At 70.7% G+C, this 115,343-nt stretch carries 78 protein-coding genes, 1 rRNA gene and 4 pseudogenes (2 of these 83 only partly in view); 47 read left to right on the top strand and 36 right to left on the bottom strand.

From position 1 onward, the window contains the following. Positions 1-1,051, top strand: the 3' end of a protein-coding gene (locus tag WMF44_RS12525) for a serine/threonine-protein kinase (RefSeq protein ID WP_437299359.1). The gene continues 3,041 nt to the left of window position 1, outside the view; 1,051 of the gene's 4,092 nt are visible here — the last part of the coding sequence; the start codon falls outside the window, past its left edge; its stop codon occupies positions 1,049-1,051. A gap of 21 nt (positions 1,052-1,072) precedes the next feature. Here WMF44_RS12525 and WMF44_RS12520 read toward each other — a convergent pair whose 3' ends face one another. Then, entirely contained in the window at positions 1,073-3,451 is a 2,379-nt protein-coding gene (locus tag WMF44_RS12520) for a PQQ-dependent sugar dehydrogenase (protein WP_437299358.1), read from the bottom strand. Positions 3,452-3,924: 473 nt separating this feature from the next. Here WMF44_RS12520 and WMF44_RS12515 point away from each other — a divergent pair, with 473 nt between their 5' ends. The 3 genes from WMF44_RS12515 to WMF44_RS12505 are packed head-to-tail and all read left to right on the top strand — an operon-like array spanning position 3,925 to position 7,284. Then, the gene (locus WMF44_RS12515) at positions 3,925-4,449 is read left to right on the top strand and encodes a hypothetical protein (protein WP_044964684.1); all 525 of its coding nucleotides are present in this window, start codon (positions 3,925-3,927) and stop codon (positions 4,447-4,449) included. Beyond that, on the top strand, positions 4,430-4,807 hold the full coding sequence (locus tag WMF44_RS12510) for a hypothetical protein (protein ID WP_437299357.1): 378 nt from the start codon (positions 4,430-4,432) through the stop codon (positions 4,805-4,807). The genes WMF44_RS12515 and WMF44_RS12510 overlap by 20 nt, the downstream gene beginning before the upstream one ends. A gap of 17 nt (positions 4,808-4,824) precedes the next feature. Beyond that, a complete protein-coding gene (locus WMF44_RS12505; protein ID WP_437299356.1) occupies positions 4,825-7,284 on the top strand; it encodes a SpoIIE family protein phosphatase in 2,460 nt (819 codons plus the stop codon). Between the two features lie 19 nt (positions 7,285-7,303). Here the strand turns inward: WMF44_RS12505 and WMF44_RS12500 are convergent, their stop codons facing one another. After that, positions 7,304-9,472 (bottom strand): serine/threonine protein kinase, encoded by a 2,169-nt coding sequence (locus tag WMF44_RS12500; RefSeq protein ID WP_437299355.1) that lies wholly within the window; start codon positions 9,470-9,472, stop codon positions 7,304-7,306. A gap of 196 nt (positions 9,473-9,668) precedes the next feature. Here WMF44_RS12500 and WMF44_RS12495 point away from each other — a divergent pair, with 196 nt between their 5' ends. The 3 genes from WMF44_RS12495 to WMF44_RS12485 all read left to right on the top strand — a co-directional run bounded on the left by WMF44_RS12495 (position 9,669) and on the right by WMF44_RS12485 (position 12,375). Further along, positions 9,669-10,586 (top strand): SIMPL domain-containing protein, encoded by a 918-nt coding sequence (locus WMF44_RS12495; protein WP_437299354.1) that lies wholly within the window; start codon positions 9,669-9,671, stop codon positions 10,584-10,586. 148 nt (positions 10,587-10,734) lie between these two features. Next, complete coding sequence (locus WMF44_RS12490) at positions 10,735-11,421, top strand: hypothetical protein (RefSeq protein ID WP_437299353.1); 687 nt, start codon at positions 10,735-10,737, stop codon at positions 11,419-11,421. Positions 11,422-11,493: 72 nt separating this feature from the next. Then, positions 11,494-12,375 carry a tRNA1(Val) (adenine(37)-N6)-methyltransferase gene (locus tag WMF44_RS12485; RefSeq protein WP_437299352.1) on the top strand — a complete coding sequence of 294 codons (882 nt, stop codon included), beginning with the start codon at positions 11,494-11,496 and terminating at the stop codon, positions 12,373-12,375. 118 nt (positions 12,376-12,493) lie between these two features. Here the strand turns inward: WMF44_RS12485 and WMF44_RS12480 are convergent, their stop codons facing one another. Further along, on the bottom strand, positions 12,494-13,195 hold the full coding sequence (locus tag WMF44_RS12480; protein WP_437299351.1) for a hypothetical protein: 702 nt from the start codon (positions 13,193-13,195) through the stop codon (positions 12,494-12,496). Positions 13,196-13,406: 211 nt separating this feature from the next. Between WMF44_RS12480 and WMF44_RS12475 the strand changes: the two genes are divergently transcribed. Beyond that, positions 13,407-13,844 carry a nucleotide triphosphate diphosphatase NUDT15 gene (locus tag WMF44_RS12475; RefSeq protein ID WP_437299350.1) on the top strand — a complete coding sequence of 146 codons (438 nt, stop codon included), beginning with the start codon at positions 13,407-13,409 and terminating at the stop codon, positions 13,842-13,844. Positions 13,845-14,279: 435 nt separating this feature from the next. Continuing rightward, positions 14,280-19,775 carry an AAA family ATPase gene (locus WMF44_RS12470; protein ID WP_437299349.1) on the top strand — a complete coding sequence of 1,832 codons (5,496 nt, stop codon included), beginning with the start codon at positions 14,280-14,282 and terminating at the stop codon, positions 19,773-19,775. On the opposite strand, the gene WMF44_RS12465 is transcribed toward WMF44_RS12470, so the two are convergent. Next, on the bottom strand, positions 19,744-20,097 hold the full coding sequence (locus tag WMF44_RS12465) for a response regulator (RefSeq protein ID WP_437299348.1): 354 nt from the start codon (positions 20,095-20,097) through the stop codon (positions 19,744-19,746). The two genes, WMF44_RS12470 and WMF44_RS12465, sit on opposite strands and share 32 nt — an antisense overlap. 633 nt (positions 20,098-20,730) lie before the next feature. Here WMF44_RS12465 and WMF44_RS12460 point away from each other — a divergent pair. The 4 genes from WMF44_RS12460 (at position 20,731) to WMF44_RS12445 (ending at position 28,697) form a co-directional block, all read left to right on the top strand. Continuing rightward, positions 20,731-22,224, top strand: coding sequence for a protein kinase domain-containing protein (locus WMF44_RS12460; RefSeq protein WP_437299347.1), 1,494 nt, complete (start codon positions 20,731-20,733; stop codon positions 22,222-22,224). A gap of 109 nt (positions 22,225-22,333) precedes the next feature. Then, positions 22,334-23,578, top strand: a complete 1,245-nt coding sequence (locus tag WMF44_RS12455; RefSeq protein WP_437299346.1) for an ATP-binding protein — start codon at positions 22,334-22,336, stop codon at positions 23,576-23,578. A gap of 466 nt (positions 23,579-24,044) precedes the next feature. Next, a complete protein-coding gene (locus WMF44_RS12450) occupies positions 24,045-27,359 on the top strand; it encodes a beta-propeller domain-containing protein (RefSeq protein ID WP_437299345.1) in 3,315 nt (1,104 codons plus the stop codon). A 198-nt stretch (positions 27,360-27,557) separates the two neighbouring features. Continuing rightward, entirely contained in the window at positions 27,558-28,697 is a 1,140-nt protein-coding gene (locus WMF44_RS12445) for a hypothetical protein (protein ID WP_437299344.1), read from the top strand. A gap of 248 nt (positions 28,698-28,945) precedes the next feature. Here WMF44_RS12445 and WMF44_RS12440 read toward each other — a convergent pair whose 3' ends face one another. Then, a complete protein-coding gene (locus WMF44_RS12440; RefSeq protein ID WP_437299343.1) occupies positions 28,946-29,647 on the bottom strand; it encodes a DUF4336 domain-containing protein in 702 nt (233 codons plus the stop codon). Between the two features lie 54 nt (positions 29,648-29,701). Then, positions 29,702-30,604 (bottom strand): hypothetical protein, encoded by a 903-nt coding sequence (locus tag WMF44_RS12435; RefSeq protein WP_437299342.1) that lies wholly within the window; start codon positions 30,602-30,604, stop codon positions 29,702-29,704. Between the two features lie 203 nt (positions 30,605-30,807). On the opposite strand from WMF44_RS12435, the gene WMF44_RS12430 reads away from it, so the two are divergent. The 8 genes from WMF44_RS12430 (at position 30,808) to WMF44_RS12395 (ending at position 39,892) form a co-directional block, all read left to right on the top strand. After that, a complete protein-coding gene (locus WMF44_RS12430; RefSeq protein ID WP_437299341.1) occupies positions 30,808-31,179 on the top strand; it encodes a cupredoxin domain-containing protein in 372 nt (123 codons plus the stop codon). A 268-nt stretch (positions 31,180-31,447) separates the two neighbouring features. Then, positions 31,448-32,308, top strand: coding sequence for a BPTI/Kunitz domain-containing protein (locus WMF44_RS12425; RefSeq protein ID WP_437299340.1), 861 nt, complete (start codon positions 31,448-31,450; stop codon positions 32,306-32,308). Positions 32,309-32,414: 106 nt separating this feature from the next. Further along, entirely contained in the window at positions 32,415-33,311 is an 897-nt protein-coding gene (locus WMF44_RS12420) for an STAS domain-containing protein (protein ID WP_437299339.1), read from the top strand. 217 nt (positions 33,312-33,528) lie between these two features. Then, on the top strand, positions 33,529-34,017 hold the full coding sequence (smpB, locus tag WMF44_RS12415) for an SsrA-binding protein SmpB (protein ID WP_012234932.1): 489 nt from the start codon (positions 33,529-33,531) through the stop codon (positions 34,015-34,017). A gap of 141 nt (positions 34,018-34,158) precedes the next feature. Beyond that, positions 34,159-35,670: a pyridoxal phosphate-dependent decarboxylase family protein gene (locus tag WMF44_RS12410; protein ID WP_437299338.1), complete on the top strand. Its 1,512-nt coding sequence runs from the start codon at positions 34,159-34,161 to the stop codon at positions 35,668-35,670. A 191-nt stretch (positions 35,671-35,861) separates the two neighbouring features. Beyond that, a complete protein-coding gene (locus WMF44_RS12405) occupies positions 35,862-36,743 on the top strand; it encodes a hypothetical protein (protein ID WP_437299337.1) in 882 nt (293 codons plus the stop codon). A 552-nt stretch (positions 36,744-37,295) separates the two neighbouring features. Beyond that, positions 37,296-37,445: a hypothetical protein gene (locus tag WMF44_RS12400; RefSeq protein WP_437299336.1), complete on the top strand. Its 150-nt coding sequence runs from the start codon at positions 37,296-37,298 to the stop codon at positions 37,443-37,445. Beyond that, entirely contained in the window at positions 37,442-39,892 is a 2,451-nt protein-coding gene (locus tag WMF44_RS12395; RefSeq protein ID WP_437299335.1) for a type VI secretion system Vgr family protein, read from the top strand. The genes WMF44_RS12400 and WMF44_RS12395 overlap by 4 nt, the downstream gene beginning before the upstream one ends. Here WMF44_RS12395 and WMF44_RS12390 read toward each other — a convergent pair. The 12 genes and pseudogenes from WMF44_RS12390 to WMF44_RS12335 form a co-directional block, all read right to left on the bottom strand. After that, the gene (locus WMF44_RS12390) at positions 39,885-41,300 is read right to left on the bottom strand and encodes a hypothetical protein (protein ID WP_437299334.1); all 1,416 of its coding nucleotides are present in this window, start codon (positions 41,298-41,300) and stop codon (positions 39,885-39,887) included. The genes WMF44_RS12395 and WMF44_RS12390 overlap by 8 nt on opposite strands. Before the next feature lie 19 nt (positions 41,301-41,319). Then, the gene (locus WMF44_RS12385; RefSeq protein WP_437299333.1) at positions 41,320-45,693 is read right to left on the bottom strand and encodes a DUF6531 domain-containing protein; all 4,374 of its coding nucleotides are present in this window, start codon (positions 45,691-45,693) and stop codon (positions 41,320-41,322) included. Positions 45,694-45,702: 9 nt separating this feature from the next. Further along, on the bottom strand, positions 45,703-47,373 hold the full coding sequence (locus tag WMF44_RS12380; protein WP_437299332.1) for a DUF2169 family type VI secretion system accessory protein: 1,671 nt from the start codon (positions 47,371-47,373) through the stop codon (positions 45,703-45,705). 9 nt (positions 47,374-47,382) lie between these two features. Further along, positions 47,383-47,826, bottom strand: coding sequence for a hypothetical protein (locus tag WMF44_RS12375; RefSeq protein WP_437299331.1), 444 nt, complete (start codon positions 47,824-47,826; stop codon positions 47,383-47,385). 527 nt (positions 47,827-48,353) lie between these two features. After that, on the bottom strand, positions 48,354-48,491 hold the full coding sequence (locus tag WMF44_RS12370; protein ID WP_437299330.1) for a hypothetical protein: 138 nt from the start codon (positions 48,489-48,491) through the stop codon (positions 48,354-48,356). Positions 48,492-48,552: 61 nt separating this feature from the next. After that, a complete protein-coding gene (gene iolE, locus WMF44_RS12365; protein ID WP_437299329.1) occupies positions 48,553-49,473 on the bottom strand; it encodes a myo-inosose-2 dehydratase in 921 nt (306 codons plus the stop codon). 110 nt (positions 49,474-49,583) lie between these two features. Further along, complete coding sequence (locus WMF44_RS12360) at positions 49,584-51,590, bottom strand: amylo-alpha-1,6-glucosidase (RefSeq protein WP_437299328.1); 2,007 nt, start codon at positions 51,588-51,590, stop codon at positions 49,584-49,586. Positions 51,591-52,239: 649 nt separating this feature from the next. Then, positions 52,240-53,349 (bottom strand): annotated as a pseudogene (locus WMF44_RS12355) (ferritin-like domain-containing protein); the annotation flags it as partial. Between the two features lie 14 nt (positions 53,350-53,363). Then, the gene (locus tag WMF44_RS12350; RefSeq protein WP_437301556.1) at positions 53,364-55,214 is read right to left on the bottom strand and encodes a GMC family oxidoreductase; all 1,851 of its coding nucleotides are present in this window, start codon (positions 55,212-55,214) and stop codon (positions 53,364-53,366) included. A 471-nt stretch (positions 55,215-55,685) separates the two neighbouring features. Next, positions 55,686-56,747: a hypothetical protein gene (locus WMF44_RS12345; RefSeq protein WP_437299327.1), complete on the bottom strand. Its 1,062-nt coding sequence runs from the start codon at positions 56,745-56,747 to the stop codon at positions 55,686-55,688. After that, complete coding sequence (locus WMF44_RS12340; protein WP_437299326.1) at positions 56,744-58,819, bottom strand: hypothetical protein; 2,076 nt, start codon at positions 58,817-58,819, stop codon at positions 56,744-56,746. Before WMF44_RS12340 ends, WMF44_RS12345 begins: the two co-directional genes overlap by 4 nt. Beyond that, positions 58,816-59,055 (bottom strand): hypothetical protein, encoded by a 240-nt coding sequence (locus WMF44_RS12335; RefSeq protein WP_437299325.1) that lies wholly within the window; start codon positions 59,053-59,055, stop codon positions 58,816-58,818. The genes WMF44_RS12340 and WMF44_RS12335 overlap by 4 nt, the downstream gene beginning before the upstream one ends. Positions 59,056-59,218: 163 nt before the next feature. On the opposite strand from WMF44_RS12335, the gene WMF44_RS12330 reads away from it, so the two are divergent. Together WMF44_RS12330 and WMF44_RS12325 are read left to right on the top strand one after the other, a co-directional pair. Further along, positions 59,219-59,524 carry a hypothetical protein gene (locus WMF44_RS12330; protein WP_437299324.1) on the top strand — a complete coding sequence of 102 codons (306 nt, stop codon included), beginning with the start codon at positions 59,219-59,221 and terminating at the stop codon, positions 59,522-59,524. Between the two features lie 180 nt (positions 59,525-59,704). Continuing rightward, on the top strand, positions 59,705-60,133 hold the full coding sequence (locus WMF44_RS12325; RefSeq protein WP_437299323.1) for a GxxExxY protein: 429 nt from the start codon (positions 59,705-59,707) through the stop codon (positions 60,131-60,133). Positions 60,134-61,019: 886 nt separating this feature from the next. Here the strand turns inward: WMF44_RS12325 and WMF44_RS12320 are convergent. Beyond that, on the bottom strand, positions 61,020-61,655 hold the full coding sequence (locus WMF44_RS12320) for a hypothetical protein (RefSeq protein ID WP_437299322.1): 636 nt from the start codon (positions 61,653-61,655) through the stop codon (positions 61,020-61,022). 198 nt (positions 61,656-61,853) lie between these two features. Between WMF44_RS12320 and WMF44_RS12315 the strand changes: the two genes are divergently transcribed. From WMF44_RS12315 to WMF44_RS12305, 3 genes are all read left to right on the top strand, one after another. Continuing rightward, positions 61,854-62,975 (top strand): amidohydrolase family protein, encoded by a 1,122-nt coding sequence (locus WMF44_RS12315; RefSeq protein ID WP_437299321.1) that lies wholly within the window; start codon positions 61,854-61,856, stop codon positions 62,973-62,975. A 439-nt stretch (positions 62,976-63,414) separates the two neighbouring features. Next, the gene (locus WMF44_RS12310) at positions 63,415-65,223 is read left to right on the top strand and encodes a protein kinase domain-containing protein (protein ID WP_437299320.1); all 1,809 of its coding nucleotides are present in this window, start codon (positions 63,415-63,417) and stop codon (positions 65,221-65,223) included. Between the two features lie 55 nt (positions 65,224-65,278). Further along, positions 65,279-68,137, top strand: a complete 2,859-nt coding sequence (locus WMF44_RS12305) for a TonB-dependent receptor domain-containing protein (RefSeq protein WP_437299319.1) — start codon at positions 65,279-65,281, stop codon at positions 68,135-68,137. A gap of 118 nt (positions 68,138-68,255) precedes the next feature. On the opposite strand, the gene WMF44_RS12300 is transcribed toward WMF44_RS12305, so the two are convergent. The 6 genes and pseudogenes from WMF44_RS12300 to WMF44_RS12275 all read right to left on the bottom strand — a co-directional run bounded on the left by WMF44_RS12300 (position 68,256) and on the right by WMF44_RS12275 (position 74,338). After that, positions 68,256-70,715, bottom strand: a complete 2,460-nt coding sequence (locus WMF44_RS12300; RefSeq protein ID WP_437299318.1) for an SGNH/GDSL hydrolase family protein — start codon at positions 70,713-70,715, stop codon at positions 68,256-68,258. Next, positions 70,712-70,945: a hypothetical protein gene (locus tag WMF44_RS12295; RefSeq protein WP_437299317.1), complete on the bottom strand. Its 234-nt coding sequence runs from the start codon at positions 70,943-70,945 to the stop codon at positions 70,712-70,714. The genes WMF44_RS12300 and WMF44_RS12295 overlap by 4 nt, the downstream gene beginning before the upstream one ends. A gap of 281 nt (positions 70,946-71,226) precedes the next feature. After that, positions 71,227-71,355, bottom strand: a pseudogene (locus tag WMF44_RS12290) (bleomycin resistance protein); the annotation flags it as partial. Positions 71,356-71,621: 266 nt separating this feature from the next. Continuing rightward, positions 71,622-71,846: pseudogene (locus WMF44_RS12285) on the bottom strand (3,4-dihydroxy-2-butanone-4-phosphate synthase); the annotation flags it as partial. A 37-nt stretch (positions 71,847-71,883) separates the two neighbouring features. Beyond that, positions 71,884-72,834: an ABC transporter substrate-binding protein gene (locus WMF44_RS12280; RefSeq protein WP_437299316.1), complete on the bottom strand. Its 951-nt coding sequence runs from the start codon at positions 72,832-72,834 to the stop codon at positions 71,884-71,886. Positions 72,835-73,096: 262 nt separating this feature from the next. Then, positions 73,097-74,338, bottom strand: a complete 1,242-nt coding sequence (locus WMF44_RS12275) for a methyltransferase (RefSeq protein WP_437299315.1) — start codon at positions 74,336-74,338, stop codon at positions 73,097-73,099. 387 nt (positions 74,339-74,725) lie between these two features. Here WMF44_RS12275 and WMF44_RS12270 point away from each other — a divergent pair, with 387 nt between their 5' ends. Continuing rightward, a complete protein-coding gene (locus WMF44_RS12270) occupies positions 74,726-75,541 on the top strand; it encodes a helix-turn-helix domain-containing protein (protein WP_437299314.1) in 816 nt (271 codons plus the stop codon). Between the two features lie 528 nt (positions 75,542-76,069). Next, complete coding sequence (locus WMF44_RS12265) at positions 76,070-76,963, top strand: calcium-binding EGF-like domain-containing protein (protein WP_437299313.1); 894 nt, start codon at positions 76,070-76,072, stop codon at positions 76,961-76,963. 195 nt (positions 76,964-77,158) lie between these two features. Here WMF44_RS12265 and WMF44_RS12260 read toward each other — a convergent pair whose 3' ends face one another. Both WMF44_RS12260 and WMF44_RS12255 read right to left on the bottom strand, forming a co-directional pair. After that, positions 77,159-77,653 (bottom strand): hypothetical protein, encoded by a 495-nt coding sequence (locus WMF44_RS12260; RefSeq protein WP_437299312.1) that lies wholly within the window; start codon positions 77,651-77,653, stop codon positions 77,159-77,161. A gap of 14 nt (positions 77,654-77,667) precedes the next feature. Continuing rightward, entirely contained in the window at positions 77,668-79,023 is a 1,356-nt protein-coding gene (locus WMF44_RS12255) for a hypothetical protein (protein WP_437299311.1), read from the bottom strand. Between the two features lie 423 nt (positions 79,024-79,446). Here WMF44_RS12255 and WMF44_RS12250 point away from each other — a divergent pair, with 423 nt between their 5' ends. The 7 genes and pseudogenes from WMF44_RS12250 to WMF44_RS12220 all read left to right on the top strand — a co-directional run bounded on the left by WMF44_RS12250 (position 79,447) and on the right by WMF44_RS12220 (position 87,676). Then, entirely contained in the window at positions 79,447-79,653 is a 207-nt protein-coding gene (locus WMF44_RS12250) for a hypothetical protein (RefSeq protein WP_437299310.1), read from the top strand. Between the two features lie 243 nt (positions 79,654-79,896). Further along, complete coding sequence (locus WMF44_RS12245) at positions 79,897-80,304, top strand: hypothetical protein (protein ID WP_437299309.1); 408 nt, start codon at positions 79,897-79,899, stop codon at positions 80,302-80,304. Between the two features lie 449 nt (positions 80,305-80,753). Further along, positions 80,754-82,415 (top strand): DUF1592 domain-containing protein, encoded by a 1,662-nt coding sequence (locus tag WMF44_RS12240; RefSeq protein WP_437299308.1) that lies wholly within the window; start codon positions 80,754-80,756, stop codon positions 82,413-82,415. 9 nt (positions 82,416-82,424) lie between these two features. Then, positions 82,425-83,729 carry a DUF1552 domain-containing protein gene (locus WMF44_RS12235; protein WP_437299307.1) on the top strand — a complete coding sequence of 435 codons (1,305 nt, stop codon included), beginning with the start codon at positions 82,425-82,427 and terminating at the stop codon, positions 83,727-83,729. A 327-nt stretch (positions 83,730-84,056) separates the two neighbouring features. Further along, a pseudogene (locus tag WMF44_RS12230) lies at positions 84,057-84,241 on the top strand (pyridoxamine 5'-phosphate oxidase family protein); the annotation flags it as partial. 234 nt (positions 84,242-84,475) lie between these two features. After that, a complete protein-coding gene (locus WMF44_RS12225; RefSeq protein ID WP_437299306.1) occupies positions 84,476-86,152 on the top strand; it encodes a DUF2169 domain-containing protein in 1,677 nt (558 codons plus the stop codon). A gap of 78 nt (positions 86,153-86,230) precedes the next feature. Then, entirely contained in the window at positions 86,231-87,676 is a 1,446-nt protein-coding gene (locus WMF44_RS12220; protein ID WP_437299305.1) for a type VI secretion system Vgr family protein, read from the top strand. Positions 87,677-87,742: 66 nt separating this feature from the next. Here the strand turns inward: WMF44_RS12220 and WMF44_RS12215 are convergent, their stop codons facing one another. Then, a complete protein-coding gene (locus tag WMF44_RS12215; protein WP_437299304.1) occupies positions 87,743-89,686 on the bottom strand; it encodes a choice-of-anchor D domain-containing protein in 1,944 nt (647 codons plus the stop codon). A 74-nt stretch (positions 89,687-89,760) separates the two neighbouring features. Between WMF44_RS12215 and WMF44_RS12210 the strand changes: the two genes are divergently transcribed. The 5 genes from WMF44_RS12210 to WMF44_RS12190 all read left to right on the top strand — a co-directional run bounded on the left by WMF44_RS12210 (position 89,761) and on the right by WMF44_RS12190 (position 94,638). Continuing rightward, positions 89,761-90,219: a hypothetical protein gene (locus WMF44_RS12210; protein ID WP_437299303.1), complete on the top strand. Its 459-nt coding sequence runs from the start codon at positions 89,761-89,763 to the stop codon at positions 90,217-90,219. Positions 90,220-90,303: 84 nt separating this feature from the next. Further along, entirely contained in the window at positions 90,304-91,380 is a 1,077-nt protein-coding gene (locus WMF44_RS12205; protein WP_437299302.1) for a pentapeptide repeat-containing protein, read from the top strand. Between the two features lie 4 nt (positions 91,381-91,384). Then, positions 91,385-92,119 carry a DUF3540 domain-containing protein gene (locus WMF44_RS12200; RefSeq protein ID WP_437299301.1) on the top strand — a complete coding sequence of 245 codons (735 nt, stop codon included), beginning with the start codon at positions 91,385-91,387 and terminating at the stop codon, positions 92,117-92,119. Positions 92,120-92,181: 62 nt separating this feature from the next. After that, positions 92,182-92,553: a PAAR-like domain-containing protein gene (locus tag WMF44_RS12195; protein ID WP_437299300.1), complete on the top strand. Its 372-nt coding sequence runs from the start codon at positions 92,182-92,184 to the stop codon at positions 92,551-92,553. Positions 92,554-92,556: 3 nt separating this feature from the next. Continuing rightward, positions 92,557-94,638: a DUF2169 family type VI secretion system accessory protein gene (locus WMF44_RS12190; protein ID WP_437299299.1), complete on the top strand. Its 2,082-nt coding sequence runs from the start codon at positions 92,557-92,559 to the stop codon at positions 94,636-94,638. 51 nt (positions 94,639-94,689) lie between these two features. On the opposite strand, the gene WMF44_RS12185 is transcribed toward WMF44_RS12190, so the two are convergent. After that, positions 94,690-95,475 carry an MBL fold metallo-hydrolase gene (locus WMF44_RS12185; protein ID WP_437301555.1) on the bottom strand — a complete coding sequence of 262 codons (786 nt, stop codon included), beginning with the start codon at positions 95,473-95,475 and terminating at the stop codon, positions 94,690-94,692. 119 nt (positions 95,476-95,594) lie between these two features. On the opposite strand from WMF44_RS12185, the gene WMF44_RS12180 reads away from it, so the two are divergent. Continuing rightward, a complete protein-coding gene (locus WMF44_RS12180; RefSeq protein ID WP_437299298.1) occupies positions 95,595-96,803 on the top strand; it encodes a pyridoxal phosphate-dependent aminotransferase in 1,209 nt (402 codons plus the stop codon). Between the two features lie 93 nt (positions 96,804-96,896). Here the strand turns inward: WMF44_RS12180 and WMF44_RS12175 are convergent, their stop codons facing one another. Further along, on the bottom strand, positions 96,897-100,883 hold the full coding sequence (locus WMF44_RS12175) for a serine/threonine-protein kinase (RefSeq protein ID WP_437299297.1): 3,987 nt from the start codon (positions 100,881-100,883) through the stop codon (positions 96,897-96,899). Between the two features lie 247 nt (positions 100,884-101,130). Here WMF44_RS12175 and WMF44_RS12170 point away from each other — a divergent pair, with 247 nt between their 5' ends. Beyond that, positions 101,131-102,318, top strand: a complete 1,188-nt coding sequence (locus tag WMF44_RS12170; RefSeq protein WP_437299296.1) for an ATP-binding protein — start codon at positions 101,131-101,133, stop codon at positions 102,316-102,318. 42 nt (positions 102,319-102,360) lie between these two features. Here WMF44_RS12170 and WMF44_RS12165 read toward each other — a convergent pair whose 3' ends face one another. Next, entirely contained in the window at positions 102,361-103,929 is a 1,569-nt protein-coding gene (locus WMF44_RS12165) for an FAD-dependent oxidoreductase (protein ID WP_437299295.1), read from the bottom strand. 16 nt (positions 103,930-103,945) lie between these two features. Continuing rightward, a complete protein-coding gene (locus WMF44_RS12160; protein WP_437299294.1) occupies positions 103,946-105,094 on the bottom strand; it encodes a polysaccharide pyruvyl transferase family protein in 1,149 nt (382 codons plus the stop codon). 614 nt (positions 105,095-105,708) lie between these two features. Here WMF44_RS12160 and WMF44_RS12155 point away from each other — a divergent pair. The 5 genes from WMF44_RS12155 (at position 105,709) to WMF44_RS12135 (ending at position 111,703) form a co-directional block, all read left to right on the top strand. Then, positions 105,709-107,028: an ATP-dependent 6-phosphofructokinase gene (locus WMF44_RS12155; RefSeq protein WP_437299293.1), complete on the top strand. Its 1,320-nt coding sequence runs from the start codon at positions 105,709-105,711 to the stop codon at positions 107,026-107,028. Between the two features lie 140 nt (positions 107,029-107,168). Continuing rightward, complete coding sequence (locus tag WMF44_RS12150; protein WP_437299292.1) at positions 107,169-107,618, top strand: hypothetical protein; 450 nt, start codon at positions 107,169-107,171, stop codon at positions 107,616-107,618. 302 nt (positions 107,619-107,920) lie between these two features. Beyond that, positions 107,921-109,426 (top strand): hypothetical protein, encoded by a 1,506-nt coding sequence (locus WMF44_RS12145; RefSeq protein WP_437299291.1) that lies wholly within the window; start codon positions 107,921-107,923, stop codon positions 109,424-109,426. An 8-nt stretch (positions 109,427-109,434) separates the two neighbouring features. Then, on the top strand, positions 109,435-110,853 hold the full coding sequence (locus WMF44_RS12140) for a hypothetical protein (RefSeq protein ID WP_437299290.1): 1,419 nt from the start codon (positions 109,435-109,437) through the stop codon (positions 110,851-110,853). Beyond that, positions 110,846-111,703 (top strand): class II glutamine amidotransferase, encoded by an 858-nt coding sequence (locus WMF44_RS12135; RefSeq protein WP_437299289.1) that lies wholly within the window; start codon positions 110,846-110,848, stop codon positions 111,701-111,703. The genes WMF44_RS12140 and WMF44_RS12135 overlap by 8 nt, the downstream gene beginning before the upstream one ends. A gap of 161 nt (positions 111,704-111,864) precedes the next feature. Here the strand turns inward: WMF44_RS12135 and WMF44_RS12130 are convergent, their stop codons facing one another. The 4 genes from WMF44_RS12130 to WMF44_RS12115 form a co-directional block, all read right to left on the bottom strand. Further along, on the bottom strand, positions 111,865-112,239 hold the full coding sequence (locus WMF44_RS12130) for a zf-TFIIB domain-containing protein (protein WP_437299288.1): 375 nt from the start codon (positions 112,237-112,239) through the stop codon (positions 111,865-111,867). Between the two features lie 44 nt (positions 112,240-112,283). Beyond that, positions 112,284-112,409 (bottom strand): hypothetical protein, encoded by a 126-nt coding sequence (locus tag WMF44_RS12125; RefSeq protein WP_437299287.1) that lies wholly within the window; start codon positions 112,407-112,409, stop codon positions 112,284-112,286. Next, positions 112,406-114,205 (bottom strand): hypothetical protein, encoded by a 1,800-nt coding sequence (locus WMF44_RS12120; protein WP_437299286.1) that lies wholly within the window; start codon positions 114,203-114,205, stop codon positions 112,406-112,408. The genes WMF44_RS12125 and WMF44_RS12120 overlap by 4 nt, the downstream gene beginning before the upstream one ends. Positions 114,206-114,728: 523 nt before the next feature. Next, positions 114,729-115,343, bottom strand: a 23S ribosomal RNA gene (locus WMF44_RS12115) (it continues 2,423 nt past the right edge of the window).

Here is a 115,343-nt window from a genome sequence, read left to right as displayed (position 1 = left end):
CCGGACGATGAAGGACCCGCGGATGATCGCGGAGGCGCTGCTCGAGGAGGCGACCGCGCTCGACTGGGCGGGCGCCTGGGAGGAGTCGGCGGCGCGCGTCGAGGAGGTGATCCCGCTGCTCGACGCCCGCGAGGGCCGCGCCGACGCCGCGCTCGCCGCGCGCTTCGAGGTCGCGGCCGGCCGCTCGGCCTTCCGCAAGGGCAACCTGGACGACGCCCTCGAGCGGCTCACGCACGGCGTGGAGCGCGTCCGCGAGGCCGATCACGACACGCACGTGACCGGGCTCACGCTGCTGGCCTGCGTGCTCGCGCGGTCCGGCCAGCTCGAGGAGGCGGAGCGGCGCTTCGACGACGCCGTGCGCAGCTGCGAGGAGCGCGGCGACCGGGCCCACCTCTGCGCGGCGCTCGTCCGCCGCGCGGAGCTCTGGCCGGCGCTCGACGCCCCGGACCGCGCGATGGCGGACCTCCGGCGCGCGGTCCAGCTGGCCCGCGAGGAGGCGAGCGCCCTGGCGGAGCGGGACGCGACGATCAAGCTCGCGGAGCTGCTCTACCTCTGGGGGCACGAGGACGAGGCGCTGCCCCTGGTGCGGCAGGCGCGCTCGCTCGACGAGCAGCTCAAGGACAGGCCGGCCTACAGGAGCGCGCTCCTGCTCGCGCGGATCCACGCGATGCGCGACGAGCACGCGGACGCGAGCCGGCAGCTCCGGTGGCTCAGGGCGCAGGGGGCTGTCGCGGATCTGCCGCCGTACGCCCAGGCCCTGCTCGGCGTCATGCAGCTCGCCGTGAAGGATCCGAGGTCCGGCATGGAGAGCACGCGCACGCGGTCGACGGCGCGCGAGGAGGGGGAGCCGCCCGGCGAGCTGGGCGGCGGCCTCAGCGCCGATCAGCGGGTCGAGCTCCTCTACTGGCGGGCGCGCGCCCTGCTCGACGCCGGCCGCCCCGAGGATCTGGCGCTGCTCCTCGCGCGCACCGCGCCGCTGCTCGCCCAGAGCCGGGCCTGGCGCCCGCGCTTCGCGAAGCTCCGGGCGGGCGACGGGCAGCTCGCGGGATAGCGCCGCCAGGGCGCTGGGCCTTCACCTCGGATCGACGCGGAACACCTCGCCGGTCAGCATGACGACGTGAAGCTCGCCCGCGGCATCCTCGCCGAACGAGGCCGCGGGCAGGCTCGACTCGAGGTCCGCCGTGATCTCGACGTGATCCCGCGCCCTCGATCCGTCCCACCGCAGCGTCCAGAAGCGGTGCGTCCCGTAGTCGCCGTAAACGTACCTTCCCCTGAGGCACGGAATCGCCGAGCCGCGATAGACGTAGCCGCCCGTGATCGAGCCGCCCTCTCCGCTCGAGTGGCTGTGCTCCACGGCGGGCGCGACGCCGACGCGGGAGCACCCGGCGGCGACGCAGTGGTCGCCCTCCATCTCCGGCCACCCGTAATCGCGCCGCCCGGCGCGCGCCGGCTCGATGTCGAGCTCCTCCCAGGCGTTCTGTCCCACGTCGGCGATGTAGAGATCCCCCGTGCCCCTGTCGAAGCTGATGCGCCACGGATTGCGCAGGCCGTAGTCCCAGACGAGCGGGTTCACGCCCGGGCCGGAGAGGTTGCCTGGCGGGCCGAGCCCGCTGTCCACGTCGATCCGCAGGATCTTCCCGAGCGGAGACGAGAGATCCTTCGCTGGAGAGGCCGAATAGGGCGTGACGGCCGCGTCGCCGACCGACGCGTAGAGGTAGCCGTCGGGGCCGAACGCGAGCGTGCCGCCCGCGTGGTTCCAGCCGCCGTGCCTCGCGTCGAGGAGCGTCCGGACAGGCACGCTCCCCGCCGACGTGTCGGCGACATCGGGGTTCGAGGCCGAGCGGCGGAACTCGGCGATCGTGACGTTGCCCCTGGGCGCGGCGGTGTAGAAGAGCCAGAACCTGCCACTCTCCGCGTAGCGCGGGTGAAACGCCATCCCCAGCAGCCCGCCCTCCGCGGTCGGGCTGGGCGCGCACACGAGCGGGTTCCCGCTCGCCGGCCGCGACGGCGGGCACGATGTCCCACCCCGGAGATCGAGGAACGGGGTGGACCGGAGGACACCGTCTTTGATCAGGCGGACGACGCCGTCCTTTTCGAGGACGAACATCCTCGCTCGGTCGCCCGGCGGGCTCGCGAGGAAGACGGGCGTCGCCAGGCCGGCCGCGACCTGCGTGAGCTTCAGGCGCGGCACCCCGGCGCACGCGGCGCCGGAGCCGCCGCTGCCGCCGCCCGCGCCGGCGCCGCCGGCGCCGTCGCTGCCGCTGGTGCCGCTGCCGGAGCTCGCGCTCGTGCTGCTGGCGCCAACGCTCGCGCCGCCTGCGGCCCCGCCCCCGCTCCCTGCCTCGGGCGGCGGCCCGAGGCCCTCGATCCAGGAGCGGACAGCCGCGAGGCCCGCCGCGTCGGCGGCGTCCGACGCGAGCGGGGGCATCTGCGCCCTGGAGCCGCGGTGCTCCATCCGCAGCACGACGGCGCTCGACTCGGGATCTCCCGGCGTGATCCGGTAGAGCGCGCCGGGCTCCCAGAAGCTGGGTGTCACGCCCACGCCGGTCGTGTACGTATCGGTGCTCTCCACCGTGGTGTTCGCCGCGAGGAGGCGTGTCCGCAGGGTCGCGACGCCGGTGCTGTTGTGGCAATTGCCGCAGTTCGCGTGGAGATAGCCGAGCGCGGCGGCCGCCCGGGCGTCGCCCGGCGGGCGCACCCCTCCCGGCATCGGGACGGTGAGCCGCCCGGCGTCGCTCAGGGACGCCATCGTCTCGCCCGGTCCATCGTGGCTCAGCTGCAGCGCGCTGAAGCCGAGGACGCGCTCCGGGAGCTTCCCGTGGCACTCCCAGCAGTCCTCGGTCCGCGGGATGTCGTGCGCGGTCCCGCGCGCGTCCTCGACGCCCGCCTCGACGAGGAACGCGTCGTTCCTCGCCGGATCCCACGCGTACGCGGCGAACAGCCAGTCGTCGATGCCCGGCCCGAAACGGTGGATGAACCGCGTCTCCACGGCCACGCCCTCCGCGCGGAGCTCCTTCCAGAAGCGCGCGCCCACGGGCAGCGACCAGTGATCCATGTCGCTCGTGTCGACCGTGGAGCAGGGCGGCAGGTACACGAAGCGCCGCTTCGCCGCCCCGTCCGACCAGAGCTCGTGAGCAGGACGAAACTCACGTGCGCCCGCTGCCCGCGATCGCGTCGTGATGTCGGCGTGGAGCCCGGTCTCGGAGAGCCGCGCGGGCGGCAGCGGATCGGGCGGCAGCGCGGCCCCGTCGGCGCACGGTTCACCATCGCTCGACAGCGCCGCCGAGGCCGCTCCGAGCGCCGCCGAATCCCCCTCTCCGACACCGAGAATCGCGCCGGCGGGGCGCTCGAGCTCGCCCTCCGTCCCGGGCGCGGTGCTGCAGCCGATCGCCGCCGCCGCGCCGGCGCCGGCCAGGACGCCGCGCATCACGAGAAAGGGGGCGCCCGTCATCGCCGCCAAGCGATGTGGGCGGCGGCGCGACGGCCCGAGTGGCCAGGGCGGCCCGAGCGAGAAGCATCGTTGTTCCATACAGCAATACCCCCTTTGCTGGATCGCCCGGCCGGATGTTTCCCTCAGGTGAAGGCGTATGTGCGCGAGGCGCGCGGTGGCCGCACCGGATCCATGGACACACCTGGGCACCGATGGACGCCACGTTCGTCATCAACGAGCATGCCACTCCGCCGCGGGCAACGCGTCGCGTTATGCCCTGGAGGAAAGCGCGCCGCCGCGTGAACTGCGAAGCGCATCACATTCCGAGGTGAGAACCGCATCACATCGGAGGCGCGATGGCGGAGTTCGCTCTGCGTGCCCTCCGTCTTCCGCGCTCGCCCGCGCTCACGCGCTCACGAGAGCGGAACGAGAACCGCGCCGCCCGCGGAACTAGGGGTTGGATCCTGCGCGAGGGCGGCGTAATATAACAGATTGTGTCATCCCCCGAACCGACGCAGAGCGCCTCGCTATTCCTCTGCATCACCTTCTTTCCGAGCGAGCGCCTGGCGACGGCGGTGCTGCGGCTGGTGTCCAGCTTCTGCGGCGCGGTGCTGGACGACGCGAATGTGAGCTCGCGGTTCTACATGGCCGCGCACGAGCTCGCCGAGAACATCACCAAATACTCCACCGGCCCTCGCGTCAGCCTCGAGCTCGCGCTGGAGGAGGACGAGCGGTCTCACATCATGAAGATCCGCGCGCGCAATGAGGCATCGCCGGAGCGGCTGCGAGAGGTCGAGAAGCGGCTGCTCGACCTGAAGACCGCGAGCGACCCGCTGAAGCACTACGACGACCTCATCACGGAGACAGCGATGGTCGAGGGCGTCTCCGGCCTGGGCCTCGCGCGCGTCCGCGCCGAGGGAGGGCTCGACGTCGACTACAAGATCGAGGGCAACGAGCTCACGATCATCGCGCACGCGCCGCTCGAGCGGTGGAGGATGAATGGACAGCCTAAGGGTTGATCGCATCACAACGGACAGCTTCGGCATCGAGCCGGCGCTGCTCGGCGATCACCTGAGTATCAAGCTCACCGGGACGGGCGACATGGCGGCGGCCGCGCCGCTCGGCGCCTATTGCAAGGAGGTCCAGCACGAGGTCCGGCGCCTCTCGCTCGCAGCCGTCGAGTTCGACATACGCGCGCTGTACTTCCTGAACTCGAGCTGCCTGAAGGCGTTCATCGCCTTCATCTCCGGCGTCACCGGCCAGGGCCCCAGCTGCAAGATCCGGTTCGTCACGGACGCGCGGCTCGGGTGGCAGCGGCGGAGCCTGGCGGCCCTGGAGCGCATGTCCCCCGGCCTCGTCTCCATCCACGACAAGTGAACGAGGAGCGATAGATCATGGCGGCGAAGCGCCACACGATCGCCCTCCTGACCGACTACCTCTGCGGCGAGTACCAGTCCGAGGCGCGCTTCGGGGTCGAGCGCGCGGCCGAGGCGCACGACGTCAACCTCATCGTGGCCTTCGGCGAGACGCGCGCCCGCCAGGGCTTCACGCTGGACGCCCGGGGCGGGATCTATTCGCTCATCGGCGCGGCGACGGTCGATGGGGCGGTGATCATGTCGTCGGCGCTCACGAACCACGTCGGCCCCGAGGGAGCGCACGAGTTCTGCCGATCGCTCGCGCCCCTGCCCGTGTGCAGCGTGGGGCTCGCGCTGGACGGCGTCCCGAGCGTCATCGTCGACAACGCGGTCGGGGGGGAGGCGGCGGTCGCGCACGTGCTCTACGACCACGCGTGCAAGCGCGTCGCCTACATCAGCGGGCCGGCCAACAACGAGGAGGCGAAGCTGCGCGCCGCGGCGTACCGGCGGGCCCTCGAGGCGCGCGCGCTCCCCTATGACGAGCGCCTCTTCGTGTACGGCGATTTTCTGATCGACGGCGGACGCCGCGCGATGCGCGAGCTCCTCGGGCGCAGGGTCGAGTTCGATGCCGTCGTCGCCGGCAACGACAACATGGCCCTCGGCGCGATGGACACGCTGAAGGCGCACGGCATCGACGTCCCTCGGGACGTCCTCGTGTGCGGGTTCGATGACGTCGCCGTCTCGCGCGTCACGAGGCCGTCGTTGACGACCGTCCGCCATCCGATCAAGGAGATCGGGGCGCTCGCGGTCGAGACGGTCGTGCGCCAGCTCCGCGGCGAGCGTGTGCCGGACTGCAGCCTCCTCCCCGTCGAGCTCACGCGGCGCGAGTCGTGCGGCTGCGGCTACTACGCTGCCCTCCCGCGCGCGACCGGAGCGCCTCCGCGCCGCGAGCCGCTCTCCGTCGCCGCGCAGCGGGAGCCGCTGGAGCGCGCGCTCGCGCGGTGCGTGACCGTCCCGGCGGCGTCGCGTGAGGCCTGGCCCCGGGAGCTGCTCTCCGCGCTCGAGGAGGAGCTGAGCGGGCGGGAGGGCCGCTTCCCGGCGGCGCTCCAGGACCTCCTCGACGCGGCGGGGCGCGAGGGCGTCGCCCTCGACCAGTTCCAGGGCGCGATCACCCTGCTCCGCGCGAAGATCGGCCGGGCGCCCGGCGGCGCCTCCGACGACCGCCTCGAGCGGCTCTGGCACACGTGCCGCATCCTGATCAGCCACGCCTCCGTCCGCGCCGAGGGCGAGAAGCGGCTGTACCTGGAGCGCGCGTCGGTCAACCTCAGCTGGACCGGCATGTTCTTCTCGACCTGCCTCGGCATGCCCACCCTCCGGCGCACGCTCGCGGCGGAGCTGCCGAAGCTGGATCTCACGCACGTCGCCATATCGCTCTTCGACGATCCCCAGCGCGCCACCCTGCAGTCGCTCTTTCTGATGGAGAACAGCCGCGAGGTGGAGCCGCCGCCCGCGAGCTTCGCGTCCTCGTGCCTCGCGCCGCCCGGCTTCCTGAGCTCGTCGGAGCGCTGGAGCGTCGTCGCGATGCCGCTCACGTTCGGCGAGACGGAGCACTACGGCGTCGCGCTCGTCAACAGCGGCGCGAACGAGATGGTCTACGACGCGGCGCGCCTCCAGATCGGCTCGGCGATGAAGGCGGTGTCGATGCACCGGGAGATCGTCCGGCACGTCGAGGTGCGCGAGCGGCTGGAGCAGGAGCGGGTCCACCAGGAGACCCTGGTCGCGAAGCACATCCAGACAACGCTCGTCCCGGCGCACCTGCACGTGGAGGGGCTCGATCTCTCCGCGATGATGCGGCCGGCCGCGGAGGTCGGCGGCGACTACTACGACGTGCTCCCCACGCGGGACGGCGGGTGGCTCGGGATCGGCGACGTGGCGGGGCACGGGCTCGTGGCGGGCCTCGTCATGCTGATGATCCAGAGCATGGTCGCGGCCATGACGCGCAGGGATCCGGGCGCCCGCCCGGGCGAGGTCGTCTCGGCGCTCAACCGGGCGATCTACGACAACATCCGCGACCGGCTGAAGCGCGACGAGCACGCGACCCTGCTGCTGCTGCGCTACGAGCGCGGCGGGCGGGTGACGTTCGCGGGCGCGCACGACGACATCATCGTGTGCCGCGCGAGGACGCGGAGGAGCGAGTGCATCCCGAGCTCCGGCGTGTGGGTCGGCGTCCTGCCGTCCATCGACGCGATGACAAGGGACGCCGAGCTCCTCCTCGAGGACGGCGACCTGCTCGTGCTCTACAGCGACGGGGTGACGGAGGCGCGCAACGCGCACCGGGAGCAGTTCGGGCTCTCGCGGCTCTGCGCCACCGTCGAAGCCGCCCAGGACGCGCCGGTCGACGACATCCGCGACCGGATCCTGCGGGAGGTCGACGGCTGGTGCCCGAGCCCGGACGACGACATCACGATCGTCGTGGGCAGGTACCGCGCGCCGCGGTGACGGCGGCTCGCCGGGCTCGTCAGCCGGTGACGCGGCCCTCGATGATCCCGCCGTCCGCGGTGATGGCGACGACCACCTCGCCGTCGACGAACAGCGACACGACCGGGCCGACCCAGGCGTCGTTCTCCCAGACGCACTCCCACACCCCGGCCATGGGCGGGATGCCGCCGCGCCGCACCCAGATGCGCCCCGCGCTGCCCGCCCAGGCGCGCCCCTCCGCGTCGATCGTCGCGGCCGACAGGGCGCGCCGCGGCTCGATGATCTCCGTGAAGACGCTCTGCCCGTACCGCCAGACGACGCTGCCCTCCGCGCCGACGGCGATGCCCACGCCGAGATCGGGCCGCCCGGCGCACGCGACGAACGCCCGCGCCGGCGGCGCCGGGATGCGCTCCAGGTGCCAGTCGAGCGGCGCGTAGAGCGCGACCAGCCCCTCGCCCGTGGTCGACCGGCCGACGACGAGCCACCGCTCGTCCTCGACGCGCGCGACCGCGGCGAGCAGCGCGACGCCGTCGGCCGGCATCGGCCGCAGCCAGCGCTTGGCGATGAACGCGTGGAGGAGCGGCCGCGGATCGTTCGGCGTCGTCGAGACGAGGATGCCCATGTCCTCGAGGTCGCCGCTCAGCGCGACGTGGCTCTGCGGCTCTCCCGGCAGCTGGAAGACGCCCGTCACGCCGCCCGTCGTGTACACCGCGAGCGTCGAGGCGTCGCCGCCGATGAGCCACCGGCCGGGCCCGATCCGGTGCACGAAGCGCACGCCCTGCGGGCTCGGGAGGCCGCCGGACGACGCCTCGCTCCAGCTCGTCCCGTTCCAGAAGAGCAGCCCCGCCGTGGCCGCCGCGAGGCACCGGCCATAGCCGTCCCAGGCCACGCTCCGGATGACCGAATCGAGGCTCGGGTGGTGGAGCACGCTCCACGTCCAGCGCTCGACGACCGCCGACAGGCGCGGCGCGGGCTCCCGCGAGGCGCGCGGGGGCGCGCTGATGATCTCGGCCTCGATCGGGCGGTCCTGGCTCGGGCGCTCGGCGGCCTTGGCGTTTCGCGGCGACAGCAGCGTCTGGCCGAGCTCCCCCTTGAGCAGCACCGGCGCCTTCAGGTGCGTGGACGGGACGGTCATCGGGCCGACCTCCTCCGCGGCGCGCACGCGCGGTTCCCCCGCGCTCGCCACGATCCGCTGCTCCAGCGCGGAGATCGGCGAGGCGGGGCGGAGGTACGGCGAGAGCATCGCGGCCACGGCCACCGCCTCCTGGAGGCGCTCCTGCGCCTCGCCGGTGGACGCCCAGCGGAGCGCGAAGTCGATCGATTTGCACGCCTGCTCGTTGCCGCGCAGCGCCGGGTGGAGCCACCGCGTCTCGACGATGCTCCGGCGCGTGCGCGCCATGGCGGCCATGAGCGCCTGCGCCTGCGACTCCGCGACGATGTACTCCTCGCCCGTCAGCAGGAAGAAGATGACGGACGCGAGGTTGAAGATGTCGGTCCACGGGCCGATCGTGCTCGGATCGGCGGACAGCATCTCCGGCGGCACGACCCCGGCGTTGCCGACGACGCCGGCCATGATCGTCTCGCGGATGCCGCGCGGCCGCGCCATGCCGAAGTCGCTGATCTTGAACAGCTCGTCGTCGCCGGAGCCGCAGCAGAGGATGCTCTCCGGCGTGAGCTGCCGGTGGACGACGCCGACGTCGTGCACGGCCGACAGCCCGCTCGCGATGCACTCGATGGCGCGCGTCGCGCGCGCCGGATCGAACGCGTGGCCCGTGGCCTGGATGGTCCCCTGCACCCGCTGCCGGAGCGTCACGCCCTGGACGCCGCCGTGCACGTACTCGATGGTGATCCAGGGGAGGTTGAGCGCCTTCGTGCCGCGGCGGACCTCGAACGTGCCGGTGTCGATGAGCCGGACCACGAAGGGGGTCGGGGGGACCTGCTCGTTGAGGCGGCCGAGGGACACCGCCTCTTTCTTCACGATGACGGCCGCTGACGGACCCAGCTGCCTGAAGAGCGACGGCCGGAGGATCTTGACGACCACGGGCGTCTCGCCTTCGGGCGCGGTGCGGACCGCGTAGAACGAGACGAACATCGCCCCGGACCCGGCGCGCGACACGATCCGGTAGCCGATGTTTGACGAGAGGTCGCTGGCGATCGTGGCACCCTGCAGACCCCCGAGGGCCTCTTCATCGCTGGGTATCGTGAGCACGTGAACGACCATAGCGCACCCGGCGCGGCGTGGAACAACTTGCCGAGGGGGCAGAGCGCCGCCGCCTCGGGCGTCGCCGGCGCGCCGCCGGAGCGGCTCGGCGAGCGGCCCGCCGGTCTGCTCGCGGCGGCGAGCGCGCGGGCGCCGAAGCGCGCGCCCCCTGTAAGCCGGCCTGGGCGGCGCGCGTTGCAGGGGCATGAAGAACCAGCGCTCCCTGCCCCGCGCGTACCTCGCCGGGCTCATGCTTTCGGTCACGCCGCTGCTCGCCGCGTGCGCGGCGCAGGCCACGCCGCCCGTGGCCGCCGCTCCGGAGGTCAACTCCATCACGGTCGTCGGCCGCGGCGAGGTCAGCGCGAGGCCGGACGTCGCCCGGGCCCAGATGGGCATCGAGGTGATGGCGCCGACGGTGCACGAGGCGACGAAGCTCGCCGCGGCGCGCATGACCGAGATCCTCGCGGCGCTCAAGAACGCCGGCCTGGCCGAGAAGGACATCCAGACCAGCAACTACTCCATCCAGCTCGTGCGGCAGCCCGAGGTGCCGCCCTGGATGGCCATGGGCCACGCGCAGCCCGCCCCTGCGGTCGCGCCGGCGCCGGCGGCCCCGGCCCCCGCGGCCCCCGCGGGGCGCGGACCGAAGGCGCCTCAGCCGCCCGCGCCGAAGCCGCCGCCTGCCGACCTGGCGCCGGCGGCGCCGCCTCCGCCGTCGCACGTCTATCAGGTCAGCAACACGGTGATGGTCGTCATCCGCAACCTCGATCAGGTCGGGCCGGTGCTCGACGCCGCCGTGGCCGCCGGCGCGAACAACGTCTGGGGCGTCTCGTTCGGCCTCGACGAGACCGGCCCGCTCGAGGCGCGCGCGCGGGAGAAGGCGATCGCGGACGCGCGGGCTCGCGCCGAGGCGCTGGCCAGGCTCCAGGGCGTCTCGCTCGGCCGCGTCGTCTCGATCAGCGAGGTCGTCGAGCACGGCCCGATCTACGCCCCCCGCGCCGCGCTCGCCTCCGGCGCGTACTCCGCGGACATGGGGACGCCCGTGGCGTCCGGCGAGGTCCCGTTCGGCACGCAGGTGAAGGTCGTCTACGCGCTGGAGAGCGCGCCGGCGGGCCCGCGCAAGTGACGCCGCGGCGCGAAGGGAGGGGCCGCGGGCGCGCCTGCCCGCGCGGCGGCGGTCGGATTCCAGCTAGATCCACCGCGCGTCGCCCCAGTGGGTAAAGTCCCGGTACCCAGCACAGACCCATCTCCCATCGGCCCCTGCACAGCGCACCATGATCGCTCCGCCCCGCCCTTCCCTTCGCCGTGCCCCTGTCCTCGCGGCGCGCCCGCGCCGCTCCGCCGCGCTCGCTCGCTCGTTCGCGGCGGCGGCGCTCGCCGCCTCGACAACGGGCTGCCTCGTGCTCGAGCCGCCGACGTACGAGCACCCCGAGCGGACCGCGCCGGTGCTCACGGCGGTCTTCCCTCCCCAGCACCTACCCGTGTACATCGTCGACCAGCAGGACAGCTTCAAGAATTTCGGCGCGACGGTGCTGTCCGAGGACAACGGCACCCCTCTGCAGGGCGTCCTTTACATCGATTATGGGCGGCGCAGCAGTGAAGATTCCCCGTTCCCGCTCCCGTTCCGGAGGGTGACGTTCCCACAGGTGTTCCCGGCCGGGACCATGGCTGGCGGACAGCGCCCCTTCGAGCTCACGTGGGATCTCACGACGCCAATCCCGGCAGAGGGGGTGACGCCGGAGAAGGAGTGCCACACGGTCACCATGATGGCATCGCACGCCATCAACAAGTGCCGTTGCGCGGCCGACCCGGACGACGTGAGTTCGCTCACCTGGCAGATCATCCACTGCAATCCGAACGAGCCGACCTGCCCCACGTCGTGCCCTCCGCTGGATTGCGAGACAACCCCGTGCCTCTTCTGCGATGATCCCTCGCTCGAGGATTACTGCAAGAACCAATGACGCCGCGGGGCCGCGCGCTCGGGGGGGATTGCGCGCGCCCCTGACGCCGCGGGGGCGTGGTACATGGGGTCGATGATCGCTCCCCCTGATGTCCAGCCCTCCCTCGCGCCGCGCGGCGGGGTCGTGCGCCCTGCGCGCCGGCCGCCCGGCTGGGTCGCCCCTGGGCCGCGGCCGGCGACGCCGGATCGCCCGGAGGTCTGGCCCGGCCCCGGCGAGGACCTCTGCTATCTCTCGGGCGATTTCCGGATCCTGCAGCGGCTCGACGGGCACCGCTGGTCGGCCGACGACCTCGTGACCGCCTGGTTCGCGGCCGAGCGGGTTGCGCACGCGCCCCCGCGCCGCACGGTCGACCTCGGCTGCGGCATCGGCACGGTGCTCCTGTTCACCGCGTGGCGCTTCCCGGACGCGCGCTGCGCGGGCGTGGAGGCGCAGGAGGTGAGCGCCTCGATGGCGCGGCGCTCGGTCGCGTGGAACGGCGTCGACGCGCGCGGCGAGGTCCGGTGGGGGGACCTGCGCGATCCGGCGGTGCTCGACGGGCTCGCGCCCGCGGAGCTCGTGACGGGGACGCCGCCGTACCTGCCGGTCGGCACCGGCATCGAGTCCGCTCGGCTCCAGTGCGGGCCGTGCCGCTTCGAGCACCGCGGCGGCGTGGAGGACTACTGCCTCGCGGCCGCGCGGCTGCTCGCCCCCGGCGCGCCGTTCGTGGCCTGCGCGGGGGCGCGGCAGCGGCCTCGCGTCGAGGCGGCGGCGGCGGCGGCCGGGCTCGCGCTCGAGGCGTGGCGCGACGTCGTGCCCAAGGAGGGCAAGGCGGCGTTGTTCGCGGTCTATGCCCTGCGCCGCGCCGAGGCCGTGGCGTCGTGCGATGACGAGCCGCCGCTCGTGTTGCGGGGCGGGAACGGGCGCTTCACCGAGGAGTTCGACGCGCTCCGCCGGACGATGGGAATGCCTGTATAGCCCGGGCTCCTGCGCGGGTGTGTCGGCGGGGGCTCACCGCCTTGTCGCGGAGCGCACGAATCTGCACCCCGCGACAGGACAGCCCACATTCCAGCGGCTCCGCCTGGTTCGCCGGCCGTCAGCTCGGCTGTGACACGAGCGGAAGGGTCATCGTCTGCGCGCGGACCAGCGGCCGTCCGTCGCGCGACAGGAGCGCATCCTTCGCTTGCTGGCCCTGTGCCGTGCGCGGTCGCGCCGGACGCGCCGGCTTGTCTCCCGGCTCGGGCGCAGGCGCAGGCGCAGGCGCAGGCTCGGCGGACACCCGCTCGACCGGGGCCTCCCATGCGTGTCGGGTCCCGCCGGCCTCGTTGGCCTGGAAGAACACGGCGCGGAGCGCCCTCCCCTCGACGTCCGTCTCCACGGCCATCATCCAGAACCACGGGCCATCCGGCTCGGTTTCCTGCCCCATGAACGAGAAGGCCATCTGCCGCGACTCCGAGCGGCGACCGTGCTCGCTGCGCGCGGCCTCGAGGTGCCGCTGCGAGGGCTTGTCGGCCGGACCGCGGTACACGCGCACGGCGACGCCCTCGATGTGCGGCATGAAGTACAGCCCGTCTCGATGGACGGACAGCCATGGGTGTTTCCCGCTCTCTGCCATCTTGCAGAGGGAATGACCGAACCGCTCGTGCGCCTTGCAGCCGATGCCCCAGCTGGTGTCGCCCTCCTCGCGGTTCGCCTCGCTGAACGCCTTGTTGCGGACATCGACCGCCGTCTGCGCCAGGAGGACGAGCCGGCTCTGCTGGAGGACGGGGTTCAGCTCCCAGGGCAAGGACACATCCATCGTGTCTGGCACGGTACGCGTGTTCACTGAAAAGTCAATCGGTACCGGCGCTTGCACGTGCGCGGGGTGGCTCCGTGCGCGGCGCGGCTGGCGGGGCGGGCGCGGCTGGCGCAGCGGGCGCGGCGGGTCGACCCGCCTCCCGAGCGGCGCCGCTGCGCGCCGTGCTAGAGCGCGCTCCACGCACGGCGGCGTCGCGTGCGGGGAGGTGTCCTTGGGAGAGGCGATCGTCGGAGGGAAGGCCGCGGAGCGACCGCTGGTGGGCGTGGGCGTGATGCTGGTGCGCGACGGGCGCGTGCTGCTCGCGCGGCGCCGCGGGAGCCACGGCGACGGCAGCTACTCGTGGTGCGGCGGCCACCTCGAGCTCGGCGAGTCGTTCGAGGACTGCGCCGTCCGCGAGGTGCGCGAGGAGAGCGGCCTTGTCGTCAGGAAGCTCTCCTTCCTGTGCCTCAGCAACATCCTCGCTTACGGCAAGCACTATGTGGACATCCAGCTCCTCGCGGAGGAGTTCGACGGCGAGCCCGAGGAGCGCGAGCCCCACAAGATCGCCGGCTGGGGCTGGTATCCGCTCGACGCGCTGCCCACCCCGCTGTTCCGCCCGGTGGAGCTGGCCATCGCGAGCTACCGCAGCGGCCGCCGCTACAATCCCTGATCCCGGCCCCATGCGCGCGCAGGACGGCGCCGGCGCCGCCGCCTCCGCAGGATGAAGAGGTTCTCCGGCTTGATGTCGCGGTAGGGCGCCTGGACGAACTGTGGGCTCGCCGTCCGGGCAAGCATAGCCGGACCCGCCTTGCCTGGTTGGCTGCATTTCCTTTTCTGGAACGCAGACTCATGACGCCCGCGACGTGAGGCACAAGATCACACTCATGTCGACAGCGCATGGCATCACGGCCCGTCACGTCTTCGCAGGATCCTGCCGGCACGGGGCGCCGAGCCCGGCTGGTATCGATTCGCGCCCGCGTGATGCGCTCAATCACGTTCTCGGTCCGGCTCGGCGGCCCGGCCGACGATGCCCGAGCCCCGTGGAGCACCGCGCGCGCGGCCTCATCGTCCTCGCCGAGCGTGTCGCGCATCAGGAACCCTCTCCATGCCCCTCGCCTCCCCGTACACGATCACCATGCCTCTCTCCCTCGATGGCAGAGCCGTCGTCTACCGCGCGGTCAGGAGCGCCGATCGCTGTCCGGTGATCCTCAAGGTGCTCGATCCGCGGCGCAGCCGCCCGAAGGACCGCGAGCGGCTGAAGCACGAGTATGAGCTCGGACAGCTGCTCGACGCCCGGGCCGTCATCAAGCCGCTCGCCCTCGAGACGTACCAGGGCATGCCGGCCCTCATCCTGGAGGACTTCGGCGGCCAGTCCCTCGATCACCTGCTCGGGACGCCCATGGAGATCGAGCGCTTCCTCCCCCTCGCGATCCGCATCGCGGCGGCGGTCGCGGACGTCCACCAGCAGGACATCATCCACAAGGACCTGAAGCCCGGCAACATCCTCGTCAACCCCGCCTCCGGCGAGGTCAGGATCGCCGACTTCGGGTTCGCGTCCCGCCTCCCCCGCGAGCAGCAGCGCGCGCAGCCCCCCCGGCTCATCGAGGGCTCCTTGCCCTATCTATCGCCGGAGCAGACAGGTCGGACGAGCCGGGCCATCGACAACCGCACCGATCTCTACTCGCTCGGCGTGACGTTCAATCAAATGCTCACCGGCAGGCTCCCCTTCGAGGCGCGCGACCCGGTCGAATGGGTCCATTGCCACGTGGCCCGCGTCCCCACGTCGCCGTCGGAGCTCGTCCCCGAGGTGCCCGAGACGATCTCGCGGATCACCCTGAAGCTCCTCTCCAAGATGCCCGAGGATCGCTACCAGAGCGCGCGCGGCCTCCAGCGCGACCTGGAGAGGTGCCTCGCAGCGTGGCGCGCGAGCGGGCGCGTGGAGCCGTTTGCGCTGGGCGAGCGAGACACGACAGGCCGGCTCCAGATCCCGCAGAAGCTCTATGGCAGAGAGGCGGAGATCGCCACCTTGCTGCGGGCCTTCGGCCGCGTGGTCGCCACGGGGACGCCGGAGCTCCTGCTCATCTCCGGATACTCCGGGATCGGCAAGAGCGCGCTCGTCCATGAGCTGCACAAGCCGATCATCCGGGAGCGGGCCTTCTTCCTCTCGGGCAAATTCGATCAATACAAGCGCGACATCCCCTACGCCACGCTCGTCCAGGCCTTCCAGGAGCTCGCGATCGAGCTCCTCGCCGAGAGCGAGGAGCGGATCGCGGCGTGGAGACGGCAGCTGCTCGACGTCCTCGGGGTCAACGCCCAGCTCATCGTGGAGGTGATCCCGCAGGTCGAGCTGATCGTCGGACGGCAACCGCCGGTCCCCGAGCTGCCGCCGACCGAGGCGCAGAACCGCTTCCGCATGGTGCTCCGGCACTTCATCGGGGTGTTCGCCCAGAAGGAGCACCCCCTCGCGCTCTTCCTCGACGATCTCCAGTGGGTCGACGCGGCCAGCCTCGGGCTCCTCAAGGACCTCTTGGCCCACCCTGAGATGCGCTATCTCCTCATCATCGGCGCCTACCGCGACAACGAGGTGCCCCCCACCCACCCGCTCCTGGTGACGCTGGACGAGGTGCGGAGAGACGGCGCGCGCGTCTCGGACATCGTGCTCGGCCCGATACCGCGCGAGCACCTCGCCGCGTTCGTCGGCGAGGCGCTCCGCTGCCGCCTCGAGGACGGCGCGCCGCTCTCCGATCTCGCCTACGAGAAGACGGCCGGCAACCCCTTCTTCGCCATCCAGTTCCTCCTCTCGCTCCATGAAGAGCGCCTGATCGAGTTCGACGAGCGCACGGAGGCCTTTCGGTGGGACGTCGCGAAGATCCGCGAGAAGGGCTACACCGACAACGTGGTCGACCTGATGGTCGGCAAGCTCAGGCGGCTGCCCGAGAAGACCCAGGAAGCGCTGAAGCAGCTCGCCTGTCTGGGGAATACCGCCGAGGTCGCCCTCCTGGCGATGGTCCGCGGCAGCGTGGAGCACGACGTACACGCGGACCTCTGGGAGGCCGTCCGCGCGGGCCTCGTCATCCGCGTGGACAGCACATACAAGTTCCTCCACGACCGCATCCAGGAAGCGGCCTATTCGCTCATCCCGGCGGAGCTGCGCGCCGGGATGCACCTTCAGCTCGGCCGGCTCCTCCTGTCTCGGTTGCCAGAGCAGGGGATCGCGGAGCGGGCCTTCGACGTCGCAAACCAGCTCAATCACGGCGCCCACCTCCTCACCGACCCGCGCGAGAAGGAGGCGCTCTGCCGGCTCAACTTCCTGGCGGGGACCAAGGCCAAAGCCTCGGTGGCCTACGCGTCGGCTCGCAGCTACCTGGCCCAGGCGACATCCCTGCTGCCACCGGACGCCTGGAGCGCACGGAACGAGGATGCATTCACGCTCCACCTGGAGCTCGCCGAATGCGAGTACCTCGTCGGCCGCTTCCAGCAGGCCGACGCGCTGTTCGACCTGATCCTCCAGTACGCCCGCTCCAGGCCCGACCGATCCAGGGCGTACCGATCGCGCCTGCGGCTCTACCAGATCGCCGGACGGCACCGCGACGCCGTGGCCGTCATGATCCAGGCCCTAGAGCTCTACGGGGTGATGCTCCCGGAGTCCGACGAGGAGCTCCGGATGGCCGCGGAGGCCGAGATCCGGCAGGTCTCGATCAACCTGCAGGGGCGCCCCATCGCCGACCTCGTCGACGCGCCTGTAGCCAGCGACGACGGCGCGCGGGCGCTCATCGGCCTGATCGCCGAGTCGTTCCCCATCGTATACACCTCGCGACCAGCGCTCTGGGTCCTGCTCACCGCCAAGGGGGTGAGCGTCTCCCTGCAGCGCGGGCACGCCGAAGAGTCGTCCTTCATCTACAGCAATTACGGCATGGTGCTGGTCTCGATCTACCGCGACATCCCGCGCGCGCTTCAGTTCTCCGAGATGGCGCTCAGGCTGAATGAAAAATTCAAGAGCGCCACGGCAAAGCTGAAAGGGAAGCTGCTCTTCCAGAATGCGAGCGTCATCAAGGTCTGGTGCGGGCGCTTCGCGGCGAGCCTCCCGCTCATGGAGCAGGCCTTCCTCGCCTGCCTCGACATCGGAGATCTCGTCTTTGCCGGCTACTTGACCTACAACATGACATGGCTCGTCCTGGAGAGCGGAGAGCCGCTCGTTCATGTCATCGATGTCGCGCGGAAGCACATCGCGTTCGCCCGGCAGACCCACAATGACGTGGTGTACCATGTCCTCCGGCTCGAAGAGCAGTTTGCAGCGAGCCTGAAGGGCGCGACGCAGGCGCCCACGAGCTTCAGCGACGGCACCTTCGACGAGGAGAGCTGCGTCGCGGCCCTCAAGAAGGCGGGCTTCGGACTTGGCGTTACATACTACCACGTCATGAAGCAGATGGCGACATTCACCCATGAACGCTATGCCGAAGCGCTGGAGTCCGCGACCAGCGCCGGGTCGATGCTGCACCAGGTGGCATCCATGGCGATCGAGGCGATGCATCACTTCTACCACGCGCTCACGCTGACGGCGCTCCATGCGCAGGCCACTGCCGAGCAGCAGCGGCAGTTCGCGCAGACGCTCGAGGAGCAATTGCAGCGGCTGGAGCTCTGGGCCGACAACTGCCCCGAGAACTTCCGGCCCCGCTACGCCCTGGTATCCGCCGAGGTCGCCCGCACCGAGGGCCGGGACCTCGACGCCATGCGCTCCTATGAAGAGGCCGTCCACTCGGCGCGCGACAGCGGCTTCGTCCACGTCGAAGCGCTCGCCTTCGAGCTCGCGTCTCGGTTTTACCGGGCGCGGGGGTTCGTTCGCTTCGCCGACACCTACCTGCGCGAGGCCCGCTCCTGCTATGTCCGCTGGGGCGCCGACGGCAAGGTCCAGAGCCTCGACCGATGCTACCCCGAGCTCGTCGAGCGACAATCGGTCGCGCTCACCGCCACGTTCGTGGCCGCGCCCGAGCAGCTCGACCTGTTCTCGGTGGTCAAAGCCTTGCAGAGCATCTCGTCCGAGATCCTCTTGCCGAAGCTCAGCGAGACGCTGCTGCAGATCGTGCTCCAGCAGGCCGGCGGGCAGAGAGGGGCGCTGATCCTCGTCCGCGACGGCGAGCTCGCCGTCTACGCCGAGGCCACGACCGACGGGACGGAGATCCGCGTCGCGAGCCACAAGGGCGTCCCGGCCTCGGCGGCGGCGTTCCCGATGTCGATCCTCCACTACGTCGCGCGGACGCGTGAGCCCGTCATCCTGGACGAGGCCGCCGCGGCGACGCGGTTCGCTTCGGACGAGCACCTCACCCGGAGACGGCCGCGCTCGCTGCTGTGCCTCCCCATCGTACGGCAGGCGCGCCTGAGCGGTCTTGTCTACCTGGAGAACAACGTCGCGACGGGGGCGTTCACGGCCGGCACGATCCGGGTGCTCGAGCTGCTCGGCGCCCAGACGGCCATCTCGCTCGACAATGCCATGCTCTACGCCGACCTCGAGCGGAGCCAGCTGGAGATCAAAGCGGTGCTCGACAACATGGTCGACAGCGTGTTCGTCGTCGACAGGAGCGGGCGCGTCACCCTGGCCAACCATGCGGCGGCGCGCCTCGCAGGGCTCGCGAGCCCGGACGACGCGCGCGGGCCCATCGCGGAGCTGGTGCGGCGGCTCCGCTTCGACCGCCCGAACGGGACGCCCTATGAAGCAGAGCAAACGCCGCTCGTGCGCGCGCTCGGCGGCGAGACGGTGGCCCTGGATGAGGGGACGATCTCGCTCCCCGGCGCGGAGCGGACCCGCCACGTGCACACGAGCGCGTCGCCCATGCGCGACGCGGGGGGACAGGTGGTGGGCGCGGTGGCGGTCGTGCGGGACGTCACCGAGCTCGTGGAGCTCGACCGGCTCAAGGACCAGTTTCTCCGCGTGGCCGCGCACGAGCTCAAGACGCCCGTGACCGTGATCATGGGTTATGCCGAGATGCTCCTGCGCACGGCGACGGAGCTGCCGCCGAATCAGCGCCGGATCCTGGACGGGCTGCTGCGGGGCGCCGACCGGATCGAGCGGATCGTGGCCGATCTGCTGTTCCTCTCGCAAGTCCAGCTCGGCCGGCTGGATCTGGTGCTCGAGCGCGTGGATCTCGGGGAGCTGGTCGACCGCCTGGCGGCGCGCCTGGAGCAGGGGGCGCGGTCGCGCCGCATCCGGGTCACGTGCGCCGAGCCCGTGGTGCTCCAGGGGGACCGCGAGCTCCTGGAGCGGGTCGTGGCGCACCTGCTCGACAACGCCCTGCGGTACTCACCGGACGGCGGCGAGGTGGAGCTCGACGTGCGGATGGCGGACGCGCTCGACGCCCTGGTGTCCGTGCGCGATCAGGGGGTGGGGATCCCCGTGGAGAAGCGGGCGCGGATCTTCGAGCGCTTCTATCGCGCCCACACCGATACGCCCCACGATTACGGAGGGATGGGGACGGGGCTGTACCTGTCGCGCGCGATCGTTGTGCGCCACGGAGGCGAGATGTGGTTCGAGAGCGAGGAGGGCCGTGGCAGCACGTTCCACGTCCGCCTGCCCCTCACATGCGAAGGTGCGACCGCACCATCCTGACCAGCTGGTCGCAGTGAAAGGGCTTCGCGATCCACCCTGCCGCGCCGATCTCCTGGGCTCGAAGGGCGGCGTGCTCGGCCGCGGTCAGGACCATGATGGGCACCGACCGGCCGTATCGGCTCTGAAACTCCCGCGCGAAGGTCCGGCCGTCCATGACCGGCATCTTCATGTCGAGCAGGATGAGGTCGGGCATGTGTTCACCTATCCTCTCCAGCGCCTCTTGTCCGTGCCGCGCTGTCTGCACCTGGAACCCCTCCACCGAGAGCGTCATCACCACGAGCTCGCGCAGGTCGTCGTCATCTTCCGCAACGAGAATATGCATCGTCACCTCGCTCCATGGCCCCCAGAGTGACCGACAGGGCTCAGGCCACCTTTCCGTCCACTCAGCGCGGGAGCCCGATGACTCCGTCGAGCTCTCCTCAACATCGATCCGCTAGCCGTCAGCCATCAACACTCATCTTCTGCACTGTACTGGACAGCCGTTCCTCGCTCCTGGCGCGCCGGCGCAGACGGACTCGACCGAGAGCGTCCTCATGGCCATTCGAGTATAGCCATTCCGATTCCCGCCGGCCTTCGGAAAGCCCCTCATCGCCGGGCGGTTACTCCCTCGGCAACCGCCTTTCCGCCGACAGGCAGGCACGCGGCCTGGCTCTGCCTGCAAGCCCACGACCGAGGTGATCGTGACGATCCTGCCGCCGTGCCGGCTCGCCCGTCGCCATGCTCGGCGGGGACCGGCCCCCCGCGCGGCGCCGCGCCTCGCCGCGGGCCGGCCGGCGAGCGCGGCGCAAAGCCACGGTCGCCGCGCAGCGTGGCATCCTGCCACAGCAGCGACATCCCGCCTGACCGTGACGCGCCGGCGAGGCGCCGTCAGACCGCCGCGTGCACCGCGCTTCGCGGCTGGAGCGCGTGTCGCTCTCCGTTGATAGGCATGCGCAGGGCACGTATCATGCGCACCATGGCAGACGCGGCGGACGGCTCGCCCGGCTTCAGCTCTGGAAGCGCGAACGGCGGCGATCCCCCCGCGCCGCTCGCGCCCGATGCCGCGGATACGCTGCAGGGCGTCGACACCGTGGTGCGCGACCGTCCCCCCACGCGGGCGGAGCCGCCGGCCGAGCGGAACGGCGACGGCTCCACGCTGAGCGACGAGGACCTCTGGCAGGCCGCGGCGCGATCGAGCCTGCACGAGGGAGGCAGCCCGGTTCAGGTGCCGCCCGAGGGCACGTTGCTCGGAGGGGTCTACCGCGTCGTCGGTCGCCTCGGAGAGGGGGCGATGGGCGTCATCCTCCTGGCGCGCGACGAGCAGCTCCAGCGGGACGTCGCCATCAAGCTGCTCCGGCCGGAGCAGCTCGACAACGCGCAGATGCAGGCCCGCCTGCTGGCGGAGGCGCGGGCGATGGCGCGCGTCCACCACCCGAACGTCGTCGAGATCCATGCGTTCGGCGAGTACGAGAACGCGCCGTATTTCGTCATGCAGTACGTGCCAGGCGTCACGCTCGACACGTATGTCCACAACAAGGGCGGCCGGCTCGGCCTCGACGAGGCGCTGAGCGTCCTCGACCAGGCCTGCCTCGGCGTCGCGGCGATCCACGCGTCGGGCATCGCTCACCGCGACGTGAAGCCGAGCAACATCCTCGTCGGCCAGGCGCTCCGCGTCGTGGTGGCCGATCTCGGGCTCGCGAAGCGGATCCCCCGCGGCGATCGGGTCGAGCTCGCCTTCTCCGGCACCCCGGCGTACCTGGCGCCGGAGGTGGCGCTCGGCCGGCAGCTCGATCCGGCGCTGCTGCCGCGCATCGACGTCTACGCCCTCGGGGTGGTCGCGTACTACCTGCTCGCCGGCCGCCTGCCGTTCCAGAGCACGAGCACGGTGGATCTGGTCATGCAGCACGCGGTTCAGCCCCCGATCCCGCCGAGCGAGATCTGCCCCGATCTGCCGCCGTCGTTCGACGCGCCGGTGCTCGCGGCGCTGGCCAAGGAGCCCGACCAGCGCACGGCGAGCGCGGAGGCGCTGCGCGAGGCGCTGCTCGACGCGCGCGGCGCCCTGCCGGCGTACGCGCGCACGACGCGCGTCCTGGTCGCCGACGACAGCCCGTCGTTCCGCAGCTTCCTCGCCAGCGTCCTCGCGGAGGCGCTGCCCGGCGCGGCCATCGAGACCGCGCCCGACGGCGCCGCGGCGCTCTCGGCCATCGAGGCGAACCGCCCGTCGCTCGGCGTGTTCGACCTCGACATGCCCGGGCTGGACGGCATCGCGCTCACGGCGGCGGTGCGCGAGCTCCCACAAGGGGATTTCCCGATCATCGTGGCGACCGGCACCGGGGGCGCGGCCGACTGGCAGTGCCTGTCGCGCCTCGGCGCGTCGGCGTTCCTCGTCAAGCCGTTCGACGCGGGGCAGCTCATCACCCTGGCGCGCGCGCTCGTGGGCGTCGCCGAAGAGCAGAAGCGCCGGCCATGAGGGGCGGGGCGAGGACCCGGGCCTCCGCCGCGGCGGGGGTAGAGCCGGCGGCGTGGCGCGAAGCTTGCCGGCGGGAGAGCGCCGATGTCCGGCGTGGTCGAGGCTCCCGATGAACGACAGCGCGATGAAGGTCCTTCTTGTGGATGACGACGAGGTCGACCACCTCGTCACGCGGAGGCTCCTCCGCGACGCTCCCCGCACCCTGTACGACGTGACGTGGCTGAGCAGCTCGGACGAGGCGATCCGGGCGCTGCGCGCCGGCGGCTACGACGTCTGCCTCCTCGACTTCCGGCTCGACGCCCGGACGGGCCTCGACGTCGTGCGCGAGGCCAACCACCTCGGCTGCGCGATCCCCATCATCATGCTGACGGGGGTCGGCGACGAGGAGATCGACATGGCCGCGATGAGCGCGGGCGTCGCGGATTACCTGGTGAAGGGGAGGTTCGACGCGCAGATCCTCGAGCGCACGATCCGCTACGCCATCGAGCACAAGCGGAGCCAGCTCAAGCTCAAGCAGTACGCCGAAACGCTGGAGGAGAGCAACCGGCAGCTCGTCCAGATGCACGAGGAGCTCGCGGCGAAGAACGCGGAGCTGGTCCGGCTGAACGAGGAGAAGAACCGCTTCGTCGGCATGGCGGCCCACGACCTCAGGAACCCGCTCGGCGTCATCCTGGGCTACAGCGATTTCATGCTGATGAGCCACCGGCGCGGGGAGCCGTCGTCGCTGCTCAAGAACGGCGGCGTCGAGATCGTCAACATGATCAGGAGCTCGAGCAAATTCATGCTCTCGCTCATCAACGATCTGCTCGACGTGTCGATGATCGAGCTCGGCAAGCTCAACCTCGACAGGAAGAGCACGGATATCGTCCAGCTCGTCGAGTCCAACGTGGCGCTCAACATGGTGCTGGCGGGGCAGAAGAACATGAAGCTCGTCGTCGAGAGCGACGAGGGCGTCCCGCGGGTCGAGGTCGACGCCCACAAGCTGGAGCAGGTGCTCAACAACCTCATCAGCAACGCCATCCACTACTCGCCTCCGGGCACGACCATCCGCGTCCGCGTCCACGGCGGCCGGGTGGAGGGCGCCGGCGGGGGGGCCGAGGTGATCCTGTCGGTGAAGGACGAGGGGCCCGGGATCGCGGCGGAGGACCTCGGGAAGCTCTTCCGGCCGTTCGGGCGGGCGAGGACGGTCAGCACCGGGGGGGAGCGCTCGACGGGCCTCGGGCTGGCGATCGCGCAGCGGGTCGTCGAGGGCCATGGCGGGCGGATCTGGGTGGAGAGCGTGGTCTCGAAGGGGTCGACGTTCTTCGTGGCGCTGCCGGTGGCGCGGGCGGAGGAGAAGGAAGAGGCCGCGTGACGGGGGCGCGACGAGCGCGGGCCCCGCGCCGCTCGACGTCACGATAGAAGGCGTCGAGCGCCCCGCAGACCGGCTCGGGTCGACGGCAACCAGCGCTGTCCGAACCGTCGTGTGGGCAGACGCCGCCAACTGTGAACTTTCGGCGCTCCGCTCCACCCAAGAACCCATCCTGCGCCACGCAGAGCAATCCGCGCTGCCTCCGTTCCGTCACAGCATTCCACGTTGAGCGGCTCCTCCAGAAGGTGGATACTCCGCTGGATGCAAGCTCACGGTCCGCGGTAGTGCGAAGCCGCGAAGACCGGCTCGATCGCGGGATGCGCCGTGCCGGACGCGCCCTCGACCGCTCGCCGGGGACTCGCCGCACCGCCGCCCTCGGGCCGCGACGTTCCGACCACGTTGAACCGTGTAGGACACATCGATGTGCGCAGTCTCCGCACCTCATGCGAGGTGCCAGGGAGGAGTAGCTGTGGCGAAGAGAAGAGCGCTATTCAGAGGTGTGCTGTCAGCGCAGGCCAGCGTGATGGCCGCGCTGCTCTTGCTGCTCGGACAGGGATGCGGGAGCGACGACAACAAGCCCGAGCCCCAGGAGCAGACCCCACCCGAAGAAGAGAACGAGAAGCCTCCGCCCGAGGAGGAGGAGCCTGATCCTCCCAAGGAAGAGCCAGAGGAGCCCGAGGAGCCCGAGACCCCGGAGGGCCCCACCGACTTCGTGTCGGCCGATGATCCTTTCACCGAGGGGTACCTCGGCGAGGAGGAAGAAGAAGAGGAAGAGGAGGAGGAAGAAGAGGAAGAGAGCCGCGAGCTCGAGGAAGGCGACATCTACCGCGTCCTCGGCGACGGGCAGATCCTCAACCTCAACACCTTCCGCGGCCTGCAGGTCATCGACATCCAGGACCCGTCGGACCCGAAGTTCCTCGGCCAGATGCAGATCGCCGGCACCCCGGTCGAGATGTACGTCGTCGGCGACCGCGCGGTCGTGCTCCTGAACGACTGGGCCGGCTACCAGCTCAAGGCCGACGGCCTCACCGTGGAGCGGCGGACCGGCGGGACCGTGCTGTTCATCGACATCGCCGACCGCGCCGCGCCGAAGCTCCTGTCGCAATACCCGGTCACCGGCGCCATCATGACGAGCCGCCTCGCGCGCGGCGACAGCGCGAGCTCGCTCTACATCGCCTCGAACGGCTCGGAGCTCGAGGAGATCAACCCCGGGCAGTTCCAGTGGGTCAACAAGACCCTCGTCCGGAGCTTCGATGTCGGCGCCGACGCGCTCGCCCCGCGCGGCGAGATCGAGCTCGGCGACGCCGTGACCGCCATCCACGCGGAGGCGGACGTGCTCCTCGTGGCGCGCAACGGCGGCAGCTGGTCGCAGCATCCCAGCGAGATCTCGATCATCGACATCTCGAACCGCGACGGGTCGATGGTGCTGCGCGACAGCGTGGGCACGGCCAGCTACGTGCGCTCCCAGTTCCACATGGACTTCCGCGACAACATCCTGCGGGTCTTCTCCGGTCCGCAGTGGGCCGACGGGAAGCCCAGCTACCTCGAGACGTGGAACGCGGCCGATCCCGACGACATCGTGCCGATCGACAGCGAGGAGTTCGGCGCCGAACAGTCGCTCTACGGCGCCATCTTCCTGGACGACAGGGCGTTCGCGGTCACCTACCGGCGCCAGGATCCCTTCCACGCCTTCTCCATCGATCCGAGCGGGAACGTCACCGAGGAGAGCGAGTTCATCGTGTCCGGGTGGAACAACTTCTTCCGCCCGGTCTTCGGCGCGACCCGCCTGATCGGCATCGGCGTGAACGATCAGAACGGCCGGCAGCTCGCGGCCAGCCTCTACGACATCACCGATCTGACGAGCCAGGATCCCCTGGTGGCGCGCGCCGAGATCGACGGCGGCGCGCAGGGCTGGAGCTGGTCCGAGGCCGACTGGGATCACCGCGCGTTCACCGTGCTCGACGACGCGGTGGACGCCGTGGCGGCGACCGGAGAGCCCGAGACGGGCCTCGTGCTGCTCCCGTTCTCCGCTGACAGGGTCGTGGACAACACGTGGCGGCCGTTCTCCGGCGTGCAGATCTTCACCTTCTCGGACACCACGCTGACCCGCCGCGGCGTGATGGAGCACGGGACCCCCGCGCGCCGCACGTTCCGCGCCGAGGACATCGCCACCGCGAACGTCTCGGATGAGGAGCTCACCCTCTACGCGCAGGACAAGCTCGACACGCCGGAGAAGCTCGGACACCTCGATCTCGCCCCGGATTACGTGAAGGTCTTCGCGTTCGGCGAGCACCGCGTCCGCGTGAAGATGCCTTACGATCTCTACTGGACCCCCGCCGAGAGCCGGAAGATGAAGGCGGAGGTCGTGCCGAGCGCCGGGCTCACCCAGCTCGCGCAGCCGATCGCCACCTTCGATCTGCCGGCCGACGCGCAGCTCCATCAGGTGGGCAACCTGCTCGTGTCGCTGACGACCACCTTCGAGAACTGGGTGGGCAAGGTGACCCACCTCGAGGTGATCGACCTGTCCGACCCGACCGCGCCGCGGCGGGCGGGCACGCTCGACACGAGCGATCTCCCCGCCACGGGCAGCTACTACGGCGGGGGGGGCTCGTTCTCGACCGTGCACCCCGCGCGCGATGCCCTCGCCTTCCTGCGCGTCATCGGCCACTCCGAGGACCTCGGGGTCGGCTGGGCGTGCCGGACCAGCTCGGTCGAGAACCCGGGCTGCTTCGGGCAGGAAGGCTGCACGTACATGGCCGGAGAGCGGACGTGCCGCAACATCGGCGGCGAGGAGTACTGCAACGGCGGGTTCGCCGAGTGCACGGATCACCCCGGCGCGGACACGAGCTGCACGCCGGTCGAGGTCGACCGGAACGACATCGTGGGGATCACGTCGACGACTTGTTATGAGTACGTCCCGCGCCGCAGCTGGGCACAGATCGAGATCCACGTGGTCGACCTCTCCGACCCGGACCACCCGACCGTGGCGCCGGCCGTCGCGCTGCCGGACGACAACGAGACCGTGAACGTCCTCAACGACAACGGGGAGCTCTACTTCAACATCAAGCGCTCGATCGCGGGGCGCGCGCCGGACGACCCGCGCCCGCGCACGCAGTACTTCCTCACGCACCTCGACCTGACCAACCCGTCGCAGCCGGCGCTCGATCCGGGGATCAACGTGCCCGGCGAGGTGCTCGCGATCCAGGGCGCGTCGATCTACGCGAGGGACAGGGTGTGGGGCCAGCAGTTCATCGAGACGGCGATCGCGCGGCTCGAGGTGCACGAGGGGCTCGCGTACCTGCAGGAGTACCAGAAGTTCCCGGACCGCCAGGTCAACGCGATCTCCATCGATGGCCGCGGGCTGCCCGTCCTGTCCCACAGCCTGATCTGGCGTCCGAGCAGCTGGTGGTACGCTGGCTGGGATCCCAACCAGAAGCTGACCACGCTCTCGCCGGCGGGTGAGGCGCCGCCGCCCGAGCCGGAGAACGAGGACGAGGACCCCGCGCTCCCCGCGTTCGACGAGCTCTCCACCGTCCGACTCGCCTCGTGGGCGTCGCTGCGCCACACGGCCGACATGCGGGCGCTCTTCGAGGTGCCCGGCGGCGCCCTGGCGATCTCCCTCGAGCAGCCCGAGGCGCCGAAGGCACAGGCGTTCTTCCCGCTCTGGGGCTGGCCGGAGAGGTTCGTGACCAGCGGCGAGGAGGTCCTGTTCGCCGCCGGCCGCTTCGGGATTCACCAGCTCGATCGGGAGACCGTCAACCTCGTCCCCTACCTGGGCGAGTAGCCGGGCCGCCGGGCAAGCCGGCCGGGGCCGAGCGCACCGGGCCGGCTTGCCGCAATGGCGCGCGGCGCGCAGCTTCGCGCGGCGCGGCCGCCTCATCCCTCTTTTCCCTCTTCGAACGCAACGCACCGCGCAGGCCGCGCGTGCGAGGCGGTGAGATCCGGTTTCGCGGAGCGCCCGACAACGCTATGGAGGAGCCCCATGGTCGAGCAAAGCACAGCGGAAAACGGCGAGGGGCAACCGGAGAGCGCGGGGCCCGTCGAGGAGCGCGCGACGGAAGCCGCCGGAGAACCGGCGGAGGCTGTCGCGGAGGCCTCTTCCGGCGGCACGACGACGACCACGGCGGCAGGCGCAGCGAGCGCGGCAGACGCCGTGGCGGCGCCGGCCGCCGCTGCGCCCGCCGCCGCTGCGCCCGCCGCCGCTGCGCCGGCGCGATCGCGGCCGCCGCGGGTCATCGACATGCGCCGGCCGCGCACGCCGGCGCCCGCGCAGGAGCCGCCGCCGCGGCGCTCGGCGCGGCCGGCGGAGCGTGGACCTGCCGACCGTGGAGCGCGCGAGCGCGGGCCGGCCGAGCGCGCAGGACGCGACGGCGGCCCGGCCGAGCGCGGGGCGCGCGACGGCGGCCCGGCCGAGCGCGGGGCGCGCGACGGCAACGCGGCCGAGCGCCGCTCGCCGGACAAGGCCAGGTGGGCGCGGGATGGGGCGACGCCGCGCGGCCGGACAGGCGCCGGGGGCGCTACCCAGACCCGCGCGCCCGCGGCCCATCCAGCGCCGGGCGCCGCCACGCGAGAGCAGCGCGCGGCCGCCGCCGCGGACCCCGCGCAGAGCGAGGCGGAGCGCAACGCCGCGCTCGCCGAGGCGAAGCGCGCGCCCGCCGCGGGAGAGGCGAACGCCTCCAAGGCGTCGCGGCAGCCGCAGCCCGCCGAGACGCGCGGCGTGGCGCCTGCGCCGGAGACGACGGCGACCCCCGAGCCGCGCCGAGACGCCGTGTGGGTGCCTCCGCCGAGCGCCGCATTCCCGCGGAAGAAGAAGCCCGCGCTCACCGCCAAGGAGGCAATGAAGGCCAGAGTCCAGGCGCGGGCCGAAAAGAAGGCAGCGAAGCAGGCACCGAGCCGCGCGGCCGAGCCCACCGCGGACCAGCGCGTGGAGGCCGCCCGCGAGGAGCCCGGAGCGCCTCCCGCTGCAGCAAAGCCCCGTGACGCCGCCGTGGCGAAGCCCCGTGATGCGGCGCCGAGGTCAACACGCCGCGACCAGGCGGCGCTGGCGCCGGCGGCGGGCGCGCCGGCCGCGAAGCCGGGGCTGCTCAGGCGGTTGATGAGCCTGTTCCGGCGCTCCGGCTAGGACACCAACGATGAGGCAACCATAAAAATTTGACGCCAGAAGACGCCAAGAGGCGCCAAAAGACGCCACGAAAATAACAAAATTCTGGCGTCTTTTGGCGCCTCTTGGCGTCTTCTGGCGTCCCAACTTCTCGCTGTTTGCGTGCGGCTTCAACCCGTTTGTCGCACTGGGACACCGGTCTCGTTGATCGAGCGAGCAATGACGGGACTTTCGCTCGGCGAGAGCCGCATGGAAGCGGCGCTGTCAACCTACACCTCCACGCCCTCCAGTCGCCAGGCTCGTGCGAGGCCGTCGCGCCAACCTTCTTCGATGACCTCGGCATGCCCCACGATGAGGCGCCGGGCCGGTCGCTCCAGCATGGCGCGGATGGAGCGCGCGGCCGCGGCCTTGTCCGGAATCTTCTTTCTGGCGTCGGGGGGCACGCGCACCCGCTCGTAGAAGCCAGTAAGGCGCGCGGCGTAACGCAAGGTCCAGTGGTCCCTGGCGCAAGCGCAAAGGACGATGTCTGCGCCCAGCAGGGTTTGCGTCGGCCGATGGTAGAGCACCGTCTCGTCCCAGAACGGCACGCCCCGAAGCGGCAAGGCCTCGAGCTCGGGGACCTGCTCGCCGAACCGGGCGTCGTGGATATCCACGTCGATTCTCAACGCCTTGTTCCTGTCGAGCGCCGACGCCGGTCCCACCACCCGCGCCTCGGGGAAACGCGCCGCCGCCGCGGGTGTCCCTAGATGATGCCAGCAGTTGGGTACCACCAGCCAGCGCACGGAGCCCAGGGCGCGCAGCTGCTCTGCCAGCGCATCGGTGGGAGGAGCCGGGGTGTGCAGGAGCAAGCTGCCGTCGTCGAGGCGCACGACCGTTGTGCGGGCGCGCATCCGTACCCCGCTGAACCACACGGGGCGGTCCAGGGTCCAGATCGTGTCATCGACCACGGCGGTGAGAGCGCTGTCAGACATGCGGGCGCATCCTCCAGGCGGCCAAGGCGTTCAAGGGGCAAGGGCCATCCGTCCTCAACCCGCGGCGCCTGCTGGCCGATTCTTCCTTCTCTTCTTCTTCTCGCCCTCGCGCGCCCGGTCCGCCGCCCGAAGCGCGCCGAGCTCGCGCCGGAAATCCGCGGCCGCCGCGTGGTGCTCGCCAGCCGACCGGACGACGCCGGCGATGGCGCCGCCGCAGCGCGGGCACTCGCTCCGATCGGACGCCAGCGCCGTGCGGCAGCCCGGCTCGGAGCAGAGATCGTACTGCCACCAGTGACCGACGGCCCAGCCGACGAAGGGCGCCCCGACGAGCACGGCGGCGGCGAGCCCCTCACCGGCGCCGCGCGGCAGGGCGGCCGCGACCAGGATCGCCCCGCAGAAGCCCGCGAGCAGGCCGAGGAAAAGGCCCATGCCCGAGTGCGCCCGCCGCAGGCGGAAGACCGGCCGCGGATCGCCCTCCTCGAGCTTCGTCATCGCGGCGGGCCCCGCCTTCGGATCGTCCCAGACATGGCCGCACTTGTGGCAGTGCCAGCGCCTCGGCAGGAACAGCATGAGCGGCGCGGCGAGGATCGCGAGCGCGGCGGCGGCGCTCGAGCCCTCGAGGCGCAGGCGCTCGTGGAAGCAGTAGGGGAGCTCGCAGCGCGGGCAGCGGACCCCGGCAGCCTCCTCGTCGTCGTTGCTGGCCGACTCCCCCCCGGGGTGGACCTCGAGCAGCCCCTCCGCGCGCTGGAGATCGCCCTCGCGCACCTGCAGCTGCGTGCCGCCGGCGGCGCCGCTCAGCATCGGGTTGTAGCTCGCCGCCTCGAACACGTGGGACTCGATGCCGTTGGCCGAGAGCAGCGTGCGGTCCATCTGGGCCGCGACCGGATCGAGGTAGCGGCGGACCGTGATCAGCTTCCCCGTGCCCGAAGCAGCCTCCAGCTTGTCGCGGTACGGCAAGACGTCGCCTCCCCCTGGGTCGGGACCGTGTCGCCCGGCTATGGGGCTAAGAAATCCAAACGCGCTCCGAAAGTCAATCTCCCCGACGAGCGCCCGGCGGGGGCGCGCGGCGCCGGCCCCGGCAGGCGAGGCGGTCTCCCGCGATCGACTGTAATGCGACGGAGACCCGCGCGTCTTCCCGCGGCACCTGAAAGGAGCTTCTCATGAAGGTCACGCACGCCATCTTCTCGATCGCGCTCGGCATCACCTCGGTCGCCTCCGCGCTCGGCTGCTCTCAGCCCGCGAGCGCCGAGCCACAGAAGGCCCCTCGCGTGGTCGAGATCATGATCCACGGCGCCTTCGCGCCCGACAAGATCGCCGCGGTCGAGGGGGAGCGGCTGCAGCTCCGGCTCGTCCGCCACGACAGCGGCGGCTGCACCAAGGAGGTCGTCTTCCCGAGCCTCGGTATCCGCAAGGAATTGCCGACCGGACAGCCGGTGACCATCGACCTCCCCGAGCTGAAGGCAGGGGAGCTCCACTTCGAGTGCGGCATGGGGATGATCAAGGGCACCATCGCCGTCGCGCCGAGGAAGTGAGCAGCAGAGGGAAGCGCTCCCCGGCTCACCGCGAGCGAGCCCTCCGGCTGGCGGATCGGTCGACTGGTGGGACACGGTACCTCCACGTAGGCGGCGCTCCGGAGAGGGGCGCGCCGCACCTCGATCACGTCGTCACGGCGCGCAGCGTCACCTGGCACACCACCGGCCGACATGCCATCGACTACGGATGCAACTCCTACGTTCGATTGTCTTATGCTCAGGTGACCGACGGCGCGCCGATTGCAGCGTGTTTGGAAACTACCAGCGCTTGTCCCTCGGTCTGGGCGTGCTCACCTCTCTCCTGCTCGCGTCGGGCTGCAGCGGCGCGGGGAACGACGGCGGATCGGGCGGCGGCGGCCCGGGCGGCGGCGGCCCGGTCGCGGGCAGCGGCGGCGGCTCCAGCAGCTCGGTCGCTGGCACCGGCGGCGGCTCGGCCGCGAGCAGCGGCGCCGGCGGCGAGTCGCCGGACCGCTGTACGCTGCCGCAGGAGACCGGGCCCTGCGACGCGGCGATCCCGAGTTACTGGCACGACCCCAGCAGCGGCGAGTGTGTTCCGTTCATCTATGGTGGTTGCGAGGGCAACGAGAACCGCTTCGAGTCGCTCGCGGCGTGCCTGGAGACCTGTCAGGGCACCACCACGGACATGGATGCATGCGCGGCGCCGGGCGATTGCGTCCTCGCGCCGCCGCGCTGCTGCGCCTCCTGCGACCCGGTCGACGCCAGCGCGTTCGTCGCCCTCCACCGCGACGCGGTGGCGGATTTCTGGAGTGCCAGCGGGTGCGGGGACACACAGTGCGAGCGATGCCCGGAGGTCGGCGAGGCCGAGCGCACCTCCCAGTACTTCGCCGCCACATGCGAGAGCGGGCGGTGCGTCGTCGTCGACGTGCGCGAAACCCCGCTGACGGAGTGCACGAAAGACGCGGACTGCGCCCTGCGGGACGGCGTCGGGTGCTGCGAGTCGTGCGACGGAAGAGGCATCGTCGCCCTCAACCAGAGCGCGGATCTCGGCGCCCTCGTTTGCCCCGAAGAGATCGTCGCGTGCCCTGCCTGCGTGCCCGTGTATCCGGAGGGAATGACGGCGGTGTGCTCGGAGGGCAGGTGTACGCCGCGGCTCTCCGAGACGCCCTGAGCCCGAGGGAGGTCCGTCCGGCGAGCGCCCGCTGCACACCTCCCTGCACGACCTGTGACGTTCCACTTCTTTTGGTATAGAGGTGAGGATAGAGCAAGGGGCACGGATGAACTGTGAATCGGATCACAAGGATGTCATTGCAGAGAACGAGCGCCTGAGGCAGCGCATCCGGGAGCTGGAGGAGGCGGGCGAAGAGCGGGATCACCTCCGCGCTGCGCTGCGCCGGAGCGAGGAGCAGGTGCGCCTCTTCGTCACCTACACACCGGCCGCGTTTGCCATGTTCGATCGGGAGATGCGCTACATCCTGGCCAGTCGCCGCCACCTGGCGGATTTCAACTTGCGCGAAGAAGATGTCCTCGGCCGGCGCCATTACGAGATCTTCCCCGACATTCCCGAGCACTGGAGGGCCATCCACCAGCGCTGCCTCGCAGGGGCCTCGGAAGGGAATGAGGAGGAGCCCTTCCCGCGGGCCGACGGGCACGTCGAATGGGGTAGCTGGAGGATCTTCCCGTGGCACACGACGACCGGCGAGATCGGCGGGATCGTGCTGTTCTCGGAGGTGATCACCAAGCGAAAGCAGCTCGAGGACAAGCTCCGGATGCAGGCGAAGACGCTCCTGGAGCTGTCGGCGCCCATCGTGCCCATCAGCCAGGGCGTGCTCGTGCTGCCGCTGGTGGGCGCGCTGGACGCGGCGCGGGCGCAGCAGATGATGGAGAACCTGCTGGGCAAGGTGGTCGAGCGGCAGGCGCGGGTGGCGATCATCGACGTCACGGGCGTGCCGGACATCGACACGGCCTCGGCGAGCGCCCTCCTGCAGGTGGCGCGGGCGGTCCGGCTGCTCGGGGCGCAGGTCGTCCTGACAGGCATCCGGCCCGAGGTGTCCCAGGCCATCGTCCGCCTCGACATCGATCTCACAGGCATCGTGACCCGCCGCGATCTGCAGAGCGGGATCGCGTTCGCCACCGCGACGAGCCCGGGAGCCTCGCCGCCGTCCCCGCCATGACGCACCCTGCCGGGGATCGCGGCCGCCGGCTGCCTGCTCGGGGCGCTGACGTCCCTGGGCGCTCGAGGCGCTCTATTTCCTGGCGCGCGCCGCCCGCCGCGCCGGCCGGGAGGCCGATGCGCGCGCGGCCTTCGCCGAGGCCCGCCCGCTGCTCCTGTCGGGCCTCTCGTTCGCCCGGCGCTTCGCCGCGCTGGGCATCGACGGCTAAGATCCCCCCGTGCCGAAGGAAAAGGCCAGGCCTGGCGAGACGCTCATCGCGCGCAACAAGCGCGCAGGCTTCAATTATGACCTCGGCGACCGGTTCGAGGCGGGGATCGTCCTCAAGGGGAGCGAGGTGAAGATGCTTCGCGCCGGCAAGGCCGACTTGACCGACTCGTTCTGCACGGTCCTCCGGGGCGAGGTGTTCTTGCACGGCGTGAGCATCGCCGCGATGGCCAGCGCCGCCTTCGGCCACGTGCCGAAGGGCGCGCGCAAGCTCCTCCTCCACCGGCGCGAGATCGAGCGCATCGACCTCTCGATCGCCCGCGAGGGGATGACCGCCGTCGCGACCCGGCTCTACTTCAAGAGCGGCCTGGCCAAGGTCGAGATCGCGCTGGCGAGGGGGAAGAAGAGCCACGACAAGCGCGAGACCATCAAGGAGCAGGACGCCGAGCGCGAGATGCGCGCCGTGGTGGTCCATGGACAACGAGGGTACGGACGCGCGTGACGCTCCGGCGAGCTCGCGGAGGACCCAGCTCGGGCGTCGATCGCAGGCCGGCGCCCTCCTGACGAGCCGGCTCGTCCCGCCGGACATCGTCGCCCGAACGCCGCCCGCCGTGGAGCGCGCGATGACGTAGGATGGCGCGCGTTGGCCCGCCCGAAACGACCGCCGTCAGGCCCCCACCCGCTCGAGCTGCCGGGCGACGCCATGCGCGAGATGGTCGAGCTCGCGATGGACCGCATCGTCCAGCACATCGAGAGCCTGCCGGAGCAGCCGATGCACGCGACGCGGGGAGGCAAGCGGGTCGCGCGCTCGCTCCGCGAGCCGCTGCCGGAGCGCGGCGTGCCTTATGAAAAGCTCCTCCGGAAGCTCTTCGGCAAGCTCATCCCGATGAGCCTGAACACGGCGTCCCCCGGTTACATGGGGTACATCCCGGGCGGCGGGCTCTTTCACGCGGCCGTGGCCGATCTGATCGCGGACGCGGTGAACCGGTATGTGGGCGTCTTCCAGGCCGCCCCCCTGCTCGTGCAGATCGAGGCGAACGTGATCGCCTGGTTCTGCGCCATGCTCGGCCTGCCCGAGGGCTCCGGGGGGATCCTCACGACCGGCGGCTCGCTCGCGAACCTCGTCGCGGTGATCACCGCGCGCCGCGAGCGCCTCCCGCCGGACTTCCTGCGAGGGACCCTCTATGCCTCGGAGGAAGCGCACCACTCGGTGACGAAGGCCGCGCTCCTCGCCGGCTTTCCGCCGGAGGCCGTGCGCGAGATCCCGGTGGACGGGCGCTTCCGCATGCGGACCGACGCGGCGGCGGAGGCGGTCGCGCGCGACCGGGCGCGCGGCCTCTCGCCCTTCCTGCTCGTCGCCTCCGCGGGCACGACGGGCACCGGTGCGATCGACGATCTGCCCGCCCTCGCCGGTCTCGCCGAGGCCGAGCGCCTCTGGCTGCACGTCGACGCGGCGTACGGCGGCTTCTTCGCGCTCACCGAGCGAGGGCGCGCGGCGATGCGGGGGATCGAGCGCGCCGATTCGGTGACGCTGGACCCGCACAAGAGCCTCTTCCTGCCGTACGGGACGGGGTGCCTGGCGGTGCGCGATCGCGAGGCGCTGCGGCGCGCGCACGCGCTCTCCGCGTCGTACATGCCGCCGATGCAGGCAGAGGACGATCTCGTGGATTTCTGCGAGATCAGCCCCGAGCTTTCGCGCGACGCGCGCGGGCTGCGGGTGTGGCTGCCGCTGAAGATGCATGGGGCCTCCGTCTTCCGGGCCGAGCTCGACGAGAAGCTCACGCTCGCGCGCGGCGCCGCCGACGCGCTCCGGCGGATGGCGCATCTCGAGGTCGTGGCGGAGCCCGAGCTGTCGCTCCTCGCCTTCAGGGCGCGCCCGCCCGGCGTCGGCGACGGGCCGGCGCTCGACGCGCTGAACCGGCGCCTCCTCGCGCGGGTGAACGCGAAGCAGCGGGTGCTGCTCACGGGGGTGGTGGCCGGGGGGCGGTTCCTGCTGCGGATGTGCATCCTGAGCTTCAGGACACACGCGGACCGGGTGAACGCGGCGCTCGCCGACGTCGCGTCGAGCCTCGCGGAGGTGCTGGAAGAGCTCCGCGACGGGCCGCTTTCGCCCGCGCGCGAGGGCGATCGGCGCGGAGGAGCGGACGACGAATGAAGGGGCGCAACGGGCGCAACGGGCGCAACGGGCGCAACGGGCGCAACAGACGCGCTCGCCCGGCGCTGGCTCGATCTCGTGGAACGGCCAACCATCGCGACCCCCTGGCGAGAAGATTCCGGATCTTGCCATGGCGCTCACGCTGGTTTGGCTCCGGCGCTCCATCTACGATCGAACCAAGGAGGTTCTTCATGCGCAAGCATCGATCTGTCTTGCTCGCGACGCTCCTGTCGGCCGTCGCCGTCGCCATGTCCGCCGTGCCGGGATGCGGGGACGACGAGGCGCCGGCGCGGACAGGCAGCGATTTCCTCTCCAGCTATGCAAAGGCCCTCTGCGACCGCACGTTCACGTGCTGCGACGCCGCGACCCGGGCCGCGCATGGCCTGGACGCGAGCTCCGCCGACGCGTGCGCCTCGCAGCTCGAAGCGATCCTCCTTGCCGTCAGCGGCGGAGGCGAGGTGAAGGGCACCTTCGTCCCGGAGAAAGCGGCGGCGTGCCTCGCCGAGGTGGACGCGGCCCCCTGCGCCGAGCTTGAAATACTGGGCGTGCTTCTGGGGGTGGACGCCGAGTTCACGCCGTCCTGCCGCGATGCGTGGGACGGCGCCGTGCCCGAGGGCGGGACGTGCGGCAACGACTGGGACTGCGCCCGGGACCGCTGCGTGCGCACCATCGACGCGAGCGGGCAGGGGACGTCGGCGTGCAAAGCGAGCGCGGCGGCCGGAGAGCCATGCTCGTCGAGGTTCGACTGCGACGAGGCGCTCCGGTGCGACCAGCCCTCACCGCCCGACGCGGGGACGTGCGCACCACGGCTCGCCACGGGCGAGTCGTGCGAGGGAAGCCTCGACTGCCAGGAAGAGCTTCGCTGTCGCCAGGACGGGACATGCCAGGAGCGCGAGCAGGCGGGCGGTCCATGCGCTTCGGACGACGACTGCGCGGCCGGCACGGCGTGTGATGGCGCCACGTGCACGCCGCTCGGCGCCGCCGGCGCGCCCTGCTCCGCCGATTCGGACTGCGCGTCCTTCACGTGTGCTGATGCGACGGGCACCTGCGCCGACGTCTGCAAGGGCGACTGATCTGGATCTCACCGGCGTCGAACGGGCCAGATCGTGCGACGCACGCGGACCGGGTGAATGCGGCGCTCAACGACGTTGCGTCGAGCCTCGCCGAGGTGCTGGAAGAGCTCCGCGACGGCAGGCTGGCGCCGGCGCGCCGGCGCGCTCTGCGCGGAGGCGCGGGCGAAGACGGAAGGAGCTCAACAGACCCTGGTCGCCGGGCGCTGGCTCACAGCTCGGTCCCGTGGACTTGAACTCAAGGATCGCTCCCGGGTTGTCTGGGGAAAGAGCGAACAGCAAGGCTCCGATGGCTGCTGGTACCGCGTCGCCTAAGGACGAACTTGCTGTGGCGACCAGGCGCGATCCGTCGGGGCGATTCCGCGAGGGCGAACCGTCGCGATCCGTCGTTTCCACGGGGATTTGGGGAGCGCCTGACGACGGATCGCACCCCTCGGGGGCATGGGCCCGACCCGGGCGTCACGGCCACGTCCCGGGCCTGGGGAGCTCGCCGTGACGCTGGCTCGAGCGCGGAGGTAGGCGAACGCAGCCGAAGGGGCTATGTTCAGGATGAATATGGCCGACATCGAGATCGACGCGACGCTTGACGAAGCCGTTGCCCGTGCGGTCCCGACCCTTCGCCCGCGACGCGACAAGGGCGTCGAGATCAGGTCGCTCGCGGCAGCTCCCGCGTCGGTGCTGGCGCGCAAGCTCGCGGTCACATGATGATGGAGTTCGACTTCACGTTGGCGCTCGAAGGGGCCGGCGGTCCGGGCGGCCCCTGGGGCTGTTTTCAGGTCGTGAGCTTTCGGGGCCATGAAGAGATATCCGCCCTCTCTCGTTACGAGCTCACGCTGCTCGCGAAGGGCCCCGTGCCCGAGGTCGATCCCTTCGAGCTCATCGGCAAGCGCGCCACGCTCCGCCTGAAGACCCTGACGACCCCCGACTTTCGCGTCGTCCACGGCATCATCGCCGAGGCCGAGGAGATGAGCAGCTTGCCCGGCGGGATGCTCTACCGCCTCGTGCTGGTGTCGCCGCTGGCGCGCGGCCTGTACCGGAGGCGCTGTCGCATCTTCCTCGACAAGACCACGCGCGAGATCATCGACGCCGTCCTGCAGGGCGACCCGAACCTGGTGAAGGCCGACGGCGCCACGGCCCCGCCCGACGACGGCGACTTCAGCTCCTTCAGCCCCGCGGCCGAACAGTACACCTGGCGCGTCACGAACAGCCCTCGCATCGACCAGGCGAGCGCGCGGCCCTACTGCGTGCAGTACAACGAGAGCGACTTTGCCTTCTTCTCGCGCCTCCTGGAAGAAGAGGGCATCGGCTACCATTACGAGAACGGCGGCCAGACCTGCCTGCTCGTGCTCTCGGACCGGGACGCCGGCCGCACCCCGGGCGGCGCGCCCATCGGGCCGGACCTGCCCGGGCGCGAGCTGTCAGTTCTGCGCCTCGGCGGCCGGCTCCGCGCCAGGAGCGTCTCGCTCGACGACTACGACTGGCACAAGCCCGCTCTGCCCATGCTCGCGCGCGCCGGCAGCGGCGACCTCAGCGAGTACAGCTACCCCGGCGGCTACACCGACGCGCCGTCCCAGGGCGAGCCGCTGGCCACGGCGCTCGTGGATCGCTACGCCGTCGAGGCGAGCTACGCGACCGGCGAGGGGCACGTCCGGACGCTCTCGGCAGGCTCGCTCGTGTCGATCGTCGACGCGAGGAGCACCCACGAAGGTGACTATCTCATCACCAAGCTCGAGGTCCGCGGCGAGCAGTCCGGCGTCATCCAGCACCTGCCCGCAGCCGCCGGCGATGTCCCGCTCCGATGCCGCTTCGAAGCCGCGCGCCGGCGGGACGGCGAGTCGCGCTTCCGCCCGGCGCGCGTGACGCCGAGGCCGCGGATCCAGGGCTCGCAGACCGCGTTCGTCACCTCCGCGCCCGAGGCCCCCGGCGCCACGGTGCACGTCGGCGACCTCGTGGGGTGCGTGCGGCTCAAGTTCCACTGGGATCACGAGGAGGCGCGGCTGGCGAAGGAGCCGAGCTCGTGCTGGGTGCGCGTCAGCCAGACGTTCGCGGGCGGCGGCGAGGGCGCGGTCTGGCATCCGCGCGTGGGCGTCGAGGTGATCGTCGAGTTCCTCGAGGGCGATCCCGATCGCCCGATCGTCACCGGCCGCGTGTACAACGGCGCGAAGATGCCGCCCGCGCCGTCGGTCGGCGCCCCGACGATCAGCACCATCAAGAGCCTCTCGGTGCCCGGCGGCGCGCAGTACAACGAGATCTTGTTCGACGACGCCGCCGGCAGCGAGCAGATCAAGGTCCACGCGGCGAAGGACTGGAGCACCGTCGTCGAGAACGACCGCTCCGAGTTCGTGAAGCACGACAGCACCTCGACCGTCGGGGTGAACCGCACCGAGGCCACGGGCGCGAACCGTTCGACCACCGTGGGCGCCGACAACTCGGAGATGGTCGGCGCGAACGAGTCGATCACCATCGGCGAGAGCCGGTCGATCTTCGTGGGGGGCAACCAGGCGACCACGATCGACGGCTGGCAGTCGATCGACATCATGAACGGGGTTCAGGAGATCAAGGTCCACACCGGCGATCAGAGGGTGGACGTCAAGGGCAGCCAGGACGTCACGGTCCAGGGCGAGAAGCAGTGGTTCCACATCACCGGCACCCAGGACTTCGACGTCGGCGGGAGCATTCAATATGCGGCCGAGGAGCAGTCGGGCCTCTCGTCCAAGCTGGGCCAGTCCCTCAGCGACGGCACCAAGCAGACGTTCACGGCCCCCTGGCAGGACTTCAAGGCCGTCGTCACCGAGTACAGCAGCCTCCGCAAGCAGGAGTTCTCCAGCAATGACTTCGTCGTGAACGCCGACAAGACGGTCTCCATCCACGCGCAGGAGCAGCGGGTCACGATCGACAGCGCGGAGGGGACGGTCTCCGTGGACGGCAAGACGCTCCTCCACCTCGGCAGCGTGACGCAGATCGAGATCACGGGCGGCAACATCAGCATCTCGGGCGGCGACATCAACGTCGCGGGCGGCAACGTCGTCATCGCGGGCGAGTCCGGCGGCGTCGCCGTGAGCGGCCCCACGGTGAGCCTGGCAGGGGGCTCGACCGAGGTGCACGGAGACCTCGCGGTCGAGGTGACGGCAGCGGTCATCAAGCTCAACTGAGGAAGGGCACCGTCGTCGGCGTCTTTCCTCGCTCGAAATCGTTGGCGAGGTCCATCAGCGCCAGGGCGCGCTCGGGCAGGCCGGCGGTCCGGTAGATCTGCGCGAGCATGCGCGCGCACTCTCCCGCCGTCGTCGCCGCGACCTCCGCGCCCGGGCCCCTCGCCGCGGCCTGGACCGCGGCCTCCAGCTCGGTTCGGGCCACGTCCGCGAGCGTGAGCTCCTGCGCCATCTCGGCCGAGAGCCGCCTGGCCTCGATCACAACGAGCAGCGGCGCCGCGGAGCCCGTGCCCCGGGCGGCAGCGCGCCGGTAGGCGGTGAGGGCGTCGATCTCGGCTCCGAGCGCGCGCAGCAGGCTGCCGCGCGTGAGATCGGCCGTGGCGGCGATATCCAGGACGCCGCGCTGCGTCGCGCGGGACGCGGTCGATTCGAGGACGGCGATCGCCTCGCGCTCCTCCCCGAAGCGATGGTGGTAGGTCGCCAGCGCGACGGAGAGCATTCCAAGCTCACGCTCCAGCCCGCGCTCGGCGCAGAAAGCGCAGGCCTCTCGCTGCGTGGCGAGCGCTTCGTCCTTGCCGTCGTCGCGCCGCGCGGCCAGCGCGGCGCGGAAGATCAGGTTGCGCAGCGTCGTTCCCCCGGGCCCCACCAGCGTGGCATGCGCGGGATCGTCCAGGGATCGCACCAGCTCGTCCGAGTTGGTCGATACGGGCCGCTCGCGCAGCCTGCGCGGAGGGCTGACCCCACGGGGCCAGGCCGCCCCGACGACGGCGAAGGGGTGAGCTCCGCGCGGCGCGGCAGCTGCTGCGTCCATCATCGCCGCGAGCTCCTCGTTGCTCCGTCGCTCGTCCACCGAGAGCTCGACGCGCATCGCGCGCTGGCCCAGGCGATCGAGCAGCGGCTCCAGCCGCGTCTCCTCGGACGCCGCGATCCAGCGGATCTCGCCCAGGTCCTTCGCGGTCACCAGCGCTTCGAGGTCGAGCTGCCACTGGTCCGTATCGCTCACGCGCCGGGGGGCGAGCACCACCGTGATCCCATCGACGAGCGTACCCAGCGCTCGCCGCATCGCGACGAGCTGCTGAGCAAAGCCCGCGAGCCCGCTGGCGATGCTGGGCTCGAGGGGCGGCAGCTGCTGCGCGTGTTTCTCCATCCACGCCTTGCGGTGGTCGTGGTGGGCGCGCAGCTCCTTGGTGCGGGCCGTCCACCCGGCGTCGTTCTCGTCGCACGGCGCCTCGACCGCGACGAACGCATGACCGCTCTCGGGGTGCAGCTCGTGCTCCACCACCAGCTGTAAGGCCGGGCGCCGCAGATCGGCCGGCACGACCAGCTCGAGGAGGCGCACCTCGCGAGCACGCAGGAAATAGCCGAGCTGGTCGGCGAGGGCGGTCAGGGTGCGCTTGTATTCGCCGAGCATTTCAATGCAAGATTACTCGTCAGGGCTGGGCGGGGTTGAGCCAATTGGATGGGATTGATTCGTTGGCCGGCGTGAGGACTCCAAATGGGTGAACAGTCACGTCCGTGAACCCCATATCCTTGAATAGACGCAGCTGATCGTCGACACACCCCGAGCACGTCTGTGGATTGAACCATCCGCCCATGAGGATGATCGGGGTGTCCAGGGTGATCGCGGTGACCTTTTCTCCCGGCACGCCCATGAAATCTTCGAGCTCCCTGAAGTCAAGCGTGCCACCACGGTTAAGGGGGTACCAGACACCCACATCGTTCCAGACGCGGGGCTCAGCGGGCAGGTATCTTCTGATCTTGTTGATTTGAATCTGGGCCTTGAATAATCGATCGACAGCCTCTCCCTTGTATTGAAGAAGCGCTTCGGGGTGTATTCTCATGTCGGGGTGGACGACGAAGATCCGTGCCCCCGAGGCCCTCATTTTCGCCATCCAGTCGTCCACCTCGTCGGGTGATCGAGGCAGTGGGATGTGCCCCGTCTTCGGGTTGTCCAGCTTCAGGCGACACGTGGAAAGGCCGAGGACGTCGGCGTGGTGCGCGGGCGAGCCTCCGAACCCATAGCGATCAGGACCGACGGCGAACCCGAGCGGGTCCGGGGAAAGCCACCGCATCGACGCCGGGTCGAATACCCGGAATCGTGTGGCGAAGAGGCCGGTCTCCTCGTCCTCGTAGTGGCCCGCCAGCCGGAACGGACATCGTGGACCGCCCTCCTCCGCGCGCTCGTCGACGATGCGCCCGTACGCATCCATGCGGGCCGACCACGCGACGTGCCCGTCGGCGCGCACGAGCTCGCCGATCTTGCCCACCTGATCGAAGACGCAGAGGTAGGCGATGCCCCGCTCGATCTGCACGACAGGGATCGCGCTGCCCGGAACGTAGAGCCACTCCCTGGCGAGCTCACCGTCCCGGTACTCCGCGACGATACGATCGCCGTGCCACAGGAGCTCGGTCGTCCGGACGGGCTCTTTGCTCCCGCGTTCATACGTCGCCTTTCGCACGCGCCTGCCAAAGGCGTCGTAATCGAGCTCGATCCGCGTGCCTCCCGGCTGCCGCACCTCCAGCAGCTGGTTGCGGCCGTTCCATCGATAGCCCACCTCGCAGCTTCCATCGTCGGCGCTCACCCGCCGCCCGGCGTCGTCGTGATCGATGCGCCACGACCCTGCCGCCATCACGCGGTTGCCAGGGCCGAGCACCCATCCTTTGCCGTCCCCGCGGACCATCCCTCCGGGCCGAGCCGTGAACCGCTCGCGCACCTCGCCGTGCTCGACCGACAGCAAGGTGCGCCCGTCCGCGTGGCTGTAGCGCGTGACTCCCCATGCGTCCGTGACCGCTTCGAGCAGCCCGTTCGAATACCGCCAATCACGCTCGAGCGCCGTGGCGCCGGCGCGCACCACCTGTCGCCGGAGCCGGCCGCCCTCGTCGAAGTCGACGCGCATCGTGACCTCCGAGCCCCCCTGACGGAGCGTGTGGCCCAGCGCGTCGCCGGCCTGGCCCACCCGGATCGCCAGCCCCTCGCGCTCGATGTGATAGCCGCCGCCGGGGACCACGCCATACCGTGTCACGATCCCCTCGGGCGACCGCATGGAAGAGAGGTCTCCGTGCGTATCGACCTCGTAACGCACCTGGAGCCGGCCGGCATGTTCGTCCACGCCCAGGCCACTCTTCAGGTAGACGAGCTCCGTGCTGATCGAGCGCCCTCCTTGCTCGTGCACCGCCCGCGTCAGCCGCCCTCGCTCGTCGCGGGAGAAGTGACACCGGCCTCCGTCGAACACGTCCTCCGCGACCCGCCCGCCACCGTCGTAGCGAACCCGCCTCTCCTTGACGCCATCGTGGATGGCCTCGGCGCGCCCCGCAGCGTCGTAGCGGACGCGCAGCGTCGCCCCATCGAAGAAGCGCTGCCGCGTGATCACGCCGTCCGGATCGATGTCCTGCTCCGCCCGGTCGCCCAGCGCGTCCACGGCGCTCACCACGCGCCCCCGCGCGTCCATCGAGTAACGCACGCGCTGCTCACCGAGGCGCTCCTCGATGAGGCGCCCCTGGATGTCGCGTTTGAGCATCAATGGGCCGACGATCGATCCCTCGACGCCGACGAGGCGGCCCTCGGTGTCTCGCCGGTAGCGCAGGGTGGAGCCTCCCCTCGTCTCGGAGAGGGGCCACGCCTTGCCCCCATGATCTGCGCTCATCAAGGTGGCGCCGCTCGGCGACGTCACCGCCACGAGCGAGCCCTCCGCGTCGGTGGCCATGCGCAACGCGCGATCATCGCGCGCGATCGCGACCACGCGATCCCGCCGATCGTAATGGAACTGCACCGCGCCCGCTCCGTCCGCGACCTCGACCGGGCGGGAGCGCCGGTCGAAGCGGGTCCGCGCCGAGGAGAGGGCGCCCTGCTGCGCCCCCACGCAGTTTCCCCACGCGTCGTGAAGAAACGTGACGCGCTCCTCCCCTGCGCGTGACAGCGAAACCAAGAACCCACGCTTGTCGTAGTCCGCGGACGTCACCCGCTGCTCCGGATCGGCCGCGTGGATCATGCGGCCCTCCTCGTCGTGATCGAACCTCCAGCGCCCGCTGCCGGGGAGCTCCAGCGCCGACAGCCGGTCTCGCTCGTCCCATTCGAGGAGGGTGCGGTGCCCGTTCGGCGACGTCACCTCGGTGAGGTTGCCCCGCGCGTCATAGCTCGCCTCGAGGCGCTCGCTGCCGGGCCGCTCGATCGCCGTCAAGCGCATGAAGTCGTCGTAGGTGTAGCTGACCACCGCGCCGTCGTGCTCGCGCACGCGGACCACCGCATACCAGTCGTTCATGCGGTACTCGGTCCGGGCGCCGTGGCTGTCCTCCACCTGGGTGACGCGGGCCTGGGTGTCGTACGTGAGGACGTGGTCGAAGAGGCCGCCGTCGCCCCAGGTGCGGACGCACCTGGCCGAGGAGTCGCGGCCGTCATAGCCGAAGTAGTAGCTCTCGCCGACGCGGTTCGTCTCCTGGACCATCAGGTGGTCTTCGTAGGCGTACCGGGTCACCGCCCCTCCGGCGTCGTGGACCTCGCAGAGGTCGCCGCGCGCGTCGTACACGTATCGTGCCGCCACCTCCCACGCGCCCTCCTGCTCGGGGTGCGGCAACGCCAGCGTGACGAGGCGCCCCTGCTCGTCGTTCACGAGCCGCACGGCGCGGCCGACCGCGTCGACGATCTGCACGAGCAGCCCGCGATCGTCGTACTCGAAGCGGACGGTGTGCCCGCGCCTGTGCCACGCAACGAGACGGTAGGTGGGCCCGCCCGTGCGATCGGGGACCACGCGGGCCAGCTCGCGGCGGCTGCCGTCCTCGCTGCTCACGGTGAAGCGATCCTCGTGCGCCCGCCGGAGGGTCAAGCGGTCGACCGGATCGGTCACCTCGTCGCCCACCCTGAGCTGCCGCGCCGGATGGTCGAAGGTGTCGAACTCGATCTCCCGCCCGTCGCCGAGGCGGAGCACCATACGGCCCGGCTCCGGCCAGAGCGCCTCGTCATACGCGTGGCTCCACCCCCAGCCGAGGGAGGTCTGGCGGTGCGACCAGCTCGAGTAGTACGTGCGCTCGAAGACGAGCCGCCAGGGCCCGCGGAGCTCGGCGTCGATCGCGCTCGTCAGCATGCGACCGGTGGCCACGTCCACCGGGTGGCCGGTGAGGAAGCAGAACAGCCGCGGCCACCGGTTCCGCAGCCGGTCGAACCGCGAATGCGAGAAGTACCTCCGGATGCGCCTCCCGACCCCCTCGCGCAGCGGAGCGGTGATGAACTTCGACGGAAGGATGCTGAACGCGGCTGACAGGAAGTCGATCGTCGTGCCGCCTCCGACCAGCACGGGCCGGCCTTTGGGCACGGCGATGATGAACGACAGAGGCAGCGGGATCGGATCGCTGCAACTGAGCCCGGTATCCCCCATCCGGCTCATGCTCCCTCCCATCGCGTTCACGCTGTCGGAGCCGGTGATGATGACCGCCTCATTGGGCGGGATGGGCGGGTCCGGCTTCACGACGTCATCGGGGCGAATCGGCGGTTTCAGGCGCGGAAAGGGCAGCCATGAGCCCATGTACGGGTAGTGGAGGATCGGCAGCCCGCGGACCTCGGTGCCCGCGTTGGTGGCCGGCAACCAGTTGACGAGCACCGGCCCGACGAAGCCTCCGCCACCCCCCAGAACACTCCCCAGGACGTTGGTGAGCGCGATGCCGGCCACCAATCCGCCCAGATCGAGGACGAGACCGACGAACGGATGCGGAAAGGGGCAGACGAACGGGGGGATGGGCGGGCGGAGGACGATTTGAAGGTGGAAGTCGAGCCCGATGACCGGATCCAACCAGGTGCTCGCCAGTCTGGCCATTGGTCAATATCACCCCTGCCGCAGGCGGGTGAGCAGCTTGGCCGCCTCCGCCGCGAGCTCTGGATCCGCGGCCACCTTCTTCGTCCAGACCCGCAGGATGCACGACAGCGCCTGCCGCTGGATCTTCAGCGCGTCGAGCGCGTCGCCGGCGCGCCGCCGCTCCTGCCCCACCGCGATCCGGGCGTACTCCGGCAGCGAGATCGGGCCGCGGAAGCCCTCCACCGCGGCGACGTAGGCGCTGTCGTAGGCGGCCCGCAGCCGGCCTCCCCGCCGCGCGCCTTCCTCCTCGAGCGCGGCGCGCCAGCGCCGCTCCACGCTGGCCCACGCGCCTTCATCGAGCGCGTGCGCGCGCAGCACCTCCAGCCGCGGCGCGCGGCCTTCAGCGATCTCGGCCGAGATCGCGGCGTAGCGCTCCACCGGGACGTCCTCGGGGCTCACCGCCGGCTCCCGATCGGGCGTCCTCGGGCTCTCGACGAACGGGAGCGCTCCTCGGAGCGCCACCAGCTGGACGACGGGGACGGTGACGGGCGCGTGCTCCATGAAGACCTGCACGCGCGACGTTTGCCGCTCGATCGCCTCGACGCTCGACGGCGCGGGCAGCGACGCTGGAGCGTCCACCGCCTCGCCTGCCGGCGCGCCGGCCTCGGCCGGCATGAACGGCAGCGCGGGTCGCTTCAGGGAGCGCGGCCGCGCCGTCACGGGGATGGCGTCGCTCGCCTGCGGGCCGGCCGTCACGATCACCGCCCCTTCCTCCGACGGGTGCGCGAGGTGCACGATCGCCCTCCAGGTCAGCGTGCAGATCGCCGCGTCCGTGTCGATGACCACGATGTCGCAGCGCAGCTGGAGCTCCTGCGGAGCGCCCCCCGCCCGCCGGACCGTCGCGAGCGGCGTCACCTCCTCGAGCGCGGTCGTGAGGTGCGGGTGCGCGGGGTGCAAGTGCTCGAGCTCGATGCGCTCGCCGGCCCGGACCTGATTCGCTTGCTGATCGGCCGGCGCAACATTGAAGTAAGCGGCGTCGATGTCCGCGGGCAAAGGCTGCTCGGCCCAGCGATCGTGTCGAAACACGGCCGCGTGCCGCCCGAGGTGCGCCGAGCGCTCTGGCCAGGCCGGCGCGATCGGGCCGAGCCCCGCCGGCGGGATCGGCCCGATCGCGCTCCGCAGCGCCGCTCCCACCGGCGCGAGGTTCGGCGCGGGGCGCGGCCCCGCGGCGTCCGGCGACACGCTCTCGGGCAGCCCGGCGGGGTTCCACGTCCCTGGCCCTCCCGCGGCGCGTTCCCAGCGGAGCGGCATCCGCGTGAACGGCGCGGCCTTGGTGAACGATCCATCCGGCATCCACCAGCGATCGCCGTGCACCTCGACGGCCTTGCGCGTTTCGCCCACCGCGACCCGCGCCACGAGCGAGGTGACCGGCTCGCCCCGCGGCGCGTGCGCGTGGCCGACCACGACCACGTCCACGCGCCGCTTGAACGGCGCGAGATCGCTCGCCGCACGCAAGCTGCCCCGCCCGTCCTCCCAGGCCACATCGGCCTCGAACGGGTTGACCTGGACCGCCGCGAGCGGCGAGGTGCCGGGCCGCAGCGCGAAGGTCGCCTTGCAGACGATCGTGAGCGCGAACGCTCCGGGCCGGGGGCGCCACAGCTTCGACGCGACGGGGAGCTGGCAGGCGGAGGAGACGTGCACGGCGGGGGCTCAGGAGTTGAGCAGGATGCGCCGGCCCTGGATATCCACGTCGTCCGTGGCGTCGATCTCGACCTTGCCGGCGGTCTGCCGCAGATCGCCGGAGCTCGTCAGATCGATCCCGCCTCTCGCGCGCACCTCCAGGCGTTCGCAGTCCATGCGGATGTCGCCCCGGCTCTGGAGGTCGATGGCCGCCGAGGCGAAGCGAAGGACCGGGCCCTCGGGCGTGAAGCGAATGGAGAGCTCGACCTCACCCGCCGGGCTGCGGATGGTCAGCCGATCGGGCTCGTTCGGCGCGACGGCCGCGGTGTGGCCCGTGGACAGGGTGAGCGTCGGACCGGGCGGCGTCAGGTCGACCATCGCCACGAGAAGATCCGCCGGATCGTCGGCGCCGGGCGCCTCCTCGCCGGGCTCAGGGGCGGGGTCGCGATCTCGAGCGCCTTGCGTCTTCCTCATCGTCCATCTCCACCGTGCTACCCCTGGGCCGTTGAGGGAGCGCTGTGAGGGAGGGTACACGACCACGTCCTCGTGGTCGCCGACTCCTGTCGTCTCTCATCCCGCCCATCTGCGTGTTCGCGAACATGGTGCCTGCTCGACCCAGGTGGAGCTGCTCGCCGTCGATCTTGACGAGCTCCTGCGCGGTCACCAGCGTGTTCTCGCCGAGGGCTCCCGAGGCCGCGCAGGAGCCACGCAATCATACCATAGGACACTCAAATGGGTGCGCAGAAAGGTCGCGGAGCCTGCGCAGGAGGGTCGCCGGGACCGCGCAGGAGGGCTGCCGGGGCCGCGCAGGTGCTGGAAGAACTCCACGACGGCCATGAACGACCGGGAGCCGGAGCGCTGGTGTACTAAGATGCCTTGATCAGCGTCCCCACCGTGACGTGCGGGAAGGTCAGGCCACCGAAGCGCCGGACGCGCTCGTGGTGATGAGCCGGGTGATCTGGATCGGCTCCTGATCCTTGAGCGCCTTGCGCAGCGCGCTGTTAAGATCGTCGATGAGATCCTGCGTGACGGATATGCTCGATGATCACCTCCCGGTACGCGGCGTCGGTGGGCCGCAGATCGGTGGTGAACATGAAGAAGCCGAGGTAGATGTCCCTCGTGGGCGCGGCGGCGATCATGTCTCTTCCTTGCTCACCGGCGCTCGGGGTGTGGGGCCAGAGGTCGCTCGATCTCCGGGCGTCACAGCCCGATCACCTCGCGCAGGTAGGCGCGCGCCATCTTGGCGTATCCCAGCGGGGACCCCCTGGCCGGATCCTGCTCCGCCTCCACCACGAGCCACCCCTCGAAATCGGCCTCGGCGAGCGCCTCGAGGATCGGCGGGAAGTCGACGCTCCCCTCGGCATCACCCGGTACCGTGAAGACGCCCTTCAGGATCGACTCCTTGAAGGACAGGTTCTGCCGCAGCGCCTCCTCCATCACGGGACGGCGAATGTTCTTGAGGTGGACGTGCTTGACGCGCGGGCCGTGGGCCTGCACGAGCGCCAGCGGGTCGTCGCCCGCGAAGGTGATATGGCCGGTATCGACGAGCAGGTTCACGAGGCCGGGCCTGGTCATCGCCATCAGACGATCCACGTCGGCGCGGGTCATCACGCCGGTCCCCATGTGATGGTGGTAACAGAGGCGCATCCCCGCGCCGTGGGCGATGCGGCCCAGCTCGTTGAGGCCGTTGGCCAGCGCGTCCCACTGGCCGTCGGTGAAGACGGGGCGGTTCGGGACCAAGGCGATCGGCTGCTGGTGCGACGAGCCGCCCAGCTCGGCCACGACGAGATCGGTGCCGCCCATGGCCTTGATGAAGCGGAGCGACTCCTCGAAGTCGGCGATCGTCTTTGCGTGCATCGCCTCGATGGTGAAGTACGTGCTGGTCCAGGGCTCGGAGACGCACAGGCCGCGCAGATCGAGCTCGCGCTTGAGCACCGCCGTGTCCGTCGGGTACTTGTGCCCGACGCTGCACCCCTCGAAGCCGGCGAGCGCCATCTCGCTGACGCACTGGCCGAACGGGATGCCGATGTCGATGTCGAGGAAGTCATCGTTCCACCACCCCGTCGGCGTGATGCCGAAACGGATCCTCTCGCGCTTGAGCTTCGCCTTCGTCGTGTGCATACGTCGCCCCTCCTCCTGGTTCCGCTGGATGCCGTTGGATTCCGTCGTTCGCCTCGCCGATCGCCCTCCTCCCCTGGATCACCTCGAGATCTCGTCGTCGCGTCGTCAGGTCAAGCGGGCTCCCGGACGGGCGGCGCCGCCTGGTCGAGGAGCGTGAAGGCGCGGAGCGCCTCGGCGACGCTCCACGCCTGGGCGATGCAGCCGCGCGGCGCGAAGGGGGCGTCACCATCGAAGATCTCGCTGATCGAGCCGAGGCCGGCGGCGTTGATGTGGTCGCCCATCGGCGCGAGCAGCCGGCGGGCTGCGTCGGTATCGCGGTAAACGCGGAGGTGCGCCTCGATGAACGGGCCGATGAGCCAGCCCCAGACCATGCCCTGGTGGTAAGCGGCGTCGCGGCGCTCCTGATCGCCGCCGTAGAACCCCTGATACGCCGGATCCGACGGGGCGAGCGAGCGCAGCCCATACGAGGTCAGGAGCGCCCGCGCGCACGCGTCGACAACGGCGCGCTGTCGCTCGGGGGAGAGCAGGCTCTCGGGGAGCGACACGGCGAAGATCTGGTTCGGCCGGAGCGCCGCCTCGGCGCCCGCGGGCCCGTCGAGGACGTCGTAGCAATAGCCCGCGGCGGCGTTCCAGAAGCGCTCGAAGGACGCGAGGGCCCTCGCCGCCATCCCTTGATATGGCTCGGCGGGCTCGCCGAGGCGGGCGGCGAAGGCGACCATCACCCGCAGCGCGTTGTACCAGAGGGCGTTGATCTCGACCGGCTTGCCGATGCGCGGCGTGATCACGCGATCGCCGACCTTGGCATCCATCCAGGTGAGCTGGACGCCGTCCTGCCCGCCGCGGAGCAGGCCATCGCCCGGGTCAACGTGGATCCCGTACCGCGTGCCCCGGATATGCCAGTCGACGATGTCCCGCAGCACCGGGAACAGATCGCGCAGGAGCCCGTCGTCGCCTGTCGCCTCGTGACAGGCGCGGATGGCCTGGAAGTACCAGAGCGTGGCGTCCATCGTGTTGTATTCGGGGTGCGCGGCGCCGTCGGGGAACCGGTTGGGCAACATCCCCTGATCCACGAAGGCGGCGAACGTGCGGAGGATCGGCGCGGCGATGCTCGCCTGTCCCGTCGAGAGCGCGAGCCCGGGGAGGCTGATCATCGTGTCGCGGCCCCAGTCCTCGAACCAGGGATAACCGGCGATGATGCTCTTGCCGGGGATGCCGCCGGGCGTCTGCGCGCGGTCCACGACGAACTGGTCGGCGGCGAGGACGAGCTGCGAGACCCAGCCGGGGGCGGCGGCCGCGCCCGGCGGCCGCGCCCCGCTCCACGCCGAGAGGAGGGCCCGATCGCGCGCGCGGCGGCGCGGGAGGGCCTCCCGATCGACAGCGGTAAAGCCGTCTCCGGCCGCGGCGAGGAACACAACCGTCTCGCCGGGCAGGAGGGTCGCCTCGAAGGTCGCGACGTGGAGGTGGTCGTCGCGGTCGAGGAGCCCGCGCGCCGTCTCGGCCGGGAGCGCGAAGCCGCGGTAGAGCTCCGTCGCGGGGGCGGCCGCGCCGCCTTCCAGCTTGAGGAACAGCGGCAGCGCGTCGCCGGCCGTGACGACGCGGACGCCGCCCGAAGCGGCGCTGACCTCGGCCGGCCACGCGACGGTGCCTGTGTTGTGGAAGACGCGGTTGTTGGCGATCGCGCGCGCGGTGAGGCGCAACGGCTCTCGCGCCTCGAGCGCTGTGTAAGCGACGTAGGTGGTGTTCTGGCCGTGCTCCATCCAGATGCGCTTTTCGAGCAGCGCGTCGGCGCAGGCGTAGCGCCAGCAAGGGATCGAGCCCTCGAGCGAGAAGTGCTCGATGTTGACGAAGCCGCTCGGCGCGACGGCGCCGCTCGCCCAGCGGTTGGTCGCGAGGTCCCAGGCCGCGCCCCGGTAGGTGACGGCCTCGTCGAGCTTGACCAGCATCAGCCGCCGATCGACGGGCGGCCGCAGGGCGGCGACGAGCAGCCCGTGGTAGCCGCGCGTGAGCGAGCCGGCCACCGTCCCGGAGCCATAGCCGCCGATGCCGTTGGTGACGAGCCACTCGCGGTCTTCGGCGATCCTCAGGTCGCCGCAGATCTCCCTCCCCATCCCGACCATGCGCTCCTCCTCCGGGACTTCTATCGCCCACCGAACCGGCTCGACGCAACCCTCGAATTCGCCGGCGGGCCCTCGATCGGCCCCGCCATCGGCCGATCCCTCGCGACACCACGTTGCCCCCCGTGCCGCGCTATCGCTCGCCGACGACGGGCAGCGACCGGCGCGCCGGCGTGTCCTCGGAGGACGGGATGCGCGGCGGATCGGCCCACGACCCGAACCCCTGCGGCTTGGCTCCGGCGGGGTGACCGCCGATCGCCGTCCACAGCAGCCCCTCCACGTACGAGGACGGCGAGACGACGAACGTCACGTCCTTGGGCGCGGGGCCGTAGGCCTCGGTCCAGGCCGTGGGCAGCTCGTACCAGACGCCGGAATACCACATCTTGAGGATGTTGCGGGCGATCGGCCCGAGCTTCTCGTGGCCGAAGATCTCCCGGCGCAGGAAGGCGTCACGCGCCTGCCTGTCGCTCCCCTGCCCCGCCCCGCCGTGGATCGCGAGCAGCTCGTCCACCACGGCGGCGCCGACGACCTCATCAGCGGACTTCAGATACGCCTCGGCCTGCCCGGTCCCGTGCAGATCGAACACGGCAAAGGCGGTCACCTCCGCGGAGAAGGCGAGGAATCGATCGAGGCGGCTCGACGCCGCGCTCGCGCCGGCGACCGCGGCAGGGGCGTCCGCGTCCGGGTAGAGTTCGAAGGTCGGCGCGGCGGTGAACTCGCTGTTCGGCAGCGGGTTGCGGATCAGCTGGGTGATCAGGTTGCGGAACTCGAACATCTGCGGCACGGCGCTCATCAGCAGCGCCGGCTCGCCGTTGTAGGCCCGCGTCAGGGTCTCGAGGAACTTCGCGTAAGCGCGGTTGAAGGCCGCCGCCATGTCGTACAGCTCGGAGCCGGCCGGCAGCTCGGCCAGCTTGACGTCGGTCTTGATGGGATACGCGCCCTTCCAGTCGACGGTGAACGCCGGCCCGGTCGGCTGGCCCGGCTGGTCGCCCGGCTGGTAGTAGCGACCGTGGGTGAGCTGCTCGAAGCGGTAATAGTGCGACAGCTCCTTTTCCCGGTCGTAGATGCTGGACTCGGTGCCCTCGCCCTGCTCCATGATCAGGGTGATGGCCCGGCGCGCGCTGGCCAGATCGATAACGGGCAGCAGCTCGCCGCCGCCGGAATAGTAGTACTCCGGGGTGATCTGCCGCCCGCGATCGCCGACGAAGATCGTCTCGCCCCGGGCCTGCGCCTCCGCCTCCAGGCGCACGAGGCCGTCCTCGATGGCCGCGTAGAACTCACCGATGCTGTAGTACTGCATCTCGGCGTCTCCGGGGTGCGCGCCCAGCACCGTGGCGCCGGCCGGGGCGGCGCGACGGACGAGCCGCCCGCCTGCCTTCTTCGGCCGCTCGATCTTCTTGAAGGTCTCGATGGCCTCGATGCCGAAGGGGGCGATGTGGACCTGGAAGTCGGTCTCGCCGTCCGGCAGGTAGGCGGGGTAGCTGGGCACGAAGCCCTTGACCGTCAGGTCGGGCGTGCCCTTGACGGCGTTCAGCAGGTTCGCCGCGAGGGTCAGGTGGAGCATCTCCTCGACCGCCACCACGCGCAGGATGTGGACGGCATCCGGGTTGGTCCCCGGCTTGATCGAGTAGAGCGCCGCGAGGTACGGCGGGATCGTGGCGTGCTCCAGCTGGAGCGCGTGCTGCAGGTAATGGTGCAGCTCGGCGAGCGTCTCGATCTTGTTGCGCGGCGCGGGAGGTTCGGATCGTCTCGAGTTGATCATGGGCGCACCTCGCGTCAGTGGAGCTGCTTGAGCATCGCGCGCGTGCTCCGGTAGCAGAGCGCGGCGAGGGTGAGGGTCACGTTGGCGGTGCCGACCGAAGGCATGCTGCCAGCGCCGACCAGATAGAGGTTTTCATGATCCCAGGAGCGCTGGTCCGTGTCGACGACCGACGTGCGCCTGTCCGATCCCATGAGGTGTGTGCCGGCCAGGTGGTTGCCCCCCCGGATGGCGTACCCCTCGCCCTCGTAGGCGACATAGCCGTAGTCGCCGGGGTCGTACCGGGAGAAATCCACGACGCCCAGGCGCGCGAACATGGTCCTGGCGAACTGCCGCGCGTACGCGGCGCCGCGCATCGTGTACTCCGGCACCGTGAAGGAGACCACCGGGCGCATGTTGCCGAGGCGGTCGGTGTAGCGCGGATCGACGGTGACACGGTTGCTCTCGCTCGGCAGCACCTCGAGCATGAACGCGAACAGGAGCTGGCGCGAGATGCGGTCGACGAGCCCGCGGCGCAGCTCGTCCCCGAAGTGGTTGTGCTGGTCCACGAGCTCGGCCAGATCCGTGAAGGGCGAGCCCGTCGCCCACCCCCAGCCGTCGTTGTGGATGTCCACGCTGAAGGCCGCCTGGCTCCGCCGGAATGGCCCCGTTCGCAGATCGATGATGCCGCCGGTGCAGCTCGTGCCGCGCGTGGTCCCGCAGACCTCGGGCATCAGCCCCCAGCTCAGCAGGTAGGAGTGGTCCATCAGGTTGCGGCCCATCAGCCCGCTGCTGCTCCGGACGCCGGAGGCCAGCAGGAGCCGCGGGGTCTCGATGGCGCCGGCGGCGAGCACGAAGATCTTGCCCTTGACGGTCACCGTCTCGTGCTCTGACGACTGCGGGTCCTTGTAGACCTTGACCTCCAGCGCGGTGACGCGCCCGCTCTCGGGATCGATCACCACCTTCGAGGCGACCGCCTGGACCATCAGGTCGACCCGCCCAGTCTCGAGCGCCTTCGCCAGCGTCTTGCCGGCGTGATACCGCGCCTGCACCGGGCAGAGCGGCACGCAGTTGGTGTTGCCCTGGCAGCGCTCCCCCTCCTCCACCTGGTGGGTGCTCACGGCGCCCACCGGCACGTAGCCCTTGCCGCCGTCGTATGCGGGGTTGGGGACGCCGTTGCGGGCCTGCGGGTACGCGCGGATCCGGATGGAATACGCCTGGTCGTGCAGCTTGACCTCGGTGCCGTCGATGCCCTTGCCGACCCTCTGATCGAGGTAGGACAGCGGCAGGCCCTTCATCGGGTACACGTAGCCTTCGGGGAAGCGGAGCCCCAGGTACGTCTGCTCCCCGACGTCGGCGGAGACGCCCATCTCGCGCTCGGCCACCTGGTAGTCGGGCTCGATGTCCTCGTAGCTCAGCGGCCAGTCGACGCCCTGTCCGAACAGCGTGCGGACCTTGAAGTCGTCCGGCAGCATGCGGGGGGTCTTCGCCTCCCAGTGCATGGTCGTTCCGCCGAACACGCGCGTGTAGTTGGTATCGGTGACGTAGGGGCCCGACTGCACGACGTAGGGAGCCGGGTCGGTCTCGCCCGGCTGGAGCTTGCGGAGCTCCGGGCTGCGCGGCATCCGCGCGTTCGGGTTCTCGGGGAACGGCGACTGGTTGTCCTTCGACGACGCCGCGAAGAAGTTGGCAAGGTAGGACTCATAACCGGAGATCGACCGGTTCGTCCCCGCCCCCGCCTCCAGCAGCAGCACCCGCTTGCCCGCTCGGCTTAGCTCGTTGGCCACGATCGCGCCGGCGATCCCGGAGCCCACGATCACGGCATCATAGCCGTCATCGGCGGCCACCGCGCAGGCGTCCGTCCGCAGCGCCGTGTCAGTTTTCAACAGCACGTCCCGCCCTCCCTATGTGGATGATGCCCCCCGATGTCCTAAATCAGAAGAGTTCGGTCGCTGTCAACCACTTCATTGTATCGGTCACGTGACGCCGGGATCGGCGCTCCTGCCGCTGGAATGAGCGCGGGTCGACGCACGAGGCAGGCACGCCGCGGCGTTCAAAAGATCGCTCCGCATTGCCCGGCGCCCCGGAGGAGCCCCTGCCTGCCCCGGGAGCACCGCCAGGGTTTCTGCGAGGATGAGGCGGACGCGGACGAAGGTAGACGTGGCGGACCCGCACCGTGATCGGCTGCGCGCCTTCGAGGGGGCGCCCGGAGGCGTCCTTGCCGTCCCACGAGAACGTCGTCTCGCTGTTCGGCTCGCGGGGGCAGGCGAATCGCTCCTCGAAGCGCCGGCCGGCGATCTCGACAACCTGATCGATGCGCTCGAGCGAGGCGGGCACGCCGCGGCGACTGAGCGGGATCGTCAGGGCATCAGGCCGAGCGCGAAAAGGGCGTCGGACCAGAGCGGCCAGAGCGTGCGGTAGGGGTGGGTCGCCAGCATGACGCCGCCGCTCGGCAGGCGGCGCACGTGGAAAGGCGCGTGCTCTTCGAGGAAGCGGACATGGCCGCGCGTCGTGATGTCTGCTCGCCAGGCAGGCGGGCCCTCGCCATCGGCGGCCGCGTCGATCTGGCGGAGCAGATCCATGATCTCCTGCGCCTGGGGCTCGGCAGCACGCCATGCGTCGTCAGGCACCGCCGCAGCCTCGAGCGCTTCGAGCAGCGTCTCCGGCGGCGTCGCGAGCGCCTTCAGCACGGTCTCGCGCGAGATCGAACGCGTGAGTTCGCTGCGGCCTTTCATGGGCACGCGCGCGCGGTGCGGCGCGGCGTCGACCCTCGCGTGCAGCGCCTCCAGCGACATGCCCGCGATTCGCGAGACGCTCTCCTTGTCGTGGATGCTCACCCAGGACAGGGCGAGGTCGCGCGCGAGTTCCGTGGCGTTCGCGTTGTAGGTCGCGCACATCTCGATCGGGGCGAGCCATTCCTGGTTGATCGTGCAGGCGCCGGTCGGCACACGCCCGCTCGCGTCCGGCGCGCAGAGGCGAAGCAGCAGCTCCTCGATGTCACCCTGAACCAGGTGGTAGGCGACCACGGCCTCAGCCTCCACGGAGCGCGGGGCGTAGCTGCCCACGAGGATCTCGTAGGGGAAAAAATCCCACGTGCGTTCGCCCGCAGTCAAGCGGAGCGGGCCCCAAGGGTGGCGACGCTCGCATTCGTCGGTGTAGCACTTGAGCTCGAATACCATGTCGCGTTCGGAATCGTTCAGCCTCATGCCGGAGAGGAGGTGAGCGTTGTTCGTTCCTCCGAAGTGGACGCGGATCATCGCGAGCACTTCGTCCACGGAGCGCGTCTCGCACCCCTCCTCGGAGCTCATCATCAGGCTGATGAGAGCCCCCGGGCTGACGAGCGCCGACAGCGCCGCGGCGAACGCGTCGAGCCGTTCTGCGTCGTCACACCACGCATAGAACCAAGGTTCTGATTCGCTCATAGCCGGATCACCATGATGATTTTGTCGGAGTCTATCAGGGTCACTCTCTTGCGCGTGCTTAAGTTGAACAGGTAGCCGTCCCGAACGATAACGTTTTCATCATCGAATTTCGCCCCCTGCTCCATGATGAGCTCGTACCGGGCCACGTCCCCATCCAGCCCCTTCTCCTTCAGCGCCTTCATCGCGTTCGTGAGTTGCTTGCGCACCTTGCTGACCGGGATCTTTCCGCCCTTCGCCTCGCTCACGATCAGTTGGTGCCCGCTGGATATCGACACGAAGTCGGGCGCCGCCCCCTCGCTGCCACCAGGGCTTGAGTGCTTTGGAATGCCGACCACCTCGCGCACGCCGTCATCGCCGACCCCGACGAGCGATCGACCGTCGTCCACCAGGAACTTCGCCGCCTTCTTCTCGAAAATGTCCACCTCGAACTTGGTGATCGCCCCGGGGAGCGTCTTGTACCCCCTGACGCGGTTCGTCTTCACGATCTGGGCGAAAAACTCCTCGATCTCGGCGATCTCCCCCGCCACCCGGATCGCGGCCGGCCGCAGCCCGCTGGCGGTCTTGATCACCCGCCACATCGGCCCGATCGCCGCGACTCCGAACCCCACCCCCGAGAAGATCCGCTCCTCGTCGCTGAGCTCCTGCCCCGACGGCAAGCACCACGCCTTGCCCGTCACGGCCTCGCACAGGTCGAGCGCCGGCCCCACCACCGGCACGAAGCCCACGCCGAGGCGCGTCGTCGCGTGGACGAGCGTCTGCATCACCTCCGCGTATGCCCCGAACCCCTCGGCGACCGTCGACATCGCGCCCGCGAACGCGCTGATCGTCTGGTAGAGCTGCGTCTGCTCCAGATCGAACCCCTCTCCCGTCCACAGGTTGAGGTCGTCCTTCATCTGGTCCGCGAGCGCGTCGAACCGCGGCTTCAGCACCGTGTCCACCTGCACCCGCAGATCCGGCGGGATCGGCGTCTCGATGAACCAGTCCGACGCATCCATGAACTGCCGCACGAACCCCGTGATCCGGCTCTGCGCCTTCAGGAACGCGTTGGTCTCCGCGAGCGACACGCCCATCCGGTCGCGAAGCGCGATCTCCAGCGCCGCGCTGTTGGCCCGCCACGCCCGCACGTTCGCCACGAAGTCCGCCCGGAGGACCACCACCCGGCCGCTGACGTCCGCCTCCAGCGCCGCGAGCACCGCGTCCGCGTACGCGGCATAGGGATCCCTCCCGTCGTCGAACTCGTCGGCCTGCGCGCCGAACTCGTCCATCAGCCGCGCGAGCTCGTCCTCCAGATCGCTGACGCTCTGCTTCAGGTCGTCGACGAGCTGCTCCATCGCCGCGCGCGTCTCCGGCGCGACCGCGTCCTTGTACCGGTCCAGGATCGCCGCGAGGTCGGTCCGCGAGATCTCGTCCAGCGGCCGGCTGACCAGGTCCTTCAGCTCGGTGTCGAGCTGCTGGAGCAGGTCCAGCTTCTCCGCCAGCAGGCCCACCGCCCGTGCGTTCGCCACGAGCGCCGCGCGCTCCTTGGCGATCTCGGCCAGCAGGATCTCGATGTCGCGCGCCAGCGCCGGGTTGACCTCCGCGAGGCTCAGGTCGAGGGTCGTGGCGCCGGAGAACGCCGTCCCGCTGCGCCGCACATGGAAGAGCGGCTTGTTCAGCCCGAGCGGCTCCGAGACGAGGCTCACAAGCTCGTGCGCGTCGGTGCACCAGTCGTCACCGCCAGCGTTCCGCACACCGAAGTGGAAGTCGTTCGCTCCGAACCGGAGCAGCACCGAGTCGAACTCCGCCTCCGCCTGGTGGCTCTGCGAGCCGTCATCGTGGGTCACCAGCGTGTCCGGAACCTCGTAGGTGGGGAGCGGCGTGTCGTTCACATGGAAGTACGTCCCTCCGTTGTGAGCGAGGAAAGGGGCCTCGCACGACGCGCTGGATTCCGTGCTAACCCAGTCCAGCCTGTACGGCGTGCCGGCGCACGCGAACGAAGGCGCCAGCACCGCCAGCGCCGTGACCAGCGCGACGAGCCTCTGGAACACCGCGGCGCTCCAGCCAGGCCGCGCAACGTCCTTGGAGCCTTTCATGTCCCCTCCGCGCCGCGCACGGCGGCGTCATACGCGATCGCGGCGCCCTTCACGTCCCCCGCGTCGAGCCTCGCCTGAGCCGCGTCGAGCTCCGCCGCGGCCATCCCCTTCTCCCGCAGCGCCGCGAGCCCCGCCGCGATCTTCTGCGGCACCCCCGTCCTGAGCTCGGCCTCCGCGGCGTCGAACCGCCCTCGAAGCTCCGCGCACCCGGCCTCGCGCCAGGACGGCGCCGCCATCGGCGTTCAGCAGCTCGGCATCGAGCTCGGGCTGCAGGCCTTCCGGCGAGTAACGTGGCGCACCGGAACACGCGGAAAGCTCGCCAGCCGCTTCTGCTTTCGCAGAGTGAAGCCGGCCCATGACGATGGGTCCGAGCCCAAGGACGGAGAGGTCCTGTGGCTCGTGATCGAGTGGCCGCACGACGAAACGAAGCCGACGAAGTTTGCCCTGACCACGCTGCCTCGCCGGATGAGCAAGAAGCAGATCGTCAGAACCCTGAAGGAACGATGGCGCACGGAACTCGCCTACGAGGAGCTCAAAGGGGAGCTGGGGCTCGACCACTATGAAGGACGGTCGTTCCCTGGATGGCACCATCACGTGTCCGTAGTCCTGTGCTGCTATGCGTTCATTGTTGCTGAACGCGTGCGGCATTTCCCCCCCTCGGTCCGAGGGGAAGCGCAAGGCTACGCGCTCCGTATCGCGGCCTGAGCGCCACTTCGCCGACTCCTTCACTACTCTCCGCCTCGCCATAGCGTACGCCCTCATCGCATGGCTCCCTCGATGCCCTCTGTGTCACCGTCGAGGGATCCCACACTCTCCAAAGGGTCAACTGCATTCTTTTACGGCGGAGTGCGCAACTGAGGGCGGGGTTGTGTCGACAGACACGAGATGAACCGCCAAGACACCAAGGACGCCAAGGAAGAAGTGAGGAGCGAGCCCGGCGCAGAGTTGGATCGCCTCGCCCACCGCGTGATCGGCGCCGCGCTCGAAGTGCACCGAACCCTCGGCCCTGGCTTCCTCGAAGCTATCTACGAGGAAGCGCTCTGCGTCGAGCTATCCTTGCGCCGCATTCCGTTCGCCCGGCAAGTGCCCATCGGCGTGGATTACAAGGGGAATCTGGTGGGTCAGGCTCGTTTGGATCTCGTGGTGGATGGTCAGCTCGTCGTCGAGCTCAAGGCCAGCGAGTGCATTGCCCCGATCCACGTTGCGCAGCTTCTGTCATATCTCAAGGCGGCAAGACTACGGCTTGGCCTCTTGATCACCTTCAAAGTGTCCTTCCTCCGTACCGGTGTCAAGCGCGTGGTGCATTCCCCGTAAATTTGGCAATCTTGGCGATCTTGGCGGTTCCTCTCTTTCCGCGACGAACCTCCCGCAGTAGTGCTAGGACACTGCTCGGCGTGGATCGCGCCCCGAGCGCCAGGTTGTCCGTCCTCAATGCGCGGACAGTCGCGGAACCGGAGAGGTGTGCTTGGAGGTGCGTGGCGCCACGGCCTGCGGACCGGCCGCGGGGGAGGGCGCATGGTCCTTCATCTTGTCGATCGGCGAACAAGGCGTTGGTCAGAGGAGAGCACGAGTCGGTCACGTCGCGAGGGAGGCGCCGGAGCCGAGGGTTGGTAGCGGCGGTGTGCCGCGGCACGGGGGAGCGGCGTGCCCTGCGCCGCGGGCAGCAGGCCACGGAGCTGGCGGAGGGGGCGCACGAGGGAGAAAGAGCTGCGCAACATGCACAAAAGGCGCGCGAGACGAGGCCGGGGCTACGCAGGAGACTCACCGGGGCTGCACAGGGGCCGGACGACTGTAACGAAGGACACCAACAGGGGTGCGCAGGAGGGTGGCGGAGGCTGCGCAGGACAGGAGCGAATGTTGCGCAGGACACCAACGTGGGTGCACAGGAAGGCGCCCAGGCTGCGCAGGGCGGCCGGCAGCGCTGCGCAGGACGGTCGACGGGGCCGCACAGGAAGGCGCTGGGGCTCGTGCAGGAAGGCCAATGGGCTGTGCAGGACGGCCGACGGCGCTGCGCAGGAGGGTCGACGGGGCCGCACAGGAGGGCGCCGGGTCGTGTGCAGGAAGGCCAATGGGCTGTGAAGGACGGCCGACGGCGCTGCGCAGGAGGCCGCCGAGGTTTGTACAGGAGGGCCAATGGACTGCGCAGGACGGCCGGCGGCGCTGCGCGACCGGCAGGACCGGCGCGATGGGAGCAGTCCAATCATCGACACGCGCAGTCGACCGAGAGGGTGTAGCTGCCTTCGGCCCCGGCGTAGCCGTCCACCACCAGGTAGGATGTCTGGCCTGGCGCGCTCGTCCAGCTCACGGTCTCGACGGTCTGCAGATCCAGCGGGGTCGAGGAAGCCATCTCGTTCGACTGGAAGGGATCGCAGGCGGAAAGCAGCAGAAGATCCAGGTCCGTCGCGAGGTCCTCGAGCGTTGCGACCACCATGCACTCGGTCGTCGAGGAGAAGGCATAGACCGTCTCACGCCCCGACTCGGCACGAGCGGTCAGGGCGTATCCCGTCCACACGTTCGCGCGCCCCTGGCTCGTCGTGCTGTGATTCAAACGATCGCCACACGTGATCGGTAACGCTCCCCCACACGGGTCGGCCGCGTTGTCCACGCCCCCGCCCGCGACGCTGCCCCCGGCGCCGCCCGGGTCGCCGCCGGCAGCGCCGGCGCCGCCGTGGCCGCCCTCGCCGCCGGCCGTGCCCACCGAGCCGACGGCGCCGCCCAGGCCGCCGTTCGCGACGGATCCGCCGGCTCCGCCGCCGCCGGTGGCGCCAGAGCCATTGCCGGCAGCGCCACCCGTCGCGGCCACCTCGTGCACATCGTTGCCGCACGCTGCGACCATGAAGACCGCGCAACCAAGAGCCAAGTGGAGTCGAAGCACGTTGCCTCCTTCCGTTCCGCCTGCGCCCCGCAGCATATCATGCCAATTCGGTGATCTGCCCCGAGGCGCTCCTCGGCGAGAGCGGCCTCCTGCGCGCTATGCTCCGTCATGCTCGCGTCCAGAGGTCGCCTCGTGTCCCGCGCGCACGTCGCAGCGCTCATGCTCGTTCTCCTCCTGCCAGCCGCGTGCGCTCGCGGCCCGGCAGCGCCATTCGCGGCGCCGTCGCGACCCGCCGGCATCGCGGCGCTGCCGCTCGCGGACTGGCAGCCCATACCGCTCCTGGCGCTCGAGCGCACCGCGATCACCCACCTGGCCGTGCCCGCAATCGACGTTCACACGCACCTGCACCGGGTCGTCGACGTGGCGGCCGAGGTCGCGCGCATGGACGCGCTCCACGTCGAGACCCTGGTCAACCTCGATGGCTCCTCGGGCAAGCGCCTTCTGCGCGAGCTCGAGCGCTTCGATCGCGCCTATCCAGGGCGCTTCCTGACCTATGCCAACCTCGACCTCGCGCTCGTGGGCGCGCCGGGCTGGGGCGAGCGCGTGGCGGCGCAGCTCGCGACCGACTTCGACGCCGGGGCCAAGGGGCTCAAGATCTTCAAGGAGCTCGGGCTCACGGTGCGCACGCCCGAGGGCCGGCGCGTCGCGCTCGACAGCCCGGAGCTCGAGCCGGTCTGGCGCACGTGCGCGCGCTACCGCCGGCCCGTGCTCTGGCACGTGGCCGACCCGGCGGCGTTCTTCGCCCCGCTGGACGCGAAGAACGAGCGCTGGCACGAGCTGCACGAGTTCCCGGGCTGGTCGTTCGCGGACCAAACGCGCTTTCCGACCCGCGCGCGGCTCTTCGAGGAGCGCAACCGCGTGATCGAACGCCACCCCGACGTCACCTTCGTGGGCGCGCACATGGGAAGCTCGTCCGAAGACCTGAAGCAGCTCGCGGGCTGGCTCGATCGCTTCCCCAATCTGCAGGTCGACATGTCGGCCAGCATCAGCGAGCTGGGCCGGCAGCCGCGCGCGGCGCACCGCTTCTTCGTGCGCTACCAGGATCGCGTGCTCTTCGGCACCGACCTCAAGAGCGCCAGGACCGCAGGCTACGAGGTCTATGCGCGCTTCCTCGAGACCGACGACGACTACTTCGACACCGAGGCAGCGAACGGCCGCCAGGGGTTCTGGAGGATCTACGGAATCCACCTGCCCGCGCCCGTGCTGCAGAAGATCTACCGCGGCAACGCGCGCCGCCTGCTCTGGCCCGCAGCTCCCGATCGGCTGGCGGCGCCCCCGTGACGCTCGGCGCCCGGCGCCTATCACGGTGAATTCATCCACGATGTGACCTCGGTGAGAGACCGGTGGCCAGCATAGCGATGCGCGTCATCCACGGAAGACGAACCACCACGCGGTGCGCAATGCCGGTGCCCGCTCGGCGGTTGTCGGCCGGCCCGCCGGCTCGCGCGCCCCCTGCCCCGTCCGCCACCGCTCGCCGCGCCACCGCTCGCCGCACCACCGCTCGCCGCACCACCGCTCGCCGCACCACCGTTCGCCGCGCCACCGCTCGCCGCACCACCGCTCGCCGCGCCACCGCTGCTGCGAGCGCGCGGCGCCACACCCCGCCTGGAGCGCCGCCCGACAGAGCGGGTGGGGCTGGGAGCGGGCGTATCACACACAGCGCCGGCGGACGGCCGAGATTGTGCCGGGTCCCAGGGGTGCTGGTGTATACTGGCGGCCGATGGCCCACGCAGGCTCGGACGCGGCGGAACCGGCTTCATGGCGCAGGATTCCGCGCGTCGGGGATGTCGTCGGCGGCAAGTACCGCGTCGAGCGGGTGCTCGGCCGCGGCGGCATGGGGATCGTCGTCGCGGCGCACCACCTCTCGCTGCGCCACCGCGTCGCGCTGAAGTTCCTGCTGCCCGAGGGGCGCACGACGCCCGGCGCCACGGAGCGCTTCTTCCGGGAGGCGCAGGCCGCGGCGGCGATCGCCAGCGAGCACATCGCCCGCGTCATCGATGTGGGGCAGACCGACGACGATCTGCCCTATTTCGTGATGGAGTACCTGAATGGCATCGATCTGGAGGCGCTGCTCGAATCGCGGGGCCCGCTGCCCGTGGAGCAGGCGGTCAGCTACGTGATCGAGGCCTGCGAGGCGCTCGCCGAGGCGCACTCGCTCGGGATCGTCCACCGCGACCTCAAGCCGGGCAACCTCTTCCTCGCGAGCCGCAAGGACGGCTCGACCCTGATCAAGGTGCTCGACTTCGGCATCTCGAAGGCGTCCGAGGAGGGCGTGCTCGGCCTGAACGCCCAGCTGACCGCATCCGCCGTGGTGCTCGGCTCCCCCCGCTACATGTCGCCGGAGCACATCCGCAGCACCCGGACGGTCGACGCCCGCAGCGACATCTGGGCGCTCGGCATGACGCTCTATCAGCTCCTGACAGGGCGGCTGCCGTTCGAGACCGAGTCCGTCTCGGCGCTGTTCGTCAGCATCGTGACCGACGCGCCCGTGCCCCCGCGCAGCCACCGGCCCGAGATCCCGCTCCCGCTCGAGTGGGTCATCCTGATGTGCCTCGAGAAGGATCCGGCGCGCCGTCCCCAGACGATCGCCGAGCTGGCCACGCTGCTCGAGCCGCTCGGGTCGGAGTCCGCGCGCCAGACGGTGGCGCGCATCCTGCGCAGGGCGATGGGGAACGAGGCCGTCGACGCGCCGCCGGCGCCGGACCGCCCGCGGGCCATCGACGAGGAAGCCGAGACCCTGACCGGGCCGATCGGCCCCACGCGTGGGTCCCGGCACAGCATGAGCGAGCAGGCGAAGGAGCGCGCCTCCTCGATGCCACCCACGCGGGTCTCCGCTCCACCCTCCGTCGCGACGGCGGCATCGCCATCGATGCCGCCCGCGCGGGTGTCCGTCGCTCCTCTCACGCTCACCGCCACGGCCTCGCCGTCGGTGCCGCCCGCGCGGGTGTCGGTCGTATCTCTCACGCCCACCGCCGCGGCCTCGCCGTCGGTGCCGCCCGCGCGGACGTCGGCTGCCGGACCTCCCTCCGTGCACACGTTGCCCCCGGATGAATCGCTGGCGCCGACGGCGGCGCCGTCCAGACGGGGCGAGCGCGTCGCCGCGGGGGATCGACAGGAGCGGCGCCGGCGAAGCATGGTCGCGCCCCTCGCGGCGGCGGCGCTCATCGCGCTCCTCGGGGGCATGGCGGCGACCGCGTGGCTCGGGCGCGGCGCGGCGCCGGCCCCGGGCGCGCCGCCCGCCGGCGAGGCGGCCTCGCAGGTCGCGCCGGCGCAGGACGAGCCTCCCGCGCCCTCGATCGAGGATCCCGGGCCTTCGTCCCTCCCGCCGCCGCCGCCGGAGGTCGCCTCGCCGCCCACGGCCGCGGCGGCCGCCGCGGCGAGCGGGTTCGCCACGGCCGGCGCCGCGCTCGCGCCGCTCGGCTCGGCGAAAGCGGGCCGCCCGCGCGCGGTGCTCGCGCCGTCGTCGCCGTACCCGGCCAGCAGCGAGCCGGCGCCGACGAAGGCGACGCGCCTGCGCGAGCGCCGCTAGCTGCATGCGTCGAGCGCCCTCGACCACGCGCGCTCGCCGGTGGAGGCTCGCCGCGGTGCCCCTCCTCGCGGGCGCCATGCTCCAGGCCCCCGCCGCCCGCGCCGACGGCGAGGGCCAGGCCGACGAGGCCGACCTCCATTTCGACCTGGGCCGCGATCTCTACAAGCAGGGGCAGTTCCAGGCCGCCCTCGAGCACTTCCTCGCGTCGAACCGGCTCGTGCCGAACCGCAACGTCGTCTTCAACATCGCGCTCACCTACGAGGAGCTGGGCCGCTTCGCGGACGCGCACCGGTACTACGACGACGCGCTCGAGGGCGAGGCCGACCCGGAGGTCGTCGCCGAGCTCCAGGCCGCGCTCCAGCGGATCGCGCCGCGCGTGGCCGTGCTCCAGATCGTCACGTCGCCGCCGGGGGCCAGGATCTACGTCGATCGCAAGGACCTCGGCGCGCGCGGCACGGCGCCGCGCCGGCTCGCCATGTCCGAGGGGCGCTACCGGATCCTCGTCGAGCTCGCGGGCTACGAGCCCGTGGCCGTGGACGACGTGCCGGTGAAGCTGGGGCAGAGCAAGGAGGTCCTCATCGTGCTCCGCCGCATCGTGGGCACCGTGCGGGTCGACGTGCGCGGCGCGAGCGAGGCCACCGTGCGCGTCGACCACGACGGCGCGCCGGCCGCCTGCACCGCCCCGTGCGATCTCGACCTGCCGCCGGGCCGCCACGTGCTCCATTTCTCGCGCCCGGGCTTCGAGGCGGCGCCGCAGCCGCTGACCGTCGCCGCGCACGAGACGGTGCCGATCACGGCGACGCTCAGCCCGCTCACCGGCTCGATCCTCGTGCGCGCCGACGAGCCCGACGCCCTCGTCGAGATCGACGGCCGCCCCATGGGCTTCACGCCGTCGGTGATCCAGGGCGTCCCCGTGGGCCGGCGCCGCGTCCGCGTGAGCCTGCGGGGCTTCGCGCCCGTCGAGCGGACGATCGAGGTGACGGCCGGCCAGCAGGCGGAGCTGCGCGACGTCACGCTGGCGCCGCTCCGGGAGGTGTCGTCGGCCTCGCGCGTCGTCGAGCGCCTGGAGGACGCGCCCGCATCCATCAGCGTCATCGAGCAGCACGAGCTGCGCGCCTTCGGGTACCCGACCATCGCCGAGGCGCTGCGCGGCACGCGCGGCATCTACCTCTCGAACGATCGCGTCGTCTACTCGGCCGGGATCCGCGGGCTCGGCGAGCCGCTCGACTACGGCAACCGGCTCCTCGTCCTCTCCGACGGCCACTCGACGAACGACAACGTGCTGAACGCCTCGTTCGTGGGCTCCGACGCGCGCGACGACCTCCACGACGTGGATCACATCGAGGTCGTCCGCGGCCCTGGCTCGCTGCTCTACGGCACGGGCGCGCTCTCGGGCATCGTCAACCTCGTCCCGCGCGGGCGCGACGAGCCCACGAGCGCGCACGCGGCGGCCGGCACCTACTACGACGGCGTGGGCCACGCGCGCGCCGGGTTCCACTACAACGCCCGCAGGGACGCGGGCGTGCAGGCGAGCGTCTCCGGGGCGCGCTCCGACGGGTTCGACGTCCCGGTGGCGCTGCGGGACCCGGGCGAGGGCCCGCGCGTGCAGATCGCCGAGCGCGCCGAGACCTTCCGGGCCGGCGGCACGTCCGGGCGCGCCTGGTACGGGCCGTTCACGGCGCAGTGGATGTACCACGCGCGCGAGCAGCTCGTCCCGATCGGCTACGTGGGCACGCGGCTCAACGACCTCGGGACGAGCTACGAGGACGCGCACATGATGGCCGAGGTGCGGTTCGAGCCGCGGCTCACGCCCGACCTGCAGCTCATGGCGCGCGCCCACGTGAACCGCTTCGTCTGGCACGGCGCCTACGCGTTCGACGAGGGGACGATCTTCGAGCAGCAGCACGGCACCTGGCTGGGCGGCGAGCTCAGGGCGGCGTGGACGCCGCTCCCCTGGCTGAGGGTCACCGGCGGCGGCGAGGTGCAGGCGCACCCCGAGGCGACGCTGAGCAGCGTGCTCGCGGACGGCCGCGCGCACACGAAGCCCGTGCCGTACCGCTTCGGCGCCGGCTACCTCATCCTCGACAGCTCGCCCGCGCCGTGGGTCCGCCTCTCGTGGGGCGCGCGCCTCGACGTCTACAGCACGTTCGCGCCGATCGTGGTGCCGCGCGCCGCGGTCATCCTCCGGCCCGCGCCGGGCGGGGTCCTGAAGATCATGGGCGGGCGCGCCTTCCGCGCCCCGAGCATCTCCGAGCAGTTCTACACCGACGGCAAGACGCAGGTGCCCGCCGTCGACCCCGCGCGGGGCCTCGTGCTCAAGCCGGAGTCCATCGCTTCCGCCGAGATCGAGTACTCGCAGCGCGTCGGCGACGACTGGACAGCGCTCGGCGCCGTTCACGCGAGCAAGCTGTCGGACCGGATCACCTCCGAAGAGGACAGGCCCGGCGAGCCCGGCGTCGTGCGCTACGTGAACAGCCGTCGAGACGCGTTCGTGGCGGGGTGTGACGTCGAGCTCCGCCGCGAGTGGCGCCAGGGCTGGATGCTCGCGGCGACGTACGGCTACCAGCGCGGCGAGCTCAGGCGCGGCGAGCGGCTGATCAACGCACCGGAGCACCTCGCGTCGTTTCGCGGCGTCGTCCCGGTGGTGGAGCGGCTCGCCGCCGCGGGGCTCCGGATCAACCTGGAGGCGCCCCGGCGCATCGGCCGCAGCTCGGCCGACGAGACAGCGGGCGCGATCGTCGCGGACCTCACGGTGTCCGGGGAGCTCCAGCGCTTCCACAGCCGCTATGTGATCGGCATCTACAACGCGATGGACACGCGGTACGACTACCCGGCCGCGGAGAGCTACCTCTCGGCCACGAGCCGGCAGAACGGCAGGACCTTCCTCGCCGAGATCACCGTCAGTTATCCATAGCTCCGCGCGTCCAGCGTGCTGCTGCGCGCGGGTCTCAGGCGGCCCGGAGATGCCGACCACGCGGACACGCTCGAGCCACGCGGAGACGAGCGAACGGTCGGTCTGCCAGGCGCCGCCGTTACGGGGTGCCGTAATCGTGCCGGAAGCGGCGGAACAGGTTCCTAACCGCGCTCGCCGAGGGGACGCCGGAGACCGCGAGCGCCTCGAGGAGGGTGCCGTCATGCGGGAAGCTGCTCTGGCTGTCTCCGCCGAGCGTGAGCCCGGTCACCGTCACGTTGTTCAGCGACACCGTGGTCGAAGCGCCGTCGATGAGGATCGCTGAGCTGGCTCCATTCACGATCACGCCCACGGCGTGCGCCACGAGCGGGTTATACCCGGTCACCTGCCGGGTCACAGCGCCGTCGCTGAAGGCCAACGAGGTGGCCGTGTTGTTGTAGAACAGCGCCCCTGAGCCAGCGTTCGTCCTCCCGATGATGGCGCCGAGCGCCGTGGAATTCTTCTTGAACACGGCGAACAGGGCATAAGGCGCGGCGAGAGAAATCCCGTTCAGGCGATACTGTTGCAGGATGTTAGAAAACGAGATTGCCGGCGCGTGGTTGAGGCCGTCGATCTCGAAGGCCGCGGGGCTCCCTGGGTACTGGATCGTCCAGTGTCTCGAGTTCCCGCTCCGGTCGACGGCCTGGCCGATCCCGAGCGGCAACCTCCAGTAATGCAGGTTGCTGTACGTGGCAGAAGGGAACGTGAGCGTGATCCCGGTCGTACCGAGCGCGACAACGCCGCTCGACGGCACCAGGACATTGTTCTCTGCCCACACGCCACCGCCGTGAATGCTCCAGTCGAACCTCGCGGTGCCGCGCGGCCCCCCCAGGACCACCTCGACATGCAGCAAGCCGGTGACCGTCGACGTGCCGGCAGCGGTCAGGGCAGGCGGTGAGGGGCCGAACCCGGCGGGCGTCCCGGTCACGGCCCCACCGGGGAGGTCAAACCCAGCTTTGACCCAGGTAAAGAGCCCCGGAAGATGGATCGGGCTGAACGGGAAGGCGTCCCCGGCGCATATCGCCGTCATCTTCTCCTGCCCCTTTTCGTTGGGATGAATGGTGTCCGCCGCGTTGTGCGCGGCCGCCGCCTCCGACGTCCACGCGGAATCGGCATGGATCACCTCGCCCCACGGAGCGAGCGCGGCGACCGCCGCCGCCTCCGCGTCGCGCTGCGCGTCCCAGGACGTGCCGGCGACGTCGTTCTCGGTCACCTCGCGCGTGTAGGTCATGGCGCGCACCACCACGCGCGGATCGGCCTCTTTGATCGCGTTCGCGAGGTCCACCTTGAACTGGACCACGTTCGCGGCCGTCGTTTTCTGGTTGGCGAAGTCGTTCCTTCCGATCTGGACGATCACCTCGTCGGGACGGTGCGCCAGGATCTTTCTGGCGAGCGCGCGGCACGCGGCGACGGAAGGCGTCGCCGTCCCGGTAAGATGCACGAGGCCATCCCCACCGCTGCCATGGGTCATGAACTCGAGGCCCTTGCGCTGCATCTGGAGCTGCCACGACGTCATGCCAGAGAACGCGGTGTACGCGCCCGCGCCCTTCGAATCGACGATGGCGATGATCACGCGAGCCGGGGGAGGTGTGACCTCGAAGTTCGATGCGGCTGGCACGTAGATCCCACCAGGGAAAACGCCGATGTTCTCGCCACGGACGGCGACCAGCGACGCCGTGTACGGGGATGCCATCTGAGGACCAGAATAGACTCTGATCTTGCGCGGCACGGCGCTGCGTGCGGCCGGAACGCTCACCCTGCTGAACGTGGTCGAGTTCCACGCCACGGGGAGCACCGGATCGATGGGCTCGCCGTCGGCCCAGACGGACGGATACGACCGGTTTCCGTTTCGCCGGTTCACCGTGTCGTAATACTCGACGTCAAGGACGTCGGCGTCGGTGGACAGCGCGTAATACGCCAGGTTGGACATCTGGAGATGTCGAGGGTTGCGCCAGGCGGTGAGCTTTTCGTACCCCGCCTCACTGGAGCCGTGGAGCAGCGCCGGGTGCACGTCCAGACGGTAGAAGTCGGGGTAGAGGACCCCCGTGGCGCCCACCGGGCGAATGCGGAGCCTGCCGCACAGGAACGTGGCCTGCGTCGCGCCGCTGCGAACGACGACCCGCGCGCGGTACGACAGCCCCGCGGTGACCGCGAGCGATGGCGTGATGCAGTCCGTCGGGGTGCTCGTGGGCGTGAACGACGCCGACAACAGGACGGAGGAGCCCGCCGCGTCCAGGATCTGGAGCTGGAACGCGCCGGAGCTCCCGACCCCGGACGGGAGCGACACCCTGTCGAGCTCGAGGCGCACCGCGGGGACCTCGGACGGGACCGCGAACCAGCGCTCCTTCATCGCGCCGTCCGGCGCGGCCTGGTCGTGGTTCACCCAGATCAGGCTGCGTTGCCCGTCGGCGTCGACCCCCGCCAGGGGCAGGCACCGCGGGGCCAGGTGCGGCCGCTCCACGTGCCAGGCCATCGACTCGAGTCGCCCGGGGCCGAGCGAGTTCCTATCCACGTGCAGCCCGGCCGGGTACGCGAGGCTCATGTGTCGCTCCGCGCGAGCTGACAGCCGTGCTCCCAGCCCGGGCCGACGTTGGTCCACGCGCGCGTCGCTCCCGCGGGCCCCTCGGTGATGACCGCCAGGGCTCCGAGCTGCGGACCTTCGACGATCTCGATCGCGCGACATCGAGCATCGACACCCTCCGCCGGGATGGGATCGGGGAGCTCGAACTCCTCCCCATCCGGCGGCACACCGATTGAATCAGGATCTGCCATGGCACGTTGTCTACTATACAGTGCCAATCCTGTCGAGGTCGCCCGTCAGGCGTCCGATGCCGGGGCGCCGGCGTGGCGGGGGTCGGCGGAGGCGGCGATGGAGGGGCCTCCCGAGCGCGCGGGGGCGGAGGGCCACCCTTGCTCAGGTTCGGCGCCACGACCCCAATGGCGCGTGGCCATGTCGTCCGCCTCCTCCTGGTCCACGTCGAACCCCGCAGCGCAATCTCTCTTCGCTCGCGCGACAGATCCATGGCCGGATTTCTGACACGCGGAGAGAGCGATCAAGAGCGCAGAGGGCGCTGGCCCAGGTCGGGAAAGAACCGCAGGAGATAGCCGTCGGGGTCGGCGACGACGAACTGGCGGTTGCCGAGCTCCGTGTCGCCCTCGCGGTGCCACCTCTCCTCGAAGGGGATCACGATCTGGAAGCCGCCTGCGCGCACGCGCTCCGCTCATGGTCGTTCCGCGCGAGATCGACCGATGGATCTAGCGGAGTCGCGGTTCATCGGGCAGAGCCTAGAACACCGAGCACGTTGAAACCCGGAGAATTTTCACAGGGAGGCGGGGAGGCGGGGAGGAAGAAAAAAGAATGAATTTCTCCCTCTTGCCGTCTCTCGCTCCCCGCCTCCCCGTCTCCCTGTGGAATTCCTGCTTTTTCTCGTGGTTTCAACCCGTTTGTCGGCAGCGCGAGGCGGTCCACCTGATCTTCGGTGAGGGCGAGGCAGATCAGCCCCCGGCCGTGGGTCGCCATGAAATTGATGGCGGCCGGCGTCGCATGTTCCGCCAGGACGACGAGATCTCCCTCGTCCTCGCGCGCCTCGTCGTCGACGAGGATCACCATGCCACCGGACCGGAGCTGCTCGACGGCAGCCTGAACACGCAACGTGGATGTCGAAACAGCCATGGATCCCTCTTCGCTCAGCGGGCCGGAGCCGGCGCCGTCAGCCCTTCGGCTTGCCGTTCGCGTCCCACTCGGCCCAGAAGCGCTCGAGTCCGGCGTCCTTCAGCGCCCGGTTGAGGAAGCGCCGATCGGTCCAGGGCTCGACCTCGAACGTGCTCCTGATCAGGCCGTACTTCTTCGAGTCGGCGACCGCCGACTTGTACCGGGCGATGGCGTACTCGTCGAGCAGCGGGCTGGCGTTCTGCTTCATGTCCTCGCCCTGCTGCGCTTCCTTGTAGTTCGCGAAGGGCGTGCCGGACTTCGACCAGAGCTGGAAGGCTTGCGTGCGGTTCTTCTCGTCGGCGACCCACGCCGCTGATTTCACCGCGAGCGTGATGATCTTCTGCACGACGTCGGGGTAGTCGTTGATGAAGTCCTCCCGCGCGATGATGCCTGAGTTGCTCGGGTAGGTCGGGGAATCCCCCTTCGTCGTGTAGACGATCTTCGCGATCCCCTGGTCGCGCAGCGAGAGATAATCCGTGCCGCCGAACACCGCGTCGATGTCCTTCGTGGCGATCGCCGCCTTCGCGGTGGAGGCATCCATGCTGATGGACCGGATGTCCCTCTCGCTCAGCCCGTGGCCCTCGAGGATCCGGTTCGCGGACAGCTGCGAGGCCGTGCCCTTCTGGAAAGCCACCTTCTTGCCGCGCAGATCCCGGACGCCGGTGATCGGCGAGTCGGCGGGCACCACGAGGTAGGCGTGTCCGCGCCGGCTTGCGCTGGCCAGGAGCCGCGTCTTGAGGCCGCTCGCCCGGCCGACCACGGAAGGCAGGTGACCGTGGGTCCAGATGTCGAGCAGGTTGTTCGCGACCGCCTCGTTCACGGCGGGGCCGGCGCCGCGGAAGAAGTTCCACTTCACCTCGATGCCGTCCTTCTTGAACTCCTCGGCCAGGGTCCCCTTGAGGTGCAAGAGGGAGAAGTAGCTTCCCCCGGTGACGGGGCGATTGGCCACGCCGACGCCGGGTACCCCGACGCGGATCACACTGGGCCCGGCGGCCCGGGCCCTGCCTGCCAGAAGCGCTGCCGACACCGCTGCTGCGGCGCCTCCCAAGAACTGACGTCTTTGCATGGCGCCGCGATGTGCACCGTGCGTGCCATTCCATGAAACGCCTGGAATCAAGGGGCTGCAGCGAGGCGCTGTTGCCAGGGAAGCACCCGATCCGCAGGGCTGCTGGCGAGCGGCCCATGGCGGAGGCCGCCGCTGCAAGGCCGCGTCAGCCGCCGAGCCCTCCCGGCCGGGCGCTCGCGAAGATCGCGACGTTCCTCGGCGTCACCTCGGGCTCGAACACGATCGCCGCCTCGACCTCGTGCCCTCGCTCGCCGAGGGCACTCGCGCGATCCAGCGCGACCGCGACCTCCGTGAGCCGGGCCAGGAGCGCGCGCGGCAGCGTGAGCCGGCGCATCTGGCCGAACGCCGCGCGCGCCGCGACCTCGCGCTCGCGGAGCTCGGCCTCCGTCGCCGGGCCGAGGCCCCGCAGCGCGAGCGCCCTCGCCGCGAGCTCGCGCAGCCCGCCGTGCGCTCGCCGCCGGTTGATCCCGCGCATCTCCTCGCCCAGGGCGACGTCGAGCCCGCGGCCGCGGAGCAGCGACAGCAGCGCGTGCCGCCGCTCGCGGGCCAGGAGCTCCTCGTCCAGGCTGGCCTCGACCCCCGCCGGGCGCGCCGTCAGGTTGGTGAGCCCCAGCGCCTCGCGCCGAAGGACGAGCCCCGCCGCCCTGGCCGCGGCCGAGAGCGGGGCGCGGGCCGGCGCGCCGATCTTCTGCAGGCAGCACGAGACGAGCGCCAGGTCGCAGGGCGCCTCGGCCGCCGCCGTCACCGTGCGGTCCCCGAGCTCGCCGCAGGCGTGAAGGCCGACCGCCAGGTCGTCCGGACCGAACGCCAGCGCCTGCTCGAAGGCGTCGAACGCCACGAAGCGCGCCCGCCCCCCGGCGGCCAGCGCCGAGGCCGTGGCCACGCGGTCGGGCTCGCGCTCCAGGCCGACCGCATCGCGATCGAAGCGCGCGGCGGCCAGGCGGGTGAAGTGGCCGTGCCCCGCCCCCACGTCGACGAGGCGGCGGGCGCGGGCGGCCATGGGCGCCACGGCGCCGAGCAGGGCCTCCAGCTGGAGCCGCTTGCGCGCCGGCACCGCCCGCAGCTCGTCCAGCGACGCCGGCGGGAGCCGCTCGACCGGCCGCCGAGGCAGCCTGGCCGCCTCGTCCGCGGCCCGCGCCAGGGCCACGAGGCTCGGGGGCGCGCCCTCGAGGCCGTCGACGCACGCGGCGAGCCCCTCGGCCTCGCAGCGGGCGAGCTCGGCGTCGGAGAGCGCCAGCAGGAAGCCCGTCCAGCCCCGCGCCTCGCACCAGGCCGGCGGCGCGCCCTCGTCGACCCGCGCATCGACGATGTCGAGCGCCGGCACGAGCACCTCGAGGGCGCGCGCGAGGCGCTGGGCGACGGAGGGAGGCGTGGTCGATGGGGGCATGCGCGGACCGGAGGCAGGGCGAGGACTACCGGATCCGCGCCGCGCCAGGAAGGCGCCTCGGGCGCGCCGCCGGGCGGAGGCCCTGCGTCCCGGGTTGGCTGAGCTGAAACTCGCCTTTCTACCCAGTTCCTGCGCCGGCTCGCGCGCGAGATCCAGGCGCAGTACGGCGCGAGCGCGGCGAGCGCCGCGCCGGCGCAGGACCCGCGGGGACCAGCGGCTCGATCGAGCGCCTGGCGTGGGTCATGTGGTGTTCATGCCGCGCGCCCGCGGCCTCCGTTTGGAAACCGGACATTCGACGATCCGGGCAGACGACAACCAGGCATCGAGACGGCCCTCGGCATTCCCGGCATCGCGTCGCGCTACGGCTCCGACGACCGCCTACGCTGCGTGCGGGCGGATTCGCCACCTGCACGCTTCTGGAGACCCCGCGAGGGGCACGGGAGCCGCCGGATCTACCTGGCTGGCTCACCACAATTTACATTGCCGGGCCGGCGCGCCGCGCTGTTTTCACCAGGGCGATCCTGCTCGCTCGATGTCAGCGGGGCGTTTCACGGGCGGACCCTCGTGATCGACCGCGGAGCGCTCGACGCCCACTTCACCACGCTCACGGGCGCTGCGCTGCGCGGCCCGATCCTGTTCGGTACGGCGCTCGACATCGAGGACGGACCGGGCAGCACGGTCCACGAGGTCGCGCAGCTCTTCCGCCGCCAGATAGCGCAGTCTTGGGCCTCGCCAATGCTGCTCGCTGCGCTGCGTGGTGCTCTCTTCACGAGCCTCCTGGTACACACCCGGCACAGCCTATCGGAGATCCTCGATGCACCGCAGCCGCGCGTGGCCCCGGCGTGCGTCCGCAAGGCTGAAGAGTACATGGCCGCGCACGCCGCGGAGCCCATCGCGCTGGCCGACATCGTCGCCGCGGCGGGCGTGCCGGAGCGGTCCCTGCGAGCAGCCTTCGTGGCGAGCCGGGGAATACCGCCGATGGATTTCCTGCGGCGGCGCCGGTTCGAGCTCGCGCGCCGCCAGCTGGCCGAGCCCTCGGCCGGCACGTCGGTCGCGGGCGCCGTGGCCGCGCTCGGGCTCGGCAACCCGGGGCGGTTCAGCGTCGAATACAAGCGCCGGTTCGGCGAGAGCCCCTCCGAGACGCTGTCCGCGGGGCGCGCGGCCGCGGGCTTACCGCTCCTCCGGCCGCGGCGCCGGCCCTGAACGTCACGAGCGCTGGCCCCCACGAGCCACAACTCCGGCGACAACACCACCCCGGGCCAGCCGCCCACAGCTCACCATGGCGTACCGGTCGTCGGGCTCGACCTCGACGTATCGCGCAGATCGCCATCTCTCGCGCGCGCGAACGATGGCGCCTGTCCAGAAACGGCAGCGAGCTGTCCATGAACGGCAAGACAAACGCACGGACGAGCTCGTCGCTGTTGCATCCTCGCCTGAACCTATGGTGGAAGATCGCTCCCTCATCGAACTCGGCAGGGTCGCCGCGGTCGGTCACGGCGGTGCGTCGTGATCTCCGCAGGTGAGGCATTCAGACAGCAGCAGCAGCAGGCGGCGGCGCGCGACTGGACCTGGGCGACGGGAGCTGGCGGCGCGCACACACCGAATGCCATGCAGGGGCCTGCGTCAACATCACCTCCGAAAGCGCCGATTCGGCACTGGCATCAAACTTGAACAGACCGGCCCGACCCTTCTCCAGCCAGCGCAAGCACAACATTGAAAGGATGACCACCCATGCGGTCTCTTGCAGGCTCACTTCTCCACTCTCTGACGATCCCGGCTCTCTCCACCCTGCTGCTCGCGGGCTGTACCAGCGCCGGCCCCTCCGCGGCCGACGGCGACGAAAGCGGGGAGGCCACCGACCCCTGCGCCTCGGCCCCCTGCCAGAACGGCGGCGCCTGCGCCGCGACCGAGAGCGGTTACACCTGCACGTGCGCGCCCGGCTGGACGGGGACGAGCTGCGAGACCAGCATCGACGAATGCGCGCCGAGCCCCTGCCAGAACGGCGGCGCCTGCGCCGCGACCGAGAGCGGTTACACCTGCACGTGCGCGCCCGGCTGGACGGGGACGGACTGCGAGACCAACATCGACGAATGCGCGCCGAGCCCCTGCGTCCACGGCACGTGCAACGATCAGGTCGACGGGTACACCTGCACGTGCGCGCCCGACTGGACGGGGGCGAACTGCGAGACGCCCGTCTGCGTCGCCACCACCTGCACCGCTCAGGGAGCGACCTGCGGCTCGATGGCCGATGGCTGCGGCGAGACGCTCGACTGCGGTTCGTGCGGGTCGGGCTTCACCTGCGAGAGCGGCACCTGCCAGCCCACGGGGCCGACGTGCCCGTGTGATGGCATGCCCGGGTGGGGTCCCCCCACCCCCCCCGTCAAGTGCATCAACTACTCGGGTTCCATGGGCCCCGGCAGCATCTACTACTATCTGAAGAGTGAAGACAATGGCCACGAGGGCCCCTTCGTCGAGTTCGCTGTCAATGGCCAGTTCGGCCCGGAGCCCGACCAGTGCGGATACGTGTCGGTGGCCAACACCCTCACCACCATGCCGCTCACCAGCCAAGATCAGGCGGACGCCTGCGTACAGAGCTTCCTGAGCTTCGCCGGCAGCTGCCCCTGAGCTGGGCGACAGCCCAGGGCGGCGTCTGCAGAGGCTCGCGGTTGCCCCGTGACGGCTCCGGCAAGACGGTGAATCAAGGAGCAACCAGGGGCTAGAGCGCCGAGAGTGCCCTACGTCGCGCCAGCGAGGTGGGCTCATCGAGGAGACGACCGCACCGCCCGCGCCGCCGTGGCGGCCAGACGCTCGTTCACTTCCTCAGGGCGGGAGCGCGGCGATGAAGTCGCGGATGCACGCGATCTCGGTGTCGCTGAGCGCCGCGCCGCCGAACGGCATCCGCTCGTTGCACGGCGGGTCCGGCGTGACCTTCGTGTAGATCGTGCTGGCGTCCGGGTCGCCCGGGACGAGCACCGAGCTGCCGTCGCCGCACACGGACGCCTGGCCCCGGAGCGTGTTCTCCCACCCGGCGGCCAGCGAGAGGCCCGCCAGCTTGGAGTTCTCGTCATGGCAGCCGGCGGTGGCGCACTTCATCGCGACCAGGGCCGGCGCTTCGGCGCATCCACTCGACCCCCCGCCCGTCGTGGCGCCGCCGCCGCCGGCCCCCTGGTCGTCGGTGCCGCCGCTGCCCTGGTCGCCCAGGGGGAACTCGTCCTCGTCCAGGGTCCCAGCGCAGCTCAGGAGGAGCGCGCCGCCGGTCAGCAGGGCGGCCGCGGTGAGCGCGGCGCGCCCGTAAAGGGAAGTCATGAACGTCACGTGCTACCTCTCTCTCAATAGACGTAGGCTCCGGCGAGCCGCAGTCCCAGGTATTGGTCGATGGCCCCGCCTGCGATGTACGCGTCGCCCTGCTCGGGCTGGAACGACGAGAAGAACCGGGCGTACTCGACGATCAGGCGCGCCTCGATGCCGGTCGCGACCGGGACCATCACCCCGGCCAGCGCGCCGATGCCCTGCACGCTCGCCCCGGTGAACCGCTCGTAGACCGGGCCTGACGAGAGCGGCAGGATGTACTCGGCGCCCAGCGCCAGCGCGATCGGGCCGACCGGGAAGCGCCCGTCGAGCCCCGCCCGGAACAGGGTGTACGAGACGTTCGGCACCGTCCTGGCGAGGTCCGCCGGCGCGTCGATCTCGAAGGTCAGGAACCGGAGCCCGGCGGAGATCCCGAGCACGGACGCCTCGCCGAGCGACAGCCGCTCCCGGAGCCCCAGGTTGATGCGCTCGTAGGTGGTGCTGATCGGGTCGCCGCTGCCCACCGCCGAGTTGAGGCCGAGCGCCCGCGCATACCCCGCGGTGACCCCGAGGCCCTTGAGCACCGCGATGTCCGTCGACGCGAGCGGGTACAGCTCGCCCGAGACCGACAGCGCGGGCTGTCCGAAGACGCTGTAAGGCGGGAGGTTCCGCGTGCGCGGATCGGAGTAGTCGAACCAGCGGCCGACGAACTCGACGCCGAGCTCGATCGAGAAGAGCGCCGAGCCGGCCTCGTGCGGCTCGCGCTCGCCGCCCTTCCCGCCCTCGTCGGCGTCCCTCTCCTCGCCGCCTTCGACCTTCTCCTCGTCCCCCCCGTTCCCATCCTCGCCTTCGCCTTCCCGGTCGCCCTTCGCCTCGTCCTCCTCGGCAGGCGGCGGCGCGATCTGCGCCAGCGTCGGGCCGAGCAGCTCTTCCAGCGCCCTCTTGCGGTCGTCCCGCGAGCCGCTCAGCGGCACCGCGCTGTCCACGGCGAGGTCGCCGGCGTTCTCGTCGACGTAGACGAGGTGGACCTCTTTCTTCTTCTTCTTGTTGGTCCGCGAGACGCCGTAGATCACCCCTTCTGCCTTCGCAGCCTTGCCTGCCTTGCGGATGCGGTCGATGGCCTTCTTGCGCTGAGCCTTCGACACGAGCGTATCCCCGACGGGCTTGGTCTGGCCGGCGCCTTTCAGCGACTTCGAGAACGCGTCAGGGTCCACGACCCCCAGCGTCTCCGGCACGATGGCGAGGATGTCCTCGCGGATGTCATCCGCCCTCGGGCCTTCGATGCGCACCGCGATCGACTTCGACGCCTTGGGGGCGGCGAGCGCAACGGGCGTGAGCGCGAACGTCGCGGCGGTCACGGCGGAGAGCCCGAGCAGGATCCGCCCGCAGAGGCTCATGGAAAGGAACAGCGTTGTAGTTCTAATGGGTTTGCGCACGGGCCTCTCGCTAGCGGCAGAGACGTCAACCGGGGCTTGCCCGCGCGTCAGCCTACAGGGGACCTGGACGAGCTTACGCAGGCTGTGGAGTGAAGGCGGCCCCTTCGATGCATGGATAAGTTGCTGGCGTAGCGTCGCTTTTCCAGGGGGGTCGTATCGAAAATTTGTCCGTCAACCCAGAGCAGGTCCCGCAGTGTGACGGAACCTGGAGCGCCTGATCCCGGACGGGCCGATGTGATGACACCGTGCACCCGAGGAGGGGCTGACCAGAGCCCGCCGCAACATAGGTCACGCCGCACCCAAAGGTGCCGTCCGGCCGCCTTGCCGGATCTCGGAGAATTCCAGTGGACAATAGATCTCACGACAGCCGAACCGAGGCTTGCCGTGGTCTCCAGTGCATTGAAATTGGCAAAACGCCAAGCACCATCGATCGGCGATCGCTTCCGTGATGACCGACCGAACGGGCTCGGTGCCAAGACCGATCAGATGACGAAGGTCTCGGCGCGCATGACAACCCGCCCGAAGCGAAGCAAAAGGAACCCTGTCGAGGGGAATGTGAACGATCACATGGCCGGTGTCAACGCCAATTGATGGGCCGGCGGGGATATCCCCGAGCCCGAGGGAGGGCAAGGCTGGCGGGGCTCCTCCAGCGCGCCGCGTCAACACTCCGCGCGCGGACGCCGCGGCCGGCCGCCGCTGCGCGCCCATCGGGATCGAGGACAGCCGCGCGTCGGCCGAACCTGGTTGACACCAGGAATGTGAACGTTCACAATACGATTCTCCGGGCTGCGATGACCTGGCTGAGGTTGCTTCTTGCATGACAGGAGACGTCGGATGTCGATGAGCATGAAGCTGATGAGCGCGGTGTTGATGAGCGTCGGCATTGGTTTTGCGGGCGCAGCATGGGCCGCGAACGGGACCGCGGACGTCCCCGGTACTGTCGCCGAGGGGAAGGATTTTGGCTGCGGTGCAAAAGGACAGAAGGCTTGTCCGATGCAGGGCTGGATGAAGACGGTGATGCAGTCGGCGACCACGAGCGGCGACGGCGCGAAGATCGCGTCGGCGCTGGAATACGTGGCGTCGAAGCCGCCGCCCGGGATGCCCAAGTGGGTCGCGATCTCGAAGGATGGCGCGGAAAAGGCCAAGAAGGGCGATATCGACGGCGCCAAGGCGAGCTGCAAGGCCTGCCACGATCTGTACAAGGCGGAGTACAAGGCGAAGCTCCGCGACGCCGCCTTCTGAGGCGCCTCTCTCTGCTATCCCCCTCTCCGCTCCTCGTGATTGTTCTCGGACGCTCGGGTCCACCTTAGGGTAAAACGCGACACACGGCGGTCGCATCGCGTCCTTCCTTCAACATGGTCTTCCAGCCGCGATACTTCCGGTCGGCTGGGACACCGAACACCGGTATGCGACGGTTCAAGCTCCGCGCGACGCCCGCCACGGCGACGGCGGCGTCATCGCGCAGACGCTGCTCTGGCTGTGGCGCGGCGACTCGCGCTGAACCCCGGGAGCGACATCGATTTTGATCACGAACGCCGCCATTGTAACCATCAACGGAGACGCAACTACAAGGAGCTCGATGTTCGGATCGCGCTTGGATTTCCTAGCCTCACCCAGCTTCCTCTAACATTTCATCCTAGCAAGAGCGTTCCATGCCAATCGCAAAACGAATCGGTGTACTACGTTCGCTCATGAGCCGCTCGTTTGGCCTTGCGGCGCCGCTCGCGATCGTCGTGGCCAGCGGGTGCACGGGCGTCTTGGGAGTCGAGGGCGAGACGGCCCCGGCGACCGAGACGCCGCCGGCGGCCGAGTGTGGCGCCACCCCTGCGCTGGCCAAACCGCGCATCTGGCGGTTGACCAACACCCAGCTTGCCAACACCTTGCGCGACGAGTTCGACATCCAGCCGGCAGCGCTCGCGAACTTGCCGAACGAGGCCAGGCTCGACGGCTTCGCCAACCAGGCCTCGGACCTGCGAATCGCGCCGCTCCTCGCCGACGTATATTTCGCCGTCGGTGAAGAGCTCGGGGCGCACGCGCTGCAGAACCCCGACAAGTTCGGGATCGCTTGCGACGTCGACAGCTTGGCTCCTGGCCCTTGCCTGGACGGTTTCGTCACCGAAACGGGGCAAAAGCTCTGGCGCCGCCCGCTCTCGACGACTGAAGTCACCTCCTTCAGCGCGCTCTTCGCCAAGACCGCTGCGCAGGGCGAAGGTCCTGCCGGAGGCGTCAAGAGCGTCGTGGAGGCGCTGTTCATGTCGCCGAACAGCCTGCACCGCACGGAGCTCGGCACGGTGAAGGATACCGGAGCGGTGACGACGCTGACGGACCACGAGATCGCTTCGTCGCTCTCGTACCTGCTCTGGGATAGCGCGCCGGATGCTGAGCTCACCGCGCTCGCAGATCAAGGGGAGCTGCGCGACCGTACAGCGCTCTTGGCCCAGGCCAAGCGCCTCTTCGATGCGCGCGACAAGGCGGCGCCGGCCATGAACCACTTCTTCGAGCAGTGGCTGGAGCTCGAGAATCTCTCGAATTCGGTGAAAGAAGCCAGCGTTTTTCCGATGGTGACGCCCGAGCTGACCGCCGATTTGAAAGAAGAGCTGCGCCTGTTCACGAACAGCGTACTCTTCGACGAGGGAGCGGATCGTCGCTTCGACTCGCTGTTCACGGGCACATACGCGTTCGTGAACGAGCGCACCGCTCCGCTCTACGGTTTGAGCGGGGTGACCGGCGACGCCATGGTGCGTCGCGAGCTCAATCCGGCGGAACGCCGAGGCATCTTCACCTCGCTGCCGTTTCTCTGGGGCCACGCGCACAGCCAAGATACGGGCCTCGTCGGGCGCGGCTCCTACGTCCGCGCAGAGGTCCTGTGCCACCGCGTGCCGCTGCCGCCCGGCGGTATTCCGAATCCCGGCCGTTTTGCCGAGCCGGACGCCACGGGTCGGCAAAGACTCGGCATTCATGCGAGTCCGGGCTGCGCCGTCTGTCACGATCTGTTCGATGGAATCGGGTTTGCGCTCGAGAACTACGATGCTATCGGTCGCTACAGAACGACGGATCACGAGCAGCCGATCGATGCAAGCGGCAGCCTGCCGCTGCCGAGCGAGGAGAATGCGCTTCCCGGAATCGTGTTTTCCAGCTTCGTGGAGCTCGTGGACGAGTTGGCGCAAAAGCCGGATGTCTACGGCTGCTTCGCCCAGCAGTTCGCCGCCTACGCTTCAGGATACGACTTGCCGGAGCTCGACGCCTGTGAGAAGGAGCGCCTCGTGGACGAATTTGCGCGCTCACAGCACGCGATCGATCAATTGGTGCTGAGCGTGATCGCGTCGCCCAGCTTCATCGACCGGAGGAACTAGGAGTTCGCCATGCGCAACGTGAAATTTTCCCGGCGTACGATGCTTCGTGGCCTCGGCTACGGAACGATCTTCTGTTCTGGGCTGGCCGACAACCTCTACGCCCAAACCGTCCCGCGAATCACGCGCGTCGCCATGTTCGGCTACGCAAATGGCTCTCAGTATCAATCGGAGCCGACCGGAGGCGAAAGAAATTTCGTGCTCAAGCCGCACATGGCGCCGCTCGAAGCGGTGCGCGACGACATCCTGGTGTTCAAGAACCTGACGCTCAAACGCGACGGCGGTAACGCGCACCGCTCGGCGTCGTTTTCGGTGTTCGGCCTCGGCGCGCGGACCAGCATCGACCAGGAGTTCGCCAGGTTCCTCAAGGACACGACCCCGCTGGCATCGCTGGAGATCGCGGTCGGTCAGACGTCCGGCGACGGCGGCGTCATCCCCGGACTGTCTCAGGTCGATGGCAGGTTCATCCCCAGCGTGAAAAACCCGCTGGCTGCGTATCAGCGCATCGCCGACCGCATCAGCGGGGGCGGCATGTCCATGAACACGCCGAACGCCGCCGAGCAGGCGCTGCTCCGCCGTCAGAGCGTGCTCGACTTCATCAAGGACGATGTCCGGTCCTTCCGCGGGCGGCTCGGGCCGGAGGAAGCCGCCAAGATGGACTTCTACCTCGAGTCGCTGCGCACGCTCGAACGCGATGTCGGCGGCAGCATCCCCACAGAGAGCTCGTGCAAGCAGATCGGGTCGACGCTGCTCAGCAAGGACACCATGATGAACGACATGCCGGAGCACAGCCGGCTGTATCTCGACATCATGGCGATGGCTTTCGCCTGCAACATCACTCGCGTGGCGACCATGATGTGGGGCGGCGGCGAAAACAACGAAGCCGTCAAGTTCGGTGACATCGATATCTCAGCCTGGCACTCCGTCTCACACGGCGATCCGGACGGCGCTCCTGGACAACAAATCACTCGGCTCCAGGCCTATTTCGCGGGAGAGTTCCGCTATTTCATCGAAAAGCTGAAAGGCCTCTCCGACGGCGAGTTCTCGGTGCTCGACAACACCGCGGCGGTTCTTTGCACCCAGAACGGCAGCAGCCAGTTGGGCTCCGGCCAGAACTTCGCCGAGACCGACCACCCGCCCCAACACGCACCTTTCGTGGTTGCCGGCAGCTGTGGAGGTGCTTGGGCGACCGGGCGCCTGCTCGACGCCGGTGGGCGCAATCACAACGACGTTTATGTCAGCATTGCCCGGGCGATCGGCATGGACGTGACGTCTGTCGGCCGCGCTGACTGGTGTCGAGGTCCGCTCATCACTTAGCTGGCGGCCGATCGCGGCGCGACAACGGCAGTGCCGCGCCGCTCCGCGGGTCCCCAATCCCGTGACCGAGCCCCGCAGGCTGTGGAGTGAAGGCGCGCGCGCCCGTCGGCATCGTAGGCGCGAAATCCACGCTCAGAGCGGGTTCTTCTAGCGCCACACGCGTCCGCAGGTGCTGACACACCGCCCCTCAGCGAGGACGACGACGCCATGGCGCATGGGCGCCAGAGGTCCGGAAGGACGGTCCTTTCGGCGCGCTCCCCCTCCCCTCACCGCCGCGCCGCCCCTACGACGCCGCGCGGCGCGGCGGTCCGCCGCCCACGAGGACGCATGGGACGAACCTTCTCCGAGCTGGACGACGACCTCATCGGCTTCCTCGCCGAGCAGCCCTCTTCTTCGTGGCCTCCGCCCCCTCGGGCAGCGGCGGGCACGTCAACCTGTCGCCGAAGGGGCACGACACCTTCCGCGTCCTCGACCCGCGGACCGTGGCCTACCTCGACCTGACCGGCAGCGGCGCTATCGGCGGGAGAAGAACACGACGAGCATCGACGGCCTGCCGGGCCTGCCGCCGCCGTCGGAAGATGCGTGATCTTGCCGCTGACCCTCTCCTCGCCAGGCCTCGTCCCTGCCGAGCTTCCCACGGGCGAAGGTTCGCCATTTCCTTCTACGGAACATGGTGTCAAGGTGCATCCGGGTCCCCCTGACGCCTCGCGGGTGAGGCGCCTGGAGAGACGACGAGAGGAGAGGAAATGAGCGGCGGGCTGTTTTCGAATGACGCGATCGCGACCGCACCGGGCTGCGCCGCCGCGGCCATCGCTTGGCGCTATCGGGGCCGTATCCATGCGACGATCGTGGTCAAGGCGACATTTTGCCTCGTGCCCGACGGCACCATGCGGCGGGTCGAGCCCGAGCGCATCGTCGAGCACGACGTCCCGCATCACGACGACCCGAGCAGCAGCACCCGAATCACCCGCGATCTGGCACCTCATCTGACCAAGGTCGATGTCGTCCTGACAGGACACGCCTACTCACCCACCGAAGCGCCTGCGCAGTCGGTGCAGGTGGGCTTGGCCGTGGCCGACGAGGGGCGCACGCTCCTGCAGAAGTCGCTCGTGGTCCGCCACACCGCGGCATTCCAGCGGATTCCGCTCGTGTACGAGCGGGCGTTCGGCGGGGCGGGGTATTTCGACAACCCGGTCGGTCTGGGGGCGCTCCCCGGTGACGGGCAGCCCAACCTCGTCGCGCCGGCCGAGCCGCGCAGACCCGCGTGTCTCGGCCCGATCGGCGGGACATGGCCCTCCCGGCGCAAGCTCCTCGGCGCGTGCCAGAGGACGAGCATCGAAGCTCCGTTCGCGGACATCCCCGATGATTTTGCGTGGGAATACTTCCAGGCCGCGCCGCCTGATCAGCGGCTCGACCGCCTGCGCGGCGGTGAGTGGATCGTGCTCCACGGGGTGCGCCCCGGCGTGCCGCGCCTCGCCACGAGGGTGCCCCGCGCGCGCGGCCTCGCGAGCGTCTCCGGATTGACCGAACACGGCATCTCGGATGGGACGCTCGTGCTCACCGCGGACACGCTCCGTATCGACGCCGATCAGGAGCGGTGCACGCTCGTGTGGCGCGGGCAACTCGCGCTGCCCAGCCGCCTGGCGCTCGCGTCCCTGCGGGCGGTCGCGTCCGTGGAGGTCGAGGGAGAGCCGCTGTCATGGCCCGAGAGCTCGACGCCGGCTGCGAAGGCGCAGCCGGCGCCGCTCCCCGCGGTCTCCGGCACGTCGGAGGCCGGGGCCACCGCCGGCGCTGCGCGGCACGGCGGTGCGCCTTCGAAGGCGCGCCTGCTCCACACCGTGCCGCTGGAGGATGAACCCGAGGGGGCGCCGCGCCCGAAGGCCGCCACGCTGCCGTTCCGTCCGGACCTGCCGCCGGCGCTTCCACCGGCGCCGGCGCCTCTGCCTCGGCGCCGAGGACGCGAAGACGTCCTCCTCACGCAACCTTTCCCCTCCGCCACGGGGATGGGGTCGCAGGTGCCGGAGCGCGACGCGCTGCCATTCGTGGTGAATCGTCCGTCGGACGGCGCGCCGCACCCCGTTCGCGGCGCATCTCCCGCCGAGATCGAAGGACCAGCGCACCGCGCGCCTGCCGTCGAGCGCGACGGCGCTGCTTCGCCGGCCACGGAGCCTCCGCCGCCGGATAGCCCGCTGCGAGCGGCGCCGGGGCCCGACGCGTCGCCGGCGGGCTCGGCGGTGCCCCCGAGCCCCGCGGCGCCGCGGGCCGCCGGGACCGCGCCCAGGAGGTTTTACGCGGCGGAGCCGGCGGACCTCTCCGAGGGTGAGCCTCCGCCGCCGGCGCCGCAGCCACCGCCGCGAGCGCCGGAGGCTCCCGTTCGTTCGGTGGACGTGAAGCGCGTGCTCTATGGCCGCTTCACCCGGTGACGGCCATCGCGGCGGAACATCGGGCGAGAATGGCCGTATCGCTTGACGTGATCGGCATTCCGCGGTTTCTTGATATCCATGTCGGCCAAGCACCCGCTCACCATCCGCCTGGAATCCGCGGCGTTCCGCTGCGATCACGTGCGGGTCCGCGCGCTCCGCGGCCGTGAGGCCATCTCGCAGCTCTTCTCGTTCCAGCTCTCGATCGTGTGCCTCGATCCCGAGGGGCTGCCGAGGGACGAGGTCGTGGGCGCCGAGGTGACGATCGTCATGGAGCGGGACGGCGTCGTGCTCAGGCGTGTTCACGGCATGATCGCCGAGCTCGTGGACCGCCTGGAGGTCGAGGCGGAGCACCGGAGCTACGATCTGCTCCTCGTCCCGCGCGCATGGCGCCTCACGCTGGTCGAGACGCAGGAGATCTTGATGGATCTCACCATCCCACAGATGATCCAGCAGAAGATCGAGCTCGTGGGCATCGCGTCGGATTTCCAGCAGCGGCTCCTCGAGGCCTATCCGCCGCGCGAGTTCGTCGTGCAGTACAGGGAGAGCGACCTCGCGTTCATCTCGCGCCTCGCGGAGCACCTCGGGATCAGCTTCTTCTTCGAGCACGGCGAGGAGCGCGAGGTGCTGGTGCTCACCGATCACATGGAGGGGTTCGGCGCCGTGGGCGACGGCGGCGACGTGCCTTTCCGGCCCAGGGGCGAGCAGCGCGACGTCTTCTCGCTGGAAGTGAAGACACGCCTCATCCCGGCCGGGTACGTCGTACAGGACTACAACTATCGACATCCACGCATCGACCTGACGGCGCACCACGAGCTCCCCGCGGCATACGCAGGAGGCGTCGTGGAGTACGGCACGCACTTCAAGACGCCGGAAGAAGGGGAGTTCTTCGCCCGGGTCCGCGCCGAAGAGCGCCAGTCCACGCGCGATGTCTATGTAGGGGAGAGCGACATCCCCGCCTTCGGCGCGGGCCTGCGGTTCACGCTGGAGGGACACCGCCACGTGGAGGAGAGCGGCCTCCTGCTCGTCGAGGTCGAGCACGAGGCGAACCAGGTCGTGGGGGCGCACGGCGGCGTCGAGGGCGCGCCTTCCTACAGGAACTCGTTTCGCGCGATCCCCGCGAGCCGCGCGTACAGGCCGCCCAGGATCACGCCGAGGCCGCGGATCCACGGGCTGCTCAGCGGGGTCGTGGAGTCGAACGCCGTGGGGCGGCGCGCGCGGATCGATCCGAAGGGCAGGTACACCGTCCAGTTCCATTTCGACACCGCGGCGGGCGGCGGCGCCAAGGCGTCGCGGCCGGTGCGCATGGCGCAGCCGCACGCAGGACCGGGCTACGGCATGCATTTCCCTGTCAAGCCGGGGACGGAGGTGCTGCTCGGGTTCATCGACGGCGATCCTGACAGGCCGATCATCGTCGGGGCCATCCCCAACGAGTCGGCGCCGTCCCCGGTCACGGCCTCGAACGCGCACGTCAATCAGATCAGGACCGTCTCGGGCATCGTCGTCGAGCTCGACGACTACGTCTGAGCACGACGCGGAGCCCAGCGGTCCAGATCGTCGGGAAGAGCGACGACCACCGCTGGAGGTCCGGGATCAAACCCCGAAGAGATGGGTCTTTCCACAGAGGACCGCGCCCGTCCGGTCCAATTCAAGCCTGTGCGTTTTGTTGTATTTCACCACGGCCTTCTCTTCCGCGAAGTACACCCCGTTGTGACGGTCCTTGTACAGAGCGGCATGGTCCTGGTCGATGCGCAGCTTGCCGCCGTCCCTGAACTCGAGCTGCGTTCTCTGCTCGGAGAGCTCCAGGCTGGACACGCCGCCGCTGGCAGTGACGCGATTGGCGTCGAGCGTGATGCCTTCGGGACCAATGGTGATCTTGTTGTCGCCCGTGCCGAGCTCGATGTTGCCCTGGGCGTCCATCGTGATGAAGCCAGCGCCGATCCGGATCTCGAGCGACTGCGCCACCAGCTTGATCTCGCTCGTTTCCGGCTTCTCCGCTGAAGCCACGTCGCTGCCGATCTTGATCGCCTTCCCCTTGAGCTTGATCGTGCCACCGGCCTTGTGCTTGTTGGTCGACGCCTCGATCGACACCTCTTTCGCGGAGTGCACGTTCACCGACTCGCTACCGAACACCTTCACGGAGCCCGTCGCGGCCGTGATGGCGACGTCGTCACCCGCCCAGATCGTCGCGTCGACCACTCCGAACATCGTTGGGAAGAGGGAGACCAGGGCGAGCCCCCCCACGCCGTAGACAGCGGTGTACGCAGGGCTGAAGATCGAGATGCCGCCCGCCCCGAACATCGTGATGCCCGGGACCTTGCCGGCGGCGCCCGCCCCACCGACGAACGGGGCGGTCGAGGCGATGCCCGCGGCGACGAGCTCGATGCACTGCTTGTAGGGCGGCGTCGATTTGCGATCGTCCAGGTAGCTTCTGATCGCGTCGTACGCGAGCTTGGTGGCGACGACCACGTCGACCGCGGCGAAGAACTTGGTCCAGTTGTCGATCTTGTCCGTGTCGGGCGCGCTCTCGTCGAACGAATCCCCGTTCTCCCGCCCGACCTTGACGCCGGCGCTGATGACGACACCGCGCTTTCCCGCGACGTACGTCGCGCCGTTCGAGCTGAGGATCGCCTTCCCGTCCGATCCTTGTTGGTGCAGCTGCGCGAAGCCGTCTCCGTCGATGCCGCCGTCGGCCTGGAGGAAGACGTCAGTGCCCGCTTGCGCGAAGATACGGCCGGTGCGCGCGCTGAGGTAGATGTTCGAGTCGGCGTCGAGGCCGCAGCCGTCGACGTTCGAGAAGGTGCCCGCCGGGCTGCTGGTGACGCCGGCCCCGAGGAAGAGGCGCGCGTGGTCGAACGGCACCTCGACCTTGAAGCGTTGTGCGGCCACGAGGTTGACGTCGTCCGGCTCCTCCGGGACGATCCCGTTTCCCGAGAGCGATGCGGTGAGCGCGTCGGAGAGACGAATCGTGGCCTGGGCGGCGCCGACGTCGTCCGGCACGTAGGTGACCGCGATCAGCGTCGGCACCGCCGTGCTCCGCACCGTCGAGGGCGAGAGCGTGAACGTGCCCCCGACCACGGAGATCAGCTCGAGGTTCACATCGCTGCCGGTCGCGTTCGTGACGAAGAGCGAGTCCACGCGGGTCTGCCCGACCGGCACGTCGCCAAAGGCGATCGCGCTGGGATCGATCGTGAGGCTCGGGATGGTCGTGCCGGACAGCGAGCAGCGCCCGAGCTCGCCCGACAGGCCCGTCGCCGTCAAGGTCGCCCTGTGCGTGCCTTCGGCCGCCGACTGATACTGCAGGAACAGCTCGGCCACCTGCCCTGCGTCGACCGTCGTCGGGCCGCTCGCGATGCTGAACTCGGCGGCGCTGGCATCGATCGCGAGGTTTGCCGCCTCGCTCGTGCCGTTTCGCACCACGACCACCTGCACGGCGGCCTCCCCCGCGGGCACGGGACCGAAGCCCAGCGCGTCAGGGGAGAAGGTCAGCGCGCTCGAGCTGCTGGTGGAGGGGACATCCGGCTGGGTCGACGTCATGGGTGCGACCATTATGCCGGAGAGACGACCGTTCCCATACCCCCCAAGCTCAGCATTCTGCTATGCCGCCTGCCATGAGCAGCCCCGAGGAAGCCGAACGCGCGCTCAAGGCGATGCAGGAGGCCATGAAGATGCAGGAGGCCATGAAGGCGGGCGGGACCGCGACCCCTGCCGAGCCGGGCGCGATGCCGATCGACTGGTCGACCGAGGCGACTCCCGCCGCGGCGAACGGCGTGCAGGTCCTGCACTCGCCGCGCCAGTTCGCCGTCGTGTTCACCGAGCACGCGCCGTTCCCGGGCCGCAACGCGCTCGATGGGCGCGCCGGAGCGGAGCGCGCGCGTGTGGTCTCCTCGCTGCGGCTCGACCCCGAGACGTATTTCCAGGCCCTCTGCGTGATGGCGTCGAACTGGAACCGCTTCGTGGAGGCGCATATCCCGCCGCAGATGCGACGGCCGCGCTTCAAGCTGCTCGACGCCGGCGACGGGCAGCTCTACGGGATCAAGCGTCCCAAGGAAGAAGACGACGGCGCGTGACGCGGAGGAGGGCACTTTTCCCCCTGGGCGCCCGGCGTCTCCGGTAGGATGGCGCGTGCGCCGGGCCGGCGCCGAGGAGCCTCGATGGCCGCAGCCACCGTCGTCACGAACCGCGCTCATCTGATGGAGCTCTGCGCTCAGGGCAGGGCGCGGGGTGTGCGCGTCGAGGCGCTGGACCTCGCCGGCGTCGATCTGCGCGAGATGGACCTCCAGCGAACGCAGTGGGTGAGCGTGTCGCTCGCGGGGGCCAAGCTCGCCGGGTCGCGGCTCACCGGCGCGCAGTTCTCGGGGGTCGAGCTCGCCGGGGCCGACTTCACCGGCGCCGACCTGGCCGATGGCCGGCTCCTCGGCGCAAACCTCACACAGGCGATCTTCGTGGACGCCAACCTGGAGGGAGCCGATCTGACCGGGGCCGATCTGCGCGAGACGCGCTTCCTCCGCACGGACCTCTCGGACGTCACGCTCGCGGGCGCGTCGCTCGCCGGTCTCGATCTCACGACGTGCCGTGTGGGGAGCTCCGCGCTCGGCGCGGCCGATCTCCGGGGAGCACGCTTCTTTCTGGCGGACTTCACCGGCGCGGACCTCACGACGTGCAAGCTGGACGAGCGTACCGAGCTCCGTCAGTGCCTGCTGGAACGCGTCGAGGGCACGGGCGTGAGCTTTCATGGCGCGAGCCTCGAGGATGCCAATCTGTCCGACGCCAGGCTCGAGGGCGCCGATCTGCGCGGGGTCAAGGCGGCCCAGAGCTGCTTCGCGCGGGCCGATCTGCGGCGAGCCAAGCTCATGGGCCTCCAGGGCAAGCGCGCGGACTTCACCGAAGCGAGGCTCGAAGGGGCCGATCTATCGCAGGCCCTCCTCGAGGACGCCGAGCTCGTCCGCGTCATGGCGCCGGGGGTGCAGCTCCGAAGCGCAAAGCTGGGTCAAGCCAGGCTCGGCAAGGCCGATCTGCGGGGCGCCTCGCTGGAGGGCGCCTCGCTTTCGTGGGCAGACCTGTCCCACGCGGACCTGAGCCACGCCACGCTGGACCATGCCATTCTCGATTTCGCGAACACGCATCGCGCGAACATGAGCCAGGCGCGGCTATCGGGCGCGAGCAGAAATGGCCTTCGCGGGACCGATCCAGACCGAGCGGCGGCGGAAGATTTCTCTACCAACGGGTGACGTCATGAAGACAGGACATGGGGCAGCGCAGCGAGGAGGAGTGTCCGTCCAGCCCGTGGTCGAGGCGCTCGTGCTGGGCGTGGAGGAGGGGCGCGTCCGCCTGCGCGGCGTTTCGCGCTCGGAGACCGAGTGGACGGCCCGCATCGCGGTGCCGGGTTATCGCCCCACGACGGGCGATCGCGTGCTCGTTCAGGAGGCGGACTCGGGCACCGTCTACGTGACGGGCGTCGTGCACGCCGCGCAGCCATCCCAGCTCGTGGCGCCTTCCGGGGCCAGGGCGACCGTCGAGGGGCAGGTGCTCGCGCTCTTCGATCCCCGAGGCGCGCTGGTCGCGAGCCTGGATGGTGCCACGGGCGAGCTGAGGATCTCCGCGACATCCGATCTCGAGCTCTCGGCGCCGGCCGGCCGCGTGATCCTCTCGGCCGGCGTGGATGGGAGCAAGCTCGAGCTGACGCAGGATTCGATCGCGCTGGCGAGCGAGAAGGCGCGTGTCTCCGCGGGAGCGCTCGCTGTCGATGCCGTCAAGGCGGACTGGGCGGTGGGCCAGTGGGAGCTGCGCGCCGGCCGCGTCATCGAGCGCGCCATGGATGTGTTCCACGACGTGGAAGGGCTCCTCGAGACGCGCGCCGGACGCCTTCGCACGCTGGTGTCGAGCACCCTCGAGCTGCTCGGGCGCCGGACGACGATCACGTCGGAGAAAGACACGCGCATCGACGGCGAGCGCGTGCTGCTCGGCTAGCGGCAGGAAAAGCAGGGGTGAGCGCGATGATGCCAGCGGGATCGAAGGGTGGAGGCACGTGCATGGGCATGCCCGACGTGTGCAAGGTTCCGGCGCCGCCGGCCCCGCCCATCCCGATACCGTTTCCCAACATGGCCATGGTGAGCAACGCCACGGCGACCTCGACGAAGGTGATGATCGAGAACAAGCACGCTGTCGTCGAGATGTCCGAGATACCGGCCAGCACCGGCGATCAGGCGGGGACCGCGGGGGGCGTCGTCTCCGGGACGGTGGCGCAGAAGGTGGTGTTCAAGCGCGGAAGCTCGAAGGTCAAGTTCGAGGGCAAGGGCGCCGTGTACCTCACGGCGCAGACGGCGCATAACGGCGCCAACGCCAACATGCCGGCGGGGCTCCACGACACTCCCAGCCAGGCCAAGGTCCTGGTCGCGCCCTGAGCCATGCTCGATCTGCCGGTTCGCCGCAGGGAGACGGTGCCCGTCATCACCGATGGATCCATCGCCGCGGCCGTCCGCCCGTGGCAGCTCCAGCCGCCGCAGGACGCGCTCGTCGTGGTGGTCAAGAGCTCGATGATGATCGTCCCGGAGGGGATGGCCGAGCCGCTCCCGCCGGGCGATCAGGAGCCCCCGACCGGGGACGTGTACTTCGACGAGGATCCACGAGGGACCCTCAGGTACGCGTCCGACCATGCGCCTTTCAAGCCGAGCGCCGATATCTTGATGGTGGGGCACGCGTACGCGCAGCCGCAGCGATCCGGCGTCACCAACGTGCAGCTCGCCTTCGGCCAGGCGTTGCGGCTCTCGCTGGCGGCGATCGGCGATCGGAGGTGGCAGACGAGCGGGCCGTCGGCGCCGAGCCCGTTCGATCGCATCCCGCTCCGCTACGAGCGGGCCTTCGGCGGGCCGGGGTACGAGGAGAATCCCGTGGGCAGGGGTGTCATCCAGGGGGTCGCCGGACCCTGGCTGCCGAACCTGGAGCGAGCGGACAAGCTGCTTCGCGGCGAGCTGGATCGCCCGGCCCCCGTGTGCTTCGCGCCGGTCCCCGCCACCTGGGCGCTCCGGGCCTCGCGGCTGGGCACGTACGACAGCGCGTGGCTCAAGGAGCGATGGCCGTATTTCCCGCGAGATTTCGACTGGAGGTACTTCAACGTGGCGCCGCCCGAGCAGCAGATCGCCTATCCGCGCGGCGACGAGGACTTCTATCTGGCGGGCGTGCACCCCAGGCTCTCGGTCATCAACGGCAAGCTCCCTGGCCTCGCGCCTCGGGCCTTCGCGCAGCAGTCCCGCGAGGCAGGCGGAAAGCTCAGGGAGATCCCGTTGAACCTGGACACGGTGTGGTTCGACGCGGACGCGCTGAAGGTCTGTCTTGTGTGGCGCGGCATCCTCCATGTCACGCGTGAGGACGCGCCCGAGATAGCGCTGCTCTATGCGTGCATGGATGACGTTCATGCCAAGACGGCGATCGAGACCGTACAGCAGCGATTCCTTGCCCGGATCGAGGGCGAGACGGCTCCTCGGGTCTCGAACGCGCCGGGCCCCGAGGCCCCGCCGCCCGTCGGCAGCGCCGAGGACGGGTTCCTGGCGGGGCCGGTAAAGCTACCGCCCGCGATGCCGAGGGACGAGGCAGCGGCGCTCGTGGCGTCCGGGGCCGTCCTGTCGGGCGTGAGCTTCTTTCATTGCGACCTCACCGACATGGACTTTCGCGGCAAGGACCTCACGGGCGCGCGTTTCAGCGGTGCCAAGCTCGAGGGGGCGCTCTTCGACAGCGCGGTCCTCGCGGATGCTGATCTCGACCGCGTCTCGGCGGCGCGCGCGAGCTTCAAGGGCGCGAACCTCTCCGGAGCGAACCTCTCCGGAGCGGACCTGACGAATGCGATCTTCTCTGGCGCGACGCTCACCGATGCGACGCTCGCCGATGCCAGCGCTTCCGGGGCAGCGTTCGACGGCGCGGAGCTCGCGCGAGCCAACCTGGCCGACGCGACGCTGAACGGCGCCGCCTTCGACGGGGCCAGCGCCGCCGGCGCGACGTTCTCGGGCGCGGCGCTGCGCCTCGCCTCGTTTCGGCGCGCGGTCCTCGACGACGCGCAGATGTATGATTGTTCGGCCGAGGAGTCGACCTTCGACGACGCGTCCATGGTGCGGTTCAGGGCGGATGACGCGAAGCTGTCGAAGGGCTCGTTTCAGCGCGTCAGGGCGTCCGGATGCTCGTTTCAGGCCGCCGAGCTCCGGTCGGCAAACTTCACGGAAGCGGATCTGAGCGCAGGGATCTTCTCGTACAGCGAGCTCGATGATGCCGTGCTCCATCGGGTGACGGCCAAGGGCGCTCGTTTCCGGCATGCCAGGATGTTCCGGGCGCATGCGGTCAAGGCGAACCTCATGGAGGCCGATTTCGAGGGCGCCGATCTGAGCCATGCCGATCTTCGTGGCGCGAACCTCTACTCGGCCGAGACGTGGAGGGCCACCTTGGATCAGACGCGCCTGGATCAGGCGCTCTTGGCAGGCTCGAAGCTCGCCAGGAGCTAGGCGGAGGGCGGGCACCTTCGCCTTCGGAGCCTCATCAGGAGACGCGTGATCTCAGAGCCCGCGGGTCTCGCCGACGTCGAGGATCCAGAGGCGCTCCATGTCGCCGCGGCCCTTCAGGAAGGCCTCGCGCGCGCGGACCGGCGGCTCGCCGATCGGCTCGTCGGTGAGCTTGTACGTGCCCCAGTGCATCGCGACGAAGGTGCGCGCGCCGAGCAGCTCGGCGGCCTGCACGGCCTCTTCCGGGCCCATGTGCTGCGGCTCCATGAACCAGCGCGGGGCGTAGGCGCCGATGGGCAACATGGCCCAGTCGACGGAGCCGCCGCTGCGCTCGCCGATCTCGGCGAAGCCGTCGAAGAAGCCGGTGTCGCCCGAGTGGTACGCGGCGCCCTCGGGGCCGCGGATCACGAAGCCGCCCCAGAGCGCCTCGTTCCTGTCCCAGGGCATGCGCATCGACCAGTGCCGCGCGGGCACGAGCGTGATCTCGACCTGGCCGACGCGGACGGACTGCCACCACGCGAGCTCGTCGATCGCGCCCGCGCCCAGCTTCGCGAGGAGCGCGCCGTTGCCCTGCGGCACCACGAAGCGGGGCCGGAGCGGCGCGCTCTTCTTGCCGAGCTTGCCCGGGCGCACGGCGTGCGCCGCGAGGAGGCGCGACAGCGTGGGCGTGTCGAGGTGATCGCGGTGGTTGTGCGTGATCAGCACCAGATCGATCTCGGTGAGGTCCTCGAGCGGGATGCCCGCCGGGGCGAGCCGCTTCGTGGTGCCGAGGCCCGTCCGCCGTGAGCCGAGCTCGCACCACGGCCCATCCTCTCCCTGATCGCACGCCTCCGCACACAGCTTCCGGGCCCGCGCCTCTCGCTCTTCCTTCTTGCAACTGGCCAGCGAAGGTGGCCTCCTGGATCACGGGGACGAATCGCCTGGTTGATGCTGGTTGAACACCACGAGAGGAGCACTCCATGCAGCCTCGAACGACAGCGAGCGAAGCGCTCGACGCCCCGAGTCGCCCGCCCGGCGCGCCGCCCATCGACATGGCGCTGAACCACGGCACCTACTGCTCCGAGCGGTGCGCGGACGTCCTGCGGCGCCACGCCGGCAACACCTCCCTGCGGAGCTACCCGGCCGGGGACAACGGAGATCTCCGGCGCGCGCTCGCCGCCGACGCGGGCGTCAGGCCGGAGAACGTGCTGGTCGCCAACGGGAGCGGCCCGCTGCTCAAGACCTGCATCCCGTTCCTGATCGAGCGCGAGATCAGGCGTTCGGCGACGCGGACCCTGCGCTTCTTGCTGAAGCGCACGGCGTATCCCCTCATCACCACGCGGCTCACCTACTCCAAGGTGCCTGCGTCCGGCGTCCGCGTGGGGCTGCGATGCGAGCTGCTCCCGCTCCATCCGGAGAACGGCTTCGCGCTCGACGTGGGGAGGCTCGAGTCGCGCCTCTCGCGGCAGGACGGCCTGGTTTACCTCTGCAACCCCAACAACCCCACGGGCAACGTCCTCATCACGCGGCAGGAGCTCGGTCCGCTGCTCACCCGGTTCCCGGACTCGCTCTTCTTCATCGACGAAGCGTACGTGCACTACCTCGAGGAGAGCCCGAACACCCGGATGGCAGACCTGGTGCTGCGCCATCCCAACCTGATGGTCCTCCGTAGCTTCTCCTTCGCCTACGGGCTCGCGTCGGTGCGCGTTGGGTACGCCATGGGGGACGCGAAGGTGGTGGCGCAGATGGAGGCCAAGATGACGCCGCACCGCGTAGGGCAGCTGGCCGCGGAGCTCGCGATGGCGTCGCTCCAGGACGGCGGACACCTCGGGTTCGTCCGGCATCAGACAGCGAGGGAGCGAGCCAGGTTGATGGCGGCCATCGGAGCGCATCGCGCGCTGGAGGCCTATCCGTCACAGACCAATTTCATCCTGTGCCGCGCCCGCGGCGCGTGGTCCGGGGCGAAGATCCACGACGCGCTGCTCGCCAGAGGCGTGAAGGTGAAGGCCTTCGAGCCGTTCGGCGACGAGCGGTACGACGACTACTTCCGCGTGACCGTCGGCCTCCCGGCGGAGAACACCTTTTTCATCGAGCAGCTCGACGCCCTGATGAGCCCGCGCCGCAGGGAGGCGCCCTCCAGGACGGCGGCGCCGGCGGTCCGCCAGGTCGAGCTCTCGGAGCTTGCTTAGCCGGCGCACGCTCGTTCTGGTCCAGCGGCGGACCACGGACAGCGTGACGGCCCGAGCGGGGCTGATCTACAAGGGCCCCTGGGAGCGCGGCGCTCAGGCGACAGCCCCCTGGCGCTCCAGCGCCCACGCCGCGGCGAGCGCGAGCGCCCGGGCGTTCTCGGGGATGCTCTCCAGGAAGCTCTGGCGCAACGCCGGCCTGCCGATCTTCGCGGCGCGCTCGAGGAGCCGCGAGCGCGCCGCCTCGATGACCTGCGCGGCGCGCTCGCGCTCGCCGGCGGCGCGCAGGGCCTCGGCGTAGGTCAGGCGGATCAGCGACTCTCCCTCCTCGGCCATCCCCGCGTCCTCGATGAGGCGGAACGCCTCCTGCGCGTGGAGGAGCGCCTCGGCCGCGCCCTCGGGCCCCCCTCCCATCCGGGCGCGCGCGAGGATGGCCAGCGCCACCGCGCGCAGGAGCGGCGCCACGTCGAGCAGCGCCGCCGCCGCGCCGGCCTCGCGCGCGGCGGCCTCACCGTCGCCCGAGAGCAGCGCCGCCCGGGCGAGGTACGCCCGCGAGAGCCCCTCCATGCGCCGGTTGCCCTGCCGGCGCGACGCGTCGATGGCCTGCTCGAGCAGCGCGCGGGCCTCATCGATCTGGCCCGCCTGGAGGAGGGTGTGCCCCAGGTTCTGCCGCGCGGTCGCGAGCACCTCGTGCAGGTCCATCCGTGTCGCCTGGACGACGGCCGCGCGCAGCAGCTGCTCGGCGCGCTCGAGCGCGCCGAGCTCGGTGAGCATGAAGCCCATGTTCAGCTGGACGGCGCAGGCCTGCCGGCGGTCGCCGGCGCGCTCGAACGCCCCGACCGCCACCTCCAGGGCGTCCACCGCGGCGGCGTGATCGCCCGCGAGCGCGGCGCGGAACCCGACGGTCTGGTGCAGCCCCCCGGCCGCCTCGTCGTCGACCGCCGGAGGATCCCCCGCGAGGCGCAGGCTCTGCTCGAGCAGCGCGTCGGCGGTCGCGTGCTGGTTGGCGAGCATGAGCTCCGCCGCGCCCCCGGAGAGGCAGAGCACCACCGCGCTCAGCGCCCCCTCGGCGGGCGCCGTCGCCGCGAGCCGCGCGGCCCACGCCCCGGCGCGATCGACGGCGCCCTGCTTGCCGGCGCCGATCAGCGCCGCGGTGAGCGCGCGGTACCATGCGCCCGAGCCCGGCTCGAGCAGCGCGACCGCCTCCGTCGCGCGCGCCTCGGTGGCCGACAGCTCGCCGCGCCACAGGTGCGCCTCGGCCTGGACGAGGCGCAGCGCGCCGAGCTCCCGCCCGCCGGCCCCGGAGGCCGCGCCCCGCTCCGCGCGCGCGAGCGCGGCCGCGAGGTCGTTGCCGCGGAGCGCCTCCTCCGCCGCGGCGCAGAGCCACCGCACGGCCCGCTCGGGTTCGCCGCCGCGCTCGCAGTGCCCGGCCAGGACCAGCGCGTCCCGCTCCCCGGCGTGCTCCAGCCACTCGGAGGTGAGCCTGTGCCCGAGCCGCCGATCCGCCTCGGTGAGCATCGTGTACGCCGCGTCGCGCACGAGCCCGTGCCGGAACACGTACTCCACCTCGCCCGGGAACCGGGACGCGGGCCGCCGCGCGATCCACTCCTGCTGCTCCAGCGCGAGCAGGCAGCCCGCGAGCGCGGCGTCGTCCCGATCCACCCCGAGCAGCCGGGCGACCGCGCCCCACCAGAACACCTCGCCCAGCAAGCTCCCGGCGCGCAGCGCCCGGCGCGCCTCCAGATCGAGCCCCTCGAGCCGCGCCTGCACCATGGCGAGCGCGGTCTCAGGCGCCTCGCCCGCGTCGCGGCCCTCGGCCCCCTCGGCGCCCTCCGCCGCCACGCGCAGCATCTCCTCCAGCAGGAACGGGTGCCCCGCCGCGCGCCGGACGAGCCCCTCCACCTGCTCCGCGGGCGCCTGCTCCCCGAGCACCGCGCGCACCAGCCGCTCGCAGGCGAGGGCCGGCAGCGCCCCGAGCCGCATCGCGGTCGCGCCCCGCTCGGCCCACAGCCCCGGGAACACCTCGTCCACGTCGGGCCGCCCGAGCCCCAGCACCAGGAGCGGCCTCGACCGGAGCTGCCCGAGCGCCGCGTCCACGAGCTGCACGGTCGGCAGATCGCCCCAGTGCAGGTCCTCGAGCAAAAGGAGCACCGGCCCCGCGCGGCACTCCGCCTCCAGGAAGGTGAGCCAGGCGCGCCGCACCTGGTCGGCCATGAGCATCGGGTTCTGCCGCGCGGCGCGCAGCTCGCGCCGATCCGCGTCCGGGAACGGCGCGCCGATCACCTCGCCCAGGAACTCCGTCACCCGCGCCTGCTCCGCGGCGTCCACCGATCGCGCGACGCGCGCGGCGAGCTTCTCCCGCGCGAGCTCCCGGGGCTCGCCCTCCGCGATCTGGGCCGCGCGCCGCACCACCTGGGCGAGCAGCCCGAGCGGCGCCCCGGCCCGCACCGCGTCGCCCTGCGCCGTCCAGATCTGGGGCGGCGCCTCGCGGCCGCGCATCCTGCGCGCGAGCTCGATGCGCAGCCGCGACTTGCCCACGCCGGCCGCCCCGATCACGAGCGCCGCCTGGGCGCACGGCTCCGAGGCGCACTGGTCGACGAGGAGCTCGAGCCAGCGCAGCTCGCTGCTCCGCCCCACGAACGGCGTCGGCTTGCCGAGCAGCGCGCGCGCCTCCTCCAGCGGCTCCTGCTCGCCGAGCAGCGCCGCCCCGCGCTCGCCGTGCGCCACATCGAAGCGCGGGCCGAGGAGGGACGCGGTCATCGCGTCGATCGCGATCGGCCGGAGCGCCTCCTCTGCGCCCCGCTCCGCGGCCGTGAGGTTCGCGACGGCGCGGTCGATCACGGGCCCGAGCGGCTGGGTCCCGTCCACGACCTCCCAGCCCGTCGCGAGCGCCACGTCGGAGGCCTGGACCAGCGCCTTGAGCGAGAGGGCGCACCGGGCCGCGCTCGCCGCGAGATCCGTCGGCGCCTCGGCCCCCGTGAGCAGGGCCGCGATCGACCCGTCCCGGAGCAGCTCCACGCGCGCGCCGTGCAGATCGGCGGTCCTCCGGATCTCTCGCAGGAGGGCGAGCGGCCAGCGGCGCTGATGGGTCAGGCCGCGCGCCGGCGCCGTGCTCGCCTCGCTGGCCACGGCCTGCGCCGGCTGCGGCGGGCGCGCCGGCTCGGCCCGGCGCGCCGCCAGCACCACGCTGACCAGCCGCCGCTCGGCCGTCGTGAGCCCGACCGACGGCGAAAGGGGCGCCGCGCTCGCCTCGCGGATCTCCGGCGCGCGCAGCTCCGCCGCGACCGCGAGCGCGTCCCCGGGCCGCAGCCGCCGATCCTTGCCCAGGAGGCGCGAGAGCAGCGCGTCGAGCGCCGGGGGCGCGCCGGGCCACGGCTCGCGGAGGCGGGGCGCCTGCTCGAAGAGCACCTTGGTGAGCAGCGCGACGACGTGCACCCCCGCGAACGGCGGCCGCCCGGTGAGGCACTCGAACAGCACGCACCCGAGCGCGTACAGGTCGGCGCGCGCGTCGATGTCGGGCTCGCCGCGGACCTGCTCCGGCGCCATGTAGGCGGGCGTCCCCACGGGGGCGTCGGGGTGGGTCAGGGTGTACGTGACGTCGGGGGCCCGCGCGATCCCGAAGTCGAGGATCTTCACCGCCGCGACGTCGCCGCCCGGCAGGAAGAGGTTCGCCGGCTTGACGTCCCGGTGGACCACCCCGCGCAGGTGCACGGCGCCGAGCGCCTCCGCGGCGCGCGCGGCGAGCGCGAGGCTCTCGTCGAGGCCCAGCGGCCCGCGCCGGAGCCGCGCCGCGAGATCCTCGCCGTCGAGCCACTCCATGGCCAGGTACTGCCGGCCCTCGGCGGTGACGCCGTGGGCGACGTGCCGCGCGATGGCGGGGTGGTGGAGCCCCGCGAGGACCCGCGCCTCCCGGCGGAACCGCTCGGTCTGCTCGGCCTGCTCGGTTTCCGCGTGCAGCCCCACCTTGAGGGCGACCGGCTCCCCGGTCTCGCGGTCGACGGCCCGATAGACCGCGCCCATTCCCCCGGATCCTGCGACGCGATCGAGCTCGAAGCGACCTGCGAACAGGTCCCCGGGGCGCATGCGCCGAGTATCGGGCACGCACGCCGCGCGTGCCAGGGCGGAGCGCGCGGGCAGGACCGACGCAGCGTCCTCTGCCTCCTTGCCTGGAATCTTCCTGCCTTCGAGCACGCCGACACGGGCAGCCTCGGCGCCGCCGAGGCCGCCTTTCGCCGACGACTCCCACCTCGGCTACCTGGCTCCGTCCGGCTCGTGTTTCTCCCGGGGGGCCTTGCGGGATCCATGACAATGGCCAGCTGCGCCGCGCCGGATGACGAAGCGTATCGACGTCGATGGGGGGAGAGCGCACGTGAGCCACACGCTGTCGCGCATCACGGTGCTGCTCCGTGAGCGAAGCGAGGAGATCATAGGCCAGTGGATAGCGCGCCTGCGGAGTGAACCGAAGATCCCACGGACCCGCGCGCTCACCGATGAGGACTTGAGAGATTACACGCCGAAGCTCCTCGACGACCTCATCGACTCGCTCGCGCAGAGCGCGCAGCCGGGGGGGCCGGACGGAGCCAGCGGCCCGGAGATCGGCAGCTCGGAGGCCGCCAAGGTGCACGTCTCGCACCGCATCGCCGAGGGCTACTCCCTCGCGGAGGAGCTACGCGAGCTCGGCGTCCTTCGCGCCGTGATCGTGGACCTGTGCGCGCAGGAGGGGGTGGTGCTCGGCGGCGAGGAGGCCCAGCTCGTGCACTCGGCGCTCGACGAGGTGATGATCACCGCAGCCGTCGAGTACGAGCGCGCGAGCTCGGCCGATCTCCGCCGTGACGTCGCGCTCCACGAGCTGTTCATCGCGGTCCTCGGGCATGACCTGCGCAACCCGCTCTCGGCCATCCGGTTCGCCACCGCCGCCCTGCTCAAGCGCGAGGACGTCACGACCGCCGTGGCGAGGCTCGCCCAGCGGATCGCCGCGAGCAACGAGAGGGCGGTGCGGATGGTCGAGGAGCTGCTCGACCTGACGCGCATCCGCTCCCACCGGGGTCTTCCGGTCGAGCCGGAGCCCGTCGACCTCCGCGCGATCTGCCAGCGCGTGGTCGAGGAGCTCGAGCTCGCCCACCCGGAGCACACCATCCGCTTCACGGCCCACGGCGACGGGCGGGGCAAGTGGGATCCGGGCCGGATGGAACAGCTCCTGTCGAACCTGATCGGCAACGCCGTCGACTACAGCCCGCCGGAGGAGCCGGTGCACGTGGAGCTGCGCGGGCACAAGAATGGCGTCGTGATCGAGGTGACGAACCGCGGGACCCCGATCGCGCCCGAGCAGCTGCCCGTCCTCTTCGATCCGTTTCGCCGGGGCGAGCAGAGCCAGCGGGTCGTACAACGCTCGAAGGGACTCGGGCTCGGCCTCTTCATCGTCAAATCGATCGTCGACGCGCACGGAGGCTCCATCCAGGCCACGAGCACGCTGGAGGAGGGCACCACGTTCCGCGTCAAGCTCCCCCGTTCGTCGTAGCGCGGTCGCCTTCGCCGACACACGCCGTGGCGCGGCGCTGGCTCAGACCGGCCTCAACGACGGCCAGGCCAGCTCGACGCCCTCGCGGACCAGGAGCGCCTGGAGCTCTTCGCGGAGCGCGCTCCGGGCGCGCACCTGCCGCGGCAGCACGCGGCGCTCCAGGCAGAACGTCGCGAGCAGCCCCGCCGCCTCGCCGACGCTCCACTCCACGGGGTGGACCCGGTAGGCGCCATTCGTGATGTGCGTGACGCCAAGGTTCTTCCCGCCCGGCAACAGGTTCTCCACCCGCACCGGGATGAGCGCACCCAGCGGTATCTGGAACGGCCAGCAGCCGAGATCGAGGTACCCGGGGCCCCCGACGCGCGGGTGCAGATCGATGCGATAACACCCGATCCCGACGCTCTCCTCGAACGTCGCGGGGCCGTCGGGCCGGAGCGGATACGCGATGTGCTGCTCGAGCACCGTGAGCTCGGCCCGGATCCGGCGGGACTCGCGGATGTAAGGCGCTGGCGCGAGGCCGTCGGCCGTGCCGCCGACAACGTCCCCGCGGAGGCGCAAGCCTGGATATCCGACCCCGCCGTCCGGGCGAGGCGCCTCGGTCTGCATCCAGTACAAAAGGCTCAGGCTGAGCTGCCGCGCTCCCTCCAGGTGCCGCGCGGCCTCCGCCTCGTCGACGCCGCAGACCGGCCCGAACCAGTAGTCGTTCTGCGGCCAGTTCACGATGGTGACGTCGCTCGGCGCGAACCCCGCTTCGAAGACCGTCCTGTCGAGGATCCGCCGGAAGCTCCACCAGGGATGCCGGTCTTCCGCGGCGAACAGGCCTCGCGTCAGGGGCTCGAGTGTATCGGGTCGAACCGCCGTCCAGTCCAGCAGCCGACCCGGCCAGCCGGGCGGCTCGAGGGAGCGCCAGCGCTCGTACTGAGAAGGCCTGTCGATGACATGGTCCTCTCCGGGGTGGTGCTCGATCGCAAAGCAGACGGTGATCGCCTGCTGGGCCCTCGGATCCGCGCGCTCGGGGGCGTGCGGTTCGCCGGTCTCCGCGCGAGACTCCGCCCCGAGCGCGTGCTCCACGCCCGCGAGCGCCAGGAGCTCGCCACGAGGCGTGGCGTCGATGAAGAGGTCGGCCACGAGCAGGACGTCGCGCCCCGACTCCAGCCCTCGGACCACGACGCCGGTCACCCGATCGCCGTGCGTCGACGCCGAGATGGGCCGGTGAGCGTGGAGCGCGACGAGGCGCCCGTTGAGCCGATACGGCGCGATCATCTCGTGCAGGACGGCCACCGCGACCCGCGGATCGTGGCACAGGCGGCTGACCCAGCCGTTGCCGGGGTTGAGCGCGGGGAGCGCCCTGGCCGACGCGGTGAGCGGTAGATGCCTGCGGTAATACGCGCGGATCCCCTGGCGCAGCGCGCGGTAGCTCCGGGTCGCCCCCATGTCCTCGATCCACGGGTGCTCGTCCGGGGGGACCGCCTGGTTCGTCAGCTGGCCCCCGAGCCAGCGAGTCTCCTCGGTCAGGACGACGCGGCGGCCCGTCCTGGCCGCCGCGAGCGCAGCCGCGAAGCCGCCGAGCTCTCCGCCGATGACGGCGACGTCGGTCCGGATCACGTCCATCGCCAGCTCCCCGCGCTCATGCGCTCTTCCGCGCGGGCTGCACCGCCGGAGCTCGCCGCGCGAGGAGCTCGGTGACGAGCTGGTTGGTCTCCCTCGCCCTGGCCTTCAGGCCGGGGAGCAGCCGGCGGATCTTCGCGCGGATCTCGTGACGTGTGTCCCACGAGCGATCGAGCCTGGCGATGAGCTGCCCGGAGCTGATGCTCCCGAGGGGCGGGGTCTCCATCTCGAGGTCCTCGATGAACCCCGCGACCTTGGACGCGTAGGGCAGCGCGACGAACGGGGTCTCGCGGAGCGCCGAGAAGATCAGGAAGTGCAGGCGCATGCCCACCACGAACTCGAGGTGCCCGACGAGGCTGAGGATCTGCTGCGGCGTGTACCGGCGCCTCAAGACCTCTGCCCGCTCGGCGTTCTTCATGTGGGCGACGACCGCGTGGCTGTGCTGCACGTCCGTCCGTTCCATGGATACGAACACGACGTCCGCGTCGAGGCGCTCGACGACGAAGTCGGCGGCGTTGGCGAGCAGGGCAAAGTACTCGTCAGGGTCGATGTCGGGCGCCGCCGGGCCCGGCTCCCTGACGGAGAAGCCGACGAGGTGCCGCTCGAACTCGACCCCTTCGGCCCGGATGGCCTCGATGGGCAGCGCCTCCTCGCGCAGCAGCAGGGCCGGATCGGCCGTGAGGCGGATCTCGCGATTCACCCCCACCTCCTCGAGGAGGCGACGCCCCTGCTTGTCTCGCACGGTGACGATGTCCGCGGCGTTCAGCGCCGCCCGCACGGCTTGCTTCGCGCTCGGGTCCGACAGCGGCCCGGCGCTCACGGCGTAGATCACGACGGGGACGCCGCGCTCCTCCGCGATGAGCGCCTCTCTCAGATAGACCGGCGCGTCCCGATCGTACAGGATGCCTCCCCCGCCGAGGACGAAGAGATCGAGGCGCTCGATCTCGGCGGTCGATTCCATTCGTGTGAGCTCACGGACCGGGACGACGCGCTCCACCTGGTGGCGCATCTTCGTGTCCTCCGGGCACAGCGAGAACACGGTGATCTCCGCTGGCATCGACGCCCGGAGCTGCGTGACGATGCCATCGAGGATGGCCTCGTCGCCGAGGTTCATGCCGCCGTAGGACCCTGAAATCCCGATTCGGAACGGTCGGTTCGCCTTGTCCATCGTGGGCTCCTCCCGCGAGCGCCTCCGCTCGATCGCCGCGCCCGCCGCGCCCGCCGCGCCGTCACATCGCGTCGAGCGCGGCCCTCCGCCAGCTGCGACCTGCTCGGTCGTCCGAGATCGTCAGCGCAGCGCAGGACCTTGCCACGGCGGCGGCGAGGCGCAATGTCCACCGGCGGAGGACGCACCATGGGACACGCGCAGGCGCGGACGACGCGGAGTGGCTCGCGAGCGCCAGGCGACGAGGCGCGCCCGGCCACGGAGCTGCGCGCGGTGCGAGCCGCGGCGCGGGCCGCGCCGGCCGTGCCCGTGGGTGATGTCGTGGACGAGGCCTGCCAGCAATCCTTCCCTGCCAGCGACCCGCCCGCCTGGACGCCTGTGAGAGCCGGCCTGCCGCGCGACGACCGGTCGGAATGCCCCGACGTGGGATGACCGAGCGCGGCCGCGTGGTCCTGCGCGAACCGCTCGAAGCCGATCGGCTCAGGCCCGGCGCGCGGCGTTACGATAGCTTATCGCTCCCGAAAAGCGGCCGAAACAGGCGCCGTCCGATCATGGCAGGGTCCCCGCGGCGGTGCTCGCCGGAGGGGCGCAGCTCTCCTCACCTGGAGGCATTGCGCGTGGTGACCCCTGCCGACCTCGCCATCAAGGATCTAGGCCCCTGCCGGCACCCCTCGCCCGTCGCCGAGAAGCTCGGCGAGAGGGCCACGGTGTACGTCGGCGAGGCCGACAAGGTGCTGTTCAACGATCGCCTGTCCGCCGTCCTCGCGGACGCCTCCGGCGCGCGGCCGCCGGCGTTCGAGCTGGCCGGGCCGCGCAACCGCGTCTTCTGGGATCCGAAGGAGCTGCGCGCCGGCATCGTGACGTGCGGCGGGCTCTGCCCCGGCGTCAACAACGTCATCCGCGGCCTCGTGCTCACGATGGCGCAGAGCTACGGCGTGCCGGAGATCTTCGGCTTCCGCTACGGCTACGAGGGGCTCGTCGCGCGCTTCGGGCACGCGCCGATGCGCCTGGATCCCCGGAGCGTCGAGGAGATCCACCGCATGGGCGGCACCGTGCTCGGCACCTCCCGCGGCAACCAGGACCCGCACCAGATGGTGGACACGCTCGAGGCCCTCGGCATCAACGTCCTCTTCGTCGTCGGCGGCGACGGCACCATCCGCGGCGCGATGTCGCTCGTCCGGGCCATCGAGGAGCGCCGCCTGTCGATCGGGGTCGTCGGCGTGCCCAAGACCATCGACAACGACATCAAGTTCATCGACCGCAGCTTCGGCTTCGAGAGCGCCTTCGCCGCCGCCGTCGACGTCATCCGCAGCGCGCACGTGGAGGCGTCTGGGGCGAAGAACGGCATCGGGCTCGTCAAGCTGATGGGCCGCCACTCGGGCTTCATCGCGTGCGCGGCGGCGCTCGCGTCGGCGGACGTGGACGTTGTCCTCATCCCCGAGGTCCACGCGGAGCTCGACGGCCCGTGCGGGCTGCTCGCGCACCTCGAGCGCCGGCTCGCCCGCCACGGCAACGCCGTGATCGTCGTCGCCGAGGGCGCCCTGCAAGAACACTGCACCTCCAGCGCGGAGCCCATGGCGACGGATCTCAGCGGCAACCTCAAGCTGAAGGACATCGGCCTCTTCCTGCGCGACCGCATCAACGCGCACTTCCGGGCGCGCGGCATCGAGGCGACGCTGAAGTACCTGGACCCGAGCTATCATATCCGCAGCGTCCCCGCGTCCCCGTCGGACAGCGTGTATTGCTGGAACATGGCCCGGAACGCTGTCCACGCGGCCATGGCGGGCAACACCGAGATGCTGATCGGCCGGTGGCACGGCCGCTTCGTGCACGTGCCCATGCCCCTGGCCGTCCGCATGCGCAAGCAGGTCGACCCGACGGACGACCTGTGGATGGCCGTCGTGGAGGCCACGGGGCAGCCGCTCTCGTTCTGCTAGCGCTCCTGACAGGAAGTCCGGCCGGGGATCCGGAGGGAGATTTCAACGCAAAGACGCAAAGGCGCAAAGTCGCAAAAAGAACAATTGGATCGACCATCGCCCCGCGCGCCGCGGGCGCGCCCCGTGCCATCATGGCCGGCATGAAGATCTCGCTGCTCTCTCGCTCGCTCGTGCTCGCTGGCCTCGCCTGCCTCGCCGGCTGTACCAAGGAACCCGCGCCGCAGGCCCCGACGGGAGTCGAGGCTCCGCCCGCGGCGCAGCCCCCGCCGGGGGCCGAGAGCGCGCCCGAGGCGCAGGCCCCGCCGGCCGCCGGCGAGCCGCGCGCTGCGGCGGCGGAACCTCGGTGCGAGGCCGACGCCGACTGCGTGGTATCCTGCGCGCGGGCCGGGCAGTGCTGCGACCAGCTGTGCCCGCCGTGCGACCAGGCGTTCCACCGCGACGCGCTCGCGGAGCTCCAGAAGTGGCGCGCCGCGAGCTGCGCCGCCGAGAGCTGCCCGGTCGCCAAGTGCATGGCGCCGAAGGAGGACTCGGTCGCTCGCTGCAAGGCGGGCGCGTGTGTTGTCGAGCGCGTCCCACACGTCGACCGATGAGCCGGCGCCCGGGATGAAACCGCCCCGACACCTGCGCGAAACCCAGGCAACACCTTCCCAGAGCGCCCACGGCGCGTTTTGCCACAGGCTGCATCCGCGCCACACCGATCGAGCTCTACGCGAGCGGGCTGCGGTCTCCGGGCTCCTTCATGTCGAGATCGCCGTCCGTGGCCCTGCGCTTGCATTGCGCGGCGCGTAGGGCGCGCGGGAACATCGCGATCCCGGCGGCGAGCTCTCCTCCCGCCCACGGCGCTCGCCGTGCTGGAGGACGGACCCTCGCCGGGATCGCAGCGGGAGGTCCCTTGGGCATCGAGATCCAGCAAGACCACTTCAAGACCGTCGATTATCGGCTCTTCAAGACGCGGCTCCAGCAGAACCTCGCGGCGCTGGAGATGGTGCTCGCCCGGCCGGGGTTCGGCCACGGGGAAGCGACGATCGGCGCCGAGCTCGAGATGTTCCTCGTCGATCGCGAGGCGCGCCCCGTGCCGATCGGGGCGGAGATCGCGCGCGCCGCGGCGAGCCCGATGATCACGCCGGAGATGGGCGCGTTCGACATCGAGCTCAGCACCCAGCCTGTGCCGCTCGCCGGCAGGCCGCTCTCGGCGCTGCGCGAGCAGATGCGCGCGACCGTCGAGGCGATCCGCGAGCGCGCGGCGGCGCGGGGCGCGCGCGTGGTCCCGGTCAGCATCCTGCCGACCTTCCAGCGGCGCGACTTCAGCCCTGCGACGATCACGAACCTGCCCCGGTATCGCGCGCTCGCCGCGGGGCTCTGCAGGCTGCGCAGGGCGCCCTTCCATATCCGGATCGACGGCGCCGAGCCGCTGGAGCTCACGTCGGACGACCCCGCGATGGAGGCGGCGAACACCGCCTTTCAGATCCACCTCCGGGCCACGCCCGACGCCTTCGCGCGGCTGTTCAACGCGGCCATGGTGATGACCGCGCCCGCGCTCGCGGCCGCGTGCAACTCGCCCACCTTCCTCGGCCACCGGCTGTGGCACGAGACGCGGGTGGCGGTGTTCAAGCAGGCCGGCGACGATCGCCCGCCGGCGCCCGGCGCGGACTGGAAGATGCCGGCCCGCATCGGCTTCGGGACCGGCTGGGTGCGCGACGGCGCGGCGGAGCTCTTCATGGAGAGCGTCGCGCTGCACGAGCCCATCCTCCCCGTGTGCGGCGACGAGGACGTCGTCGGCTGCGCGCGGGCCGGCGGGATACCGCAGCTCCACGAGCTCCGCCTGCACCACGGCACCGTCTGGAACTGGAATCGACCCGTGTACGATCCCGCCGGCGACGGCCACTTGCGGATCGAGCTTCGCGCCCTGCCGTCCGGGCCCACGCTCGATGACATGCTCGCGAACGGGAGCTACCTGCTCGGGGGCATCCTCGCGCTCGCGCCCTCCATCGGAGAGCTCTTGCCGTCGTTCCCGTTCGAGCTCGCCGTGAGGAACTTCTACCATGCGGCGCACTACGGCCTCGACGCCGAGCTCGTCTGGCCGGCCGTACCGGGGGCCGCGCCGAGGTGCGTCCGGGCGCGCGATCTCCTCCTCTCGCTCTTGCCGCGGGTCGAGGAGGGCCTCGTGACCGCGGGCGTCGACGGGGACGAGGCCCGCCATTACCTCCGGATCTTCGAGGCGCGGGTCGCCAGAGGCATCACCGGCGCCACATGGCAGCTCCGCGCGCTCTCGGCGCTGGAGATGGGCTCCGCGTCGCGCGAGGAGGCGCTGAGGAAGATGCTGGAGCGGTACATGGCCGAGGTCGACTCCGGCGCGCCCGTGCACGCCTGGGGGACCCCGCGCGCGGGCGCGACATGAGCTCGCCGATGAGCCAGGACGCCACGCGATCCCTCGCGGAGCAGCTCGACGCACGGCTCGCCGCGCCGGGGGCGATGGACGCGGCGCGGTTCGAGGCGTTCCTCGAGGCCCAGCGGCGGCTCGGGCTGATCCACGGCGCGCGCCCGCTGTGCCGCCATCTGCGGCCGTACCTCATCGCCGAGAAGGACCTCGCCACGATCGCCCGCGCGGCCGAGCAGATCGCCTCCGCGCTGGAGAGGGTCGCGCAGCGCGCGATCCGGGACGACTTCCTGGCCGAGGAGGTCGGGCTCTCCGCGGACGAGCGCGCCCTCGCGGCCATCGTGCCGGGTCCGGGGCCGCTCCACACGGTCGGGCGCCTCGACATGCTGATCACCGACGGCGGCTTCTCCTTCATCGAGTACAACGCCGACTCCCCCGCCGGCCTCACCGACCAGATCCTCGTCGAGCGGACGCTGATGGCGCTCCCCCACCTCGCGCCGCTCCGGGACGGGCATGGCCTGCGCACGCCGGCGCCGCACCGCGCGCTCCTCGGCGCCCTGCTCGAGGGCTACGCCGCCTGGGGCGGGCGCGAGGCGCGGCCCGCGATGGCCATCGTCGACTGGGCCGCGGTCGACACCTCGGCCGAGCTCAGGGTGCTCGCCGACCTGTTCTCGGCCGAGGGGCACCGGACCAGGATCGTCGATCCGGACGAGCTCACGTACGACGGCCGCCGCCTCGGAGCGGGCGGGGAGCGGATCGATCTCGTCTACCGGCGCGTGATCACGCAGGAGCTCGTCGGGCGGCGCGGCCTCAATCACCCCCTGGTCCGCGCCTACTGCGATCGCGCGGCGTACGTGGCGAACTCGTTCCGGATCAGGCCCCTCAACAAGAAGGCGGCGTTCGCGGTGCTGAGCAACCCCATGTTCTCGGGCCTGTTCACGCCCGAGCAGCGCGCGGCCATCGCGGAGCACATCCCCTGGACGCGCCGGGTGACCGCCGGCCGCGCCGCGTGGCGGGGCCGCGAGGTGGATCTCGTCGAGCTCCTCCTCGGAGAGCAGGAGAGCTTCGTGCTGAAGCCGAACGACGAGTACGGCGGCAAAGGCGTGCTGCTCGGGTGGACGGCGACGCCGGCGGCCTGGAGAGAGGCAGTCCGGGCCGCCGCGGAAAAGCCCTGCATCGTGCAGGAGCGGCGCCGCCCGCGCACCGCGCGCATGCCGACGTTCCGCGGCGGCGCCGTGGAGGAAGAGCAGGTCTATTTCGACCTTTGCCCCTTCGTCTTCGCCCGCGGCGTGGAGTGCCCGCCCTCCACCTTCACCACGCGCATGGAGGGCGCCATGGTCCGGCTCTCCGCCTCGGAGGTCAGCAACGTCTCCGCGGGAGGCGCGGTCACGGGGCTCGTGATCGTCGACGGCGCGCGCGCGCCGAGGGAGGGTGCCCGTCATGTGTGAGCTGCTTGGCATGGTGTCGAACGTGCCCACGGACATCGTGTTCTCGTTCACGGGGCTCGCGCTCCGCGGCGGGCAGACGGGGCCGCACGCGGACGGCTGGGGCGTCTCGCTGTACGACGGGCTGTTCGCGCGCACGTTCCTCGAGCCTCACCCGGCCTTCTCGAGCCCGCTCGCGCGGTTCATCCGCGAGAACCCGATCCACACGGCCCTCGCCATCGCGCACGTGCGCAAGATGACGCGCGGGGGAGCGGCCCTGAAGAACACGCACCCTTTCATGCGGGTCCTCCACCGCCGGCACATCGTGTTCGCGCACAACGGCACCTTGCCCACGGTCAGGGATCGGAAGCTCCACGTCGAGACGCCGGTCGGCGACACCGACAGCGAGCACGCCTTCTGTATCCTCCTCGAGGCGATCCGGAGCGCGTACGGCGAGAGGTACCCGGGCGACGCGCGGGAGCTGGGGCGCCTGTTCTACGAGCTCGGGAACGAGCTCGGCGCCGATGGAGTCTTCAACTTCCTGTTCGCGGACGGCGAGCACCTCTTCGCCCGCTGCGGCGACCACCTGTCCTGCATCCTGCGCCAGGCCCCGTTCGGCGAGGCCACGCTCGTGGACGCGGATCTCAAGGTGAATTTCAACGACCTCCACGGCGTCGGCCCCGACGCGCGGATGGCCGTCGTGGCCACAGAGCCGCTCACGCGCGACGAGCTCTGGCGCAAGGCGACGCCCGGCACGCTGTGGGTCTTCCGCGCCGGCGAGCTCCTGGCGACGTTCCCCGAGGCCCGCGAGGGCTCAGGCGCCGAGCTCCCCGGGCCGAGCACGCTCCCGGGAGCGGACGGACGGGCTCCTTAGAGCGGTTCCCGCCCCCGCCTCTGGTGCACGCGACGCAGAGCGGCGGTCTCCCGCACAGGAGACGGGTCCAGATCGGCGTTTTCGGCGCGGAAGCGCACTCCTGTGCGCTGAGCACCGAAAACGACGAGATGGGCCCGTATCCGAAGCGGCTGACCGCCGCTCTAGCTGCGCGGGCGCGTGAACAGGTCCCGGAAGAAGTCGCTCAGCGTGTGCTCCTTGTAATCGCGGAACTCGCCGGCATCGAAGTAGACGCCACCGCAGACGCTGCAGTTCTCGTACCAGATATGCGACTGCTCCGGGTCGACCATGCGCACCATCGGCGTCGAGCAGCGGGGGCACGGCACCCGCCGGATCTGGTTGTTCTTCCGCCCCACCGAGGGGTCGCCGGTGTCGATCTGCTGGGAGCCCGCCATGGCCTTGAGGGACTCCTTCTCGCGGCTGTCGAACCAGATCCCGCCGCACGCCGTACACCGGTCGACGTCGATGCCGCCGAAGGTGACGATATCCATCGAGGCCGCGCATTTCGGACAGTTCACGTCATGCTCCAGTGCGGCAGGCGCCGCCATCGGGAGCGATGGTATCAGACGACCCGGATCGCGGGAAGAGCGTCGATCGCCTCGCCGGAGGCGGTCGGCGGCATGCGCGGCCGCCAGCCGGCGGGCGGGCTGTCCCCCCACCGCGCGCGCCGCGCGGCGCGCGACGTCATTTCGAGCCCATCTTCTCTTTCACGATCTGCTGCAGCCGATCGAAGTGGGGGCTGTCGCGCCGGACGGCGATGCCGAACTGGGATGTACCGAGCTTCGACTTCGAGTAGACGACATAACCGGACATCTCGCGGTGGGCCGTCAGATTCTCGGTCATCTGCACGTAATGAGGGTGTGGCATGTAGATGAGATCGGGCTTGTAGGCCCCGAAGAACCTGTCCGCGGAGAACGGCTCGAGCGCGAAGCGCGGGTCGTTGAGGCCGGCCATGTCGATGATCGTCTTGTTGAGGTTCATCGCGCCGAGCATCCCGACCTCGGTCGTGGCGATGACGAGGTCGTCGGGGAGCTTCGAGACGCGATCGATCGCGAACCAGTATTTCTGTGGTCCCGAGGTGTTGCCGTGCTTGACGATGTTGAAATGCCCGAGCCGCTTCGCCGCGACGGCGCCGGCGAGGTCCCTGCCAGCCGCGGCGAGGGGAGCCGACAGCTGGAGCCAGAGCATCGCCAGCGCGGCAATGCCGGCCAGGGGCAGCGCGGCCGGCGCGGGCTGGCCGATCGAGTCGGAGAGCGTCCGCGCGAGCCGGGCGGCGCTCCGGCAAGCGAGGTAGATGAGGCCTGGCAGCGGCGCGTAATAGAACCGCTGCGAGAACCCCATGATCGGCACGACGAACAGCCACGAGTACGCGAGGCACAGGAGCGTCGCGGCGAGGACCCCTTTGTCGAACGCCGAGGACTCCGCCCAGAAGGCCCGGGGGCCGCTCCTCCGCCCCTCGCCAGCCGGCGCGCCGGGGCTCGCCTGCCGCGCGCCGAGGCCCACGAGCACGTCGAGCGCGATGACGGTGAAGAGCGGCCAGAAGAACTCGATCCAGTCGACGAGATCGATGGTCGGCCGCCCGCGGTAGGCGCGGAGGATCCCTGATCCGTAGAGGTTCGTCGACTTGGCATAGAACGGCAGCGGGAGGGGCGAGCCGAAGTACAGCTTGGCCGCCGCGAGGTGGAGGGCGAGGACGCCCGCCGTCGCGGCGAGGGCGGCGAGCCCGAAGCGCCGGCGGTCGCGGTCGCGCTCGAGCGCGACGAGCGCGAGCGGCACGAGGACGGCGTAGGCCGTGAGCTCTGGCCGCACCGAGAAGGCGAGGCCGCCGAACGCCCCGAGCGCCACCCCGCCGGCGACCCGGGCCGCGCCGAGCAGCCGCAGCGTGAGGAGCAGGTACGCGGTGAGGAAGCAGAGCCCGAACGACGTGTCCATGCCGCTCACGAAGTGGTCGGTCAGCGTGGACCGGGCGGCGCAGAACGCGGCGAGGGCGAAGCAGGACAGGCGCGCGACCTTGCCGTCCCCGGCCGCCCGCAGGACGAGCAGGACGAGCAGGACGAGCAGCACTGGCCCCCAGACGAGGCTCTGAAGCATCGCCGCGAGGCTCGTGTTGCCGCCGGCGATCAGATGAAACGGCACGGCGGCGACGATGAAGGCGAGCGAGGTGAGCCCGTAGGACGGCGGCCCCTTCGGGTTCCACGAGATGCTGTGGTCGGTGATGAGGTTGTGCGCGTACCGCTGGAACATGTACGCGTCGTCCCAGAGCGTCGTCAGGTCGAAGCGCACCGCCGTCTTGCACGCCAGCAGCGCGAGGCAGAGCGCCATCGTGATCCAGAAGCAGGCCGAGGCGAGCCTGCGCACCGCCTCACGGGGCAGCGACGGAGAGCGCTCCACGGCGTCCTCCGCCGCGCCCTGCCCTGCCGGTGCATCGGCGGACGGTTCAGCTCGCTGCTCCTCCGGCAGCGTGGTTTCTACGTGCGTCGTCATCGTGCTTCGCGCCCCCGACTACATGGTTCCGGCCGGAAGCCCTGCTTCCGCCGAAGGGTTCGCGTCACCGAGGCGAGCGCCGTTGGAAGGCGCGCGGCGCTCGGATTCCCTTTGCGGATCGACGCGTTGCGCCGTCTGCGTTGGCCACCGCCTCAGAGGTCGCATGCGGCGACCATAGTCGCACCTGCAGCGCGCCGTACATCCGGAACCGGCGTGGAAAACTTGCCTCGGGCCGGTCAGCGCACCGAGGCCCCCGCGCCGCGCGAAGAACACGGTCTCCTCGGGCCGGTCAGCGCACCGAGGCCCCCCGCGCCGCGCGAAGCACGAGGCCCCCTCGGGCGCCCCGGCCGGCCAGCCCCGCGAGGCCCAGCCCCGCGAGGCCCAGCCCGCGAGCGCCGGACAAAAGCAGAAAAGCCCGCATGACGTCCGCCATGCAGGCTCTCTTCTGAAGCGTCTCTCGCACGCTGCGACGCGCCGCTCACACCCGAGCACCGGGCGCGAGGCTCGTCACGTTCCATGGAGCAAGGTCAAGCCGCACGACCTATTAGTACCGGTTAGCTCCGCCGATTGCTCGGCTTCCACACCCGGCCTATCAACCTCGTGGTCTACGAGGGGTCTTTAGGGGCCTTGCGGCCCGGGACACCTAGTCTTGAGGCCGGCTTCCCGCTTAGATGCTTTCAGCGGTTATCCGTTCCGTACATGGCTACCCGGCTATGCCCTTGGCAGGACAACCGGAGCACCAGAGGTACGTCCACCCAGGTCCTCTCGTACTATGGGCAGCTCCTCTCAAGTGTCCTACGCCCACGGCAGATAGGGACCAAACTGTCTCACGACGTTTTAAACCCAGCTCGCGTACCGCTTTAATCGGCGAACAGCCGAACCCTTGGGACCTGCTCCAGCCCCAGGATGCGATGGGCCGACATCGAGGTGCCAAACCGCGCCGCCGATATGAACTCTCAGGCGCGATCAGCCTGTTATCCCCAGAGTACCTTTTATCCGATGAGCGATGGCCCTTCCATACAGAACCACCGGATCACTAACGCCTGCTTTCGCACCTGTTCGACCTGTCGGTCTCACAGTTAAGCTCCCTTGTGCGTTTGCACTCTACGCCTGGTTTCCAATCAGGCTGAGGGAACCT

It is taken from the genome of Sorangium sp. So ce426 (assembly GCF_051475585.1).
Classification (GTDB): Bacteria; Myxococcota_A; Polyangia; order Polyangiales; family Polyangiaceae; genus Sorangium; species Sorangium cellulosum_B.
This window is presented reverse-complemented; position numbering and strand designations above follow the sequence as displayed.

What these genes read in the sequence shown, in the direction of transcription:
- WMF44_RS12520 (WP_437299358.1), bottom strand. Translation starts at nt 3,451, where the DNA reads ATGACGGGCGCCCCCTTTCTCGTGATGCGCGGCGTCCTGGCCGGCGCC.
- WMF44_RS12510 (WP_437299357.1), top strand. Translation starts at nt 4,430, where the DNA reads ATGGACAGCCTAAGGGTTGATCGCATCACAACGGACAGCTTCGGCATC.
- WMF44_RS12505 (WP_437299356.1), top strand. Translation starts at nt 4,825, where the DNA reads ATGGCGGCGAAGCGCCACACGATCGCCCTCCTGACCGACTACCTCTGC.
- WMF44_RS12495 (WP_437299354.1), top strand. Translation starts at nt 9,669, where the DNA reads ATGAAGAACCAGCGCTCCCTGCCCCGCGCGTACCTCGCCGGGCTCATG.
- WMF44_RS12490 (WP_437299353.1), top strand. Translation starts at nt 10,735, where the DNA reads ATGATCGCTCCGCCCCGCCCTTCCCTTCGCCGTGCCCCTGTCCTCGCG.
- WMF44_RS12485 (WP_437299352.1), top strand. Translation starts at nt 11,494, where the DNA reads ATGATCGCTCCCCCTGATGTCCAGCCCTCCCTCGCGCCGCGCGGCGGG.
- WMF44_RS12480 (WP_437299351.1), bottom strand. Translation starts at nt 13,195, where the DNA reads ATGGATGTGTCCTTGCCCTGGGAGCTGAACCCCGTCCTCCAGCAGAGC.
- WMF44_RS12470 (WP_437299349.1), top strand. Translation starts at nt 14,280, where the DNA reads ATGCCCCTCGCCTCCCCGTACACGATCACCATGCCTCTCTCCCTCGAT.
- WMF44_RS12465 (WP_437299348.1), bottom strand. Translation starts at nt 20,097, where the DNA reads ATGCATATTCTCGTTGCGGAAGATGACGACGACCTGCGCGAGCTCGTG.
- WMF44_RS12460 (WP_437299347.1), top strand. Translation starts at nt 20,731, where the DNA reads ATGGCAGACGCGGCGGACGGCTCGCCCGGCTTCAGCTCTGGAAGCGCG.
- WMF44_RS12455 (WP_437299346.1), top strand. Translation starts at nt 22,334, where the DNA reads ATGAACGACAGCGCGATGAAGGTCCTTCTTGTGGATGACGACGAGGTC.
- WMF44_RS12445 (WP_437299344.1), top strand. Translation starts at nt 27,558, where the DNA reads ATGGTCGAGCAAAGCACAGCGGAAAACGGCGAGGGGCAACCGGAGAGC.
- WMF44_RS12440 (WP_437299343.1), bottom strand. Translation starts at nt 29,647, where the DNA reads ATGTCTGACAGCGCTCTCACCGCCGTGGTCGATGACACGATCTGGACC.
- WMF44_RS12430 (WP_437299341.1), top strand. Translation starts at nt 30,808, where the DNA reads ATGAAGGTCACGCACGCCATCTTCTCGATCGCGCTCGGCATCACCTCG.
- WMF44_RS12420 (WP_437299339.1), top strand. Translation starts at nt 32,415, where the DNA reads ATGAACTGTGAATCGGATCACAAGGATGTCATTGCAGAGAACGAGCGC.
- WMF44_RS12405 (WP_437299337.1), top strand. Translation starts at nt 35,862, where the DNA reads ATGCGCAAGCATCGATCTGTCTTGCTCGCGACGCTCCTGTCGGCCGTC.
- WMF44_RS12400 (WP_437299336.1), top strand. Translation starts at nt 37,296, where the DNA reads ATGGCCGACATCGAGATCGACGCGACGCTTGACGAAGCCGTTGCCCGT.
- WMF44_RS12395 (WP_437299335.1), top strand. Translation starts at nt 37,442, where the DNA reads ATGATGATGGAGTTCGACTTCACGTTGGCGCTCGAAGGGGCCGGCGGT.
- WMF44_RS12390 (WP_437299334.1), bottom strand. Translation starts at nt 41,300, where the DNA reads ATGCTCGGCGAATACAAGCGCACCCTGACCGCCCTCGCCGACCAGCTC.
- WMF44_RS12385 (WP_437299333.1), bottom strand. Translation starts at nt 45,693, where the DNA reads ATGGCCAGACTGGCGAGCACCTGGTTGGATCCGGTCATCGGGCTCGAC.
- WMF44_RS12375 (WP_437299331.1), bottom strand. Translation starts at nt 47,826, where the DNA reads ATGAGGAAGACGCAAGGCGCTCGAGATCGCGACCCCGCCCCTGAGCCC.
- WMF44_RS12370 (WP_437299330.1), bottom strand. Translation starts at nt 48,491, where the DNA reads ATGATCGCCGCCGCGCCCACGAGGGACATCTACCTCGGCTTCTTCATG.
- iolE (WP_437299329.1), bottom strand. Translation starts at nt 49,473, where the DNA reads ATGCACACGACGAAGGCGAAGCTCAAGCGCGAGAGGATCCGTTTCGGC.
- WMF44_RS12360 (WP_437299328.1), bottom strand. Translation starts at nt 51,590, where the DNA reads ATGGTCGGGATGGGGAGGGAGATCTGCGGCGACCTGAGGATCGCCGAA.
- WMF44_RS12345 (WP_437299327.1), bottom strand. Translation starts at nt 56,747, where the DNA reads ATGAGCGAATCAGAACCTTGGTTCTATGCGTGGTGTGACGACGCAGAA.
- WMF44_RS12340 (WP_437299326.1), bottom strand. Translation starts at nt 58,819, where the DNA reads ATGAAAGGCTCCAAGGACGTTGCGCGGCCTGGCTGGAGCGCCGCGGTG.
- WMF44_RS12335 (WP_437299325.1), bottom strand. Translation starts at nt 59,055, where the DNA reads ATGGCGGCGCCGTCCTGGCGCGAGGCCGGGTGCGCGGAGCTTCGAGGG.
- WMF44_RS12325 (WP_437299323.1), top strand. Translation starts at nt 59,705, where the DNA reads ATGAACCGCCAAGACACCAAGGACGCCAAGGAAGAAGTGAGGAGCGAG.
- WMF44_RS12320 (WP_437299322.1), bottom strand. Translation starts at nt 61,655, where the DNA reads ATGGTCGCAGCGTGCGGCAACGATGTGCACGAGGTGGCCGCGACGGGT.
- WMF44_RS12315 (WP_437299321.1), top strand. Translation starts at nt 61,854, where the DNA reads ATGCTCGTTCTCCTCCTGCCAGCCGCGTGCGCTCGCGGCCCGGCAGCG.
- WMF44_RS12310 (WP_437299320.1), top strand. Translation starts at nt 63,415, where the DNA reads ATGGCCCACGCAGGCTCGGACGCGGCGGAACCGGCTTCATGGCGCAGG.
- WMF44_RS12300 (WP_437299318.1), bottom strand. Translation starts at nt 70,715, where the DNA reads ATGAGCCTCGCGTACCCGGCCGGGCTGCACGTGGATAGGAACTCGCTC.
- WMF44_RS12295 (WP_437299317.1), bottom strand. Translation starts at nt 70,945, where the DNA reads ATGGCAGATCCTGATTCAATCGGTGTGCCGCCGGATGGGGAGGAGTTC.
- WMF44_RS12275 (WP_437299315.1), bottom strand. Translation starts at nt 74,338, where the DNA reads ATGCCCCCATCGACCACGCCTCCCTCCGTCGCCCAGCGCCTCGCGCGC.
- WMF44_RS12265 (WP_437299313.1), top strand. Translation starts at nt 76,070, where the DNA reads ATGCGGTCTCTTGCAGGCTCACTTCTCCACTCTCTGACGATCCCGGCT.
- WMF44_RS12255 (WP_437299311.1), bottom strand. Translation starts at nt 79,023, where the DNA reads ATGAGCCTCTGCGGGCGGATCCTGCTCGGGCTCTCCGCCGTGACCGCC.
- WMF44_RS12245 (WP_437299309.1), top strand. Translation starts at nt 79,897, where the DNA reads ATGTCGATGAGCATGAAGCTGATGAGCGCGGTGTTGATGAGCGTCGGC.
- WMF44_RS12240 (WP_437299308.1), top strand. Translation starts at nt 80,754, where the DNA reads ATGAGCCGCTCGTTTGGCCTTGCGGCGCCGCTCGCGATCGTCGTGGCC.
- WMF44_RS12235 (WP_437299307.1), top strand. Translation starts at nt 82,425, where the DNA reads ATGCGCAACGTGAAATTTTCCCGGCGTACGATGCTTCGTGGCCTCGGC.
- WMF44_RS12225 (WP_437299306.1), top strand. Translation starts at nt 84,476, where the DNA reads ATGAGCGGCGGGCTGTTTTCGAATGACGCGATCGCGACCGCACCGGGC.
- WMF44_RS12220 (WP_437299305.1), top strand. Translation starts at nt 86,231, where the DNA reads ATGTCGGCCAAGCACCCGCTCACCATCCGCCTGGAATCCGCGGCGTTC.
- WMF44_RS12215 (WP_437299304.1), bottom strand. Translation starts at nt 89,686, where the DNA reads ATGACGTCGACCCAGCCGGATGTCCCCTCCACCAGCAGCTCGAGCGCG.
- WMF44_RS12210 (WP_437299303.1), top strand. Translation starts at nt 89,761, where the DNA reads ATGAGCAGCCCCGAGGAAGCCGAACGCGCGCTCAAGGCGATGCAGGAG.
- WMF44_RS12205 (WP_437299302.1), top strand. Translation starts at nt 90,304, where the DNA reads ATGGCCGCAGCCACCGTCGTCACGAACCGCGCTCATCTGATGGAGCTC.
- WMF44_RS12200 (WP_437299301.1), top strand. Translation starts at nt 91,385, where the DNA reads ATGAAGACAGGACATGGGGCAGCGCAGCGAGGAGGAGTGTCCGTCCAG.
- WMF44_RS12195 (WP_437299300.1), top strand. Translation starts at nt 92,182, where the DNA reads ATGGGCATGCCCGACGTGTGCAAGGTTCCGGCGCCGCCGGCCCCGCCC.
- WMF44_RS12190 (WP_437299299.1), top strand. Translation starts at nt 92,557, where the DNA reads ATGCTCGATCTGCCGGTTCGCCGCAGGGAGACGGTGCCCGTCATCACC.
- WMF44_RS12180 (WP_437299298.1), top strand. Translation starts at nt 95,595, where the DNA reads ATGCAGCCTCGAACGACAGCGAGCGAAGCGCTCGACGCCCCGAGTCGC.
- WMF44_RS12175 (WP_437299297.1), bottom strand. Translation starts at nt 100,883, where the DNA reads ATGCGCCCCGGGGACCTGTTCGCAGGTCGCTTCGAGCTCGATCGCGTC.
- WMF44_RS12170 (WP_437299296.1), top strand. Translation starts at nt 101,131, where the DNA reads ATGACGAAGCGTATCGACGTCGATGGGGGGAGAGCGCACGTGAGCCAC.
- WMF44_RS12165 (WP_437299295.1), bottom strand. Translation starts at nt 103,929, where the DNA reads ATGGACGTGATCCGGACCGACGTCGCCGTCATCGGCGGAGAGCTCGGC.
- WMF44_RS12160 (WP_437299294.1), bottom strand. Translation starts at nt 105,094, where the DNA reads ATGGACAAGGCGAACCGACCGTTCCGAATCGGGATTTCAGGGTCCTAC.
- WMF44_RS12150 (WP_437299292.1), top strand. Translation starts at nt 107,169, where the DNA reads ATGAAGATCTCGCTGCTCTCTCGCTCGCTCGTGCTCGCTGGCCTCGCC.
- WMF44_RS12140 (WP_437299290.1), top strand. Translation starts at nt 109,435, where the DNA reads ATGAGCCAGGACGCCACGCGATCCCTCGCGGAGCAGCTCGACGCACGG.
- WMF44_RS12135 (WP_437299289.1), top strand. Translation starts at nt 110,846, where the DNA reads ATGTGTGAGCTGCTTGGCATGGTGTCGAACGTGCCCACGGACATCGTG.
- WMF44_RS12125 (WP_437299287.1), bottom strand. Translation starts at nt 112,409, where the DNA reads ATGACGTCGCGCGCCGCGCGGCGCGCGCGGTGGGGGGACAGCCCGCCC.
- WMF44_RS12120 (WP_437299286.1), bottom strand. Translation starts at nt 114,205, where the DNA reads ATGACGACGCACGTAGAAACCACGCTGCCGGAGGAGCAGCGAGCTGAA.